The sequence below is a fragment of the Amycolatopsis deserti genome (assembly GCF_014653945.1).
Taxonomy (GTDB): Bacteria; Actinomycetota; Actinomycetes; order Mycobacteriales; family Pseudonocardiaceae; genus Amycolatopsis_E; species Amycolatopsis_E deserti.
In genome coordinates, this window is the sequence record NZ_BNAU01000012.1 from 1 (window position 1) to 113930 (window position 113930).

Genomic DNA, 113930 nt, shown 5'->3' on the forward strand with positions numbered 1-113930 from the left:
CCTGCCAGCACCCACCCCGGCCACCCGCCGGCACACCCACACGGCGCCCACGCCACCCCGCACACCCGCACCTCCCGACCCCTCCACCTGCCAGCACCCACCCCGGCCACCCACCGACACACCCACACGGCGCCCACGCCGCCCCGGTGCCCGCGGACACCCACACCTCCCGGCCCCGACCCACGCCCCACACCTCCCGGCGCCCGCCCGCTCCCCGACGTGCCCGGCGCCCCAGGCCGCCCGCACCAACCCCACCCACTGGCACACCCCACGCCACCCCACCCCCGGCGCCGCAACCCCACCGCCACGACCTGCCCACTCGCGCACCCACGAAAGTCCCACTCGCACCACCCACGAACCACCCACTCGCCCACCCGCCACCCACCTCCCCCGCACCGCACCCCCTCCCACCAGGGCGTTTCCGCCACCCCGCCACCCCGACTCGCAAACCTCCGACCCGTCACCCACTAGAGTGGCGGCCTCGAAGAACCACGATCAGGGAATTCCCTGGTGGCCGCCGAGGCCGCTCCCCTGCCACCCTGGGAGGCGATGATCAGCCCAGCGACCTTCACCGACCACCAGCCACCCGGGCCCGGCACCCCACCGGTGCCCCGGGTGCGCCGCCGCCTGGCCACCTCCGCCTGGCTGCTGGTGCTGTCGCTGGCCGTCCTCACCTTCGGGTTCGTCGCCTCGCGGCCGGCCACCCCGCCGGACCCCGGCCCGCCCACCGGCGGCGCCCTCGCCGCCCAGCAGGCCATCGAGGCGCTCGTCCACCCCGGCCCGCAACCGTCCGCCCTCGCCCTGCTGCCGAAGGACTTCACCCAGGTCACCGGCGTCGTGCCCGGGCAGATCGCCGCCCGCGACGGCACCGTCCGCGCGGTCCACGTCGACGGCGGCTGCTCGACACCGTGGGGCGACGACAACACGAAGTGGGACTACGCGGTCCCGTGCAAGGCGCACGACCTGGGCTACGACCTCCTCCGCTACGCCGCCGCGGTCGGCCACCCCCTCGGCCCGGACATCCGCGAGGCCCTGGACCAGCGCCTGTCCGACGACATGCACGCGGCCTGCGACATCAACCCGATGGACTCGCCCCGCACGTGCCGCGTCGTCGCGAGCCTCTACTCCGCCGGGCTCGTCGTGAACTCCTGGCACCAGCGCTGGGGCCCGCCGGTCGGCGATCCGATCGGCCCGCTGCTCGCCGGGGTCGCCGTGATCGGCTGCCTCCTGATCTTCCGCCTCCGCGGCTGGCTGCAGCACCGGCACGCCCGCGTCACCACACCGGCCCCGGCCAAGACCTCGCCCCGCCCGCCACCGCTGTCGCCGTGGGTCACGCTCGGCGTGGGCGCCCTGGTCCTGCTGATCCTCGGCGAATCGGCCATCGCGCTGGCCCGGTGGGCCGGCGTGGGCGCCGACTGGCTGTGGCCGTTGACGTGGGTGGCGCAACTCGCCCCGGTGTTCTTCTTCGCCGGCGGCCGTGCCAACGCCGCGGGCTGGCGCGCGACCCGGGACAGCGGCGGCGGGTACCGCCAGTACCTGGCCCACCGGGCGAGCTGGCTGCTGCGCCCGGCCCTGATCTTCGTCGTGGTGGCGCTGCTCGTCCCGCTGGCGCTCGAACTGCTCGGCATCCCCGAGGGCACCAACGCGGCGATCATGCGAATCGCCCTGCATCCGCTGTGGCTGCTGGGCATCTACCTGCTCACCGTGGTCGCCACCCCGCTGATGCTCGCGCTGCACCGGCGCGCCGCGGCGGCCTCGGTCGCCGGCCTGCTCGCCTTCGTCGTCCTGGCCGAGATGGCCGCGCGCGCCCTCGGTTCGCCCATCCCGCGCTACCTGGCGGCGTTCGGCCTGGCGCTGCTCGCCCAGCAGGTCGCGTTCGGGCGCATCCGCACCTCCAACCGCCTGCTCCTGGCCGCCGTCACCGCCGCGGGCGTCACCGGCCTCGCCCTGCTCACCACCGTCGGCGGGCTCAGCAGGGACCTGCTCGGCGCACCGGGCGCGCCACCCGCGCTGTCCGGGCCCACTCTCCCGGTCCTGCTGCTCGGCGCCGCCCAGATCGGCCTGCTCGGCCTCGCCGCGAAGCCACTCGCCCTGCTGACCACCCGCTTCGCCGGCGCCGCCCGCCTGGCGATGCGCGCCCCGATGAGCCTGTACCTGGGCTTCCTCGCCGCGATGCTGTTGGTCGTGGCCCTGGTCTACCTGCCGGACCACCCGGCGGCGATCGTCACGTGGCTGGGCGACCCGCGCACCTGGTTCGCGCTGGCGCTGCTCGCCGTGCCCGCCCTGATGGTCTTCTGGTGGTTCGAGCGCCACCCCCGGGAGACCGCCGTCCCGGTCGCGGACCACCCCGGCTCCGGCGGCTGGCTCGCGCACGCGGCGACCATGCTCGGGATCGGGTTCGCCGTGGTCGGGGTGTTCGGGTTCGCGCTGACCCGGTTCGGCGGCGACGACGGCACGATCATGGGACTGGCGGTCGACCCGATCCAGAACCTCATCCAGCTGCTGATCGGGGTATTCCTCCTGCACACGGTGCGGACAGGGCTCAGCGAAGCACGCAGCACGTGGGTCGTCACCGGGCTGGCGTGCGTCCCGGCGCTGCTGTCGGCGGCCGACCCGGTGACCATGGCAGTGCACGGCGTGACGGCCCTGATCGCGCTGGCGGCGGTGGCCAGCACGCTCGTATCCACCAAGGCGGTGGTGCAAAACACGTAATCGAGTGTTGTGAACCACTTCCGGTCGGCCGTGTGCGACGCTACGGCCAAGTAGGTGAACGACTGTGGCGAAAGGAGCACCTGGCGTGGACGACCCGCGGAACGATCGTGGGACCGGCCGGCCCGCTCGGCCGCGACAGCCGCGCCAGATGGACGCTCGCCACGAAGGACCGGTCCGGCGCGCACCCGCCGACCGCACCTCGGCCGGCCGCCCGCCGGTGAACCGCGCCGGCAAACCGGTCGGCAACCGCACGTCGGCGGGTCGCCCGCCGGCAGGCCGGGCCCGGCCCCCGGCGGCCCGCGACCGCGCCGCGCCGGCCCAGGTCCGCCGCCGTCCGCCACCACCGCCACCGCGCCGCCGCCCGTCTCGCCGGGGCGCGAAGGTCGCGGTCGGGCTGGTCTCCCTGCTGGTCATGAGCCTCACCGGCTACGCGTGGGCCGCGATGCAGGGCCTGGTCAACGGGCTCACCACCACGGACGTGATCGACGGGAACCAGCCGGCCGACGGCGCCCGCGACATCCTCCTGGTCGGCATGGACAGCCGGACCGACGCACAGGGCAACCCGCTGCCGGAGGACCTCCTCGCCCAGCTCCGCGCCGGTGTCGCGGACGGTGAGGAGAACACCGACACGCTGATCATGGTCCACATCCCCAACGACGGCAGCAAAGCGGTCGCGATCTCGCTGCCCCGCGACTCCTACGTCACCATCCCCGGCTTCGGCAAGCACAAGATCAACTCCGCGTACGCCCGCGCGAAGGCCGCGGAGCGGAAGAAGCTGCAGGACGAGGGCGAGACCGACGCCAAGTCCATCGAGGTGCAGAGCAACCAGGCCGGGGCGAAGACCCTCATCCAGACCGTCGAGCAGCTGACCGGCTCGACCATCGACAACTACGCCTCGGTCAACCTGCTCGGCTTCTCCGAGATCACGCAGGCCATCGGCGGCGTGGACGTGTGCCTCAAGGACAACGTCAACGACCCGTACTCGGGCGCGAAGTTCACCAAGGGCCAGCACACGATCTCCGGCGTCGAGGCGCTGGAGTTCGTCCGCCAGCGGCACGGCCTGCCGCGCGGCGACCTGGACCGGGTCGTGCGCCAGCAGGTGTTCATGGCCGGCATGGCGCGCAAGGTGCTCTCCGCGGGCACCCTCGCCGACCCGGGCAAGCTGAACAGCCTCACCGACGCGATCAAGAAGTCCGTCGTGCTCAACCAGGGCTGGGACATCATCGGCTTCGCCCAGCAGATGAAGGGCCTCACCGGCGGGCAGCTGGAGTTCCGCACCATCCCGGTGGTCAACATGGACTACAGCACCCCGGAGGACGGGCAGGCGATCCAGGTCGACCCGGGCCAGATCCGCGAGTTCGTCCGGGGCATCACCGCGCCGGCCCAGCCCGCCCAGCAGGCCGAGGCCGGTGCCGCCAAATCGGCGACCACTGTGGACGTCCGAAACGGAACGGGCCGCGAAGGGCTCGCCTCGACGGTCCTGCAGAGCCTGACCGCCAAGGGCTTCACCGGCGGCCAGACGTCGAACACCACCTCGCGCAAGTCCACCGTGGTCCGCTACCCGGCCGGCGGCCAGGACGCCGCCCAGCAGGTCGCCGACGCGCTGGGCTCGGGCGCGACGATCGAACAGGACCCGACGGTCACCAGCGGGCACGTCGTCGTACTGATCGGCAGCGACTACTCGACCACCCCGTCACGGGTCGTCCAGCAGGCGGCCGCGGCGGCGCCCACGACCCAGGCCCCGGCGCCCGGCGGCGACGAGCCGATCACCGCCAACGGCATCACCTGCGTCAACTGACCACACCGTCCAGCCCACCCCGGGTTAGCCCGATCGGCCTAATAACGGCGGTCAAACGCAACGGACTGGGCAAAGTCGCGTAAGGAACCCGCACTCAGCGACTTACATACCCGTGAACACCGCTGGAGTTCGACCGGACGTGCCAGAGCAGGGGTGCGGCACGACGCGTGGTCAAGGCAGGGGACGGGGAGTGCGCATCGACAATGACCTCTACCAGCGAATCCTGGGGGAGGAACTTCGCAAGCTGCGCCGGCGACGAGGCTGGACGCGCAAGGAGCTGAACCAGCACCTGCAGAGCGACATCTCGCTGCAGACGCTGGCGACCTACGAACTGGGCACCCGGCAGTGCTCGGTGGTGCGGCTCGTGGAGCTGTGCGTCGCGATGGACGAGCTGCCGCAGGACCTGCTCGCCCGCGTGCACCGCCGCGTGTTCGCCGACGAGCCGGGCAAGGTGCGGCTGGACCTGACCCGCATCGTCGCCGACGAGCGGACCGAGCTGCTGCCGTTGCGCCGCTGGGCGGAAGACCGGCTGCGGCAGCCCGGCGCACCGCGCGAGGTGCGCCTGGACCGCTCGACGATGTCGTGGATGGCGCAGCTGTGCAACCTCAGCGTCCCCGAGCTGCTGGACCGCCTGCGCGCGATCTCCGGCGTGGAGGACGACTAGGGCGCGCAGGCGCGGCGCACGAACATCGCGCCGCCGGGCGGCAAGCCACCACCGGCGATCCCGGACGAGCGCCCCAGAGGGCGACCGCTGAACCGCCGGCAGGTGGCGAGCCGCCCACCTTGAGGCGGGCGGCAACCGAGGGAATCCCGACGAGCGGCGCCCACGGATCACCGCGCCACCGCGAAGCGGCAACCACCCACCACGAACGATCCCCACACGAGCGCCCCAGGCAGACGACCACGCCGCCACCGACAGGCGACGAGCCGCCCACCGCAAGGTGCCCGACAGCCGACGCGATCCCGACAAGCGGCGCCCGCAGACCACCACACCACCGCGAAGCGGCAACCACCCACCACGAACGATCCCCGCACGAGCGCCCCAGGCAGACGAACCCGCCGCCGACAGGTGACGAGCCGCCCACCGCAAGGTGCCCGACAGCCGACGCGATCCCGACAAGCGGCGCCCGCAGACCACCACACCACCGCGAAGCGGCAGCCACCCACCACGAACGATCCCCGCACGAGCGCCCCAGGCAGACGAACCCGCCGCCGACAGGTGATGAGCCGCCCACCGCGAGGCTGGCGACAACCGACGGCGATCCCCGAGGCGCGCGCGGGAAGACGATCGCTCCACCGGAGAAGCGGCCGGCCACCGACTTCGGTCACGGACGCCCCCTCCCGGGAGGCATTCCGCCGCCAGCAGCGGGGGCCCGCCAGTCCGGGCCCTCATCGCCAGACAGCAAAACCATCCGGGCCGGGCCCTCGCCGCCAGATAGCAAAACCATCCCGGCCGGACCCCCGCCGCCAGACGACAAAACCACCCCAGACCGCCGCCGCCAGGCGGCAAAACCATCCCGGCCGGGCCCCCGCCGCCAGACGACAAAACCATCCCGGCCGGACCGACCCCGCCAGGCGACAAAACCGTCCAGGTCGGGCCGTCGGCGCCAGACGGCAAAGCCGTCCGGGCCCGGGGCTGACGCCGAGCCCCTAGGCCGGCAAGTCGCCAACCGCCCAGCCGCCAGGCCGGCGAGCCGCCAACCACCCAGCCACCAGGCCGGCCAGCCGCCGGCCGCGGGCGAGGTGGTCAGCCACCGGGCACCGCCGATGGCCTCCCGCCCCCGGGCGCGGCGCAGCACCCCTCGAAACGCCGCCCTCCACCGGAGCCCGCCAGCGCCATCGCCGACAAAGAGCACCAGGCTCCGGCGCGCCCCCTCGGGAGGCCGCCCTTCGCGGGGAGTCCGTCAGCGGTGTCCGACCAGCTCGAAGTCGGACGGGCGCAGCTTGCGCGTGTTCAGCCAGTACCGCCAGGTGAAGCCGGGCCAGATGGTCCGGTTCACGCCCTTCGCGTCGAGGTACCAGCTCTTGCAGCCGCCCTGCGTCCACACGCCCTTGGCCAGCTTGTGCTGGATCTCGGCGTTGAACCGCTCCTGCACCTCCGCCCGCGGCTCCAGCGCGCCCGCGCCGCTCCGCTCGACCAGCCCGATCGCCTCGGCGACGTACCGGATCTGCGACTCGATCATGAACACGACCGAGTTGTGCCCCAGCCCGGTGTTCGGCCCGAGCAGGAAGAACATGTTCGGGAACCCGTTGACCGTGATCCCCAGGTGCGTCCGCATGCCCTCGGTCGCCCACTCCTTGTTGAGCTTGCGGCCCTCCACCCCGATGATGTCGAGGTTGTCGAACGCGTCGGTGACGTGGAAGCCGGTGCCGAAGATGATCGCGTCGACCTCGTGCTCCACCCCGGCTGTGTCGATCACGCCGGTCTCGGTGACCTCGGCGACGCCGTCGGTGATCACGTCGACGTTGTCCCGGTTCAGCGCCGGGTAGTAGTCGTTGGAGATCAGGACCCGCTTGCAGCCCATCACGTAGTCCGGCGTCAGCTTCGCGCGCAGCGCCGGGTCGTCGATGTGCCGGTCGATGTTGGACTTCGCGAGCTTCTGCGCGACCTTCATCAAGCCCTGGTGGCCGTTGAACCCGATCGCCCGGGCCTCCAGCATCCAGTACAGGAGGTTGCGGTAGGCGCGCTGAGTGCCGGGGATCTTCGCGAACACCGCCTTGGCCCAGTCCGGCATCGCGTGGTCCGGCTTCGGCATGACCCACGCCGGCGTGCGCTGGAAGACGTGCAGCCGCTCGACCTCGGGCGCGATGGCCGGGATGAACTGGATCGCGCTGGCGCCCGTGCCGACCACCGCGACGCGCTTGCCGCGCAGGTCGTAGTCGTGGTCCCACTGCGCCGAGTGGAACGTCTTGCCCTGGAACCGCTCGATGCCCTTCAGGTCCGGGATCTGCGGCAGGTGCAGCGCGCCGACGCCGTTGACCAGGAACTGCCCGCTGAACGTGTCACCGCTCTTCGTCGTGACGTGCCAGCGGTTCTCGTCCGGGTCCCAGCGGGCGCCGGTCATCTCCTGGCCGAACCGGGTGCGGGCGTAGAGGTCGTACTTGCGGGCGACGCCGCGCAGGTAGTCCCAGATCTCCGGCTGCGGCGAGAACGAGCGGCTCCAGTTCGGGTTCTGCTCGAAGGAGAACGAGTACATGTGCGACTGGATGTCGCACGCGCAGCCCGGGTAGGTGTTGTCGCGCCAGGTGCCGCCGACGTCGTCCGCCTTCTCCAGGATGACGAAGTCCTCGCGACCCTCCTTGCGCAGCTGGATCGCCATGCCCAGGCCGGAGAACCCGGTGCCGACGATGATCACGCCCGTTCGCGTGTGCTCTGCCATGTACCTTCCTCCACACTGAGCATTAGGTGTTACCGCGAGTCCATCTTACTCGGAGTAGGTTACCTCCGGTAGAGTCAGTTTCATGACCGGGCCGACCCGCCGCAAACGCATGCCGAGAGCCCAGCGCGAACAGCAGATGCTCGAGGTCGCGGAGGCGGTGTTCGCCGAGCGCGGGTTCGCCGCGGCGTCGATGGACGAGATCGCCGAGCGCGTCGGCGTGTCCAAGCCGATGCTCTACGAGTACTTCAACTCCAAGGAAGGCCTGCTGCTCGCGTGCGTCGCGCACGCCAGGGCCGAGCTGCGCGAGGTGACCGAACGCGCGGTGGCGGGCCAAACGGACGCCCGGGAGGCGCTGCGCAGTGGGTTGCGCGCGTTCTTCGTGTTCGCCCGGGAACGCCGGCAGGGCTGGTCGCTGCTGCGCCACGAGCTGGCCTTGATCGGCACGTCGGCCTCCGAGGCGCTGGAGGACACCCGGCGCCAGCAGACCGACCTCATCGCCAAGCTCATGGCGCAGTACTTCGACGCGGGCGAGGCGGGGCACGTCCTGCTCGAGGCCACGGCCGAGCTCGTGGTCGGGGCGAGCGAGCGGCTGGCCATCTGGTGCGAGCAGCACGATGAGGTGACACCCGATATGGCTACCGACCTCGCCATGGAGGTGCTGTGGACCGGACTGGGCCTTCGCGCTCAGTGATCGAACGTTCTCGCAGCTCGTTGCTCCATCTGGCCGTCACGCATCGCACATTTCCGCCCAGAACTTGTCACGCAGAGTTCTGTTGATGTATCGATAGAAGCTGACAGAGCGTTAAGCAAATGGCGGCAGAAGCACGCCCGATCGGATGAACGCGATCGGCGTCATGAAGAGGCTTCGGATTGCTCCCTCATTGTGGAGTTGCAGCCGAGAGCGGCAGGGGTGTGAGACTCATGGCGGTACCGATCACGGCCATCTACGTGCCGGAGGACGACGACTGGGCGGTGACCGTGACCGGTCAGGGCAAGAGCATGACCGCGCGGGCGCCCGGGATCATCGCGGCGCGGGACCGGGTGGACCAGTTCGTCGAGGAGCTGGGCGCGGAGGCGAAGGGGGCCACCGTCGTCCACCTGCTCAACGGGAGTGCGCTGGAGTTCACGGCGGCGTACATGACCGCGCGGCTGTCCCGGCCGGAGCCGGCGCCGATCGAGGTCCCGGAACCGGCCGCGCCCGCGGAGGGGGCGGCGACGGCGGAGGCACCGGCTGACGTACCAGAGCAGCCGGCGCCCAAGCCGGACAAGAAGCCGAAGGCGAAGCTGACGGCGAACATCGGGGACGCGCTGACGACCGCGAAGCCGGCGGCGCCGCAGCCGGCGGCCACCTCGTCGATCAAGGTGACCGCGGCCGCGAGCACGCCGGCCGCGCGGGCCTGAGCCCTCAGCGGAAGAGCTTGCGCACCAGCAGTGCCGCGACGAGCACGCCGGCCCCGATCAGCGGAAACTTGATCTTGGGGTCGTCGAACTTGGCGCGCAGGGTCGTCTTGGCGTTGTCGGCCAGCCGCTTGGGGCTGGCCTTCTCGCCCAGCTGGTCCAGCGTCGACGCGAGCGCTTCGCGGGCCTTCACGATCTCCCGCTCGATGGTGTCCGGGTCGCGAGCCACAGGTCCTCCTCACCTTCGCAGGGCACAACCGTAGATCACCGCTCCCGGCGGGCGGCACCGGCCACGCCGTTGGAGGCCCGGGCGCTAGGCTGGGGGCGTCGGGGCCCGTAGCCCAATTGGCAGAGGCACATGGTTTAGGTCCATGCCAGTGAGAGTTCGAGTCTCTCCGGGCCCACCACAACGGCGATGAGGGAGCGCGGCGCTCCACTGATCACGATTCGGGGACGCGGGCGCCGGCGCGGCAACAACGCGCACCCGGTGCGCGACAGACAGTTGTGCACCCAGGACCGCCGGAACGCCCGATTAACTACCAGATGGTGATCGTGCTCGGGTTCGTCTCGCTGTTCGGCGGGATCGCCGCGCTGGTGGTGACCGCCAAGCGCGGCGACATCGGTACCTGGATCGCGTCGACTCTCGTGCTGCTCGTCGCCACGTTCGTGATCATCGCCGGATTCGCGGCCATGCAGGAGTACAACGACGTGATCGGCGACCTCCTGGACTTCAGCAACTCGCTCGACAGCTGACCCGCACACCTGGGCCTTCGCCCGTCACTCCTTCCCGGCGAGGGCTTGCGCGACGCTGAGGCTGTCCTCGTAGACGTGGTACCGCGTGATCAGCCCGTCCTCCACCGTGAGGTGCACGGCGCACCGCGCGGTGTAGGGCCTGCCCGTCGCCCGCACGGTCTGCTCGATGACGCCGAGCACCACCGCGTCCCGCCCGTCGACCAGCACCCTGGGCATCTCCCCGCCCCGCTTCTCCGGCACGTGGAAGCTGTTGAGCGCGCGGAAGTGGTCGGCGACGTCCGCCCTGGTCGACCGGGCGCGGATCCACGGGACCGCCGGGTGTCCCGAGGCGGGCCAGTCGAGCTCCCAGTCCACGCTGCCGGCGAACAAGTCGGCGATCCGGTCGGGTTCGCCTTCGGCCAGCCGGACGAGGAACTCCGCCACCGCCGCGCGGGTGCCGGCGTCCCCACCGGCGAACTGGTAGTCGCGCTCGATGCGCCCGTCCTCGCCGACCACGAGGAAGACCACGCCGGTCCAGACCGGATCACCGCCATCCGCGGGCACCATGTGCGTGGTGAACGTGACGACGTCGTGGTGGGCCACCGCGTTCTGGTCACGCACGAAGACGAACCCGGCCGAGGCGACGAACTGTTCGTGCGCGTCGGCGATCCGGGCCGCGATGGCCTCGTGCCCGTGGTACGCGCTGGTGTCGGTGAATTCGACGCCGTTCTCGGCCCAGAGCCGGGCGACGGCCGCGCGCCGCCGCCCGGGGTCGGCCTCGTTCCACACGGCGGTGTAGGTGTCGGCGATGGTGTTCGTGGTCATGCCGGGCACGCTAGGACCGGTTCGCTGACATCTTCTGTCAGCGAACCCGCCGGCCCGATGACCGCTACGGCGCGACCAGCGGCTCCGCCTCGTAAGCGCGGTGCAGCAACTCCACAAAGGACTCCGGCGTGCCCAGCTCCACGCCGTCGATCCGGCTCACCGCCACGCCGGGGGTCCACGAGTTCATCACCACCGCCCCACGGAGTGCGGGCAAATCCTCGACCGTCAGGACCTGCGCGCGCTGCGCCACGCCGAGCCGCTCCAGCTGGCGCCGCAGGATGCCCATCGTGATACCGCCCAGCACCGGCGCCTCCGGCCAGACCACCGCGTCCCCGTCCCAGAACGCCAGGTTCCAGATCGACGCCTCGGTGAGCCGGCCATGGCGGTCGACGAACGCCGCGTCGTCGAAACCGCGCTTCGCGGCTTGCTTCGGGTAGTACGTCTTCGCCACCTCGCCGGCGTGCTTGATCTCCGGCAGGACCCGCTCGTACTCGAACGTCGCCAGGCTCAACGTGCCCGCGGGACCGTCGGTGGCCGGGCCGGTGCGGACCAGCACCTGGGGCTCGGCATCGGCCGTCGAGAACTCCGGCGAGTACACCGTGGCGACCAGCGAGACGTCCTCCGGCCCCTCCTTCAGCGCCGCCCGCAGGTACGCGGCCACGGCCTCGTCGGGCAGTGCGGTGCCGAACATCTCGACGGAGGCGTTGCGCAGCCGGGCCAGGTGCAGGTCGAGGGCGCGGATCCGGCGGCCCCGCACCTGCATCGCGGTGAAGTGCGCGTATCCGGCGAAGGCGAGCGGCGCCAGGTCCTCGCTGGTCGCCGCTCGCCCGTTGCGGTGGACGACGAAAGTGCTCATGCCCCGCACGCTAGACCCTCACACGGGTGTGAAGGTCAACTACGGCCCCAGGGCCCGGTGATCGCGAAGACGTGGCCGGGGCTCTGGATGCAGGCGAACAGGATCCGCCCGTCCTGGCTGAACACCGGGCCGGTGAACTCGCTGTCGTTGAGGTCGTTGCGCGCCATCGGGTAGGACTGGCCGTCCTTCGTGACACCCACCAGGTGGCTCAGGCCCTCCCCGTCCTCGGCGAGGATCAGGCCGCCGTGCGGCGACACGGTGATGTTGTCCGGCCCGTCGTAGTTCGTGTCGGCCTCCGGGTCCGGGTTCACGCCGTAGATCGTCTTCAGCTCGATCGTCTCCGAGCGCGGGTCGTAGTACCACACCTGACCGTCGTGCTCGTTGACGCTGCCGTCGCTGATCCGCGCGTAGCTGGCGACGAAGTACGCCCCGCCGTCGCCCCAGTACGCGCCCTCCAGCTTGCGGCTGTGCGTCACCTGCCCGGCCTCGAACTGCTTGCGCACCGACACCGTCCGGGCGTCGCGATCGGGCACGTCGACCCACCGCACCTTGTACCGGGTGCCCGGCGTGGTCGCCTCGGACAGGTCGCCGATGTGCCTGCTGCCCTTGAACGCGCTCATCGCCTGCAGCCTGCCCGCGGTGTCGCCGCCCGCGGACAGCGCCAGCGCCCGCAGCGCGCCCTTGCCGCCGCGGAAGCCCTTCGGCGGCACCCACCGGAAGTACAGGCCGTTCGGGCCGCTCGCGTCTTCGGTCAGGTAGATCTCGCTGGTCTTCGGGTCGACGGCGACGGCCTCGTGCGAGTAGCGGCCGAGGAACTTCAGCGGGACCGGCTCGAGGTTCGCATCCCGGTCGAACGGGTCCACTTCGAACACGTAGCCGTGGTCCTTCTGGAACACTCCGCCGGCGCGCTGCTCGGTCTCCTCACACGTCAGCCAGGTTCCCCACGGGGTCTGGCCGCCGGCGCAGTTGTTGTGCGTGCCGGCCAGGCTGACGTACTCGCTCTTCCGATCGCCCTCGTGGTCCACGACGATCGTCGTGGTGCCGCCGCCGGCGCCGGGGTCGTAGGTGAGGCCGGGCAGGGCGGGCGTGCGGTGCGGCTCGCTGCCGCCGATCTCGTGGTTGTTGATCAGCACGAAGTCCCGGCCGCGGCGGAAGCACGCCATGCCGTCGGGATCGCTCGGGGTGAACTGGCCGGTCTCCAGCTTCGTCACGCCGGACTGGGCGATCACCTTGTACCGGAAGCCCTTCGGCAGCGCCAGCAGGCCGGCCGGGTCGTCAACGAGCGGGCCGTAGCCGGTGCCGCGGGTGACCTGCGCGGCCGCGGCCGGCGCCGCGATCGCGTCGACGCTGCCCGCGACGATGATGCCCAGACCGCTCGCCGCGCCGGTGCGCAGCAGATCACGCCGGGAAAGTGAAGCCATGCCGACCTCCTGTGGTGGGAACCGTGCGAAGGATCAAAACCGCCCAGTCCGACCCCGGCGCGGACCGCGGACGACGCCTAGGCGAACGGACGGCGAACGGTTCAGGCCGGCCGCGAGCCGGTCTCGGATCGAGCGGTTGATGACCGCTGCGGACCGATTCCACCCACCCGCCGCCTGCCACCAACCCAACGGCCGAGTACAACTAGGGGCGGCCCGTTTCGAGCAGGTCCTTCAACCGGCGCAGGTCCTTCCGGTTCGCGCGGGCCATCGCCGCGGCGATCACGTGGGCGCTGACTTTCGCGAACCCGCGCGGCTCGCCCCGGTTGCGCAGGACCATGCGAGTGCGGTGCTCGTCCAGGGATTCCCAGGTGTAGCTGGTTTCCATCGGGAACGGGCCCTGCGCGGTGCGCATCACGAGCCGTTCGCCGGGCACGAGTTCGACCACCTCGTAGGTGTACCGCAGGGTGCCGCCGAGAAAACGCGCCACGAAACCGATCCGGGAACCCTCGTGCAGCGGCGGCCGGGTTTCCCATTCGATGTCCAGGATGTTGACGTACCACTCGGGCGCGTTCGACGGATCGCCCGCGTAGGCCGCCACCGTTTCCCGCGGGCGCGCGATGACGATTTCGGTGCGCACGTCGACCGGCACGAATGCGAGGGTAGGTCATCCGAGCCATGGTGGGATAGACTTCTTGCAACCGTTGCAAGAAGGAGGCCGGCGATGACCGACTGGACCGCCGCCCACGAGAAGGTCGTCGCGGCGTTCGCCGAGGGCTGGGCGCGGCCGCATCGGCGCGCGTGGGACGCCCTGCTCGCCGAGGACGTCGAGCTCAACCAGCCGATGGTGCCGCCCACGCGGGGCAGGCAGGCGTGGTGGCGGGAAGCCGAACGGCTGCTGGCCTTCCTGCCGGACCTGCGCGGCGAGGTGCTGTCCTGGGCTGGCCGGGAGGACCGCCTGTTCATCGAACTGCGGCTGAGCGGCACGTTGCGCGGAAAGCCGCTGGCCTTCCGCGCGGTCGACGAGCTGTGGCTGGACGCCGACGGCTGGGTGACCCGGCGCGACTCCTTCTTCGACTCCCTGCCGGTCGCGCAGGCGGTCGCCGGACGGCCCGGCTCGTGGCTCGCCTGGTGGCGCTCCGGGCTCGGCCCGCTCACCGGCCGGCGGCGGTTCCAGCGGTGGTCCCGGTGGCCGGAGCACCCCGGCCACCGGGAACCCGTCACGCCGGCATCGTGAAAACCACGACCGGCGCCGTGGTCGGCCGCTCGGAGCCGCCCGCCGGTTCGATGGTCACCGCGACCGTGCGCACCCCCGCCAGGCCGGCGAACACCAGCGGCGCCCCGGTGGTCCCGGCGTGCCCCATCACGCCGGCCGAGTGCGGGCCGGCCGCGTCGATCGTCCACGCCTGGTAGGTCACGTCCGCCGGCTGGTCCGGCATGCCGGACATCATCAGCATCGCACGGTCCCGGCTCGGCGCCACGACCAGCCGCGCCTCACCGGGGATGCCCGCGTCGGCGCCGGACACCGTCCGCGCGTCGGGCGCGGATAGCAGCTCCGTCACCGCCGCGTACTGCGCCTGTGCGGTGTCGAGCTGGCGCTGCGCCCGCACGGCGAGCACCCCGCTGACCGCGGCGACCGCGATCGCGATCACGGCGGCCGCCGCGAGCAGGCGCGTCGTCCAGTTCCGGGAGCGGGTCACCGTCCGGCGGCCGGGCGGCTCCTGCCGGACCTGGCGCGCCTGGGACAGCACTCGGTCCCGCAGCGCCGCGGGCGGCGTCTCGGACACCGCGGCCCCCAGCCGCGCGGTCGTCGCGCGCAGTTCGGCGACCTCGCGCTCGCAGTCCGGGCACTGCGCCAGGTGCTCCTCGAACCGGCGCCGCTCCAGCTCGTCGAGCGCGTCGAGGGCGTAGGCGCCGGTCAGCATGTGGACGTCCGGGTTCACCGCGTCACCCCCAGGCAGTCGCGCAGGCGGATCAGCCCGTCCCGCATCCTCGTCTTGACCGTCCCCAGTGGACTCTGCAACAGGTCCGCGACCTCGGGGTAGGTGTGGCCGCCGTAGTACGCCAGCAGGATCGACTCGCGCTGCAGCTCGGTGAGGCCGTCCAGGCAGCGGCGCACCTGCTCCCGCTCCAGGCGGGCGGTGACCGCCTCCAGCACCTCGTCGAAGTCGCGGCCCGGCGCCGTCGCCCCGGCCCGCTGCTCGCGGTCGGTGCGCGCCTGGGCCGACCGCACCCGGTCGACCGCACGGCGGTGCGCCAGGGTCAGCGTCCAGTTCAGCACGCTGCCCTGCGCGCGGTCGTAGCGCGCCGCGGTCCGCCACAGCTCGACCAGGACCTCCTGCGCGACTTCCTCGGACTGGGCGGCGTCGCGCACCACGCGCCGCACCACGCCGAAGACCGGGCCGGCAACCACCTCGTAGAGCTGCTCGAACGCGGCCTCGCTCCCCCGCGCGACCTGGGTCATCAGGTCCTCGGGCGATGGCCCCACCGGGCCCGGCGCGGACGAGCGCATCGCCCGGACCGAGTCGTCCATCCCGTCATCCTCTCTCACGCCGACGCACTGTGTTCGGCGCCGAGGGGCAGGTGGATGGGTGCGGTCGTCAGGATTTCTCGCGCGCCAGCCGAAGCCGCCGGTGGGCGGCCATCCGCACCGGCGCGTTCGCCGCGCCGTAGCCGCGGTAGCCGCCGATCCGCTGGACCACCTCGAAGAACACCCGGGACCCCAGCACCTCGGTGTAGAAGTGCAGGAACTCGCCGTGCTCGTCGCGGTCGTAGAGCACCGAGTACTCGCGCAGGGCGGCGAGCAGGTCCGGCGGCGGGGCCAGCCGGGCGTCCAGGTCGTCGTAGTAGTTGGCCGGGATCTCCAGCAGCGGAGCGCCGGCCGCGTGCATCGCCTTGGCGGTGGCCAGGACGTCGTCGCTGGTGAAGGCGATGTGCTGCGGGTCCGGCACGCCGGGCGCCCACTCGCCGCGGCGCAGCAACGCGACGTTCAGCGCGATCCGCACGGTGTTCGACGGGTTGGTCACCGCACGGCTGCGGATCAGGCCGAACGGCGCGGCGAACTCGGTCGGCATCTCCGGGTGCAGCCCGAGCACCGTGCGGTAGAACAGCGCGGCCTCGTCGAAGTTGTCGAACGGCTGGCTCAGGGACACGTGGTCGGTGCCGAGCAACCCAGCGCCCGCTGCCGTGGAACCGGTCGGCGTGAAGTCCGACAACCAGCCGTCGCGGCAGAAGAACACCGCCGTGCCGTCCGGAGCGGCCACCGCGGACAGGTCGGCCTCGCCGGCGCGGTGCTCGCGCGGCAGCACCGGCGCGTGGAAGGACTCTGCGCGCTGCGCCGAACGCGCCGGGTCCGCGCTCTCCACGGCCAGCGCGCTGATCTCGGCCGGTCCGCCGGTCGCGTTCAGCAGCACCCGCGCCTCGCCCTGGGTCCACAGCTGCACGGGCTTCGAACGGTGCTGCCCCGTGTGTGCGAAGCCCATCGCGGCCAGCGCGGCGGCCAGCTGCGGCCCGGTGGTCTCGTCCACGGCCAGCTCGGTGAACGCGTGCCCGGTCAGCTCCGGCGCGGCGATCGCGGGCTCGCCCAGCGACTCCTCCAGCCCGAGCAGCGACCGCATCGCGTCGACCGCCGCACGGCCCGGATCGGCCTGCCGGAACACGTCGTTGAAGACCTCCAGCGACAGCGGCCCGGAGTAGCCGGTGGCGAGCACGTGCCCGACGAACGCGGTCAGGTCGAAGGCACCCTGCCCCGGGAACAGCCGGTGGTGCCTGCTCCACTGCAGGACGTCCATGTGCAGCCGGGGCGCGTCGGCCAGCTGCAGGAAGAAGATCTTCTCGCCGGGAATCGTGCGGATCAGCGCGAGGTCGCTGCCGCGGGAGAGCACGTGGAAGCTGTCCAGGCACAGGCCCACCGCCGGGTGGTCGGCCCGCCGCACGATGCGCCACGAGTGGTCGTACGTGTCGACGAACCGGCCCCACGCCAGCGCCTCGTACGCGATGCGCATACCGCGCTGAGCAGCCCGTACACCGAGTGTGTGCAATTGTTCGGCGGCCAGATCGTCGTCGTCCACGGCGTCCGGCGACACCGACGAGCACACCAGCATGGTGTCGGCGCCGAGCTGCTCCATCACGTCGAACTTGCGCTCGGCGCGGCGCAGGTTCGCCTCGAACACCGGCGGCGGCACCGCCTCGAAGTCCCGGAACGGCTGGTACAGGTCGACCGACAGTCCGAGGTCGGCGCAGCGGCGGCGGACCTCGGCCGGCGAGAGCGGCGAGACGATCAGGTCGTTCTCGAAGATCTCGACGCCGTCGAAGCCGGCGGCGGCCGCCGCGGTCAGCTTGTCCTCGAGCGTGCCGGACAGGCACACGGTCGCGATCCCTCGCCTCATGGCCGGGGCTCCTCTCGCACGGGCCGGTGTTGGTTGAACCAGTCGGTGAGTCCTACGGTGCGCATATGCCGACCGAAAGCGCCGAACGCCTCCGCGACGCCGAACGCACCCGCGCCGAGATCCTGGACGTGGCCACCCGCGAGTTCGCCGACCAGGGCTACGCCGGGGCGCGGGTCAACGAGATCGCCGCGAAGACCCGCACCACCAAGCGGATGCTCTACTACTACTTCGGCAGCAAGGAAGGCCTCTACATCGCGGTGCTCGAGCGCGCCTACGCCGGCATCCGCGCCAGGGAGCAGGAACTCGACGTCGACCACCTCGACCCGGTCGAGGCCCTGCGGCAGCTCGCCGAGCTGACCTTCGACCACCACGAGTCCCACCCGGACTTCATCCGGCTGGTCAGCATCGAGAACATCCACAACGCCGAGCACATCGGCCGCTCCGAGGTGCTGTCGACGCTCGCCAACCCCGCGCTGGACGTGCTGACCCGCATCCTCCAGCGCGGCCGGGCCGACGGCACGTTCCGCGAGGACGTCGACGCGCTGGACGTGCACATGATGATCAGCGCGTTCTGCATCTTCCGCACCGCCAACCGGCACACGTTCAACGCCATCTTCAAACGCGACATGCTCGACCCGGGCCGGCGCGAGCACTACCGCAAGATGCTCGGCGACCTGCTGGTCGAGTACCTGACCGCGCACTGAGCGTTTCGTCCCCTTCTCCGGGTTGACAAGCCTCGGGCCGCTAACTCACCATCTGGTACGTAACCAGACGGTACATTAATCCGGCCCGCAACGGAGCGACAGGAGCGTGGACGTGGTCGAGCACGGAAAGCCCCGGAAGGCCGCGGTGGCCGCCTGGGTGGGCAGCGCACTGGAGTACTACGACTTCTTCATCTACGGCACCGCCGCGGCACTCGTCTTCGGCAAGATCTTCTTCCCCAGCTCGGACCCGGCGGCCGGCACGCTGCTGGCGCTGGCCACGTTCGGCGTCGGCTACGTCGCCCGCCCGATCGGCGCGTTCATCCTGGGCCACGTCGGCGACCGGTTCGGCCGCAAGAAGGTCCTGGTCTTCACCGTGCTGCTGATGGGTCTGTCGACGTTCCTGGTCGGCTGCCTGCCGACCTACGGGCAGGTCGGCGTGCTCGCCCCGGTGCTGCTGGTGGTCCTGCGCCTGCTGCAGGGCCTGTCCGCGGCCGGTGAGCAGGCCGGCGCCAACTCGATGTCGCTGGAACACGCGCCGGAGCACCGCCGCTCGTACTACACGAGCTGGACGCTGTCCGGCACGCAGGCGGGGCAGATCCTGGCGACCGCGGTGTTCCTGCCGGTGGCGGCGATGCCGACGGCCGCGCTGCAGAGCTGGGGCTGGCGGTTGCCGTTCTGGGCCAGCGCACTGGTCGTCGTGGCCGCGTTCGTCATCCGGCGCAAGCTGGAGGAGACCCCGGTGTTCGAGCGCGAGGTCGCCGGCAAGGAGCAGGCGAAGCTGCCGGTCGCGGTGCTGTTCCGCGACCACTGGGCCGACGTGCTGCGGGTCGTGTTCGCGGCCGTGATCGCCGCGGTCAGCACGATCTTCACCGTGTACGCGTTGTCCTACGCGGTCAACTCCGCCGGGCTGGCGCGGACGCCGATGCTGTGGGTCGGCGTGCTCGCCAACGTCGTGGCGCTGGCGGCCATCCCGCTGTGGGCGATGCTGGCCGACCGGGTCGGGCGCAAGCCGGTGTTCATCGGCGGGTCGCTGGGCTGCGCGGTGCTGATCTTCGCCTACCTGGGCGCGATCTCGGCGGGCAACTACGTGCTCGTGTTCGTCGTGGGAATCCTGATGTTCGGCGTCGTCTACAGCGCGACGAACGCGGTGTGGCCGGCGTTCTACGGCGAGATGTTCCCGGCGCGGGTGCGGTTGTCCGGCATGGCGATCGGCACGCAGATCGGGTTCGCGATCGCCGGGTTCACGCCGACCATCGCCGCCGCGATCGCCGGGGACAAGAGCGCGAACTGGGTCGGCGTCGCGATCTTCACCGCCGGGCTGTGCCTGGTCAACGTGATCGCGGTGCTCACCGGCCGGGACAACTTCCGGGTCCCGACCGCCGACCTGGGCCGCAAGGACTCCACCGGCGACCGGGTGCCGATGACCTCGCCGGGCGGGGCGACCGCCTAGGACCCGGCGGTCGCCCGGTCATCCACAGTGGACGCGTGCGGGCATGATGGGGGCGTGCGCGTCCACCTGGAGACCGAGCGGCTGATCCTGCGGCACTTCACCCCCGCCGACGTGGACCTCGTGACGGACCTCGACCGTGATCCCGAGGTCCTGCGCTACCTGGGCGCCGACGCCGCCTCGCGTGACGTGGTCGAGCGGGACGGGTTCTTCGCCGCGATCGAGAAGGCGAGCGGCGAGTTCGCCGGCTGGTTCGAGTTCCGGCCGCTGGACGAGGGCGAGGTGGAGCTCGGCTACCGGCTGCGGCGGCGGTTCTGGGGCCGTGGCTACGCGACCGAAGGCGCCCGTGCGCTGATCGCGAAGGGGTTCACCGAGGGCGGTGTCCGGCGGGTCGTGGCGTTCACGATGTCGGTGAACACCGGGTCCCGGCGGGTCATGGAGAAGGCCGGTTTGCGGTACGTGCGCACGTTCCACGAAGACTGGCCGGATCCGCTTCCGGGCGCCGAACACGGTGACGTCGAGTACGCTCTGTCCGAGGACGATTGGAACCGACAGCACGGACTGCCATGACGACCGATCGCAATGTTCTGGGCGGCGAACTCGAGCCCTGCGGCACCGATCCGATGACCGGCTACTACCGGGACGGGTGCTGCACCACCGGTGACGACGACCTCGGCAGCCACACCGTGTGCACCGTGGTCACCAAGGAGTTCCTGGAGTACCAGCGCGGGGTCGGCAACGACCTGTCCACGCCCCGCCCGGAGTACGGCTTCCCCGGGTTGCAGCCCGGGGACCGCTGGTGCGTCGTGGCCGCCCGGTGGCTGCAGGCGTACGAGGCTGGTGTCGCCGCGCCGGTGGTGCTGGCCTCGACCCACGAGCGGGCGCTGGACGTCGTCCCGTTGGAGGCCCTCCAGCGGCACGCGGTGGACGTGCCCGCGGACCCTAGCTCGCTGACCTGACCGAGCGCCGCACGAGCACGGCGGTCAGGGCGATCGACGCGAGCACGGCGGGCACCTCCAGCAGGAGCGGGTGGCGGTCGGCGAAGTCGGGTTCGAGGAGGTCGCCGGTCAGGATCGTCACCGCGGTCCCGACCGGCACGCGGTCGCCCGGGTCCGTGCGGATGGTGCGGGTTCCGCTGCCGCAGGCGAGGGTGTGCACGAAGCCGTAGTGGTGGTAGCGGGCGCCGGTCTCGATCATGACCCGGTCGGTGACCGTGCAGGTCTCCGTGTGCCTGAAGGCGTGCAGCGCGAGGCCGCGGCCGGCGACCGTGAGCGCCGCGAAGAGCAGGGCCGCGCTGATCAGCCCGGCGACGAGCGCCCACCAGCGGCCGTTGGTCCGGCGTGCGGTGCCCAGCGCGAACGCGGCGCCGCCGACGAGTCCGAAGGCGATCGCGGCGAGGGTGCTGTGCGGTGGGAGGACGAAGAGGGCGGCCCCGAGGACGATCGCCGCGAGCCCGGCGGGCGCGGCGTGGCGGCCGGTGCGGATGCCCAGCCTGTCCGTGATGTCGAGGACCATCGGCTGACTCTAGCCACATGTGGCGCGAAATCGGAGACCACATAAAGTGACCGCGTGCGCGGCGAGGGCTACTACGACCTGCTCGGGGTGCACCGGCATGCCTCGACGGCGGAGATCAAGTCCGCCTACCGCCAGAAGGCGCGGACCGTGCACCCGGACGCCGGCGGTTCGCCCGACGAGTTCCAGGCGTTGCGGCAGGCCTACGAGGTGCTGGTCGACCCGTTGCAGCGGGCGGCGTACGACCGGGCGCTGGACCGCGCCGCCGCGACCGCCACTCCGGTCCGGGCCCGGCGGCCGGGGCGGAAGCTGGGTGAGGACCCGAGTTTCACGGCCGAGTTGCCGGTGCTGGACCCGGACGCGCTGGAGTGGTGGGACGCGGCGCGGGAGAAGGCGCGGACGGCCGACCGGGCCGCGCCCGGGCACGCTCCGGCGGTGTTGTTGCTGGCGTGGTTGCTGCTGGTGGTGCTGCCGATCATGGCGGGTGCGCTGGCGGTCGCGGTGTGGCTGGTGCTGGCGTCGGCGGTGGCGATTTGGCTGGTGCGGCAGCATCTCGAGGTCGCGCGGGCCGAACGTGCCGTGGCGGACGAGTTCGGCGGCACGGTCGTGTTCGGCTCGCCGGGCGCGGAGCCGGACCAGTGGGGCGAGCGGCTGACGGCGGAGTTGCTGGAGCGGTACCTGACGCGGCTGCCGGGGGCGCGGATCTTCCACGGGCTGGCGTGGCCGGGTTCGGTGTTCGCCGACATCGACCACGCGGTGCTCGCCGGGCGGCGGCTGGTGCTGATCGAGTCGAAGACGTGGCTGCCCGGGCACTACGCGGCGGACGAGAACGGTGAGCTGTGGCGGGACGAGCGTCGTTTCCTCGGCGGCGCGACGCAGCTGCCGGAGGCGATCGAGGCCTTCCGCGCACTGCTGCCCGGGGCGGAGATCCGCGGCGCGCTGATCGTCTACCCGAGCCGGACGGGCGAGATCACCACGGACGAGGACTTCGACGTGCCCGCGCCGCCGATGACGCCGGACCAGTTCGTGCAGGTGATCGGCGACTGGCTGGCGGCGGAGGCCGCGCGCGTGGACGTGCGGCTGCTGCGGAAGGTGCGGGCGCAGGTCGTCTAGTCAGGCCACGTGGAGGAACGGCTCGAGGCAGTAGATCGCCACGCGATTCGGCCGCTCGGCGACGAACGTTCCCTTCGACGGGATGGTCCGCACCAGCCCGCGTTCCCGGAGGACCTTCGTGGCGTGACGGCACGTGCCCAGTGAGACGCCGTACTGCCGGGCCAGTGTCTGCTCCGCGGGAAGTGGCGTGTTGACCGCGAGTTCACCGGATTCGATGCGCCGGGCGAGATCGTCGGCGACGAGGTCGTAGAGGTAGGCGGGACCGGTGGCGGGAAGTTCTCTGCTCACCCCTCCACGGTAGCATAGAAAAGACAAAAAGTCGGGTGCGGGCGACCATTGGTAGGCTGCGTCGCTGTGACGATGGAGGAGGTCCTGGACGCCCGGCTGCGCGCACTGGCAACCCGCGTGCGGCGACTGCGGCGGGACCGGGACCTGAGCCAGGCAGACCTCGCCGACCGGGCCGGAGTGTCCCGCTCGGTGGTCGCCGAACTGGAACGATCACGACTGGCACAAGGCGCCCCGCGGCCGACGCGGAACATCACGCTGGACACGTTGTTCCGCCTTGCCGAAGCGATGGGGGTGCATCCGGCGGAGTTGCTGGACGAGGGGAGGGGTTGAGGGGAGCAACGGCAGCCGGGCGCCCGGCAGCGGCGGTGGACTGGCGCCAACCAGACCCGCAGTTCACCCCACCAACCGCAAGCCGGCAACGCAACAGAACCGACTACCCCAACCAGACCTCCCCCGCCCCCGATCCACAGCCTGCTTTTGGTCGCCGATCAGGCGTGTCAAGGTACTCTTTCCCGCCTTGACACGCCTGCTCGGCGACCGAAACACAATCAGGAATCGGGGGCGGGGGTGGTCGTAAGGTGACCTTTGGCGCCGTAAGGCGCTCTCCGCCCGCAGGGCGGGCTCTTCGCCTGCCCCAAGTCACCTCTAAAGATCAAGAGATGTCCTCGCCGGACGGGCAGGCTCCGGGATGACGGGAATGCAGGCACGTCACCTTGGCAGGGTGGGAGCTGGGTGGTCATCCCGTCGCCTTCCGGTTTGTGCATATCACCTTGAGCCAGGGCCGCAAGGTTGGCATGTCATCTCGCGCTGGCAGCGGAGGTTGCGGCCCTGGCTCAAGGTGATCGTCACGTGTCAGGCGACGGGATGACCACCCAGCTCCGCTTGTGTTCAAAGATCAAGAGCACGGCGCTGCGCGCCGTCAGTATCCCCGCACCTTGTTGATCTTCACTCGCAACACCTGGGGGTACTGTGCCGAAAACGCCTCCAGGTTTCCGCCCACCCGCTTCATCGCCTTGCCGTATTTCGCCACGTACGCGGGGTTCTCGTGTGCCGGGGGTTGGGTGTCGGCCGGTCTCGCCAGTCCGCTGAACACCATGACGTCCGAGCCCTGCCCGTCGCTGTTGAAGTGGAGCGCCACCTGCGGCCGGTCGCGGATGTGGTCCAGTCGCTTGGCGTGGGCGGCGTTGTAGACGAGGAACTCGCCGTCCTGCCAGACGAACCACACCGGGTTCGGCTGCGGGGTGCCGTCCGCGCCCGTCGTGGTGAACCAGACGATCCGCTCGGTCTCGAGCCGCTCGCGGACCCGTCGTCCGAAGGGGCTCGACGGGTCGGGGAGCACGTCACCTGCCATCCCGCCAGCGTAGTGGCCGGGCTCACTTCCAGCGCAACTCCACCGACCACCCGTGATAGGCATTCGGGGATCGAGCGCCGGAAAGGATCATCGATGCGTCTGCTGCTGCTGTCCAACTCGACCGCGCCCGGACGCGGCTACCTGGAGCACGCCACCGACGCGCTGGGCGAGGTGCTCCAGGACGTGCGCCGCCTGGTGTTCGTGCCGTTCGCGCTCGCCGATCACGACGGCTACACGGCCATCGTCGCCAAGGCGCTCGCCCCGTTCGGCGTCGAGGTCGCCGGCGCCCACCAGGATGACCCGATCAGGTTGCTCAACTCCGCGCAGGCCGTGTTCACCGGCGGCGGCAACACCTTCCGGCTGCTGCGCGAACTCTACCGCCGCGAGCTGCTCGCCCCGATCCGCGACCGCGTCGCGCACGGCACCGTCTACATCGGATCGAGCGCGGGCACGAACGTCGCCTGCCCCACCATCCGCACCACCAACGACATGCCGATCGTGCAGCCGCCCGCGTTCGACGCGGCCGGGTTCGTGCCGTTCCAGATCAACCCGCACTACCTCGACCCGCAGCCGGGATCCACCCACATGGGCGAAACGCGCGAGGAACGGATCGACCAGTTCCTCGAGGAGAACGACGTGCCGGTGCTGGGGATGCGCGAAGGCACCTGGCTGCGCCGCGAGGACCAGACCCTCACCCTGGGCGGCGATGAAGCCGGCGCCCGCCTGTTCCGCCGCGGCGCCGCCCCGGCCGAGCTGCGGCCCGGCGCGGACCTCAGCGAGCTTCTGGCGAGCGAGATCGCCTGAGCTCGTCCGCCAGCTCGGCGCGGCGGGCCAGCACCTCGTCGCGCGACTTGGCCATGTCGCGCAGCACCGACTTGCGCTTGCGCAGCGGCAGCCGGTCCACGTAGAGGCCGCCGCCGAGGTGGTCGGCCTCGTGCTGCAGGCACCGCGCGAAGTACCCGCGCCCCTCGACGACCAGCGGTTCCCCGAACTGATCCACCCCGCGCACCACGGCGTGGTCGGCGCGCGGCAGCTTCGCGTACGGGCCGGGCACGGACAGGCAGCCCTCCGGCGCCTCGATCAGCCGCCGGTTTCCGACCGGCTCGTCGTCGAGCACCGGGTTGAGGATGTGGCCGATGTGCCGGTCGCCGTACTCGTCCCAGCAGTCCCACACGAACAGCCGCAGGTCGACGTCCACCTGGTTGGCCGCCAGCCCGGCCCCCTCGGCCACGTACAGCGTCGCGAACATGTCGTCGATCAGGGCCGACAGCTCCGGCGTGCCGAACTCGGCCGCCGGGCGACACGGACGGGCGAGGATCTCCTCGCCGATCTCGGTGATCCGCCGCGGGGTGCCACGGCGCGCTTCCGGCAGCACCCGCGGGCAGTCCCCTACCGGCTGCCCCTGCACGTAGACGGCCATCTCGCCTCCTTGCCAACGACTTTGCAAACTAGCACACTTTGCAAAGTGGAGAACCGACCCGAGTCGACGCTGCCCGACCACCCCGTCCGCGTCGCACTGCTGGACCTGCTCGCCGAACTGGGCACCGTGACCGCGAACGAGGCGAGCCGCCGCCTCGGGTACAGCTCCGGGCTGTGCTCGTTCCACCTGCGGCAGCTGGCGCGGGCGGGCCTGATCGAAGAGGCGCCGCGCGGCCGGGGGCGGATCAAGCCATGGCGGTTGCGGTGGGATTCCGCCGAATCCGCCGAGCCGGAAGATCAAAGCTTTTCCGCCATCCTGCATCTGACTCCGCGCGAGCTGGCCGAACTCACCGCATCCGTGCGAGAATTGATCAAGCGTTTTCCGGAACGGGCATCCGAAGACGCCGAATCCCGGCCCGTCGAAGTCAATTTCTCCGCGTTTCCAGCGCCCGCGAACCACGCCCGTCAATGACCGGTTCAACGGAGTTTCAGCAGCCGAGACGCCTGTTTGCTACATTCGGATGACGAAGCTTCATGGCCGCTCCCACCCGTGCCTACCATGGTTCAACTGCGACCCACGGGAATGCGATCATGACGATGCACATGGATTTCCGCCCCGCGGACAGCTGCTTCGGCTGCCTGGTCCCCCACGAACAGACCCCCGCCGACGAGGAATGGTGTTTCGACGCTCAGGGCCACCCGCTTTGCGGACAATGCGCCCGTGACGAGCAGATCATTCACGAACCGTGGGCCGGCCCACCGCAAGCGCGTCGCGCCGAATGGGATTTGGTGCAGGACCTCTCCTATTTCCTCCATTGACCCACCGCGCACGGCAAGCCACTCGGGGTGGGCTAACCTGAGCAACGCCAATGGCGTCGAGGTCAGCTTCGCGGGAGGTGAGCGCGATCGCGGACACCACGGCCCGCCCCACCGTGAGCAGGCGGCGCGAGGTGAGCCACACGAGCGCGCGGTCGGTCCTGATGACCGTGCTCGGTGAGTTCGTGCTGCCCCGCGACCGGCCGGTGTGGACCTCCACCCTCGTCGACGTCCTCGCGATGTTCGGCATCGAGGAGAAGTCGGCCCGCCAGGCGCTGGCCCGGACCGCCGCCGAGGGCTGGCTGGTGTCGCAACGCCACGGCCGGCGCGTGCGGTGGTCGCTGACCGCGCCGGGACGGCGGCTGCTGAGCGAGGGCGCGGAACGCATCTACGGTTTCGGCCGCGAGGACACGCCCTGGGACGGCACGTGGCTGATGCTGCTGGTGTCGGTGCCCGAGACGAAGCGGGACCTGCGGCACAGCCTGCGCACCAGGCTGACGTGGGCCGGGTTCGGTTCGCCGACGCCGGGCGTGTGGATCTGCCCGGACCCGAGCCGCCACGACGAGGCGAACTCGATCGTGCGCGAGCTGGGGCTGGACGCCGAAGCGATGTCGTTCGTGGCCTCGTACGGCCGGATCGGCGACGAGGACGCGATGGTCGCGCGGGCCTGGGACCTGACCGCGCTGGAAGAGCGCTACGAGGACTTCATCGACGAGTTCGCCGCACTGGACCCGGCTTCGGGCGAGGCGGTGCTGCACGCGCAGACCCGCCTGGTGCACGAGTGGCGCCGCTTCCCGTTCCTCGACCCGCGCCTGCCGGGCCGCCTGCTGCCCGACGGCTGGAGCGGCGCCAAGGCGGCGGAGCTGTTCCACCGCCGGCACGTCGAATGGCGCCCCGTCGCGCAGCGGCACTGGGACCAGCTGGTCGGCGAGGAGGAAGCGGCCTAGCTGGTTGCGGGCCTGCACGTTGTCGACGGTCGCCCACGACTCCGCGGGCTGTTCTAGACGTTGGCCTTCAGCGACTGCTGGCCGACGCCGGTCAGCAGTGTGTCCACGACGAGCGTTGCCAGTTCATCCACGTCTCGGGCGTCGGTGGGCTGGCTCTGTGCGGCTTCGTGGATCAGCGCGTAGTAAGTGCGCCGAGCCCATGTCAGGTCGATGTCGGGCCGTAGCGCACCGGTGTGCTGCAGCCTCCGGAAGAGGCGGTCGCACTGGTCGAGCACGTCCGCGTGGACCCGTGCGGTCTCGGAATCCTCGGGCTTTACGGCGTTCATGGCGAACCCCCAGCCGATCTTGACCCGGAGCACGTTCGCGGTCACCTGATACAGCGCGACCAGCGGCGGAGCCGTCTCGGGCCGAGCACTGGCGACGGCGTCGTGGAACTGCTGAGTGGCCCAGGCCGTCATGGCATCGACGAGGGCCTCGCGGCTGGTGAACCGGCGGTGCACGGTCGTCCGGGCGACGCCCGCAGCCTCCGCGATCTGTTCCATGGTGGCTGCGGGATTGGCGCTCAGCACGCGTTCCGCAGCCTCGAGGATCGCCCTCGCTGTCCGCTCGGCGTCTGCACGCATAGGGCGTACTCGCCTCTCCTGCTCCATCCGACATCCTCCTGAACCCCCTCCAGGCTACACCACAGTCGCCGATCCCTCTTAACTTGCGACATCGATGTTGCAGCTACTAGCCTAGTCGCATCACTGATGACGTCGATTGGACTGGGAGACCTCATGGATCTGCAGCTGAACGGCAAGGTCGCTGTTGTGACCGGCGCGAGCCGGGGAATCGGATTGGCCACGGTTTCGGCCTTGATCGGCGAAGGAATGCGGGTGCTGGCAGCAGCACGGACGATCACACCCGAGCTCCAGGCCACGGGGGCGCTCGGTGTGTCCGTCGACCTGTCCACTCCCGACGGCCCCGCTCAGCTCATCGAACGGGCGGAGGCAGAGCTCGGGCGGCTCGATGTGCTGGTCAACAACGTCGGGGGTGGTGACGGCGGTGGCCAGACCGGCGGGTTCCTCACCTTCACCGATCAGCAGTGGAGCAGCGCGTTCGACCTGAACTTCCTGGCGGCGGTCCGCACCACGCGGGCCGCACTGCCTCGTCTGCTGGAGAGCCGCGGCGCGATCGTCAACATCTCATCCAACGGTGCCCGGATCCCACATGCCGGCCCGATCCCCTACACCACCGCCAAGGCTGCGCTCACCGCCTTCGGGAAGGCGGTAGCGGAAGAGTTCGGCCCGCACGGAGTGCGCGTCAACACGGTCTCACCTGGCCCTGTCCGGACTCACATGTGGGAATCCTCGGACGGCTACGGAGCTGAGCTCGCCGAATCCCTGGGCCTGAGCCGGGAGCAACTGTTGAGCAACCTGCCGGCGACCATGGGGATGGTCACCGGCAGGCTCGTGAATCCTGCGGAGGTCGCTGACCTCGTCGCGTACCTCGCCTCACCGCTCGCAGGCAGCACCACCGGGACGGACCACATCATCGACGGGGGCGCGATCAAGTCTGTGTGACGCGCCAGCGTCAGCCTCGCTGTTCGCACCCGGTCATGGACCGCCTCGTTTCCGCACCCCGCGGTCGGCGAGGTAGGTGTCGAGTTCGCGGGAGACGTAGCCTTGTCGACCAGGATCAGCAGTCCAGCGTCAGCAGTTCAGCATCGGTCAGCCGCGGCGGCCTACCGATCCGCACGGGCTTGTCATCGATCTTGACGCACAGTGCGGTCAGAAGGGTGTTCAGGTCGGTCCGCACAAACTGATCTTGAACACCCTTCACCCATCTCCACACGCCGCCCTGGGTCAGGACTTGCTCGTCTAGTCCGGCAGGTTCCCGTCGCCGCCGAGGTTGTCCACCATGCGGCGCAGGACGTTGATGGTGGTCACGAAGTCGGCGGGGTCCACCCCCTGGTGCGTCCGCTCGTGGACCCGCGCGTTGCGGTCCCGGGCCCGCAGGCGCCCGGCCTCCCCCGCCTCGGTGAGGGTCAGCCCCTCCTGCTCGGTCAGCCAGCCGCGGGTGATGAGGTCGTCGAAGACCTCGTCGAAGTCGATGCCCAGGTCGTCGTAGCGCGACAGGCGCCGGACCAGCGCCGCGCGCGTCCACTCGCCCGGTTTGCCCGCGACGTGGTTCAAGATCCACCAGTGCGGCTGCGTGAGGTTTTCGACCGCCAGCGCCTCGCGCAGCGCGCCGACCACGCGCCGGTACGCCTCACCGCTCCACGCTCCGATGGGCTGAGCGGCGAGTTCTTCGTCTGAGTATTCCTTGATCACGATCCGACGGTAGAACCTCTAGATAACTGGAGGTCAATGGCGGGGATGTCTGACGGGTTGTCGGTGGCAGGCCGTAGGGTTTCGGGCGTGATGGATTACCTGAGCATCCCGACCGCGGCCGGCACGTTCGACGCGATCGCGGCCGGGCCCGCCGACGGCAGGCCCGTGCTGCTGCTGCACGGGTTCCCGGAGGCGGCGATCTCGTGGGAGTACCAGGTCGCGGTGCTGGGCGACCGGGGTTTCCGCGCGGTGGCGCCGGACCAGCGCGGCTATTCGCCGGGCGTGCGGCCGGAGCAGGCGGCCGAGTACGGCGTGGACGAGCTGGTCGGCGACGTCCTGGCCATCGCCGAGGCGCTGGAGTGGTCCCGGTTCGACCTGGTGGGCCACGACTGGGGCGGCGCGGTGGCGTGGTGGACGGCATCGGAGCACCCGGAGCGGCTGCGGACGCTGACGGCCGTGTCGACGCCGCACCCCGGGGCGTTGAGCCACGCCCTGCGCACGGACGAGGACCAGCAGATGCGGTCGCAGTACATGCGGGACTGGCGGTCGAGTTCCACCGAGCGCCAGATGCTCGCCAACAACGCCGAGGCACTGCGGCGGATGTTCGAGTGGAAGGTGCCGCCGAGCCGCGTCGACGAGTACGTCCGGCGGCTGTCCGAGCCGGGCGCCCTGACCGCGGCGCTGAACTGGTACCGCGCGAACCGCCCGAGGGCCACCATCGAGAAGGTGTCGGTGCCGACGCTCTACGTGTGGAGCACGGAGGACGTCGCCCTCGGCTCGACGGCCGCCCTGGAAACCGAGAACTGGGTCACCGGGCCGTACTCGTTCCAGATGCTGGAGGACGTGTCGCACTGGATCCCGGAGGAGGTGCCCGAGGTGCTGACCGCGCTGCTGCTGGAGCACCTGAGCGCCTTCTGACCGGCGACGGCCCGGTTCTGCGCCGGCGGAGTGGTCAGCCGGATTCCCGCTCGGTGTCCACCGGTCCAGGATGGCGCCGAGTCCGAGGTCGAAGCGGGACGGTGAGTTCGCCCGCCACGGCCACGAGGTCCGGGCACTGGCCCGGCGGCAGCCCGGCCAGGCACGCATCCGCCTGGTCCAGCCGCTCGCGACCCCCGGGCCCCTTGCCGAACGCGGTCTCCTGGATGGCGAAGCCGACCACGTAGTTGATGAAATCCGCGTGCTGAACTGCTCCACCCCGTCGGCGTCCAGGAGGTCCAGCGCGGCGCGGACGATCTCGGTGCGGTGAACTGGCTGCCGCTGGCCGGGATCGTGCTCGCGGTGTTCATGCTCATGCTGGACGCGACCGTGGTGACGGTCGCGGGGCCGGGATCTGGGCGGTGGGCTCCGCGACCTGCAATGGGTGGTGAACGCGTACCCGATCGCCATGGCCGCCGTGCAGCCCACGACGGGCGCTCTCGCCGATCGCTGCGGCAGGCGCAGGCTCTTCCTCGTTTCGGTGACCGCCTTCGCCGTGGCGTCACCGGTCTGCGGGCTCGCACCCACGGTCGGGGTACTCATCGCCGCGCGCGTCGCGCAGGGCCTGGCTGGGCGGCCATCTTCGCCACGACCCTCGCCCTGATCGGGCAGAGCTACCCGGGCGCGGCACGTGGCACAGCCTTCGCGGTTCGCGGCACGGCCGCCGGCGTGCTCGGCCCGGTGATCGGGGGCCTGCTGACCGAGGGGCTGGGCTGGCGGTGGATCTTCTTCCTCAACCTGCCGGTCGCGGTCGCCGCCGCCGTCATCGGCTGGCCCCGCCTGCCGCGCGCGGAGGAACTCGCGCGTGGACGCCGGATCGTCATCCCCGGCCCCGTGCTGTGGGCCGTTTCGCTGGTCTACGCCCTGCTGCACGCCGGGAGCGGGGCGGGGCGGACCCGCTGGTGCTGACCTGCTTGGCGCTCACCGGGGTCGCACTGGCGGTGTTCCTGGTCGCCGAGCGCGGACACGCTCATCCCGTGCTGGACCTGAGCCTGTTCCGCGGCCGCCGGTTCGTGGGCACGCAGATCGGGCGTCTACTTCAACGAGCAGCTGGGCTCCAGCGCTGTCGAGACGGGGTTGTCGTTCCTGCCCGTCGTGGTGCCGATCATGATCGCCGGGGCGGTCGTCGGCGCGGTCCTGGAGCGCATCCCGCCGCGGCTCGGTGCGGATCGGCGCCGCCGCCGGTGTCAACACGGTGCGGCGCCGTGCGTGCATCACGGCGCCGCGTCGCATCGCCCAGCGTCAGGTCTTCGAAAACTCCGCGCTCACCGCGTTCGGGCCGTCGTACTCGCGGTCCGGCAGCTGACGCAGGTGGTCCAGCACGTCGTCCGGCGCGCCCTGGCTTTGCGCGTGGTCGACCAGCCCGTCCCGCGTGCACGGGTAGTCCACGCCCGACAGGAACTTCTGCATCTGGATCGGATTCGGGGCCGACATCGTCGTGCTCCTTCCTGTTGTCGTCCGGTCGCCCCGGGGCTACCCACGCGCCTGGCCGTCACTCGTCCTGTTTCGCGGATCGACCGGACGGGAAGCCGTCACCATGCGCGCGACCATCCTGAACTGCACGTTGAAGCCCTCCCCGGAGCCGTCGAACACCGACGCGCTCGCCGAGATCGTGGCGGCCGGCCTGCGTGACCTGGGCACCGACGTCCGGAGCATCCGCCTGGTCGACCACGACATCAAACCCGGCGTCAGCAGCGACATGGGCGACGGCGACGAGTGGCCCCGCATCCGCGAGGAGATCCTGCGCTCGGAAATCCTCATCATGGCCTCGCCGACCTGGGTCGGGCACCCCTCGTCCATCGCGCAGCGGGCGATCGAGCGCATGGACGCGATGCTGTCCGAGACGGGCGAGGACGGTACACCGGTTGCATACAATCGCGTCGCGGGCGTGGTCGTGACCGGCAACGAGGACGGCGCGCACCACGTCATCAGCGAGATCAACGGCGCGCTCGGCGACATCGGCTTCACGATTCCCGGCCAGGCCTGGGTGTACTGGAACATGGGTCCCGGACCGGGCCCGAGCTACACCGACACCGATCACGGCCACCAGTACGTCCACCAGGTGGCCGGCCTGATGGCGAAGAACCTCTACGCGGTGGCCGCCGCCCTGCGAGAGCACCCGATCCCGGCGGAGATCTCCCGCGGCGAGGATTGACGGCCGCTCTGATCACAACCGTCCAAACGAGACGGATCGGGCGCGTCTTCGAAGCAGCCGGTGTTCGCGAGTTACACCGCTCGGGTGAATGTCGTCGGCTGACCGACCCGGAATTGTCGGACCCCCTGGCTAACGTGGCGTTGTCTGAAGGGGGACGAACATGCGAGCAGCAGTGGCGGACGGTCCGGGCGGGCCGGAGGTGTTGCGGGTGCGGGAGATTCCCACACCCGAGGCGCGGGACGGCTGGGCCCTGGTGCGGGTCGAGGGGTTCGGGCTGAACCGGTCGGAGCTGATGACCCGGCAGGGGCATTCGCCGAACGTGCGGTTCCCGCGGGTCCTGGGCATCGAGTGCGTCGGGGTCGTCGTGGAGTCCGCACGGCTGGCGCCGGGCACCAAGGTGGCCGCGGTGATGGGCGAGATGGGCCGGGAGTTCGACGGCGGGTACGCGGAGTACGCGCTGCTGCCGGAGGATCTGCTGATCCCGGTGGAGACCGATCTGCCGTGGGACGTCTTCGCCGCGCTGCCGGAGACGTACTTGACGGCGTGGGGATCGCTGGCCACGTTCGGGCCGACTTCGCCGGGGCAGAGCCTGCTGATCCGCGGCGGCACGTCGTCAGTCGGGATGGCGATGCTGTCGCTGGCGCGGGAGCGCGGGCTGGTGACCATCGCGACCACGCGCAACCGCGAGAAGGTGGCGGCGCTGGAGAAGGCCGGGGCGTCACACGTCGTGGTGGACGGCGGGGACATCGCCGCCGACGTTCGCGCGCTGCGCCCGGAGGGTCCGGACTACGTGCTGGACCTGATCGGAGCGCCGACGGTGGCGGACTCGCTGCAGCTCGCCGCCCGCGGTGGAACGGTGTGCGTCACCGGCATGCTGAGCGGGAAGTGGTCGATCCCGGACTTCCAGCCGACGGCGGTGATCCCCTCCGGCACGAAGCTGACGGCGTTCCAGAGCAACGACATCCAGGGCTCGTCCGGGGCCGGGGCATTGCAAACCATCGTCGACGGCGTGGCGCGCGGCGCGTACCAGCCGAACCTGGACCGGGTCTTCCGGCTGGACGAGATCGTCGAGGCCCACGCGTACATGGAGGACAACCACGCCACGGGCAAGGTGGTGGTCCGCAATGCCTGACCGGACGCACGGCGCTCCCCACCAACCGATCACACCCGACAGCCGCCCAAAATCACCCACCAACAACCCGATCCTCGCCGCAGTCACATCACGCGAAACCGCCACGACCACACAAGACCACGAGACCCACAACCCCCACACCCGACAGCCGCCCGAATCACCCGCGAGCTACCCCGCCCACCAACCTCCACCGTCACCGGGACCGCATCGCGCGGTACCACCGCGGCGACGTGTTCACCGGCGGCTTCAACGACGCACGCACCACCAGCACGTTCGGCTCGTCGCTGCGCACGAACTCGCCCAGCAACCGCCGGAACGCGCGGCCGAAACCCTCCACCCGGCCGGCGTCCACGCCGAACGACCGCGCCAGGCCGACGAAGTCCGGCGTGTGCAGGTTGACCCCGCGGTGCGGCAGGCCCTCCCGGTCCTGGTCGAACCGCAGCATCCCGTAACCACCGTCGTCGACGATGATGACCGTCACCGGCAGCGACTCCTGCGCCAGCGTGGCCAGATCGCCGCACCCGTACAGGAACCCGCCGTCGCCGCTGATGCACACCACCCGGCCCGCCCCGGTGGCCGCCGCACCCAGCGCGGCCGGGAAGCCGAACCCGAGCGTGCCCCAGCCCATCGGATACGCGAACCGGTGCGGCGCCGCCACGCGGTGGAACCCGCCCGCCCAGTACCCGGCGATGCACATGTCGGCCACCAGCATCGCGCGGTCGGGCAGCGTCTCTTCCAGCGTGCGCAAGAAGTCCGCGGCCTGCGGCTCCTCGCTGCGGATCCGGCGGCGCACCTGGTCGGAGATCCGCTGCAGCCGCTCGGTCAGCTCCCCCAGCCCTGGCCGCGCCGGCAAGCCCTGCAGCAACTGGGGCACCACGTCCCGGGCATCGCCGACCAGCGTGAGGTCCGGCGGGTAGTTCTTGGCCGCATCCTTGGGATCGACGTTGATCACGATGAGCTTCGGCGGCTTGGGCATCAGCCAGTTCTGCGTCATCAGGCCGTCGAAATCCGTGCCGATGCCGAGCACCACGTCGGCCTCGTCCCACAGCGCGCCCACCTCCGGGGCGTGCACGGGGTTCGGCGCGGCACACGGGTGCGCCGGCGGCAGCAACCCGCGCGCGGCGAACGTCGTGATCACCGGCGCGGCGAGCTTCTCCGCCAACTGCCCGATCACGGCGCCCGCCTCGGCCCGCACCGCGCCGCCACCGGCCCAGATCAGCGGCTTCGAGGCCATCGCCAGCATGCGCCGGGCCGCGTCCAGATCCGCCAGCGCCAGCGCCGGGAAAGCCTCGGTGGGCTCCGGGTCCGGGCCACGGAAACCGTTGTGCCGCAAGAAATCTGTCGGGATCCCGACGTACACCGGGCCGCTCTGCGGTCGCATCGTCAGCCGGGCGGCGCGTAGCACCGTGGGCGCCAGGTCCTCAGGAGTCTCGACGGTGAACGCCGCCTTCGTCACCGGCGCGAACAACGCGGCCTGGTCACTGGTCTCGTGCAGCACCCCGCGCACCATGCCGGGCCGCCGCAGCCCCGCCGGGATGTCGGTCGCGATCACCAGCACCGGCGAACCCGAGGCCATCGCCTCCCCGACCGCGGCGATCGTGTTCGCCGCGCCCGGCCCGGTCGTCACGATCGCGACGCCGAGCTTGCCGGTCGCCCGCGCGAACCCGTCCGCGGCGTACCCGGCGGTCTGTTCGTGCCGCACACCGATCAGCCGGAGCGAGCTGTCCGCCAGCGCCTCCCAGATCGGCAGGTTGTGCACGCCCGGAAGACCGAACGCGACCTCGGCGCCGAGCTCGAGCAGCGCGTCCACGAGGTGCTGGGCGCCGGTCTTCGTCACGCCGTCAGAGTATGGCACCCCGTCACCACTGCGGGGGCACGACCTCGTCCTGGGGCGGCGGCCCCGGCGGTGTGCCGTCGCCGAAGGGCCGTCCGCCCAGGTCGGCACGGCCGTGCGGCTCGGCCCACGCGGAGAGGTCCGGACCATTCGGCACGATCCGCGTCGGGTTGACCTGCTCGTGCACCTGGTAGTAGTGCCGCTTGATGTGGTCGAAGTCCACGGTGTCGCCGAAACCCGGCGTGGTGAACAGATCCCGCGCATACGCCCACAACACCGGCATCTCGGTCAGCTTGTGCCGGTTGCACTTGAAGTGCCCGTGGTAGACCGGATCGAACCGGACGAGCGTGGTGAACAGCCGGATGTCGGCCTCGGTGATCGTGTCCCCGACCAGATAACGCTGCCGCGACAACCGGTCCGACAGCTCGTCGAGCCGGGCGAACAGGCGCCGGTACGCGTCGTCGTAGGCGGACTGCTTCGTCGCGAAGCCAGCCTCGTACACGGCGGCGTTGACGTCGCGGTGCACCGCGCGGTTGATCTCGTCGATTTCGTCGCGCAGCTTCTCCGGGTACAGATCGGGCGCGCCGTCGCGGTAGTGGGCGCCCCACTCGGTGTCCAGGTCGAGCGTGATCTGCGGGTAGTCGTTCGTCACCAGCTTGCCGCTGGGGATGTCGACGATCGCCGGCACGCTGATGCCGCCGTCGTAGTCCGGGTCGGCCGCGCGGTAGGCCTCGCCGAGGAACTGGATGCCCAGCACGGGATCACGTCCACCGGGGTCGAGCGTGAACCGCCAGCTGCGCTCGTCCTGGATCGGGTCGGCGATCGCGACGGACAGCGCTTCCTCCAGCCCCATCAACCGGCGCACGATCAGTGCACGGCTGGCCCACGGGCACGCACGGCTGACGACCAGCCGGTACCGGCCCGCCTGGACGGGCCAGCCATCCGCGCCGTCGGCCGTGATCCGTGCCGTGAAGCGGTTCGGCGATCGCTTGAACTCGCCCGTTTCCGGGTCCGTCGGGATGGTCATTCCCTCAGCGTAGATTGTGTTCCGGGCCGTAGCAGTACGCGTAGACTCAATGACCCTGGGCACACCATCGCCCCGGACCGGAGAGGTGGCCACCGATGCCGTTGATGCCCTTCACCGACTCGATGTTCCTGCTGGTGGAAAGCCGCGAGCACCCCATGCACGTGGGTGGCCTGCAGCTGTTCCAGACCCCCGACGGCGCCGACCACACCTACCTGCGCAGCCTGCGTGAGGACCTGGTCAAGAACACCGACGTCCGTCCGCTGTTCCGGCAGCGGGTGGCCCGCCCCGTGAACACGCTCGGTTACGCGGCCTGGGCCCGCGACGACGATCTCGACCTCGACTACCACTTCCGGCATTCCGCGCTGCCCTACCCGGGCCGGGTGCGCGAGCTGCTGGAGCTGACCTCGCGCTGGCACAGCACGCTGCTCGACCGGCACCGTCCGCTGTGGGAGATCCACCTGGTCGAAGGCCTGCAGGACGGCCGGTTCGCGATGTACAGCAAGGTGCACCACGCGTTGATGGACGGCGTTTCGGCGTTGCGGCACCTGCAGGGCACGCTGTCCGACGATCCGGACGACCGCAGCTGCCCGCCGCCGTGGGGCTCGCGCCAGGTGCCGCGCGGCAAGCCGCCGCGTAACGCACGGTCACTGTTGCGCATGGGCGCCGGCTCGCTGAAGCAGATCGCGGGAATGGCGCCGGCGGCGGCGAAGGTGGCTCGGGAGGCCTTCCGCGAGCACACGTTGCTGCTGCCGATGCAAGCCCCGAAGACGATCTTCAACGTGTCGATCGGCGGCGCGCGCCGGTTCGCCGCGCAGTCGTGGCCGCTCAAGCGGGTGCGCGCGATCGCGACCGCCACCGGGACGTCCCGCAACGACGTGGTGCTCGCGATGTGCTCCGGCGCGCTGCGGGACTACCTCATCGAGCAGCGCGCGCTGCCGGACGCGCCGCTGGTCGCGATGGTGCCGGTGTCGATGCGCAAGCCGACCGACACCGGTGAGGCGGCGGGCAACCAGATCGGCGCGGTGCTGTGCAACCTCGGCACGGACAAGCCGGATCCGGCGTCGCGGCTGATGACGATCCACCAGTCCATGCGCGACGCGAAGCGGATCTTCAAGGAGCTGACGCCGCTGCAGGCGCTGCTGCTGTCCGGCATCAACGTGGCGCAGCTGGGTGTGTCGACGGTGCCCGGGGTCGTGAACAACACGCGACCGCCGTTCAACCTGGTGATCTCGAACGTGCCCGGGCCGCGCAAGCAGATGTACTGGAACGGCGCGAAGCTCGACGGCATCTACCCGGCGTCGGTGCTGCTGGACGGGCAGGCGCTCAACATCACGCTGACCAACAACGGGGACAACCTGGACTTCGGGATCACCGGGTGCCGCCGGTCGGTGCCGCACCTGCAGCGGATCCTGACGCACTTGGACACCGCGCTGGAGGAACTGGAGTTCGCGGCGCGCTGACTCGGGGGCTTGGTCGGGCCGCACCGTCGCGGCGTGCTCTGCGGTGCCGCACGTCCGGGCGCGCACCGCAGCCTGCAGCCCCCGCCGGCTTTGGTCAGGCGACGCCCTCCGGGCTGGCCCCCTCGACCTGGACGCCGCGCGCCGTGATCTCCTCGATGCGGGCCAGGTCGTCGCGGGTGAGGTCGAGGTCCGCCGCGGCGACGCTGTCCTCGATGTTGCGGGCCCGCCGCGCGCCGACGATCGCCACGTGGACGCCGGGCTGGTGCAGGGTCCACGCGATGGCGAGCCGGCTGACGGTGGCGCCCTTCTCGGCCGCGAGGTTCTTCAGCTGCTCGACGACCTCGAGGTTCCGCTGGAAGTTCGCGCCCTGGAAGGCGCTGGAGTTCGCGCGCCAGTCGCCGGGCTCGAAGGTGGTGTGCGGGTTGAGGGCGCCGGTGAGGAGGCCGCTGCCGAGGGGGCTGTAGACGAGGACGCCGATGTTGTGCTCGCGGCAGTACGGGAGCGGGTCGTCCTCGATGGCGCGGCGGAACAGGTGGTAGGGCGGCTGCAGGGTCTCGACCGGGCGGGTGCGGTCGAACGCGGCCAGTTGCGCGGTGTCGTAGTTGGACACGCCGACGTGGCGGATCTTGCCCTCGTCGACGAGTTCCTGCAGGGCTTCGGCGGTCTCCTCGGCCGGGGTCTCCGGGTCGGGCCAGTGGACCTGGTACAGGTCGATGTGGTCGAGGTCGAGGTGACGCAGACTTTCCTCGACGCCGTTGCGCAGCCAGCCGCGGCGGGCGTCGCGGGGCCGGTCGCTGCCCGGGTTGATGCCGCCCTTGGTGGCGATGACCAGGCTGTCGCGGTCGCGTTTCAGCTCATCCCGCAGGGCTCGGCCGAGGAGGGCTTCCGACTTGCCGAAGCCATACGCCTGGGCGGTGTCGAAGAAGTTGACGCCCAGCTCGCGGGCGTGCTGGATGGCCTGGACGGCCGTGTCCTCGTCGAAGGAGCCCCAGTCGCCGCCGAGCTGCCAGGTCCCGAAGGCGATCCGGGAGACGTCGAGTCCGCTCTTGCCCAAAGTCGTTCTCCGCATGGTCTCAGCACAGCACATGACAGGTGACGGCGCATCGCGGAGCAGCACCGGGTGGCGGGGTCCTTTGTGGAGCAGCCACCCCAACGACAGGCACATCTCGCACATCGATGAACGGGCCCTTCATCACGAGACGAGAAGCCCAACCACCCCAACGCAGCTCCCGCAGCCACGACTGGCGCATCTCGCGCAACGATGAATGGACCGTTCATCGCTCAGGCCCGGCAACTCACTCGACCGCGAGTCGCGGCAGGGCCGACACACCCGCCGCGAACGCGGCAACCGCCGAACACCTCACCGCCCAGCGGGCCGATCAGCCACCCACGAGTGCCTCACCGCCCAGCCGGCCGAACAGCCCGCCCCGGCGGCCGAACAGCCAGCCGATCAGCCGCGCACAAAGCACCTCACCGCCCAGCCGGCCGACAGCCGCGCACGAAGCAACTCACCGCCCAGCCGGTCGGTCTGTCGGCCACGGGCGGACCTCCTCGACCAGCCTCGCCACCGCCAGCACCAGATCGTCCGAGTGCCGCGGCCCCACGATCTGCAACCCCACCGGCAACCCGTCCGCCGTCATCCCCGCCGGGACGCTGATCGCCGGTTGTTGGGTCATGTTGAACGGGTACGTGAACGGCGTCCAGTCCGGCCAGCCGCTCATCCCGCTCCCCGGGGGCACCTCGAAACCCGCCTCGAACGGCGCCACCGCGACCGTCGGGGTGATCAGCACGTCGAACCGGGTGTGGAACTCGCCCATGAGGATTCCCAGCGACGCCCGCTCCGCGTTGGCCGCCAGGTAGTCCGCCGCCGAGTACGTCTTCCCCTTCTCCCACACCCGCCGCAGGCCCGGGTCCACCTTCGCCTCCGAACCGGGCGGGAACGTGTCCAGCCACTGCGCGGCACCGGTCGACCAGAGCACGTCGAACGCCTCCCGCGGGTCGGCGAAACCCGGGTCCGTCTCCTCGACCCGCAACCCGGCCTCGTCCAGCGCCGCGACCGCCGACGTGACGATCCGGCGCACCTCCGGGTCCACCGAAGCCCACCCCAACGTCGGAGAGAAGGCCGCGAACAACCCCCGCACGTCCCGCCGCACCGCCTCGCGGTACGCGCCCGCCGGCGGCTCCAGCGCGTTCGGGTCCCGGTGGTCCGGCAGCGCGAGCACGTCCAGCAACAACGCCACGTCCGACACCGACCGCGCCATCGGCCCGGCGTGCGACAACGCCCCGAACGGGCTCGCCGGCCACAACGGGATACGACCGTATGTCGGCTTCAGCCCGACGATCCCGCAGAACGACGCCGGGATCCGCACCGACCCGCCACCGTCGGTCCCCACCGACAGCTCGCCCATCCCGGCCGCCACCGCCGCCGCGCTACCCCCGCTCGACCCACCGGGCGTCTTCGCCGGGTTCCACGGGTTGCGGGTCACGCCGGTCAGCGGGTTGTCCGTCACGCCCTTCCACGCCAGCTCCGGCGTGGTCGTCTTGCCGAGCAGGACCAGCCCGTTCTCCCGCAGCCGCGCGGTGACCGGGCTGTCCACCTCCCACGGCTGATCGGGGTCGATGCAGGTCGATCCACGCAGCGTGGGCCAGCCCTGGGTCAGGAACATGTCCTTGATCGAGGTCGGCACCCCGTCCAGCGAGCCGATCGGGTTGCCCTCGCGCCACCGCACCTCCGACGCCTTGGCGCCCTCGCGGGCCACCTCGGGGTCGACCAGGCAGAACGCGTTGCACTCCCTGTCCCGCTCCTCGATCGAGCGCAGCGCGGCCTCGGTCGCCTCGACCGGGCTGATCTCGCCGGTCGAATACGCGGCGACCAGCTCACTCGCCGTCAACAGGGTGCTCATCGGAACTCCTCACCGATCGGACGGCACGTACCCCAGCTGCTTGTCCACGACATTACGAAGCGGGGCGCCAGTCTGCCAGCGGTGGAAGTTGTCCGCGAACACCTCGACCAGCGTGTCCCGCCACCCGATGAAGTCACCGGACATGTGCGGCGAGACCAGCACGTTCTTCATGGTCCACAAGGGACTGTCCATCGGCAGCGGCTCGGTGTCGAACACGTCCAGCGCGGCACCGGCGATGCCACCGGTCCGCAGCGCCTGCACCAGGTCACCGGTGACCACCAGCTCCCCCCGGCCGACGTTGACGAACCGCGCGGACGGCTTCATCGCCGCGAACGCGGCCGCGTCGAACAGGCCCTTCGTCTGCTCGGTCAGCGGCGCCACCGCGACGACGTAGTCATAGGCCGGTAGGTGGTCCACCAGCCGGTCGGAGGCGTGCACCTCCCCGAAGTCGGGGTCGCCCGAGCGCGCCCGGCGGCCGGCGCCCGCGACGCGCATCCCGACCGCGCGCAGCATCCGCGCGATCGCCCGGCCGATCGGCCCGGTGCCCACGACCAGCACCGACCGCCCGGCGATGCGCTCGGTCTCCCGGTGCTGCCAGCGGCTCTCGCGCTGCAGGTCGAGTGATCCGTGCAGGTCCTTGGCGAAGGTGAGGACCACCCCCAGCACGTACTCCGCGATCGAATCGTCGAACACGCCCCGCGAGTTGGTGAGCACGACGTCGCTGTCCCGCATCCCCGGGAACATCACCGGGTCCACCCCGGCGCTGGCGATGTGCAGCCACCGCAGCCGGTTCACGGCGTGCCACGCATCAGGCACCGCACGGGACAGGAAGTCGTAGACAAAAAGGACATCGGCGTCCCGCAGCGCGTCGGCCAGACCGGCCTCGCCGGTGTAACGCACCACGGCCGCCGATTCGATGGGCTGCATGGCGGGCGATTCGGTGAGGTCCCGGGCCTGGTCGTCACCGCACAGCACCGCCAGCACCGGTTTCTCCATGCCGATCACCGTTGACACGGTAGGAGCCGGTCGTATGATTGTCAACAATCCGAGGAGCCACCCCGGAGGCTTCCTTCAGAACGTCCCCGGAGGCTGAGCCTTGGATTTCGACTTCCCTGTCTTCGACGGGCCACTGGCGCAGCGAGGCATCGGAGTCATCGCACCCTTCGACCTGGCTCTCGAGCGCGAGCTGTGGCGCTGGATCCCGATGGAGGTGTCCCTGCACCTCGCCCGCACCCCGTACGAGCCGGTGCCGGTGAGCATGGAGATGGCCCAGCTCGTCAGCAACCACCAGCACCTGGCCGCCGCCACCCGCGACGTCCTGCACGTCGAGCCGGAGGTGGTCGCCTACCTGTGCACGTCCGGCAGCTTCGTCAACGGCCTCGACTACGAGCGGTCGCTGTGCAAGGCGATCTGCGACGCCGGCGCCCCGGACGCGGTGACCACGTCGGGCGCGCTGGCCGAGGTGCTGCACCTGCTGGACGTCCACAAGGTCGCGGTGATCACCCCGTACGACGCGGACCTGACGCAGAGCCTGCACGACTTCCTCGCCGAGCTGAACGTGGACACCGTCTCCAGCGACCACCTCGGCCTCGGCGGCGGGATCTGGAAGGTCAGCTACCGCACGATCGCCGAGCGGATCCTCGGCGCCGACCACCCCGACGCCGAGGCGATCTTCGTGAGCTGCACGAACCTCCCGACGTACGACGTGATCGAACCGCTGGAGGTGGCCCTGGGCAAGCCCGTGCTGACCGCGAACCAGCTGACGATGTGGGCTTGCCTGAGACGCATGGAACTGCCGATCGTCGGCCCGGGCAAGTGGCTGCGCGAAGTGTCCTGAAACCGCTAACGTAGGATTGTCGACAATCTTGGAGGTTTGTGCATGGCGACCGTCGGCTTCATCTACCCGGACCACGCCGCGGAGGACGACTACCCGTTCGCCGAGCGGCTGCTCGGGTACCGGATCTCGCTGCCGGTCGAGCACATCTACGGCACCGACCTGCACGCCGTGCCCGAGCTGCTCGACCTGGGCAGCGAGAAGCGGCTGGCCGAGGGCGCCGCGCTGCTCGCCAAGCACGAGCCGGACGCGGTGGTGTGGGCCTGCACCAGCGGCAGCTTCGTCTACCGCTGGCAGGGGGCGCACGAGCAGGTGGAGAAGCTGTCGGCGGCCGCGGGCAAGCCGGCGTCGAGCACGTCCTTCGCGTTCGTGCGGGCCGCGCAGGCGCTCGGGCTGAATCGGGTGTCGGTGGCCGCGAGCTACCCGGACGACGTGGCGAAGCTGTTCGTCGAGTTCCTCGGCGCGGGCGGGATCGAGGTCGTCGCGATGTCGAGCGAGGACATCGACACGGCCGCCGAGGTGGGCCGGCTGAGCCCCGAGGCCGTCGTCGAACTGGCGGTGGCGCATGATCACCCCGCGGCGGACGCCGTCCTGGTCCCGGACACGGCGATGCGCACGCTCGGTGTGCTGGGCGCGATCGAGGAACGGCTGGGCAAGCCGGTGCTCACCGCGAACCAGGTGACGATCTGGGAAGGGCTCCGGCTGACCGGCCAGGTGCCCCGGTGCGAGCAGCTGGGCAGACTGTTCGCAGAAGGCAGGTGAACGATGGCCCTGACCGACATCGAACCGGTGAGCCGGGAGTCGACCGCGGCGATCATCGCGCGGCAGCTCCGCGAGGCGATCATGAACGGCACGTTCGCGCCGGGCACGCAGCTCGGGGAGACCGAGCTGGCCGGCCGGTTCCAGGTGTCCCGCGGCCCGCTGCGCGAGGCGATGCAGCGGCTGGTGTCGGAGGGCCTGCTGCGCAGCGAGCGGCACCGCGGGCTGTTCGTGATCGACCTCGAACCGGAGGACGTGCACGACATCTACTCGGCGCGGTTCGCGATCGAGCGGGCGGCGCTGATCCGGGTGCTGCGGCACGGTGACCGCGAGGAGCTGGCCGTCCGGCTGATGGACGCCGTCGAGGACATGGCGTCGGCCACCGACGGGGACGAGGTGTCGGCGGCGGACGTCCGGTTCCACGAGGAGCTGGTGGGGGCTTCGGGGTCCAAGCGGCTCGGCCGGATGGCGCGGACGCTGCTGATCGAGACGCGCATGTGCCTGTCCGCGCTGCACCGCACCTACGCGACGAACGAGGAGCGGGTGACCGAGCACAAGCGCATCGCGGAGGCGATCGGCGCCGGCGACGAGGAGCTGGCGGTGTCGCTGCTGGAGGCGCACATGGAGGACGCGGTGCGCCGCCTCGCCCCGGGGACCAGCCTGCACGCCTGATCCGCTGTAACGGAAGGTTGCGGGTCCGCGATCTTGGGTTCGTCCGCGCGCGACGCGGGGGGAACCGGGAGGACCGCGTGCGCGGATGGATCTTGCTCGCCCTGGCGCTGGTGAGCGGCTGTTCCGCGGCGGAGCCGGTGGTCGCGCCGTCGTCGAGCGCATCGCGGCCGAGCGCGCCCGCCGTGCCCAAGGTCAACGAGCACGAGCGGCTCGCCGCGACCATGCTCACCGACAGCGAGGGGACCGCGCTCGGGTTCACCTACCAGAGCGAGCCCACGCCGTTCATCGAGTCGCAGAACCAGAAGTTCGCGCTCGTCGCGGCGTGCCCAGGGCGGCTGCCGAGCGACTCACGAATCGTGCGGGCCGAGCAGGCCACCTGGAGGAACGACGACTACAACCTGGAGGAACTCACCGCGCAGTATTCCGGGATCCCGGCCGCAGACGCGGTGGGCGAGGTCGCGCGGACGAAAGGGTGCCGGGCGAACGTCGGCTCGGGTGGGCGGATCGACGAGATCTCCTTGCCGTCGGTGCCCGGCGCCGACGCGGCGAAGGCGTTCTGCACCATCAGCGAATACGGCACCGACCGGTGCGTCGTCGTCGTGGCGCGTGGGGAGTTCGCCGCGGCGGGCGAGCTGAGGTACTACGGCATTGACGGTCCCGCGAACCGCGAAGCCACCACCGCTCTCCTGCGCCGGGTCGCCATCGCCCTCGGGCAGGGCCTGGGACATGTGGCGTGAGACGCCTCGTGGCGCTGCTCGCCGGGGTGGTCCTTCTCACCGGGTGCAGTACCGAAATCGCCGGCACCGCGGGTATGCCGGGGCCGGCGGTCGGGCCGGTCGTGTCCAAGTACGACCTCCAGCAGCGGCTCGTCGGTGCCATGCTCACCGAGCCGGAACTCACGCAGGCGGGTCTGCACTGGCTCCAGGAGCCCCTGCCGTTCATCGAGTCGCAGAACTCGCGCTACAAGTTCATCTACGACTGCCCGAGCCACTTGCCCTCGGACGTCGCGATCCAGGCGGCGGAGTACGCCACCGCGACTTCGGGGAACTTCGATCACGGCACCTACCTGTACGTGATGACCGCGTCCTACCGCGGCCCCAGCGGCCCCACCGCGGTCGCGCAAGGCCGCGCGCTCAGCGGCTGCATCGGGCTGCCCGGGGCCACCAAAGTCACGCTTCCGCCGCTGAACGGCGCCGATGAGCAGGCAGCGTTCTGCGGGGACGACGTGGGCTTCTCCGGCTTCCACCGGGTCTGCGTGCTGCTACTGGGCAGGCAGAACGCGGCGACGGTCGCCGCCTACAGCGTCAGCGACAAGAACCGGGCCATCCCGCCCACCCAGATGGAAACCGACCTGCCGCGCGTCGCGCAGTTGCTCGCCACCGCGCTCACCCGCGCCTGACTCACTCCTCGATCGTCCGGCCGACCACCGCTCCCAGTGCCGTCGCCGCGCCCGCGCTGCCCAGCGCCATCCCCCAGCCGATCGGGCCGAGCGGGGTGCAGCCGAAGAACTGGCTCACCCCGGGCGTCTGGATGACCGCCGCGAGCAGCGCCACCGAACCGAGCGACGTCGCCAGCACCGAACGGTTCCAGCCGCCCGTCAGCAGGGTCTGCCCGAGCTGCGTGCCGACCAGCCCGGCCAGCGCGACCGTGCTCGCCCGGCGGCCGCGGCCCGTTGCGCGCGCCAGCATCCACGCGGTCGTCGCGCCGAGGGTCGTCACTCCCGCCCGCACGCCGATGTCCTTCTGCAAGCGCTTCCCGAGCGAACTCTCCGGGCCCTCCCGCAACAGGTCGGCGCCGTCCTCGGGCCGCCGCAACGCGATCGCCAGCGCCGGCGCCAGGTCGGTCAGCAGGTTGACCAGCAGGAACTGCCGCGCCCCCAACGGGGACCGGCCGGTCAGGGTCGCGCCGAGCACGCTGAACCCGATCTCGCCCAGGTTCCCGCCGAGCAGGATCGCCAGCGCCTCCCGCACCGACGCCCACATCGCCCGGCCCTCGACCAGCGCCGCGATGATGGTTTCCAGCCGGTCGTCGGTCACCACCAGGTCGGCCGCGGCCCGCGCCGCCGGGGCGCCGTGCCCGCCGAGGGCGATGCCGACGTCGGCGAGCCGGATCGCGGGCGCGTCGTTCGCGCCGTCGCCGGTCATCGCGACGGTGTGGCCGTGCTTCTGGTACGCCTTGATGATCCGCACCTTCTGCGCCGGGCTGCACCGCGCCACCACGTCCACGGTTTCCAAAGTGGACGCCAGCTGCTCGTCGTCCATCGCGTCCAGCTCGGCGCCGGTCACCACGTGCAGGTCGGCGCCGTCCTCGGTGACCTTGTCCGCGATCGCCTCGCCGGTGTCCGGGTGGTCGCCGGTGATCATCACGATCTGCACGCCCGCGGCACGCAGGTCCGCCGCCGCGGCCGCCGCGCTCCCCCGCACCGGGTCGGCGATCGCCACGAAACCCTTGAACCGCAGGCCCTCGACCGCATCCTCGTCTAGGCTCGCACTGTCCGGAGTGGACTCGGCGACCGCGAGCACCCGCTGCCCCGCCTTGGCGAGCTTCTTCATCCGCCCGGCGAGCTTCTTCCGCTTTCCCTCGTCCAGGTCGCAGCGCGGGAGCACCGACTCCGGCGCGCCCTTGACGCTCAGCACCAGCCCGCCGTCGCCCCGCATCAGTGAGGCGTGGTAACCGCGCGACGGCTCGAACGGCACCGCGTCGACCAGCTCCCAGCCGTTCGTGTGCACGGAAACCCGTTGCGCGCCTTCGACGATCGCCCGGTCCGTCGCGTGTGGCAGGTCGGACGGGTCGTCGGCGTGCGGCGTCGCCCGCAAGGCGGTCAGCAGCACCGACTCGGTCGTCTCGTCGAGGTCCTCGATCTTGCGGCGCTGGCGGCCGTCGTCGACCTCGTGGACGGTCAGCGTGCCCTCGGTCAGCGTCCCGGTCTTGTCGAAGCACAGCACGTCGACGCGGCCCAGCGCTTCGATGCTGCGCGGGTTGCGGACCAGCGCGTTGTGCTCGGCGAGCCGGCGCGCGGCGGCCAGCTGCGCGGCGCTGACCAGGAACGGCAGCCCCTCCGGCACCGACGCGACGGCCAGGTTCACCGCCGCCGACAGGCTTTGCCGCAGCGGCACCCGCCGCAGCAGCCCGGCGCCGGCGACCGCGACCGCCGACCCGATCGCCAGCGGCATCGACTTCGACGTCAGCTCGGCCAGGCGGGTCTCCACACCGGTGACCGGCGCGTTCTCGCGCGCCATCGCCATGCTGCGGCCGGCCTCGGTGTCCGCGCCGGTCGCGACCACGACGCCGACGGCCTCGCCGGCCGCGATCGTCGTGCCCTCGTAGAGCATCGACGCGCGCTCGGCGACATCCCCGGCGATCACCGGCGCCGGGTCCTTGGACACCGGCAGCGACTCGCCGGTCAGCGACGACTCGTCCGCCTCGACACCGTCGGCTTCGAGCAGCCGGCAGTCGGCGGGCACGACGTCGCCGGAAGTCAGCTTGATGACGTCGCCGGGCACCAGGTCGTCGGCGCTGACCACGCGCTCCCGGCCGCCGCGGATCACGGTCGTGCTGATCGCGGACCGGCTCAGCAGCTCGGCCAGCTGCTTCTCGGTGTGGACCTGCTGGACGCTGCCGACCAGCGCGGACACGCCGGTGATCCCGGCGACGAGCGCGGCGTCCACCGGCGACCCGACCGACGCGGACAGCGCGGCACCGCCGATCAGGACCGGGGTGAGCGGGTTGGACAGCTCGTTGATGAACGCCTGCATCAGGCTGGTCCGGCCGCCGCTGCCGGTGCCGCGGGTCCGGGCGCGCTTCTGGGCGTCGTCGTCGCTCAGGCCGTCCGGGTCGGTGTCGAGCCGGTCCAGGACCACGTCGACCGGCATCAGGTGCCAGGGCGCGGCGTCCCCGGCGAGGCTCGTGTCGCGGTCGGCGAGCCGCTTCGCGCGGCGGTGCGCGTTGGTCAGGGCGACGGCCGCGCCCAGGTTCACCGCCCGCATCGCCCGGTTGGCCGGGCTGCGGCGTCCGGGCTGCAGCGCGGCGACCGCGCCCACGCCCGTCGCGCCCTGGGAGAGCCAGATGCTGTCGCGGTTGACCTCGCGGGCGGCGGCGATCGCGTCGACGACCAGCGCCGCCACGCCGATGTCCTCGCCGATCAGCAGGTGCGCGCCCCACGGCGGCGGGTCGCCCGGGCGCTGGGTGCCGATGCCGCAGTCGGCGGCGCCGAGCGCGCGGCGGTCGTCGGACACCAGCATCACCACGTGGTCCTCGCCCTGCAGCTCGCGCACGGTGGAGACGAGACGGTCGCCGCCGGGCATCAGCCGGTCGGCCTCGAACGCGGCGTGGCCGCCGTTGGCGCTGATCACCTCGATGTTCGAGCGGCGGGCGGCGGCGATCACCGCGGCCACGCCCGGCGGCACCTGCCTGCCGAGACCGATCACGGCCGCGAGCTGCTGGTCGCGCACCAGGCCGAGGACCGCGGCCGCGCCACGCTTCTCCAGCTGCTCGCGCTCGTGGGCGCCCTGGTCGACGCCCAGCTCGTCAAGCGGGCCGAGGCGCCAGCCGTCGTCGTCGTGGACCTTGCCCGGGGTGTGCGCGTCGAACAGCTGCCAGGCGCGTTCGACCAGCTCGCGGGGGTCGCCGTCGCCGAGCGGGACGAGGTCGTTGAGGACCATCCGGCCGGTGTCGAAGGCCTGCTCGTCGAGGACCAGGGTGTCGATGGCGTCCAGGTGGCGCAGCACGCCGCGGTCCATGACCAGGACGCCCTCGGTGGCCAGCACGCGGCCAAGGCGGGCGCCGAACGCGGTGCGCCCGGCCTCGGCGGCCTTGGGGAGCGCGGCCAGGCCGATGCCCATCGCCCGGCGCGGGCGCGCGAAGGGGATCGACACGGCGGCCGCGGCGGCGCCGAGGTTGAGGATGCGCTGCTCGTACTGTTCGACCGGGCCGTCCGGGATCTCCCGCGGGCGCTCAACGACGACCGGCCCGGCGGCGGCGTCCTCCGGGCCGTGGATCAGGCGGTTCTCGGCCTGGCACCACAGCCGTTCGTGCGCGCGGGCCTCGCGCCACTGCTCGGCGCGCTGGATGATGTCGACGATCGTGCCCTCGCCACCGGAGGCCAGGCCCTGTGCGAACGCGCCGAACGCCGACGTCGCGGTGTCGGCCTTCTCGCGGCTGCCGGCCCGCTCGGCGGCGATCTCGCGCAGGCGCGGGTGCAGGTCGACGACGCTGGGCAGCGCGGCGATCTCGGTCGGGATCGGGGCCCACGGCGCGAGGCGGGTGATGAGGGACAGGCCAAGGCCGAGGGTGTCGGCGGCCAGGGTCGGCAGGAGGCGGGTTCCGCGCAGGCCGTCGGCCGGGTGGTGGAGTTCGTCCTCTTTGATCTCTTCGCCGACGCCGTCGGGAGCGCCCTCGGCCTCCTCGACGACGCGGATCAGCTCGGCGCTGTCCGGGGCGGGGTCGTGGACGCCGATGATCACCCGGGAGGAGGGCGCGTTGACCCGAGCCCACGCGACGCCCGGGTGACGTTGCACGGCCTGCTCGATGCGCTGCGCGACGGCTTCACCGCCCGGCCCGTGCACCCCGTGGGCCTCGATGTGCAGCCGCCCCGGACAGGACCACACCCGGCGACGGGGCCTGCTCAGCGGGGACAACACCACCCCGGCGAGCCCCTTCACCGCCGACACCGGACCGGGCACCCGGACACCCAGCAACTCCATGAACCACTCCCACACCTCGACTTCTCCGGTGCCTGGGTTGCCCATTCCGGGTGAAGGTATGCGTGTGCCCGCAGGTCGGCCGGAGTTTCCGTCCCGCGGTCGCACCGGGGTGCGACCGCGGGCGGGGTCAGCCGAGAGCCGCGGTGACGGCGGCGCCCAGCTCGGTGGTCGTGGACTTGCCGCCGAGATCGGGTGTGGCCACCTCGCCGGCGGCGAGCACCTGCTCGACCGCCGTGTTGACGGCCGCGGCGGCCTTCTTCTCCCCGAGGTGTTCCAGCATCATCGCGCCCGCCAGGATCTGCGCCACCGGGTTCGCGATGCCCTGGCCGGCGATGTCCGGCGCACTGCCGTGCACCGCCTCGAACATCGACGGGAACTCGCCCTCCGGGTTGACGTTGCCGGACGGCGCCATGCCCAGTCCGCCCGTCACCGCCGCCGCCAGGTCGCTCAGGATGTCGCCGAACAGGTTCGACCCGACGACCACGTCCAGCCGGTCCGGGTGCTGCACCATGCGCGCCGCCAGCGCGTCGATGTGCGTCTGTTCACTGTGGACGTCCGGGTACTCGGCGGCGATCTCGGCGAAGATCTCGTCCCAGAACGGCATCGTGTGGATGATCCCGTTCGACTTGGTCGCCGAGCACACCCGCCCGCTGCGGGTCCGGGCCAGCTCGAACGCGAACCGGATGATCCGCGAAACGCCGACGCGCGTGAAGATCGACTCCTGCACGACGAACTCCCCCGGCTGCCCCGGGTTGTGCCGCCCGCCGATCTGCGAGTACTCGCCCTCGGTGTTCTCCCGGACGATCACCATCTCCAGCTCGTCGGCCTCGCGCCCGGCGAGCACCGACGTCGTCCCGGGCAGCAGCCGCACCGGCCGCAGGTTCACGTACTGCGCGAACGCCCGCCGGATGGGGATCAGCAACCCCCACAGCGACACGTGGTCCGGCACCCCGGGAAACCCGACCGCGCCGAGCAGGATCCCGTCGAACGGCCGCAGCTGCTCGATGCCGTCCTCCGGCATCATCCGGCCGGTCTTGGCGTACCGCTCGCAGCTCCAGTCGAACTCCGTCCACTGCAGACGGAACCCGTGCAGCTCGCCCGCGCGGTCCAGGACCTGGCGCGCCTCGGCGGTGACGTCGACCCCGATGCCGTCACCGGGGATGCTGGCGATCCGGTAGTCGTTCACAGGCTCACCGCGATGTACTTGGTCTCCAGGAACTCGTCGATGCCGACGGTGCCGCCCTCGCGGCCGAGCCCGGACTGCTTGACCCCGCCGAACGGCGCCGCCGGGTTGGACACGATGCCCTGGTTGAGCCCGATCATGCCGGCCTCCAGCGCCTCCGACACGCGCAGCGCCCGCTTCAGGTCGTTGGTGTAGACGTAGCTGACCAGGCCGTACTCGGTGTCGTTCGCGGCGGCGACGGCCTCGTCCTCATCGTCGAACACACTGATCGGCGCGACCGGGCCGAAGATCTCCTCGCTCGCCATCCGCGCGTCCCGCGGCACTTCGGTGAGCACCGTGGCCTGGTAGAAGTTCCCCGGACCGTCCACAGTGGCCCCACCGGTGAGCACCTTCGCGCCCCGGGAGGTGGCGTCGGCGACCAGCTCGGTCACCTTGGCCACCGCGTCGGCGTCGATCAGCGGCCCGACCACCACGCCGGGTTCGGTGCCGCGGCCCAGCGGCAGCGCGGACATCCGCTCGGTCAGCCGGCGGGCGAACTCGTCGGCGACCCCGCGCTGCACGTAGAACCGGTTGGCCGCGGTGCACGCCTCGCCGATGTTGCGCATCTTGGCCTGCATCGCGCCCTCGACCGCCGCGTCCAGGTCGGCGTCGTCGAAGACCAGGAAGGGCGCGTTGCCGCCCAGCTCCATGGACGTGCGCAGCACCTTGTCCGCGCACTGTTCGAGCAGCTTGCGGCCGACCGCGGTGGACCCGGTGAACGACAGCTTGCGCGCCCGGCCGTCCTTGATCATCGGCTCCATCACGCCGCCGGGGTCGCTGGTGGTGACGACGTTGAGCACGCCCGCGGGCAGCCCGGCCTCGGTCAGGATCGCGGCCAGCGCGAGCATCGACAGCGGCGTCTGCTCGGCCGGCTTGATCACCATCGTGCAGCCGGCCGCGATCGCCGGACCGATCTTGCGGCCGCCCATCGCCATCGGGAAGTTCCACGGCGTGATCAGCAGGCACGGCCCGACCGGCTGCTTGGTGACCAGGAACCGGCCGGCGCCGTTGGGCGCGACCTGGTAGCCGCCGTCGATGCGCACGGCCTCCTCGGAGAACCAGCGGAAGAACTCCGCGGCGTAGGCGACCTCGCCCTTCGCCTCGGCCAGCGGCTTGCCCATCTCCAGGGTCATCAACAACGCCAGCTCGTCGACCCGCGAGTTGAGCAGTTCGTAGGCGCGACGCAGGATCTCGCTGCGCTCACGCGGGGCCGTCTTCGCCCAGTCGGCCTGGGCGGCGACCGCGGCGTCGAGGGCGGCCTTCCCGTCCTCGGGCGAGGCGTCGGCGACCTCGCAGAGGACCCGGCCGGTCGCGGGATCCTCGACGGCGAAGGTCCGTCCGCTGCTCGACGGGACCCACTTCCCGCCGATGAACAGCTCCTTGCCGACGGCGTCCACGACACCCGATTCGGTCAGCTCGCCCATCAGTCCTCCTGATCAACCTTGCGCCTGTCCACGGGCCATGCTAGACAGATTGTCAACAATCTACAAGCTCACTCCGGTTAGGAGTTCCGCCGTCATGGCCCAGCTCTCCCCCCTGCTCAAGCAGGCCACTCCGGTCGTCGTCGAGCACGGCGAAGGCGCCTACCTCTACGACACCGACGGCAACCGCCACCTCGACTTCACCGCCGGCATCGGCGTGACCAGCACCGGCCACTGCCACCCGAAGGTGGTCAAGGCGGCGCAGGAGCAGGTCGGCAAGCTGATCCACGGCCAGTACACGACCGTGATGCACCAGCCGCTGCTCAAGCTGGTCGAGCGGCTCGGCGACGTGCTGCCCACCGGGCTGGACTCGCTGTTCTTCGCCAACTCGGGCAGCGAGGCCGTCGAGGCCGCGCTGCGGTTGTCGCGGCAGGCCACGAAGCGGCCGAACGTCATCGTCTTCCAGGGCGGGTTCCACGGCCGCACGGTCGCCGCCGCCTCCATGACCACCTCCGGCACCCGGTTCAGCGCGGGCATCTCGCCGCTGATGGGCGGCGTGCACGTCGCCCCCTTCCCCTACGCCTACCACTACGGCTGGGACGAGCAGACCGCGACGAAGTTCGCGCTGCGCGAACTGGACTACCTCTTCCAGACGATCAGCGCCCCGCACGAGACGGCCGCGTTCTTCATCGAGCCGATGCTCGGCGAGGGCGGGTACGTGCCGGCGAACCCGGAGTTCATGGCCGGGCTGCGCGAGCGCGCCGACCAGCACGGGATTCTGCTGGTGATCGACGAGATCCAGACCGGGTTCGGGCGGACCGGCCGGTTCTGGGGCCACGACCACTTCGGCGTGCGGCCGGACGTGGTGCTGATCGCGAAGGGCCTGGCGAGCGGTTTCCCGCTGTCCGGCATCGCGGCGTCGCAGGAGCTGATGGCCAAGGCGTTCCCCGGTTCGCAGGGCGGCACCTACGGCGGCAACGCGGTGTCGTGCGCGGCGGCGCTGGCCACCCTCGACGTGATCGAGGAGGAGAACCTGGTCGAAAACGCGGCGGCGCGCGGCAAGCAGCTGCTCGAGGGCGCGCGGCTGATCGGCGACAAGACACCGGAGATCGGCGAGGTGCGCGGGCTGGGCCTGCTGGTCGGGTCGGAGTTCACCAAGGCCGACGGCACCCCGGACACCGCGACCGCGGCGGCGGCGCAGCAGGAGGCCGCGCGGCGCGGGCTGCTGCTGCTCACCTGCGGCGCGTACTCCAACGTCGTGCGGATGATCCCGCCGCTCGTGGTCACCGCCGAGCAGATCGACGACGCGCTCGCGATCTGGGCCGAGACCGTCGCCGCCGTCACCGGTTCCAAGTAGGGAGAAGGCACGTTGGCCCGCTACATCACCATTTCGCTCGACAAGCGCGGCGTGTCCTGCCGCGCCGTGCTGCTGGACGCGGAGGCGCCGCGGACCTGCCAGGCGGTGTGGAACGCGCTGCCGCAGAGCGGTTCGGCCTACCACGCGAAGTACGCCCGCAACGAGGTCTACACGCTGGTGCCGCCGTTCGCCGACCCGAAGCCGGGCCGGGAGAACCCGACGGTGACGCCCATTCCCGGGGATGTCGTCTATTTCGGATTCGAGGCGTGGGAAATCGGCAATCCCGCGTACGGGTACGAGGACAGCAGCGAGGCGCACAGCGATCAGGGCGCGACCGATCTGGCCATCTTCTACGGCCGGAACAACCTGCTCATCAACGGCGACGCCGGCTGGGTTCCGGGCAACGTGTTCGCCACGATCGTGGAAGGGCTGCCGGAAATGGCGGCGGCCGCCCAGGACCTGTGGCTGCGCGGCGTCGAGGGGGAAACGCTCTCGTTCGCTCGTGCCGAGTGACCCTCGACCAGCGGTCGTTAGGGGCAGAACCCGGGTCCCCCGTCACTCGTTAGCGTGATCATAGGGGGATCACCTTACGTGGCAATGTGTTCACCCGTTCGGGCGGGCATCACCCGGTGTGCCGGATCAAGATCGGCATCGCGCCAGGTGAGCCCGCCCGGCGGGGCTACGAGCGGCGTCGTGAGACCCCCGCCGCAGAACCCGAAAGTGTTACGTGTTTAGGCTGGGCGGATTTCCCACCTCGCTGTTCACGGGGTCCGAGGCTTTTCGGAGCGGTTTGACACCTCCTCGCGGAACTGAAAATCTTCCCGTGCTTTCGAAAGCAGTCAGGGAATAGCAAAGATTGATTCCGTAAGGAGCCCCTCTCCCATGTTCGCTGCGCACTTTCACCACGGCCACGACATCGTTTCCCACATCCTGGCCGGGCTCGCGCACGTCCTCGGCTGGCTGGTCTGACCCGCTGAGCTGAGAACGCGGGGCCGGTACGTTGGCGCGGACCGGCCCCGCACCTCGCATTTTTCAGCCGACCGGCAGCAGATCCCGCTCGCCGAACACCTTCTTCGCGACCAAGGTCGCGTTGAGCGCCTTCGGAATTCCGCAGTAGACGGCCGAATGCAGCAGCGCCTCCACGATCTCCCCCGGCGACAACCCGACGTTCAGCGCAGCGTTGACGTGCACCTCCAGTTGCGGTTCGCACCCACCGAGCGCGGTCAGCATCCCGAGCGTCACGAGCTGCCGATCCCGCGGCGGCAGCTCCGGCCGCGCGTACATCTCGCCGAACGCCCACGACACCACCTGGTGCCCCAGTTCCGGGCTCACGTCCGCGAGCGAATCGATCACCCGCTTACCCGCTTCGCCGTCGACGGCCGACAGCACCTCGTACCCCGCCTGGAACCGCTCTTCCCTAGTCATGTCGACGACGCTAGGAGCTGGAGCGAACTCCAGGTCAAGCACCGACCAGACATGAATGACCTTCACTTCCGGTCCTGAGCCCTCCCGTACTACGCTTCCATCAACGGGCAGGCGCAGGAAAGGCAGGGGTACGTCATGGGCGACGTCGCCGCGCGGATCGCCGAGATCGTCGGCGAGCGCAACCTCCTCACCGGGGACGACATCCCCGACGACTACGCGAAGGACGAGTCCCTGACAGTCGCCGCCGCCAAACCGGCCTACGTCGCCAAACCCGGCACCGCCGAGGAGGTCGCCGCGCTGCTGGCCCTCGCCGCCGAGAACGACCTGCCAGTCACCGCACGCGGCTCGGGCAGCGGGTTGTCCGGCGCGGCCCGCCCGCGGGAGGACGGCCTGCTCGTCTCGTTCGAGCGGATGACCGCGGTCCTGGAGATCGACACCGCCAACCAGGTCGCAGTCGTCCAGCCGGGCGTCACGCTCAGCGAACTGGACGAGGCGACCAAGGAATCCGGCCTCGCCTACACGGTCTACCCGGGCGAACTGAGCGCGAGCGTCGGCGGCAACGTCGGCACCAACGCCGGCGGCATGCGCGCGGTCAAGTACGGCGTCGCCCGGCACAACATCGTGGGCCTGCAGGCGGTCCTGCCCACCGGCGAGATCATCCGCACCGGCGGCAAGACGTCCAAGATCTCCAGCGGCTACGACCTGACCCAGCTGATCATCGGCTCGGAGGGCACACTCGCGCTGGTCACCGAAGTGATCGTCAAGCTCCACCCGCGCCTGCCCCACGCCGCGACGCTGCTCGCCCCGTTCGGCGACCTCGACCAGGTGATGCGCGCCGTTCCGGAGATCATCGCCAGCGGTCTGACGCCGAACATCCTCGAGTACATCGACAACCTCACGATGGCGGCGATCACCTACAACGAGAAGCTGGAGCTGGGCGTCCCCGAGGAGGTCCGCAACGCCACGCAGGCGTATCTGGTGGTGGGGCTGGAAAACCGCGACGGCGACCGGCTGGACGGCGATGTCGAGCGCGCCGGCGAGCTGCTCGGCGAGCTGGGCGCGTCCGACGTGTACGTGCTGGACGGCGGTTCGGCCCGCAAGCTCATCGAGGCGCGGGAAAAGGCGTTCTGGACCGCGAAGGCCGCGGGCGCGGACGACGTGATCGACGTCGTGGTGCCGCGCTCGGAGATGCCCGGTTTCCTGGCGAAGGTCCGGGAACTCGCGGCCGCCGCGGAGGCGGGTGCCATCGGTTGCGGTCACGCCGGGGACGGCAACGTCCACTTGGGAGTCTTCTGCAAGGACCCGGAGAAGCGGCACCGGCTCCTGCACGACATCTTCGCCGCGGGGATAGCGGCGGGCGGGGCCATCTCCGGTGAGCACGGCATCGGGCAGGCGAAGAAGGACCACTTCCTCGCGCTCGAGGACCCGGCCAAGGTCGCGTTGCTGCGCCGGATCAAGCAGGCCTTCGACCCGAAGGGCATCCTGAACCCGGATGTCCTGTTCGACTGAGGAGTGAGATGAACGGCGCGCAGTCCCTGATCCGCACGCTCGTCGACGCGGGTGTCGACGTGTGCTTCTCCAACCCGGGCACGTCGGAGATGCACTTCGTCGCGGCGCTCGATTCGGTGCCCGAGATGCGCGGTGTGTTGGCCCTGTTCGAGGGCGTGGTCACCGGCGCGGCGGACGGTTACGCGCGGATCGCGGACAAGCCGGCCGCGACGCTCCTGCACCTGGGGCCGGGGCTGGGCAACGGCCTGGCGAACCTGCACAACGCCCGCCGCGGGCACGTGCCGGTGGTGAACGTGATCGGCGACCACGCGACGTACCACAAGAAGTACGACGCGCCGCTGGAGTCGGACATCGAGGCAATCGCCGGTTCACTGAACGGCTGGGTGCGCCGGTCGGCGAACAGCGCGGACGTCGGCGCGGACGCCGCGTTCGCCGTCGCCGCGGCGCAGGAGGCGCCCGGCAAGGTGGCGACGTTGATCCTGCCGGCGGACGTGTCGTGGGGCGACGGTGGTGTCGCGGTCAAGCCGGTGCCGCCGCGCTCACCGCAGACCGTCGCCGAAACCACGGTGAAGGCCGTGGCGGAGGTGTTGCGCACCGGTGAGCCGGTCGCGTTGCTGGTGGGCGGTCTCGCCTGCCGCGAAGCCGGTCTGCGCGCGGTGAGCCGGATCGCGACCGCGACCGGCGCGAAGCCGTTCGTGGAAACCTTCCCGGCAAGGCTGGAGCGCGGCGCCGGACTGCCCACGATCGAGCGCCTGGCTTACCTGGCCGAGCAGGTGCAGTGGCAGCTGGAGGGCATCAAGCACGTCATCGTGGCCGGGACCAAGTCGCCGGTGTCGTTCTTCGCCTACCCCGGCAAGCCCAGTGATCTGGTGCCGGAGGGCGCCCAGGTGCACACGCTGGCGGAGCTGGACCAGGACGTGGTCGCCGCGCTGGAAGCCCTGGCCGACGAGGTCGCGTCCGATGTGGACCCGGTGCTGCAGGAACCGGCTCGCCCGGCCCTGCCGAGCGGCCCGCTGACGGTGCAGAACTGGGTCGAGGTGATCGGCGCTCTGTTGCCGGAGGGCGCGATCATCTCCGACGAGGCCAACACCTCAGGACTGTTGTTGCCGGGCGCGACAGCGGGCGCCCCGCGCCACGACGTGCTCACGCTGACCGGCGGCGCGATCGGCCAGGGACTCCCGGTCGCGGTGGGCGCCGCTGTCGCCGCCCCGGACCGCCCGGTGATCGCACTGCAGGCGGACGGCAGCGCGCTGTACACGATCTCGGCGCTGTGGACGATGGCGCGGGAAAACCTGAACGTGACGACGGTGATCCTGAACAACCACGCCTACGCCATCCTGCGCATGGAACTGCAGCGGGTGGGTGCGGAGGCGGCCGGCCCGAAGGCGAAGGACCTGCTGGACCTGGCCCGCCCCGACATCGACTTCGTGAAGATCGCCGAAGGCATGGGCGTCGCAGCAACAAGGGCGACGACGGCAGAGGAACTGGCCGACCAATTCCGCAACGCCCTCGCCGAGCCAGGACCACACCTCATCGACGCGGCAGTACCCCCACTCCTCTGACGCGCACCACGCACAGGTGAGCTGGGTGGTCATCCCGTCGCCTGACACGTGACGATCACCTTGAGCGAGGGCCGCAACATCCGTGCTCGCGCGAGTTGAGATGCCAACCTTGCGGCCCTGGCTCAAGGTGATATGCACAAACCGCAGGCGACGGGATGACCACCCAGCTCCCACCTCGACAAGGTGAGACGACAACGGTCCCCGTCATCCCGGAGCCTGCCTGTCCGGCGAGGACATCTTTTGATCTTTAGTCTTGCCCTTGGGCAAGCGAAGAGCCCGCCCTGCGGGCGGGTTCCAAAGAGCGCCTCACGGCGCCGAATGGTCACCTTACGACCACCCCCGCCCCCGATGCCTGATTGTGTTTCAGTCGCCGAGCAGGCGTGTCAAGGCGGGAAAGAGTACCTTGACACGCCTGATCGGCGACCAAAAGCAGGCTGTGGATCGGGGGCGGGGGAGGTCTGGTTGGGGTAGTCGCTTGCTTTTCGTTGCCGGCTTGCGGTTTGTTGCAAAGAAGAAGGCGCCCTTCCCGAGCTGTCGGGAAGGGCGCCTTTTCTGTTCTTGTTATTCGAACTTCTCGCCCGCTTCGGCCTTCTTCACCAGCGACTCCGGCGGCTGGAAGTGCTCACCGTACTTCTCCGCCAGCTCGCGCGCACGCGCCACGAAACCGGGCAGGCCACCCTCGTACTGGTTGATGTACTGGATGACACCACCGGTCCACGCCGGGAACCCGATGCCGAAGATGGAACCGATGTTGGCGTCCTGCACCGACAGCAGCACGCCCTCGTCGAAGCAGCGGACCGTTTCCAGCGCCTCGGCGAACAGCATGCGCTCCTGCAGGTCCTTGAACGGCACGTTGCCGCTGCCGGACTTGAACGCCTCCCGCAGGCCGGGCCACAAGCCGACGCGCTTGCCGTTCTCGTCGTAGTCGTAGAAGCCCGCGCCGCTGGACCGGCCCTTGCGGTCGAACTCGTCGATCATCCGGTCGATGACCGCTTCCGAGGCGTGGCCCTGCCAGGTGCCGCCGGCCGCCTCGATCGCGGCCTTCGTCTCCTCGCGGATCTTCCGAGGCAGGGTCAGCGTCAGCTCGTCCATCAGCTGCAGCGGCGGCGCCGGGTAGCCGGCCTGCGCACCGGCCTGCTCGATCGACGCGGGCTCGACACCCTCGCCGAGCGCGGCGACCGCCTCGTTGATGAACGTGCCGATCACCCGGCTGGTGAAGAAGCCGCGGCTGTCGTTGACCACGATCGGCGTCTTCTTGATCTGCAACGTGTAGTCGAAGACCTTCGCCAGCGTGGCGTCCGAGGTCTTCTCCCCGCGGATGATCTCCACCAGCGGCATCTTGTCCACCGGCGAGAAGAAGTGGATGCCGATGAAGTCCTCCTGCCGCCGCACGCCCTGCGCGAGGCCGGTGATGGGCAGCGTGGAGGTGTTCGAGCCGAGCACGGCGTCCGGGTTGACGATGTTCTCGATCTCACCGAAGACCTTGTGCTTGAGCTCCTGGCTCTCGAACACGGCCTCGATCACGAAGTCCACCCCGGCGAAGTCCGCCGGGTCGGCCGTCGGCTTGATGCGCGCCAGCAGCGCGTCCGACTTCTCCTTCGTGGTCTTGCCGCGGGACAGCGCCTTCTCTTCGAGCTTGACCGCGTAGCCCTTGCCCTTCTCGGCCGCCTCCAGCGAGACGTCCTTGAGCACGACCTCGATGCCGGCCTTCGCAGACACGTAGGCGATCGCCGCGCCCATCATGCCCGCGCCGAGCACGCCGACCTTGCGCGCCTGGTACTTCTCGTACCCGTCCGGCCGCGAGCCGCCGGAGTTGATGTGCTGCAGGTCGAAGAAGAACGCCTTCGTCATGTTCTTCGCGACCTGGCCGGTGACCAGGCTGACGAAGTAGCGGGTCTCGATCTGCGTCGCGGTCTCGACGTCGACCTGCGCACCCTCGACCGCGGCGGCCAGGATGGCGCGCGGGGCGGGCATCGGGGCGCCCTTGAGCTGCTTGCGCAGGTTGGCCGGGAACGCGGGCAGGTTCGCCGCGAACTTCGGGTTCGACGGGGAGCCGCCGGGCATCTTGTAGCCCTTGACGTCCCACGGCTGCTGCGCCTCGGGGTTGGCCTTGATCCACTCCTTGGCCTTGGGCAGCAGCTCGTCCACACTGGACACGACCTCGTGCACGAGACCGAGTTCCAGCGCCTTGGCCGGCTTGTGCCGCTGGCCCTGCACCAGCACGTTCAGCACGGCGCTCTGGATGCCGAGCAGCCGCACGGTGCGCACGATGCCGCCACCGCCGGGCAGCAGGCCCAGGGTGACCTCGGGCAGGCCGACGACCGTGCCCGGCACGTCCGCGACGATCCGGTGGTGCGTGGCCAGCGCGATCTCGAGGCCACCGCCGAGCGCGGCGCCGTTGATGGCGGCCACGACCGGCTTGCCGAGGGTCTCCAGCTTGCGCAGCTGGGCCTTCATGGCGTTGGTGCTCTCGGTGATCTCGGCCGCGTGCTCCGGCGTGGCCTGGATCAGGTCACGCAGGTCACCGCCCGCGAAGAAGGTCTTCTTGGCCGAGGTGATCACCACACCGGTGATCGAGTCCTTTTCGGACTCCAGTCGCTCGACCGTGTTCTTGAAGGACTCGCGGAAGTCGGCGTTCATCGTGTTGGCCGACTGGTTGGGGTCGTCCAGGGTGAGCACGACGATGCCGTCGGAATCCTGGTCCCAGCGAATAGTGTTGGTCATGATCACACCCGCTCGATGATCGTCGCGATACCCATTCCGCCGCCGATGCACAGCGACAGCAGCGCGCGCCGCGCCTGGCGCCGCTCCAGCTCGTCGACCATGGTGCCGAGGATCATCGCACCGGTCGCGCCGAGCGGGTGGCCCATCGCGATCGCCCCGCCGTTGACGTTGACCTTCTCGTCCGGCAGCTTCAGGTCCTTCATCCACTTGAGCACGACGGAGGCGAACGCCTCGTTCAGCTCGAACAGGTCGATGTCGTCGGTGGTCATCCCGGCGATGTCGAGGACCTTCTTGGTGGCCGGCGTCGGGCCGGTCAGCATGATCGTCGGGTCGGACCCGGTGATCGCGGCCGCCACGATGCGGGCGCGCGGGGTCAGGCCCAGGTCCTTGCCGACCTGCTCGTTGCCGATCAGCACCAGCGCGGCGCCGTCGACGATGCCCGAGGAGTTGCCGCCGGTGTGGACGTGGTTGATCTTCTCGACCGAGTGGTACTTCTGCAGCGCCACCGCGTCGAAGCCGCCGAACTCGCCGATCGTCTCGAACGCCGGCTTGAGCTTGGCCAGGCTCTCCAGCGTGGTGCCGGGGCGGCGGTGCTCGTCGTAGTCGAGGATCGTGACGCCGTTGATGTCCTTGACCGGCACCACCGACTTGGCGAAGTAGCCGCCGGACCAGGCCGCCTCGGCCTTCTCCTGCGAGCGCACCGCGAAGGCGTCGACGTCCTCGCGGCTGAAGCCCTCGATGGTGGCGATCAGGTCCGCTCCGATGCCCTGCGGTACGAAGTACGTGTCGTAGTTCGTGGCCGGGTCGGTGAACATCGGGCCGCCGTCGGAGCCCATCGGCACGCGCGACATCGACTCGACGCCGCCGGCGATGATCAAGTTCTCCCAGCCGGAGCGCACCCGGGCGGCGGCCTGGTTGACGGCCTCCAGACCCGAGGAGCAGAAGCGGTTGAGCTGGACACCGGCGACGGTGTCGGGCAGGCCGGCGGCCATCGCCGCGGCGCGCGCGATGTCGGCGCCCTGGTCGCCGACCGGCGAGACGACGCCGAGGATGATGTCGTTGATCGCGGCCGGGTCCAGGCCCGGGTGCCGCGCCTGGAGTTCGTGAATCAGTCCGGTCACGAGGTCGATCGGCTTCACCCCGTGCAGGGATCCACCCTTGTTCTTGCCACGGGGCGTCCGGATCGCCTCGTAGATGTATGCCTCGTTGCTCACACCGACGGTCCTTCCTGCTTACTGCATCCGTCTGGGTCTGACGCTAATTGCCACTAACATACTCCGGCTGAATCCCCTGGTGTCAACCATTTGCAGGGGGTCTCACTCCGGCTAGAGTGGGATCACCATGTCGAGTACGTCCCGTCGCCCCGACCGCAAGGCCCAGCTGGCCGGCCTGGCCGCCGAGCTGTTCCGCGCCCGCGGCTACCACGGCGTGGGCATCAACGACATCGCGGCGGCGGCCGGTATCACCGGCCCGGCCGTGTACCGGCACTTCGCGGACAAGCAAGCGATCCTGGCGTACGTGCTGCTCGACGGGGTGCGGGAGATGGAGGACGCGACCGCGGCCGCGTTGTCGAGCCTGCGCCGGCCGGACGGTGCGCAGGTGGAGCGGCTGCTGCGGGGCATCGCGGAGTCGTCGGTGGAGCGGCGGGACGTGGCGGCGCTGTGGCGCTGGGAGGGTCGGCACCTCTCGCCGGAGGACCAGCGCGAGATCGGCCGCCGGTCGGCGGCGTTGCTCACGTCGTGGGCGAAGGAGCTCATGAACCTGCGCTCCGACCTGGGGCCGGAGGACGCGGAGCTGCTGTGCTGGGCGGCGCTGAGCGTGTTCGGCAGCGTTTCGGTGCACCGGACGTCGGTGGCGCGGAAGCGGTTCGCCGAGCTGCTGGCGGAGCTGGCGCGGCGGGTGCTGCACGTGCGGCTGCCGTCGGACGTCGCCGAGGACGAGCCGGCGCCGGTGGGCGTCGGGGTGCCGTCCCGGCGGGAGCAGATCCTGTCGGCGGCGGCGGAGTTGTTCCAGCGGCGGGGCTTCCACGCGGTGAGCATGGAGGACATCGGCGCGGCGGCCGGCATCGCGGGCCCGAGCGTGTACCGGCACTTTTCGAGCAAGGCGGCACTGCTGGGGGCGATCGCGCGCCGGGCGGCGGACCGGTTGCTGCTGGACGCCGAGCGGGTTCGCTTGAGCAGTGCGGACGAGACGGAGGCGCTGCGCGGGCTGATCGAGTCGTACGTGCGGGTGCTGACCGGTTCGGCGGAGCTGGCGGTGTCGTTCTCGGCCGACGCGGTGAACTACGCGGAGGACGAGGGCCCCGAACTGCTGCGCATCCAGCGGGACTACGTGGCGCAGTGGGTCAGCCTGCTGGGCGCCGCGCAGCCGTCGCTGAACCCGCGCGAAGCGAAGATCACGGTGCACGCGGCCCTGACGATCGCGAACGACCTGTCCCGCACCCGGCGGATCAACCAGCGCCCGGGCCTGGCGGCCGAGCTGCGAGTCCTGATGGCGGCGGTGCTGGACCTGGGCTAGGTCGGCATTGGCCGAATCCTGCCATTTCGCCCTGCTCGCGCGGGTTACGCCGCTACCGTGATCCACGTGAAGCGCGCCCTCCTGTTCCTCCTCCTTCCGCTGGCCGCGTGCAGCGGCGACGGCGACGGCAAGCCCCCCGAAATCCCGGCACCGGCCACCACCTCCGCGCAACCGCCGGCGCTCACCGCCGCCGATGGGCGTGACTACGGCGCCTGCCTGGACGGCAACTGCGAGGTCCTGGTGAGCGATCCCGTCGACATCGCGCTCACCGGGCAGGGCGGAGTCGACCGGATCTCCGTCCGCGCCGTCACCGCCGAGGGCATCGAGTTCTCCACCGGCGACGGCAGCGGCAGCCTCACCCCCGGCTGCGTCTCCACCATCTACGAGAACGGCAGCGGCTCGAGGTGCAGCAGCGGCGAACCGGAGAAACCGAAGCCGGTCGACGGGGTTCTCGCGATGCAGGTCGTCGACGTGCGGGACGGCACCGCTGTGCTCCGGCTCGTCTCCGGTGCCGTCGGTCCGCCGCCCAGCTCGCTCCGGCCGCCGATGCCCCCGATGCCCGTCATCCCGACCTGGCACCCCTGACACGCGACGTCTCGAGGGCCGCCCGCCGCCGCCCGGATCCCGCGAAGGCGCCCACCGCGCCCAGGCCCTAACACCGGGCGGCTGGCGTTCACCGACCCCGGTGCGCTAACCTACTCGCGAGTAGGTAACGGCGATGGGAGTGCGACGTGGCAGCGCTCAGGGAGAACAGCGGCCGGAAGCGGGACGTGATGGGCCTCGGCCTGGCCGCCCTCTCCCGGCTCGCGGGCAGCAGGACGCTGGAACGCAGCGGGCTGCGCGAACCGGTTCAGAACCTGGTTTCGGCGGCGACGAGGAGCGGTTTCAAGGTCGCCGGCGCGGCCAGCCGGACGTTCTCCTCGTCGCGCAAGCGGGGCGGTGACGCGACCCGCCCGGCGCCGGCCGAGGACAAGGGCCTGTTCGACCTCACGCCGTCCGAAGACCAGCAGATGATCGTCGAGACGGTGAGCGAGTTCGCGGCCGAGCAGCTGCGCCCCGCGGCCGCCGAGGCGGACGAGAAGCTCAGCCCGCCGGACGGCCTGCTGACCAGGGCGGCCGAGCTGGGCGTGACGCTCATCGGCATCCCCGAGGAGCTGGGCGGCGCCGGCGCGGAACGCTCGGTCGTCACCAACGCGCTGGTCGCCGAGGCACTCGCCCACGGCGACCTCGGCCTGGCCGTCGCGGTGCTCGCGCCGTCCGCGGTCAGCAACGCGCTCGTCCTGTGGGGCGACGCACAGCAGCAGGCCGACTACCTGCCGGAGTTCGTCGGCGAGAACGTGCCGGCCGCGGCGCTGGCCCTGCTGGAGGCCAAGCCGCTGTTCGACCCGTTCAAGCCCGCCACCAAGGCCCGCCGCACCCCCGGCGGCTACCAGCTGGACGGCGTGAAGTCCCTGGTCCCGCGCGCGGCGCAGGCCGAGCTGTTCATCGTGTCCGCCGACCTCGAGGGGCGCGGACCAGCGCTGTTCCTCGTCGAGTCGTCGACCGCGGGCGTGTCGATCGAGGCCGAGCCGGCGATGGGCCTGCGCGGCGCGGCGACCGGGAAGCTGCACCTGGAGAAGGTGTCGCTGCCCGCGGGCGCGCTGCTCGGCGGCGGCTCGCCGGAGGTGTTCACCGAAGCCGTGCGGCTGTCCCGCCTGGGCTGGGCCGCGCTGGCGACCGGCACCGCGAAGGCCGTCCTGGACTACGTGATCCCGTACGTGAACGAGCGCACGGCGTTCGGCGAGCCGATCAGCCACCGCCAGGCGGTCGCGTTCTCGGTCGCGGACATCGCGATCGAACTGGAGGGTATGCGCCTGGTCATGCTGCGTGCCGCGGCGCGGGCCGAGCAGGGCAAGCCGTTCGCCCGCGAGGTCGCGCTGGCCCGCAAGCTCGCCGCGGACAAGGGCATGCGCATCGGCAGCGCCGGTGTGCAGCTGCTGGGCGGGCACGGGTTCGTGAAGGAGCACCCGGTCGAGCGGTGGTACCGCGACCTGCGTGCGATCGGTGTGCTCGAGGGCGTCGTCCTCCTCTGACAAGCCTGGGAAGGTCATCATGATCAATCTGGAAACCCCGAAGAAGGCCCGGGCGCTGATCAACCAGGCGTACCAGGCGGCGTCGGAAGTGCTGCGGCCGATCTCGCGCAAGTACGACCGCGCCGAGCACGAGTACCCGGTCGAGCTGGACATGTTCGCTGCGGTGCTGGACGGGCTGAACTCCTCCGGTGAGGGTGGCGCGGGCGCGGCGGGCGTGCGGCGCGACGAGAAGGAGAAGGCGACCGGGAACCGCAACGGCGGCAACCTGGCGACGGTGCTCGGCACGATCGAGATGTGCTGGGGCGACGTCGGTCTGCTGCTGTCGATGCCGCGGCAGGGCCTGGGCAACGCCGCGATCGCGTCGGTGGCGAACGACGAACAGCTGAAGCGGTTCGCGAAGACGTGGGCCGCGATGGCGATCACCGAACCGGGCACCGGTTCGGACTCGGCGAACATCACCACGACCGCCACCGAGGACGGCGACAGCTACATCCTCAACGGCGAGAAGATCTTCGTGACGTCGGGCGACCGCGCGGACGCCGTGGTCGTGTGGGCCACTTTGGACAAGTCGCTCGGCCGCGCGGCGATCAAGTCGTTCGTGGTGGAGAAGGGCACGCCGGGCTTCGAGGTCGTGCGGCTGGAGCACAAGCTCGGGATCCGTGCCTCCGACACGGCGGTGCTGCGGTTCGACAACTGCCGCGTGCCGAAGGAGAACCTGCTCGGTTCGCCGGAGATCAACACGTCCAAGGGGTTCGCGGGGGTCATGCAGACCTTCGACAACACGCGCCCCCTGGTCGCGGCGATGGCGGTCGGCCTGGCGCGGGCCGCGCTGGAGGAGACGGCGAAGATCCTGGCCGAGGCGGGTGTCGTGGTGGACTACGATCGCCCCGCGCACCACCAGCACGCCGCGGCGGCCGCGTACCTGGAACTGGAAGCCGACTACGAGGCGGCGTACCTGCTGACGCTGGAGTCGGCGTGGATGGCCGACAACCGCAAGCCGAACTCGCTGCAGGCCTCCATGGCGAAGGCGAAGGCCGGCCGGTCCGTCGTGGACATCACGCTGAAGTGCGTCGAGCTGATCGGCACGCTCGGCTACACGGAGGAAATGCTGCTCGAGAAGTGGGCCCGGGATTCGAAGATCCTGGACATTTTTGAAGGCACGCAGCAGATCCAGCAGCTGATCGTGGCGCGGCGGCTGCTGGGGAAGACGTCGGCGGAGCTGAAGTAGCTTGTGAGACAAGGGAAACCGCCCGGCTCGTGTGGTGCTGCGAGCCGGGCGGTTCTCATTTGCCCGGATGACGGGACGGGCGGTTTTCAAGATCAGGCCGCCTGCAGGCCGTCATCCGGGGGGTGTACGTCCGGAGCGTGAAGCCCGGATCGGCGCGGCCGAGGTAGTCCGCCAGCTCCTTGATCGACACCCCCTGCCGCTCCGCTTCGGCCGGCGGCCAGGGCTCGGACATGCGACACCATCCATGAGCGGCTCGACGTGATATGCCCGAGGCGCCGCAGTTGGCCCTCATCACAGTTCGGTCGCTACCTGTTCAGCCCCTGGTCCACCGTAACGCCGCACCACCGTGGTCCCCGCTGGCAACTCGGCATCGCGCAGGACCGGCCGGACGATCTCGTGCAAGCGGTCAGCATCAGGCCCGTACATGTAGAACGTGACGCTGCCGTCCTGGAGATTCACCTCGTGGCCATCGAGCTCGCCTACGCCAGCGGCATTGATCGCTTTGAAGAGCGGCGCTTCAATCGAATCCCAGTCCACTGAGAGCCCGGCCGCGGACGGGATGCGCACCAAAACAGCATGTTCAGCCACCAGCAGGACAATACTTGATCCGGCAGACCCATGACCGGCACCGCCCAGCCTGGCGGGGTGGACCCGCGCCGCGAGGAGATCACCTCAGCGGAGCCGTCTGCGAGGGCCGCGCGCAGCAAGAGCCGCAGGTCAGAGCCCTTTTCCTGGTCTCCGGCTACGGTTCCCAAGCTGAGAACCGAGCGTCACGTCGTCTCCAGGCCGTCCGACGCCGGGCAGGGGTGAGAAAGCCCGAGAAACGTCGAGAGTCATCAGCGCAGGTCAAGCGCTCTTACCGACGATCAGTCGCAGGTGGACCGGAACCCACCGCAGGATCCTGGACATTTTTGAACGCACGCAGCAGATCCAGCAGCTCATCGTCGCGCGGCGGCTGCTGGGGAAGACGTCGGCGGAGCTGGAGTAGACCGGTGAGGTGAACCCGCCCGGCTCCCGGTTGCGCGAGGTTGAGATCGCGCAACCGGGATTCCGCGCCGCGGCGGGCGATCTGCTCCCGTCAGGAGCGGTTAGGCTTTCCGCGTGCGACCAGCGACGGTGAAGCTCCGGCCGGACACCGATCCCGCCACCATCGAACCGCGCCTCGCCGGGTCGGGGGCCGAGCGGCTCCTCATCGACGCGCCCTTGCCCGCACCCGTCCTCGCCGCCGCGGCGGAGGCGATCGCCGCGCATCCGGGCGTCGCGCTCCACCTGCTGGGCGAGGCCGATCCCGCGCAGCTGCGCCATTTCCGCCACGTGCGCGAACTCGCCCTCGACCTGCCGCACGCCACCGCCTTCGACGTGCTCGCCGAGTTCACCGAACTCCGCGACCTCCGGCTCGGCCGCACCGACTCCACCAAACCGTCCCTCGCCTTCCTCGGCGGCCTGACGAACCTGCGCACGCTCTCCCTCGACGGGCACGGCAGGGACTTCGAGGCCATCGCCGGGGCCTCCTCCCTGCGCCACCTCGCACTGCGCTCCCCGCGCATGAAGACCCTCGAGCCCCTGCGCGGCCACCCCGCGCTCGAGACCTTCGCCATGGACTTCGGCGGCATCCGGGACCTGACCCCACTCGCCGGCATTCCGACGCTGCGGGGGCTCGCCCTGTTCCAGATCCGCGGACTAGAAAACCTCGGCGCTCTGGCCGACTGCGTCAACCTCGAAGCCGTCTCCCTCGGGGCGCTCAAGCACGTCCCCGGCCTCCAGCCACTCGCCGGGCATCCCGCCCTGCGGTTCCTGATCCTCGAACTCCTCCGCGGCCTGGACACCCTCGCCCCGCTCGCGACGTGCGAACGCCTCGAACAGCTCGCCCTCTTCGACTCGCGCCCGGCCGACCGGCGGCTCGACTTCCTCGTCGCGGCGCCCAGCCTTCGGCACGCCCTCATCGGCGACCCCTACCCACCCGACCAGGTCGACGCCCTGCGCGAGCGGTTGCGCACCCTCCATTACCGCGGCGAGAACCTGCGCGGCGACGGCTCCGCTCTCCGCGTCCACTGGCGCACCCCGGTCACGGACCTCCTCTGACCGTCCACAAAAGATCTTCCCGCTCGCCGTAACGCCCTCCGCCCGGGTGCGACTCTCCCTGTTATCCCGGAGGGAGGCAGTTGAAGATGACTGGGTACCTGGTCGAGCCGGCCTCGGTGGAGGATTTGCGCTCCCGCTTCGACGGGCGGATCGTCACCCCGGAAGACCACGACTTCGAAAGCGTCCGCGGCGTCTTCAACGCCATGATCACCGCCCGCCCGCAGGTCATCGCGCAGTGCGGCACCGTGCGGGACATCAAGTCGGCACTGGAGTTCGCGCGGGACAGCGGTCTGCCGGTCGCCGTGCGGGGTGGCGGGCACAGCGTCGCCGGGGCGTGTCTGGCCGACGGCGGCCTCGTCATCGACCTGCGGCGCCTCAACGCCGTCACCGTCGACCCCGGCGCGAAAACCGCGACGGCCGGCGGTGGCGCCACCTGGGGCGACTTCGACAGAGCCTGCCAGCCGCACGGCCTGGCGACCACCGGCGGCCGCGTCTCGACCACCGGCGTGGCCGGCCTGACGCTCGGCGGCGGGTCCGGCTGGATCGAGCGCAAGTTCGGCCTCGCCTGCGACAACCTGCTCGCCGTCGACCTCGTCACCGCCGACGGGCGCGAGGTCACCGCCAGCGAGCACGAGAACCCGGACCTCTTCTGGGCCCTGCACGGCGGCGGCGGCAACTTCGGCGTCGCCACCCGGCTCACCTTCCGCCTGCACGAGCTCCCCGAGTTCTCGATCGCCCTGATGCTGTGGCCCGGCGACCAGGGACGCGCGGTCGCCGGTGTCTACCGCGAACTCATGCACACCGCGCCGGACGAGGTCGGCGGCGGCCTGCTCTTCCTCACCGGCCCGCCCGAGGAGTTCGTGCCCGCACACCTCGTCGGCAAGCTCTGCTGCGGCGTGCTGGTGACCTGCGTCGGCCCGGAAACCCGGCTGCGCGAACTCATCGGCCCGCTCCTGTCCACGGCGCCGCAGGGGCAGGTCATCACCGACATCCCCTACGCCGACCTGCAGTGCATGCTCGACGACCCGCCCGGGTTCCGGAACTACTGGTCCGACGAGAACCTGCGCGAACTGCCCGACGAGGCGCTGGACCGGTTCTGCGAGCGCGCCGAGGACATGGTCGTGCCGTCACCGTCGCAGCACGCGCTGCTGCCCTGGGGCGGCGCGGTCGCCCACGGCAAGGAGTGGCCGGGGTTCGACCGCGACACCAGGTGGGCCGTGCACCCGCTGGGCCTGTGGGCCGACCCGGCCGACGACGACCGCGCCATCGCGTGGGCCCGCAACCTGCGCGCCGACATGCGGCCGTGGTCGTCCGGCGACGTCTACCTCAACTTCATCGGCGACGAGGGCGCCGACCGCGTCGTGGCCGGCTACGGGCTGGACAACTACCGGCGGCTGCAACGGATCAAGGCCGAGTACGACCCGGACAACGTCTTCAACCGCTGGCACAACATCAAGCCCGCCTAGGAAGTGTTCTGTAAGTCATCGGAGCCAGAGGATGATGGCGGCGATGGCGAGTTCGGCTTGGTAGTAGGTGGCGCGTTTGGCGTAGTGGGTAGCCAGGTTGCGGAACTGTGTGGGCCGGTTGAAGTAGCGTTCGATCACGTTGCGCCACTGGTAGGCCTCAGACTCGAAGGCGGGTGGGCGCCCGCCGCGCGAACCTCTGGCGGCGCGGCGAGGGATCTGCACCACGCTCGAATCGATCGAAATGATCCACTCGACCTCCCCAATCGAGTCGTCCTTGACGATCACCCCGTCCAGGATCTTCTGCCAGGTGCCATCCGCAGTCCACAACCGTTCATGCGCGGTCTTCCACGGCCCATACCGCTCGGGCAGGTCACGCCACGGCGCACCCGTGTGCAGCTTCCACAGAATCGCGTTGATCACCTGCCGGTGATCCCGACACCGCCGCCCCCGACACCGGCAGCAACGGCCTCAGTGCACGCCCACGCCCGATCCGTCACCTCACCCCGACCCACCACAACCCAAGATCAAACCAGCCATTACCAGCTAGATCAAACACAGGACAGGACCTAGACCACGGCTGACAATGCCGATGTCCGGTCGTCAAGCCCGCCTGGCTTCGACGAGCGCGGTGAGCGCCCTGGCGAACTGCGCGGGGCGCTCCACGGGCCCGAGGTGGCCGCCGGGGAACTCGGTCAGCGGCAGACCGAGCCCGGTCGCCAGCGCGGCCGCGGCCCGGTAGGGCAGCTGGCCCCGCGAGTCGATTCCGGCGGCGGGCGCCAGTCGCGAGCCCACCGCGGCGAGCGCGTCCAGGTCGACCTCCGTGCTGGTGAACGGGACCAGGACGTGCTCCAGGAACAGCGGCTGGAGTTCGCGGAGGTGGGCGAACAGCTCCAGCAGCTCCGGCGTCGGCGGTTCGGGGCTGGTCTCGGCGTAGCTGTCGAGCCAGTCGCCGTCGTGGCGCAGGTCCGGGGAGTCTCCGCCAGGCCCCGGCGCGGTCATCGCTTCGGTCATGAGCCGGCCCGCTTCGTCGAGGTCCCCGGCGCGCGCGGCCGCCCGGACCGCTTCTAGCGCGTCGGGGTGGCGTCCGGCGTCCGGCAGCAGGTTCAGCACCGGGGGCTCGTGGACGACCGCGAGGCGGAGACGGTCGGGGTGGCGGGTCAGCAGTTCGAGGGTGGTGATCGCGCCGGCGCTGAAGGCGAACACGACCGGCGGCTCGTCGAAGAGCGCCTCGATCAGGCCGAGGACGTCCTCGGCGTAGACCTTCGGGTGCTGGTCGCCGTCCGGGCGCGCCGAGACCAGGCGGCTGGACATCGCGACGACGCGGTAGTGGGCGGCCAGGTGCGCGGTGAGCTCGTCGAGGACGCCGGCGTGGCCGGCGCCGCCCGGCAGGAGCAGCAGTGGTGGGCCGTCGCCGCGCTCGCGGTAGTCGATGGGGATGTCGCCGAGGGTGATGCGCATCGAGTTCTCCTGTCGGGTCACGGGATCTTCGTCCAGTTGGCGAGGGTGTGGTGGAGCGTGTCGACCGCGCGGCGCCACGAGACGTCGAGGCTGTGGTCGGCGGTGAACCCGCCGGTGGCTTCCAGGTCGCTGAAGCCGTGGAACGTGCTGCGCAGCAACCGGACCGCGTCGGTGGCGTCGGGTTCGGACAGGTCGTAGCCGCGCAGCAGCGCGTAGCAGACCTCGATGATGCGGGCGACCCCCGGCGTCGCCGCGGCCCGCTCGGGCGACACGGGGTGCCGGGTCGCGGCGTAGCGGCCGGGGTGCCCCGTCGCCAGAGCGCGGTAGGTGTCGGCGAACGCGACCAGCGCGTCCCGGCGGGAGCGTCCCGCCACGGCCGCGCTCAGTGCGTCGGCCCACTCGGTGAGCGCCAGCAGCGCCACGCGTTCCTGCAGGTCGGCCAGGCCCCGGATGTGGGTGTAGAGGCTGGCGTCGCGAACGCCGAAGCGCTTGGCGAGCGCCGCCAGCGTCACGTTCTCGAAGCCGATCTCGTCGGCGAGGTCGGCGGCGGCGGACACCAGGGCGTCCGGGGTGATCCTCCCACGCGGCATTTTCCTAACCTCCCTAGGACAGGTCCTAACATACACAGGAGACTCGGGTTTGACAGGCAAGTATTCGCTTGCCTATCGTTGCGGGCGTGGGTGACGTCTTCAAAGCCCTGGCCGATCCCACGCGCCGGACGATCCTCGACGAACTGACCAACCGCGACGGGCAGACGCTGTTCGAGCTGTGCGCGCGGCTGGTGTCGATCCACGGGCTCGCTTCGTCACGGCAGGCGGTGTCGCAGCACTTGGACGTGCTCGAGTCCGCCGGACTGGTCGAGACCCGGCGCGAGGGCCGGTACAAGTTCCACTACATCAACACGAAACCGCTCGAACCGATCGTCGAGCGGTGGCTCGGGAAGCGGGGACAGACGTGAGGATCAACCTGGCGAGCGTGCTCGTCGACGACCAGGAGAAGGCGCTGCGGTTCTACACCGACGTGCTGGGTTTCGTGAAGAAGCACGACATCCCCATGGGTGATGCCCGGTGGCTGACGGTGGTGTCGCCGGAGGAACCGGAGGGCACCGAGCTGCTGCTGGAACCCAGCGGGCACCCGGCCGCGAAGCCGTTCAAGGACGCGCTCGTCGCCGACGGCATCCCGTGGACGATGTTCGCGGTGGCCGACGTGCACGCCGAGTACGAGCGGATGCGCGGCCTGGGCGTGCGGTTCACGCAGGAGCCGACCGACATGGGCACGGTGATCACCGCGGTGTTCGACGACACCTGCGGCAACCTGATCCAGATCGGGCAGATGAAGTCCTAACCGGACAGCTGCTCGCCGAGGAAGTCGTCGATGTGGCGCCACGTCGTGTCCCGGGCGCGGCGGCCGGTCAGGACACCGAGGTGCCCGCCCGGGGCCGTCTCGAAGCGCACCTCCGGCGCGTTCTCCAGCAGCGGCACCAGCCGCTCCACGGCGCGCCTCGGGGCGATCGTGTCGGCCTGCCCGGCGATCACCAGCGTCGGCACCTTCACGCCGGACAGCGAGATGATCCGCCCGTTCAGGTCCAGTCCGCCCTCGACGAGGTCGTTGGCGCGGAAGAACCGGTGGTACATCTGCCCGAACGTGCGACCGGGGTAGGCGATCATGTTGTCCATGAAGTGGTCGACCGCCTCGATCTGGGCCAGGTAGTCCCGGTCGCCGAGGTTCTGCAGGATCGCCAGCGGCTTGGTCAGCTGCTTGTTGATGCCCGTCGCCCAGAACACGCGCTCGACCACATAGGACGGTGCGCCGCCGAGCATCCGGTACAGCGGGGTGAGCAGGTAGCCGCCGGTGAGGTCCACCAGCGGCCGGAACGGTGCGACCAGCGGGATGGCGGTGAAGTCGACCGGCGAGGCCACGGTGGTGATCGACCGCACCGGCAGATCGGGCCGGTCCGCCGTGGTCAGCAGGGAGAACAGCCCGCCGAGGCACCACGCGACCAGGTGCACGCCGCGCCCGCCGGAGTCCTCGCTGACCTTGCGGATGGCGCGCGGCAGCACCTCGTCGATCCAGTGCTCGATGCCCAGCCGCCGGTCGGAGAACGCGACCGTGCCGTAGTCCACGAGGTAGGTGCGGCGGCCGCGCTCCACGAGGTGCTCGGCCACGCTGCAGCCGCGCCGCAGGTCGAAGCACAGCGCCGGGGCGGCCAGCGGCGGCACGAGCAGCACCGGATCACCCTCCGGCGACGGCGTCATCCGGTACACCGACCGGTTCGGGCCCTGGTCGACCAGCACGCGCGGCACCGGCCGCAGATCGGCCAGGCCGCCGCGCAGGACGCCGAGCGCGTTGGCCGCCATCGCGGTCACTGCGGGTACCACCATCTACCTCGAAACTCCGTTCACACCGCGGATCCTCCTGCCGGACCGACGGTACTTCAAGGTCGTCTCACCCTCGCCTCGTACTCCGCCCGCGCGCCCGCGTGCGCCTGCGTGAAGACCTTGTCCGCGCCGATCGCGCGCATGAACCACTCCGCCGCCGCGCGCGGCAGCAGCCGGCTGACCCGGCCGGTGACGTCCAGCGATTTCGGGACGAACACGTCGAACCGCGGCTTTTGGAGCGTGGCGACGATGGCCTTCGCGACGTCGTCCGGCCGCAGCGACGGGAAGAGCTTCGTCTCCGGCAACCCGTCGGCCAGGTGGGTGCGCACGACCGCGGGCATGACGCACGAGATGTCCACCCCGGACCCGCGCAGCTCCTGCCGCACCGCCTCGGACAGCCCGACGACGGCGTGCTTGGTGGCGCAGTAGGTCGCGGCGCCCGGGAACCCGGCCTTGCCCGCCATGGAGGCGACGTTGACGATGTGGCCGCGGCCGCGCGGGCGCATGCGGCGGATCGCCTCGCGGGTGCCGTGGATGACCGCGTGCAGGTTGACGTCGAGCTGCTTCGCCGTCGCGGCGTCGTCCTCGTCGGCCAGCGGCGACAGCAGCATGACGCCGGCGTTGTTGATCAGCACGTCGATCGGCCCGAGGCGGCGCTCGACCTCGTCCAGGAACTCGGTGAACCCGCGGTGGTCGGTGACGTCCAGCGGCAGGGCGATCGTGTCGCCGCCCAGCTCACCCGCGGTCTTCTCGGCGAGGACCGGGTCGAGATCGCCGATCGCGACCCTCGCGCCCAGCCGCACCAGGGCGGCGGCCGTGGTGGCGCCGATCCCCTGCGCGCCCCCGGTGATCACGATGACCTTGCCGTGCAACGTTGCCATGGCGGACATACTGCCCGGTAACTGACATTCGCGCCAGAGGTGTCACACTCGCTGTTCGAAGATCTGGACCCACACGTCGTCCCGCACCCGCACCCGCTCGGTCGGCGTGAACCCCTGGCTCTCGTAGTAGCGGACGAGCTTGCCGTCGCCCCCGGCCCAGCAGTCCACGCGCAGCAGGCCGATGCCGCGGGCGCGGGCGTCCTGGCGGGCGAACTCCAGCAGCCGGCCGCCGACGCCGCGGTGCTCGCGGGAGGCCAGCAGCAGCGTCACGTACACCTCGGGCTCGTCGACCGGCGGCGTGTACGGCAGGGGGTGGTCGAGGATCAGGGCGCCGACCGGGGCACCGTCCGAAGTGGCCAGGAACGGGCGGCCCTCGCGCAGCATCGTGCGGACGCGCTCGACCTTCGCCGGATCCGCCGACCACGGTTCGGTGCCCCACTGCTCGGCACTCCCCCGGGCGACGAGCCATTCGACGGCCGCGTCGAACAACGCCAGGACGGCGGTGAGGTCGTGCTCGCCGGACTCGCGGATCTCCACCACGACATCGTAAGAACGAGCGAGCCGCAGCAGCACCAACCCAGCGACCCCCCACCCGAGGTGAGACGACAACGGTCCCCCGTCATCCCGGAGCCTGCCCGTCCGGCGAGGACATCTTTTGATCTTTAAACCCGCGCCGCCTTCGGCAGGCGGGGAGTCCGCCCTGCGGGCGGGCAAAACAGCGCCTCACGGCGCCAAAAGGTCACCTCACGACCACCCCCGCCCCCGATGCCTGATTGTGTTTCAGTCGCCGAGCAGCGGCGTCAAGGCGGGAAAGAGTACCTTGACCCCGCTGATCGGCGACCAAAGATCGGCTGTGGATCGGGGGCGGGGGAGGTCTGGTTGGGGTAGTCGCTTGCTCTTCGTTGCCGGCTTGCGAGTTGTTTGTGCTGTCAGCAGTTGTTGGTTGTCAGTTCTAGGCGCAGGCTGAAGATCTTCTGCGACGGGTCCGTGTTGAACACGTACACCGCCTCCGGGTTCCCCGGCACCGGCGCCGTGATGACGTAGTTGGCCGTCGTGGCGTTGGGGTACGCCGCCATCACCTCGGCGTCCGTCGAGCCGACTCCGATTCCCTCCGGTGTCGTCACCCCGGGCTTCGCCGAGATGCGGGCCACCCCGTACGTGGGCGATATGTCGACCGGGGAGCCGCCGCCCTTCAGCCAGTACCGGTGGCACGGGCTGCCCGAGTAACCCTCCGTCATGTCGAACTCGTCCGACGCCACGGCGTCCGCCTCGCTCATGCCCAGCGCCAGACGGCCCCAGCCCCTCGGCCCGATCGTCGGGTCGGTGGAACCCGGACGTTGTGCCGGGCCCGCCGGCGCGCTCGAAGTCCGCGGCGTGCTGCGGGGGGCGCTCTGCGAACCCGTCACGCTGGGCACGCTCGTCACCCCCGACGACGACGACGGCGGCGCGCTGGAGCTGGGAGGCACCGGGGGCGCGCCGGACTCCGAACCGGCCGTCGACGCGATCGTCGTCACCGGCAGGTTCGTCGCGGGCAGCGTGTCCGTCGTGCCCCCGCCGACACCGGACAGCGCGATGCTCACCGCGGTCAGCGCGACCATCGTCAGCGCCCCACCCGTCGCCACCGCCGCGTTGCGCCGGTACCGCCTACGCCGGGCACCCGCCACCACCAGCAGCTCCGCGCCGGGCCGGACGGGCACGTCGAGGCGCTCGTCGTCGAACAGCCGGCTCAGTTCGTCCTCGAGGTTCACCACTCGTCACCCGCCCCCACCAGGGTCCCCAACTTTCCCCGCAGGCTGGCCAGCGCCTTGCTGGCCTGGCTCTTCACCGTCCCGGGGCTGATGCGCATCGCGTCCGCGATCTCGGCTTCGGACAACCCCTCGTAGTACCGGAGCACCACGACGGTCCGCTGCCGCGGCGGCAAGGCCGCGAGCGCCTGCCACAACGGCTCGTTCTCGAGCCGGTCGGGCGGGGTGTAGGGGGGCGGTTCCGGGATGTCGGCCACCAGGCTTTCCCGCCGCCTGCTGCGCCACCGGCTGACGTGCGTGTTCGCCATGGCGCGCTTCACGTACGGCAGCGGGCTCTCCGCACCGCGCAACGTCCCCCACCGGACGCCGATCTTCTCCAGGACGATCTGCACCAGGTCGGCGGCGTCGTGGGGGTTGCCGGTGAGCAAGTGCCCGTAGCGGAGCAGCCCGGGCAACGCCACCCGCACGAACTCCGCGAAATCCTCGTCCACCGCGCCCCCCTGCACCCAAGCCGTCCCGGCTCATCCGGGGGATACACGCGCAGGGGGCGCGGCAGGTTGCCTCAGTTCACCGGATTCAGCGAAGCCCCAGCTCACGGGCGATGAGCATGCGCTGCACCTCGCTGGTGCCCTCCCCCACCTCGAGGATCTTCGCGTCCCGGTAGAACCGGCCGACGGGGAACTCGTTCATGAACCCGTAGCCGCCGAAGATCTGCGTCGCGTCGCGGGCGTTGTCCATCGCCGCGTTCGAGGCGACCAGCTTCGCGATCGAGGCCTCCTTCTTGAACGGCTCGCCCCGCAGCATCTTCGACGCGGCCGCGTAGTAGGCCAGCCGGGCCGTGTGCGCGCGGACCTCCATGTCGGCGATCTTGAACTGGATCGCCTGGTACTCGCCGATGCGGTGCCCGAACGCCTCCCGCTCCCCGGCGTAACGCAGGCACTCGTCGACACACCCCTGCGCGAGCCCGACGCTCAGCGCGGCGATCGCCACCCGGCCCTCGTCCAGGATGGACAGGAACTGGGCGTACCCGCGGCCGCGCTCGCCGAGCAGGTTCTCCGCGGGCACCCGGCAGTCGGCGAAGGACAGCTCGTGGGTATCCGAGGCGTTCCAGCCCACCTTCGAGTACTTCGGCGCCACCGTGAACCCGGGCGTGCCGGACGGCACGATGATCGCCGAGATCTCCTTGCCGCCCCCGGGCTTCTCGCCGGTCACCGCGGTGACGGTGACCAGCCGGGTGATGTCGGTGCCGGAGTTGGTGATGAACGACTTGCTGCCGTTGATCACCCACTCGTCGCCGTCCAGCTTCGCCGTCGTGCGCGTGGCACCCGCGTCGGAACCGCCGCCCGGCTCGGTCAGACCGAACGCGCCCAGCGCCTCGCCGGAACACAGTGACGGCAGCCACTTCTCCTTCTGCTCGGCGGAGCCGAACCGGAACAGCGGCATCGCGCCCAGCGACACGCCCGCCTCGAGCGTGATCGCCACCGACGAGTCCACCCGGGCCAGCTCCTCCAGCGCCAGGCACAGCGCGAAGTAGTCGCCGCCCATGCCGCCGTACTCCTCCGGGAACGGCAGCCCGAACAGGCCCATCCGAGCCATGCCCCGCACGATCTCGTACGGGAACTCCTCGCGCTCGTAGAAGCCGCCGATCACGGGGGCGACCTCGGACTGCGCGAAGTCCTGCACGGTCTTGCGCAGCGCCTCGTACTCTTCGCCGAGCCGGAAGTCGATCATTTCTGCTCCTTGACCACCGCGAGCGTCTCGTCGAGGGCCACCTGCTGGCCCACCTGGACGCGGAGTTCCTCGACCACGCCGTCGACCGGGGCGACCAGCGTGTGTTCCATCTTCATCGCCTCGACGACCAGCAGCGGCGCACCGGCGCTCACCACGTCGCCCTGCGCGACCTTGACCACCAGCACCGTGCCCGGCATCGGGCTGACCACCGGGCCGGCCTCGCTCGCGTCGCCGTGCGTGGCGAGCAGGTTGGGCCGCTCGCCGACGACCACGCCGTGCCCGTCGCGGCCGAGCCACACCCGGTCCTGCGGCGCGTCGGCACGCAGGTACCGGCGGAACTCGCCGTTGTAGTGCACTTCCAGCCAGTTGCCTTTGCGCTGCGCGGACACCGCGACCGGCTCGCCACCGTCCACAGTGACCTGTGCGGCGCCGGGCGAGCCTTCGATCGTGACGAGCGCCTCGGCGTCCCCGGCACGCAGCCGGAACGTGACGCCGCCCGGGCCGCCGAGCCGCCACCCGCTGGGCACCGACCACGGGTCGGAGGTGTCCGCGGGCACCAGTCCGAGCAGCCGGTCCATCGCGGCGGCGACGAAGAACTCCTCCGGCACCACCGACTCGACCAGCTCGTCCAGCCGCCGCTCGACCAGACCGGTGTCCAGCCGCCCGGCCTGCACGTCGGGGTCGGCGAGCAGCGCGCGCAGGAACGTCACGTTGGTCGGCACGCCCAGCACGGACGTCCCGGCCAGTGCGCGGTCGAGCCGGTGTAGCGCCGACGCCCGGTCCGGACCCCACGCGATGACCTTGGCCAGCATCGGGTCGTAGTTCGAGCCGACCACCGAGCCCTCGGCCAGCGAGGAGTCGACCCGCACGCCCTGCCCGCGGGGCTCGTCCAGCGCCAGCACGGTGCCGCCGGTCGGGACGAACCCGCGCGCCGGGTCCTCGGCGTAGACGCGGGCCTCGACGGCGTGCCCGTTGAGCCGGAGGTCGTCCTGGGTCAGGGAAAGCGGCTCGCCCGCGGCGACGCGCACCTGCAGTTCGACGAGGTCGAGACCGGTGACCATCTCCGTCACCGGGTGCTCGACCTGCAGCCGGGTGTTCATCTCCATGAAGAAGAACTCGTCCGGCTTGCGGGCGGAGACGATGAACTCGACGGTGCCCGCGCCGACGTACCCGACCGAGCGGGCCGCTTCGACGGCGGCGGCGCCCATCCGGGCCCGGGTCTCCTCGTCGAGCAGCACCGACGGCGCCTCCTCGACGATCTTCTGGTGCCGCCGCTGCAGGCTGCACTCGCGCTCACCGAGGTGCAGGACCGTGCCGTGGGTGTCGGCCAGCACCTGGATCTCGATGTGCCGGGGTGTGGTGACGAACCGCTCCAGCAGCAGGCGGTCGTCCCCGAAGGCGGCGCGGGCCTCGCGCTGGGCGGACTCGACCGCCGCTTCGAGCTCACCGGGCTCGGTGACCAGCCGCATGCCCTTGCCGCCACCGCCGGCGGACGGCTTGAGCAGCAGCGGGTACCCGACCTCGTCGGCGGCCTTGGCGAAGTCGTCCACATCGGACAGGCCGGGGACGACGGGGACGCCGGCGGCGGACACCGTGGCCTTGGCCCGGATCTTGTCGCCCATGGCGTCGATCGCGCTCACCGGCGGTCCGATGAAGACCAGCCCGGCCTTCTCGCACGCGGCGGCGAACTCGGCGTTCTCCGCCAGGAAGCCGTACCCCGGGTGGACGGCCTGCGCGCCGGAGTCCACCGCGGCCCGGACGATGTCCGGGATGGACAGGTAACTGCGGGTCGCCTCGGCCGGGCCGATGCGGATCGCGGTGTCGGCCTCGTGCACGTGCCGCGCGTCGGCGTCGGCATCGCTGTAGACCGCGACCGAGCGGATGCCCAGGCGCCGCAGGGTGCTGATGACGCGAACCGCGATCTCGCCGCGGTTGGCGATGAGGACTGTGTCGAACATGCCCCTCACATCCGGAAGACGCCGTAGCTGACCGGTTCCAGCGGCGCGTTCGCCGCCACCGACAACGCGAGCCCGAGCACCATGCGGGTGTCCGCCGGGTCGATCACGCCGTCGTCCCACAGCCGCGCGGTCGAGTAGTAGGGGCTGCCCTGCTCCTCGTACTGGCGGCGGATGGGTTCCTTGAACGCCTCTTCCTCCTCGGTGGGCCACTCGCCGCCGCGGCTCTCGATCGAGTCGCGGCGGACGGTCGCCAGCACCGACGCGGCCTGCTCGCCGCCCATCACGGAAATCCGCGCGTTGGGCCACATCCACAGGAAGCGGGGCGAGTACGCCCGGCCGCACATCGAGTAGTTGCCCGCGCCGAACGAGCCGCCGATGATCACCGTGAACTTGGGCACGCGGGCGCAGGCCACGGCGGTCACCATCTTGGCGCCGTGCTTGGCGATACCGCCCGCCTCGTAGTCGCGGCCGACCATGAACCCGCTGATGTTCTGCAGGAAGACCAGCGGGATCGAGCGCTTGTCGCACAGCTCGATGAAGTGCGCGCCCTTCATGGCCGACTCGGCGAACAGCACGCCGTTGTTGGCGATGATGCCGACCGGGTGGCCGTGGATGTGCGCGAAGCCGGTGACCAGGGTGGCGCCGTACTCCTTCTTGAACTCGGCGAAGCGGCTGCCGTCGACGATGCGCGCGATGACTTCCCGCACGTCGTAGGGGGTGCGCGAGTCGGTGGGCACCACGCCGTAGAGCTGCTCGGGGTCGACCGCGGGGGCCTCCACCTGGCGGGTCTCCCACGGGCGCGGGCTGCGCGGGCCGAGCGTGGCGACGATGTTCCGGACGATCGACAGGGCGTGCGCGTCGTCGTTGGCCAGGTGGTCGGTGACGCCCGACTGCCGGGCGTGCACGTCGCCGCCGCCCAGTTCCTCGGCCGTGACGACCTCGCCGGTCGCGGCCTTCACCAGCGGCGGACCGCCGAGGAAGATCGTGCCCTGGTTGCGGACGATCACGGCCTCGTCGCTCATCGCCGGCACGTACGCGCCACCCGCCGTGCACGAGCCGAGGACGGCCGCGATCTGCGGGATGCCGCGCGCCGACATCGTGGCCTGGTTGTAGAAGATGCGGCCGAAGTGCTCGCGGTCCGGGAACACGTCGTCCTGCTTGGGCAGGAAGGCGCCGCCCGAGTCGACCAGGTAGATGCACGGCAGGTTGTTGTGCAGGGCGACCTCCTGCGCCCGGAGGTGCTTCTTGACCGTCATCGGGTAGTAGGTGCCGCCCTTGACGGTCGCGTCGTTGGCGACGATGACGCACTCGCGGCCGGAGACCCGCCCGATGCCGGTGATGATGCCGGCGGCGGGCGCCTCGTCGTCGTAGAGCCCGTTCCCGGCCAGCGGCGACAGCTCGAGGAACGGCGAGCCCGGGTCGAGGAGGGCGTCGACGCGGTCGCGCGGCAGCAGCTTGCCGCGTTCCACATGCCGGGCACGAGCCTTCTCGGGGCCACCCGTTCGAGCGGTCGCCAAGCGCTTGCGCAGATCCTCGACGAGCTCCGCGTGTGCGGTCGCGTTACGGGCGTACTGCTCACTTCGCGGGTCCGCGGAGGTGCCGAGCACCGGGAAGTCCATGACCCTCCTCATCGACGCCGAACCTGGTTAGTAGTCGTTAACGTTCGGCTCGATGTTAACCACTACTAACGTGCGATGTCCAGATTCGCGCACCCGAGGTGTCGAAATCGTGGTGGGCTCGTCCGACGTGGGAGTGAGAGACGAGGAGGACACCATGACCGCGACCTACACGTTCGACGTCTTCACCAGCCTCGACGGCTTCGGCGCCGCCGGCGGCGACTGGACCGGCTACTGGGGCAAACAAGGCCCCGAGCTGCTCGACCGCCGCCTCGCCCTGTACGACGAGGAGCCGCGGATCGTCTTCGGGGCGAACACGTACCGGGCGTTCACGCAGATGCTGGCCGAGAGCAGCGAGGACTCCGACGTCCGCGACCCCTGGGTGACCCGGATGCGGACACTGCCGGCCACCATCGTGTCGTCCACGCTGCGGGAACCACTCGACTGGCCGGACGCGACCGTCGCGAGCGGGGACGCCGTCGACGTCGTCACCCGGCTCAAGGAAGAGTCCGACGTGCCGTTGCGCTCGCACGGCAGCCTGTCGCTGAACCGCGCGTTGATGGCCGCCGGCCTGGTCGACCGCGTCCACGTGACGCTCTTCCCGGTGATCACCGCGAAGACCGGGCTGGACCCGATCTTCGCGGGCGGGGCCGACTTCGACCTGGAGCTGCTCGAGCACCGGACGCTCGACGGCCACATCCAGGAGCTGATCTACCGGCCGACGCTGCACGCCTGAAGTCCGGAGGGGCGGCGCGGCCGCCCCTCCGGACCTCAGCCCAGCGCCGCCACCAGTGACGGGTAGTAGCCCTGCGCCTGACCGGTCGCCGTCGGGTGGTAGGACTCGTCGATCGGATACGTCACGCTGTGCAACCACGCCGCGCCGGAGCAGATCTCGTGCCCGGTGAACGCCGGGCGCACGTCGGCGAAGGCGAAACCGGCCTCCGACGCCTCCTTCTGGATCACCGAGTCCAGCGCGTCCGCCCCGCTGTTGATGTACCCGCGCGAAGTGTCGGACAGGCCGACCGAGCACGACCCGCCGATCTTGTAGAAGTGCGGGTACCCGAGCACGACCACCGTTGCCTCGGGGGCGCGCGAGCGGATCTCCCCGTAGGTCTTCTCCAGCAGCCCGGGCAGGGTCCCGTTGACGAACGCCTTGGCGTTGTCGATCGCGGTCTTGCAGCCCGAGTCCCCGCCGAGGATGCAGTCCTGCATGACGCCCGCGAACCCGGCGTCGTTGCCGCCGACGCTGATCGTGACCAGGTCGGTCGACTCGGACAGCGCGCTGACCTGGTTGTTCAGCACGTCCGAGGTCTTCGCGCCGGAACAGGCCTGGAAGTCCAGCGACGCCGACGTCTGCCCGGCGTACAGCGCGGGGTAGGCGTTCGAGCTGCGCTTGCAACTGGAGGAGTCGAGGTAGTTGCCGGCGCCCACCCCGGAGGAGTAGGAGTCGCCGAGCGCGACGTAGTCGAGAGTGGCCGCGTTGGCCACCCCTGAGGTCAGGCCGATCGAGGCGAGGGCCGCGACGACGGTGGTTGCAAGCGTTCTCAGCACAGCGGGGACCACCTTCCGTGAGCAATCAACTCAATGAACGATTACCAGGTGCATTGCTCACAAGGGAGCCCCTTTTAGTAGGCATTTCGGCTACCAACAGGTGACGGGCGGCGGACGTTAGCGCTCGCTAACCTGACTCGATAAGATGTTCACGTGTCGACGAGTCCCACGCCGCTGGTCACCGGCGAGAAGGCCACCCGCCGCGAGGAGATCCTGAGCGCGGCCGCGGAACTGTTCGCCCGGCACGGCTTCCACGGCGTCGGCATCGACGACATCGGCGCGGCCGTCGGCATCTCCGGCCCCGCGCTGTACCGGCACTTCCGCAGCAAGGACGCGATGCTCGGGGAGATGCTGAACTCGATCAGCCACTACCTCCTCGACGGCGGCACCGCGCGGGTGGACGCGACCGCGGATCCGGAGCAGGCGCTGGCCGAGCTGGTCGAGTTCCACGTCGACTTCGCGCTCACGCACCCGTCGCTGATCACGGTCCAGGAACGCAACCTCGCCAACCTCACCGACGCCGACCGCAAGCAGGTGCGGGCCTTGCAGCGTCGTTACGTAGAGATATGGGTGAAGGTCATTCGCGACGCCGTCCCCGGAGTGGGGGAACGTCAGGCGCGCTCGGCAGCACACGCCGTGTTCGGGTTGATCAACTCGACGCCGTACAACCGCCATCTGGACGACGACGAACTGGCCGTCCTGCTGCGGCGCCTCGCCCTCGGCGCGCTGCAAGCGGCGGCGTGATCATCACGTCACTCGTTTTTCCCACTACCGTTGAACGCCTTTCCCCGGCTTTGATAGATCCCGTGACCTCCGACCGGCAGCAGCTGATCTCGCGGGCGCAGCGCGCCCTCGTCGCGATGCAGCTCGGCCGTGACGACGACGCGCTCGACGAGGTGGCCCCGTCGAGCCGGGACGAGACGCGCGAGCTGATGCTGCTCCTGTTCGAGGAGTGCAGCACGATGGTGACCACGCTCGGCGACGGCGGCAGCGCCCCGGTGAAGGTCCAGGTGTTCGACGAGAGCGGCGAAGAGGTCTCGATCGACCAGGCCGACCCGCCGGTGCGCACCGCGGTCCGCACGCTGCTGGCGGAGGTGCACGGCAACGCCGAAGCGGCCGCGGAGCAGGTGGAGATCGCGCTGGCCAGCGCCAACCGCGCGGAGGTGGACAGCCTGACGCTGCAGGCACTGCGCTGGACGGTGCGCCTGTCGGCCGAGTGCCTGGAACGCGACCTCCCGGTCACCGACTGGATCTCCGAAGCCCTGACCTGAGCGGGTCAATAGCGGTAGCGGCGCACGGTCTCCGGGTGGATGACGACGCGGACCAATTCCTCGGCCGTGATCCCGGCGAGGTCCGCGGCGCGCGCCGGGTCGTCGAGGTCCCAGTAGCGGGCGGCCAGGCGGGCGCTCAGCTCCCGTGCGCCATCCGGTTCCACCGTGACCCGGCCGGTGACCGACACCCAGCGCTCGCGTTCACCGACCGGCGCGGCGACCACGATCGAGGCACGCGGATCGCGGCGCAGCTGCCGCAACTTGGGCGAGTCCGGCATGGTGAACAGCTGGATCGCGCCGTCGTCGGTGGCCTCGAACCACACCGGCCGCGGCTGCGCCGGGACAGCTCCCGCGGCCGCGGTCAGGAACCCGTGCAGCGGACGGCGGAGGAACTCGCGGTCGTCGGCGGTCAGCGGAGTGTCGCTCATGATCCCGATTGAACACCGCGGAACCGGACGAGCACATGGCTCAGAGGCCGGATCACCTGTGTGATCGTCTAACCTCGTCGACGTGGACGTGTTCAGCGATCTGATCCGCGGGGTGCGCGCCCACGGCTCGCTGTTCGGCAGCACGACCCTCTCCCCGCCCTGGAACCTGCACTTCGTGGACGGCGCGCCGCTGACCCTGTGCACCGTGCTCACCGGCGAGGGCTGGATCGTGCCGGAACACCACGAGCCCGAGCGGCTGCGCGCCCGCGAGACGGTCATCGTGCGCGGCCCCGCGACCTTCACCTTCGTCGACGAGCCGGGTACTCGGGCCGAGCCGGTCGCGTGCGGTGAGTTCTGCGCGACGCCCGAGCAGGGCGGGACGCGGTACCGGCGCGGCTGGCACGACCACGGCGACGGCGCGACGACGCTGATCGTCGGCGCCTACCCGGTGCGCGGCGAGATCAGCCGCAGGTTGCTGGACGCGCTGCCCGTCGTGCTGCGGGTGGGCGATGCCGGGGACACCTCCGACCCCGTGCTGGACCACCTCGCCGCCGAGGTCGCCGTCGACGCGCCGGGGCAGCAGGTCGTGCTCGACCGGCTGCTGGACTGGCTGCTGGTCTGCACGTTGCGCGAGTGGTTCGACCGGCCCGGCGGCGAGCCTCCGGCCTGGTGGGCAGCCCAGCGCGACCCGATCGCCGGCCACGCGCTGCGTCTGCTGCACGCCGAACCGGCGGCGCCGTGGACGGTCGCCGCGCTGGCGCAGCGCACCGGCGTGTCGCGGTCGACCCTGGCCAAGCGGTTCACCGACCTGGTGGGCGAACCGCCGCTGACCTACCTCACCCGCTGGCGCATGACGCTCGCCGCGGACCTCCTCGTCGAGCGGCAGTCCGCGACGATCGCGCAGATCGCCCGCACCGTCGGTTACTCGGACCCGTTCGGGTTCAGCGCGGCGTTCAAACGGGTCCGCGGCGTCAACCCGAGCGAGTTCCGGCGCCGCGTGACCACGGTCAGTGCAGCAGCGCCTTCACCAGCGCCGCCACCTGGGCGGTCTCGATCAGGAACGAGTCGTGCCCGTACGGCGAGGTGATCTCGGCCGCCTCCCCCGCCCCCGGGATGCCCGCCGCCAGCTCGTGCGCCTGCCGCATCGGGTAGAGGCGGTCGCTGTCGACGCCCGCGATCACGCTGCGCGCGGTCACCCCGGACAGCGCGGCGCCGACCCCACCGCGGTCCCGGCCCACGTCGTGCGTGTTCATCGATCGCGTGAGCAGCACGTAGGACGCGGCGTCGAAGCGGCGCACCAGCTTGTCCGCGTGGTGGTCCAGGTAGGACTCGACCGCGTACCGGCCGTCGCCGAGCGGGTCCTCGGCGCCCTGCGGCAGCCGGCCGAACCGCTGGTCCAGTTCGAGCGAGCTGCGGTAGGTCACGTGCGCGATCCGCCGCGCCACGCCCAGCCCGCGGTGCGGCCCCTCGCCGGGCGGCGCGTCGTGGTAGTCGCCGCCGCGCCAGCCCGGGTCCGACGTGATCGCGTGCAGCTGCGGCGCCGCCCAGGCGATCTGGTCGGCCGAGGACGCGGCCGGCGCGGCCAGCACCAGCAGCGCCGCGACCCGCGCGGGGAACGTCGCCGCCCACTCCAGCGCCCGCATCCCGCCCATCGACCCGCCGAGCACCGCGGCCCACCGCTCGATGCCGAGCTGGTCGGCCACCACGGCCTCGGCCCGGACCTGGTCGCGGATGGTGATCCGCGGGAACCGGCTGCCCCACGTGCGCCCGTCCGGATCGGGCGACGACGGCCCGGTCGAACCCTGGCAGCCGCCGAGGACGTTGGGCACGACGACGAACAGCTCGTCGGTGTCCAGCGCGCGACCGGGCCCGATCAGGCCGTCCCACCAGCCCGGCGTCGGATGGCCCGGCTCCGCCTCACCGGCGGCGTGGCTGTCCCCGGTGAGGGCGTGCGCGATCAGGACCGCGTTGGAGCCGTCGGAGTTCAGCCGCCCCCACGTCTCGTACGCGATCCGGTACTCCGGCAGCGTGCCGCCGGCGTCCAGCCGCAGCTGTCCACCGGCGGCCCACTGCCGCCGTCCCGGTGGATCCCCCTCCCGCCACGCACCCGTCGCCGGCGGGAGATCCACAGTGGACGGATCCGTCACAGGGCCGCCTTGGCCGCCCGGAACCCGGCCTCCAGGTCGGCCTTGAGGTCCTCCAGGCCTTCCAGCCCGACGGCCAGCCGCACCAGGCCCGGCGTGACGCCGCTGGCGAGCTGCTCCTCGGGGGTGAGCTGGCTGTGGGTGGTGCTGGCGGGGTGGACGATGAGGCTGCGCACGTCACCGATGTTAACCAGCTGGCTGTGCAGCTCGGTGCCGTCGACGAACTTCCGGCCGGCCTCGACGCCGCCGCGCAGGTCGAACGACAGGACCGCGCCGGCGCCCTGCGGCAGGTACTTCCGGGCCAGCTCGTGGTGCGGGCTCGACGGCAGGCTCGCGTAGTAGACGCGCTCGACCTCGTCGCGCTGCTCCAGCCACTCGGCCAGGGCCTTGGCGTTGCTGACGTGCCGCTCCACGCGCAGCGACAGCGTCTCGATGCCCTGCAGGATCAGGAAGCTGTTGAGCGGCGCGATGGCCGCGCCGGTGTCGCGCAGCAGCTGGACGCGGGCCTTGGCCGCGTACGCGCCCGGGCCGAGGGCCTCCCAGTACTTGAGACCGTGGTAGCTGGGGTCCGGCTCGGTGAAGCCGGGGAAGCGCTCCGGGTACGCGCCGAAGTCGAAGGTGCCGCCGTCGACCAGCAGGCCGGCGATGGTGGTGCCGTGGCCGCCGAGGTACTTGGTCGCGGAGTGGACGACGACGTCGGCGCCGTGCTCGATCGGGCGCAGCAGGTACGGCGTCGGGATGGTGTTGTCGACGATCAGCGGCAGGCCGGCCTCGTGCGCGACGTCGGCGACGGCCCGGATGTCGAGCACGTCGCTGCCCGGGTTGGCCAGGGTCTCGCCGAAGAAGGCCTTGGTGTTCGGGCGGATCGCGGCGCGCCACTGGTCCAGGTCGTTCTGGTCCTCGACGAACGACACCTGCACGCCCAGCTTGGGCAGCGTGTAGTGGAACAGGTTGTAGGTGCCGCCGTAGAGCTTCGGGCTGGACACGATGTGGTCGCCGGCGTTGGCGACGTTCAGGATCGCCGCGTTGGTCGCCGCCGTGCCGGAGGCGAACGCCAGCGCCGCCACCCCGCCCTCGAGCGCCGCGACGCGCTGCTCGAGCACGTCCTGGGTCGGGTTCATGATCCGGGTGTAGATGTTGCCGGGCTCGGCGAGGCTGAACAGGTCGGCGCCGTGCTGGCTGTCGCGGAAGACGTACGACGTGGTCTGGTAGATCGGGGTCGCTCGCGCGCCGGTGGCCGGATCGGGGCTCGCGCCGGCGTGGATCTGCTTGGTCTCGAAGGACCAGGCCTGCGACTCGCTCATCGTCGTTCTCCTTGGTGCGTGGGCTGATCAGGGGCGCCGCGGTCGAAGCTAGCCAGACCGGAGCGGGGCGCCCAACCGGTTCCACGGTGTGGATTCCTCTTGCTTGACGAGTCTCTTAGTTGATGAGATACTTTGGTCACGGGATATCCACAACAAGGAGGAATCATGGAACGAGTCGACGTCCTGGTCGTGGGGGCCGGGCTGGGTGGCCTGTCCGCGAGCATGTTCCTGGCGCTCGAGGGCGTGAACGTGCTGACGGTGGAGCGGCATCCGGGCACGGCGCTGCACCCGCGCGCGTCCGGGCAGACGCCGCGGACGATGGAGCTGTACCGGTTCGCCGGGATCGACCGGAAGGTGCTCGGGGTCAGCGAGCGGGCTTCGCGGGGGCTGCGGATCACGGTGGCGTCGAGCCTGAACGGGACGGTGTTCCACCAGATCGTCGAAGACCTCGACGAGTACGACCTGAGCGCGGCGACCGCGGCGCCGTGGGGCATGGCGGGGCAGGACGTGGTCGAACCGATCCTGCTGGAGCGGGCTCGCGAGGCGGGCGCGGACGTGCGGTTTTCGACGGAACTGGTGTCGTTCACGCAGGACGACGACGGGGTGACGGCGGTGCTGCGCTCGCGGGACAGCGGCGAGGAGACCAGTGTGCGGGCGGCGTACCTGGTGGCCGCGGACGGCGGGCGGGGGCGGATCCGGGAGGCGCTCGGGATCGGGACTTCCGGCGTCGGCGCGATCGCCCACTCGGTCGGGGTGGTGTTCGACGCCGACCTCGGCGACCGGCTGGAGCCGAACGTCACCGACCTGTACTACCTGCAGAACTCCGAGTTCACCGGCGCGCTGACCAACACCGACGTCCCGGGGCGGTACGTGTGTGCGGTCGATCTGCACCCCGAGCGGGGCGAGACCGTCGACGACTTCCCGGAGGAGCGGCTGGTCCGGCTGATCCGGATCGCGACCGACCTGCCGGATCTCGAACCGAAGATCCAGTGGATCGGCGCTTGGGAGATGGCGGCGCGGGTCGCGGACCGGTTCTCCGCGGGGCGGGTGTTCCTCGTCGGCGACGCCGCGAAGGTCACGCCGCCCACCGGAGGGATGGGTGGGAACACCGCGGTGGGCGACGGGCACGACATCGCGTGGAAGCTGGCGGCGGTCCTCCGCGGGGACGCCGGGCCGGGGCTGCTGGACAGCTACGAGGCCGAACGCAAGCCGATCGCGGAGATGGTGGTGACGACGTCGCTGCACAACGCGAAGGAGCGGATGGTGCCGGACCTCGACCTGACGGGAGTGGCTGAGCCAGTCGACCAGATCGCACTGACGCTCGGTTTCCGCTACCGCTCGGGCGCGGTGCTGGAGGAGTCGCCTGGTTCGCCCGAACCGCTCCCCGATGGCTCCCGCCCCGGCGCGGTGCTGCCCGGTTACGGCGACCTCGTGGAGAACCCGGTGGAGCCGTCCGGACGACCCGGCTTCCGCGCGCCGCATGTCCCGGTCGGGGCGGGTTCCACATGGGACTTCCTCGGCCACGCCTGGGTGCTGTTCAGCCCCGGCGGCTGGGGCTCGGCGGTGGAGGAGGTGCGCGCGGAGACGGGAATCGCCCTGGAGTACCGGGAACTCGACGAGCCGGTGTTCCGCAGCCGGTTCGGCCTGCAGCAGGGAGGGGCCAGCCTGGTCCGCCCGGACGGCATCGTGGCGTGGCGCTCCCCCGAGGGCGTCGCCGACCCGGCCGCCACCCTGCGGACCGTCCTGGCCCGGGTACTGAGCCGCTAGCGATTCGCGCGGCCCCCGCCGGCTCCCACCCCACGACTCGCGAAACCCAGTCGCGGCGGCGAACAACTCGCCCCGCCGCGACTGGGTTTTTCGCACGCCCACGATTGGCCCCCTCGCACCCCGGCGGCGGTGCACCTCGCACGCCCACGAGTGGACACCACGCACGCGCACCCACGACTGGACACTTCGCACCCCGGCGACCGGGCACCTCGCACCCGCGCGACTGGCCACCTCGCACGCCACGACTGGTCCGCTCGCACTCCCACGACTGGGCATCTCGCACGTCCGCGACTGGGAACTTCGCGCCTCGGCGCGTGGGCATCTCGCACCAGCGCGACCGGACACCTCGCGCACCCACGACTGGGTACCTCGCGCCCGCCCGCGCGACTGGCCACCTCGCACGCCACGACTGGCCCCGTCACGCTCCCGCGACTGGGCATCTCGCCCGCCCGCGAATGGACACCTCGCCCGCCGGCGAGTCGGCACCTCGCCCGCCCGCGAATGGACACCTCGCCCGCCGGCGAGTCGGCACCTCGCCCGCCCGCGGATCGACACCTCGCCCGCCGGCGAGTCGGCACCTCGCCCGCCCGCGGATCGACACCTCGCCCGCCGGCGAGTGGGCACCTCGCGCGCCCGCGGCTGGGCACCTGGCATCTGGCACCAACCCGACTAAGCACCTGATGGATCCAAGCCCCGGCAACCGCGCCCCCGAATCCGCGCCCCAACGGGCCCCACGCCCCGGCCACCCGCGCCCGACGAGCCCCACGGGCACCTCAAGTCCCACCACCCGGCCCACGCACCCCACGCCCCAGACGCCCCCAAGCCCCACCACCCCCAAACCCGACCGCTCCGCCGGCGATAGCCCCTCCCCCCAGCGAGCCGTATCCTGCGCAAATGGTCTCCGTCCGCAGTGTGGTCGACCGGGTCGGGCCGACGTTGCTGCACGCGGTCCAGCTGCCCGACCCCTGCCCCGCCGTCGCGGACGTGGTCATCGCCGAGCCGGGCGCCTCCGCCCAGCTCGCGGCCGGCGACTTGGTCCTGGGCGTCGCCACGAGCGATGCCGCCTCAGCGGTCGAGCTCATCGAACACAGCGCCTCCGCCAGCGCCGCCGCGGTGCTGCTCAAACCGCCGGTCGCCCGCAAGACCCAGGTCCGGCGGGCGGCGAAGGCGGCGCACATCGCCCTCATCGAGGTTCGCGCGGCCACCGCCTGGGCACAGCTGGTCTGGCTGCTGCGCACCGTCCTCGACGCGGCGGCCGAGGAACCCGAATCCCTCGAAGGCGACCCCGGCTCGGGCGACCTGTTCCGCCTCGCGGACGCCGTCGCCGCGGTCGTCGACGCCCCGGTGACCATCGAGGACACCAACTCGCGCGTCCTGGCCTACTCGGCGCGCCAGGACATCACCGACCCGGCCCGCGTGTCCACCATCATGGGCCGCCGGATCCCCGACGACGTGCTCGCCAAGTTCCGCTCCCGCGGCGTCTTCCGCGAACTCTCCCGCGGCCGCCAGACGATTTTCGTTCCCGCGCAACGCGATGGCACCCTGCCACGACTCATCGTGCCCATCCGGATGGGCGGCGAACTGCTCGGCTCGATGTGGGCGGTCGTCCGCGGCCCGGTGTCCGACGAACGCGCCGCCGCCTTCGCCGACACCGCACCGGTCGTCGCGCTCCACCTGCTGCGCCGCCGCGCCCACGCGGACGCCCAGCGACGCGCCTCGGCCGAACTGCTCCGCGCCGTCCTCGAAGGGAAAGCCGGACCGCGGGCGGCGATCGCCGAACTGGAGCTGACCGACGAACCGCACCGCGTGGTCGTCGTCGACACCCCCGGCGACGACGAAGGCCTGCGACTGGCCCTGATGGAACGCATGTCGCTCGGCATCGGCCGCCGTCCAATCGCGACAGAGCTCGGCGGGCTGCTGTACACGGTCGTGCCCGACGGCGCGGACTGGCCGTCGCTGGCCGACCCGTCCCGCGGCGCGCCGCGCGTGGCGGCCGGGAGCGCGGTGAAGATCGGCGAACTGCCGCGGTCGCGCGCCGAGGCGGAGGAGACCCTGAGCCTGCTGCGCGCCGGGGTGATCGAGGGACCGTCCGGCAGCTTCGACGGGCTCTGGACGGCGCTCGCGCTGCACCGAACGGCCACTGCGGCCTCGGCGGCAGGCGTCGCCGGGCTCGGGCCGCTGGAGCAGCTGCGCGAGTACGACCGGATCAACCGCACGGACTACGTCGAGACGCTCTACGAGTGGCTGCGCTACCCCGGCGATCCGCGGTCGGCGGCGCAGGCGTTGCGCATCCACCCCAACACGTTCCGGTACCGGATGCGGCGCGTGCTCGAACTCGTCCCGCTCGACCTGGACGACCCGGACGTCCGGTTAGCATTGCTGGTCCAGCTGGTCGCCGTGCGCTGGTCGTAGGAGGGGTTCGTGTTCGAGGGATCGGTTGCCGCGCTGCACCGCTGGCCGGTGAAGTCGTTGCGGGGCGAGGAGGTTCGCGCCGCGCGCTTCGACGAGCGGGGCATGGCGGGCGACCGCGCGCACGCGCTGGTCGACGGGCGGGAGAAGCGCCGCGGGAAGCTGCTGACGGTGCGCCAGAACCCGGCGATGCTCACCTGGGGCGCGGAGTACGGCGCCGACGTGATCGACCCGCCGAAGCCGCCGCTGCTGCACTCGCCGGAGGGCCGGTCGTGGTCCTGGGACGAGCCGGGACTGGCGGAGGCGCTCGCGTCGTCGTTCGGCATGCCGGTGGACCTGCGCGCGGCCGACGGGCAGCAGGACCGCGGCCCCACCGTGCTGGTGACGTTCGAGGCGTCGCTGACGGCGCTCGCGGCGGAACTCGGCCAGCCGGTCGAACTGCACCGCTTCCGCCCGAACATCCACCTGACGACGGACGCCCCCGCCTTCGCCGAGGAGGACTGGGCCGCCGGCACCACGCTGGAGGTCGGCGACGTGTCGCTGGAGGTGACCGGCGACCACGCGGGCCCGTGCATCCGCTGCGCGGTGCCGAGCTGGGACCCCTCGGGCCGGGAGCGGTGGCCGGAGCTGCAGACGCACCTGATCGACCGGCACGCCAACAAGTTCGGCGTGATCATGCGCGTGACCCGCGCCGGGGTGATCAACACGGGCGACACCGCCTCGGCCCGCCCCGCCTGACGACCGCGGAGCCCACGCCCCGGAACGTGGTTCTCGCGCCCGGGGACGTGGAGTCCGCGTCAGATCTCCAGCAGTGTCTTGCCGATCGTCGCTCGGGATTCGATCGCTCGGTGTGCCTCGGCGGCCTGGGCGAGCGGGAAGCGTTGCCCCACAAGGGGTTTCACCCGGCCCTCCGCTGCCTCGGCCAGTACCCACTCCGTGGCGGCGCGCAGGTCGGCCGGGCTGCCCAGCGGGCCCCGGTGCAGCGTGACACCCCGCGCGGCGGCCTCCTCCTCCGGCACCTCCGTCCACGAGCCGCTCGCCAGGCCGTAGCTGAAGTGCCGTCCGCCGCGGCGCAGCAGCCCGAACGCGGCCGCCCCAAGAGCACCGCCCACGCCGTCGAACACGACGTCCACCGGGCCATCCACCCGCGCGGTCCAGTCCGGCTCCGTGTAGTCGACCACCTCGTCCGCCCCGAGATCGCGGGCCACCGCCGTCTTGCGCGCGCCCCCGGCCGCCGCGATCACCGTCGCGCCCGCGTTGCGCGCCAGCTGCACCAGCAGGCTCCCCACGCCGCCCGCGGCGGCTTCCACCAGCACCCGCTCCCCGGCCGACACCCCTGCCGCGCGGACCAGCGCCGTCGCGGTGCGGCCGTCGGCCAACAACGCCACCGCGTCGTCCAGCGCCAGGCCGTCCGGCACGCGGAACGGCGCCGCCGCGTCCACCACCACCCGCTCGGCGTAGCCGCCCGACCCGTTCAGGCTCGTCACCACCGGCGCTCCCACCAGCTCGGACGGCCCGGACAGCACCACCCCACCGACGCCGTTGCCCGGGATCACCGGCAGCTCCGCGCGGAACGGCCCGGGCAGGCCCGCCCGGAACTGCGTCTCCACGAACGTCGTGTTGGCGAACGCCACACCGACGAGCACCTGCCCCGTCCCGGGCACCGGATCCGGCGCCTCCCCCGCGACCAGCACCTCGGGCCCGCCGAACTCCCTCAACCACACCGCTCTCATGACGATCATCCTGCGAGCTCCACCAAGGTCGAGGTCAACACCTTGTTCTGCGAGCACCAGCCGCGCGGCGGAGAATTGTCGGCGAGGCACGATGACACCGCTATCCGGGTGGTTCACCGTGGTCAGCACCACGTCCGCCAGATGCAGGAGGAAGCAGTGCGCATCGCCGTCCCCCGCGAGGTCAAGAAGCACGAATACCGCGTCGCCGTGACCCCGGCCGGGGTGCACGAGCTGACGGCGCGGGGCCACGAGGTCTTCATCGAGACCGGCGCCGGCACCGGGTCCGCCATCAGCGACGACGAGTACGTCTCCGCCGGCGCGAAGATCCTCGCCACCGCCGACGACGTCTGGGCCGAGGGCGAGATGGTCCTCAAGGTCAAGGAGCCGATCGCCGAGGAGTACCCCCGGCTGCGCCGCGACCAGGTGCTGTTCACCTACCTGCACCTGGCCGCGGACCGCCCGCTGACGCAGGCCCTGCTGGACGCGGGCACCACCGCGATCGCCTACGAGACCGTGCAGCAGCCCAGCGGCGCGCTGCCGTTGCTGGCGCCGATGTCCGAGGTCGCCGGACGGCTCGCGCCGCAGGTCGGCGCCCACTCGCTGATGAAGCCCAGCGGCGGCCGCGGCGTGCTGCCCGGCGGCGTGCCCGGCGTGCACCCGGCCCGGGTGGTCGTCATCGGCGGCGGTGTCGCCGGCCTGAACGCCGCCCGCATCGCGCTGGGCCTTGGCTCCGACGTGGAAATCCTGGACACCAATGTGGACCGCCTGCGTCAGATCGACCACGACTTCGCCGGCCGCATCCGCACCGTCACCTCGAACGCCTTCGCCGTCGAGCAGGCCGTGCTGGAGGCCGACCTGGTGATCGGCGCGGTGCTGGTGCCCGGCGCGCGGGCGCCGAAACTCGTCTCCACCGAACTGGTCGCGCGCATGCGGCCGGGCAGCGTGCTCGTGGACATCGCGATCGACCAGGGCGGCTGCTTCGCCGACTCGCACCCGACGACGCACGACGACCCGACCTACACCGTGCACGACTCGGTCTTCTACTGCGTGGCGAACATGCCCGGCGCGGTCCCGCGCACGAGCACCTACGCCCTGACCAACGTCACGCTGCCCTACGCCGTCCAGCTGGCCGACCAGGGCTGGCAGGCCGCGCTGCGCGCGAACGGGCCGCTGTCGCTGGGCCTCAACGCGCACGCGGGCGCCCTGACCAACGCCCCCGTCGCGCAGGCCCACGACCTGCCGCACACGCCGCTGGCCGAGGTCCTCGCCTGACCCGGCGGGCGGGCCCGTCGTCAGGGTCCGCCCGCCCCAGGGCCCAACACGTGAAGAAGTTTTCACACCGACATGGGCCCCCGCGTAAGCGAAGTCCGGAGATACCACCTAAGCTTGTACGTGGCGGCCCGCTCCCAGTGACCCCCAGGCTGGTTGAGCGGGCCGCCCCTTTGTGCGCACCCTCCCCGACACGCGGCCCCCGGACGGGTTCAACCGGTCACGGGTAGGGCACTATGTGCCCCGCGATCAAGTTCACCGGGCCGGGAGGGGCGCGCATGCAACACGACGGCAGCGGCCGGATATTCGTGCAGAACCTGAGCAAACACTTCGGGCCGGTCGCCGCGGTGCAGAACCTGAGCTTCGAGGTCCGCCCCGGCTCGGTCACCGGCTTCCTCGGCCCCAACGGCGCCGGCAAGACGACCACGCTGCGCATGTTGCTGGGCCTGGTCACGCCGTCCGCGGGCGTCGCCACCATCAACGGCCGCCCCTACCACCAACTGGGCAACCCGGCGCAGGTCGTGGGCGCGGTCCTGGAGAACGAGGGCTTCCACCCCAAGCGCACCGCCCGCAACCACCTGAAGGTGTACGCCGCCGCGATCGGCGCGCCGGACCAGCGCGTCGAGGAGGTGCTGGGCCTGGTCGGGCTCACCGGCGCCGCGGACCGCCGCGCGGGCGGGTTCTCGCTGGGCATGCGGCAGCGGCTCGCGCTGGCGACCGCGCTGCTCGGCAACCCGCAGGTGCTCGTGCTGGACGAGCCGGCGAACGGCCTCGACCCGGAGGGCATCGTGTGGCTGCGCAACTTCCTGCGCGCCTACGCCCGAGAAGGCCGCACGGTGCTGGTGTCCAGCCACCTGCTGTCGGAGGTCGAGCAGACGATCGACCAGGTCGTCATCATCAGCCACGGCGTCACGCGCTACTACGGCCCGCTGGACCAGTTGCGCAGCAGCCAGCAGTCGCGGGTGCTCGTGCAGGCCGCGGACGCCAACGCGCTCGTGAAAGCGCTTCAGGAGGCCGGGTTCACGCAGGTGGAGCCGACGCCGGACGGCCGCGTTGCGGTGGTCGGCGCGACCCGCCAGCAGATCGGTGACCTGGTGGCGAAGTCCGGGATCGCGGTCTACGGGATCGAGGAGGAGCGGGCCGATCTGGAGAAGCTGTTCTTCCAGCTGACCAGCCCCCAATACCCGGGAACGCAGTACCCCGGAACGCAGTACGCCGGAATGCCGCAGCAGGGCGGCTGGGGTGGCCCGCCGCCGGGATACCCACCGCAGCAGCAGTACCAGCAAGCACCGCCACAGCAGGGTCACGGCGGCTGGGGAGGACAGGGCTGATGGGCCGGTTGATCAAGGCGGAGTTCCGCAAGACGCTCAGCCTCAACACCTGGTGGATCCTGATCATCCCGCTGGTGCTGGTCGCGTTCTGGATGTCGTTCGTCTGGGGCAAGATCACCAACGACTTCGCCGACTACATCGGCAGCGGCACCGCGCGGATCATCGCCGAGCAGGCCGGGCTGCCCGCCGACGCGTTGCCGGTCGGGCTGCTCAGCATCGCCCACGGCGTGAACATCGCGCAGCTGATCCCGGCGATCTTCGGCGTGTTCGCGCTGGCCGGTGAGTACAGCAGCAAGACGATCACGACGACGTTCCTGACGGCGCCGAACCGGGTGTCCGCGCTGACCGCGAAGATGATCACCTACGTCCTGTGGGGCGCGCTGTACGGGCTGCTCAGCTTCGCGGTCGCGGCGCTGGCGACCGTCGTCACCGTGGACAGCGACCGGCTGCCCAGCGGCGGCGAATGGCTCGCCGCGTTCGGCGGGACCGTGCTGGCCTACGCGCTGGTGACGCTGTTCGGCATCGGCTTCGGCGCGGTGCTGAACAAGGTCGTGCTGGCCGTCATCCTGCTGATCGGGTGGTTCCTGATCGTGGAGAACGTGCTGGTCATCGCGCTGTGGAACACCAGCGACATCTTCGGCGCGCTCCTGCCGAACAGCACCGCGAACGGCATCGTCGGCGGCATCGCGGCGGAGGCGTTCGGGATCAGCTCGATCAACCTGCCGGGCGGCGTCGAGCACTGGGACAAGCTCGGCCTGCAGCTGGCCGCCGGCGCGCCGGGCGTCATCTCCTGGTGGGCCGCCGCGCTGGTGTTCCTCGCCTGGACCATGGTGTTCTTCATGGGCGGCTGGGCCTCCAACCAGCGCCGCGACATCACGTAGCCGGCCGTCGGGAAACTGTCGGTGCACGCGCATAACCTGGCGTGGTGACTGCACGACCTCCACGAACTGACGAGAACCCCGGGACCGGATGGATTCGCCGGCTGGCCGCGGCCTGCTGGCGCCATCCGGTCCTGGTCGTCTCGTCGCTGGCCGCGGCGGTGTTCAGCGTCGGCCTGCAGGCCGCGAGCCCGCTGCTGGTGAAGCTCGCCGTGGACGACGCGGTCGCGTCGCAGACCGGGCGGCTGGGCCTGCTCGTCGCCGGGCTGATCGGGGTCCAGCTGCTGATGTTCGGCACCGCGTTCGTCCGGCGTTACCTGGGCGGGCGGCTCGCGCTGGACGTGCAGCACGACCTGCGCCAGCGGGTGTTCGACGCGGTGTCGCGGCTGGACGGTGGCAAGCAGGACTCGCTGCGCACCGGCCAGGTGGTGTCGCGCGCGATCACCGACCTGCAGCTGGTCGTGTCGCTGCTGTTCGTGGTGCCGCTGTCGGCGGGCTCGGTCGTGTTCGCGGTGTTCTCCGTCGCCGCGATGCTGTGGATGTCACCCGGACTGACGGTGATCGCGCTGATCGTGGTGCCCGCGGTGGCGATCGTCGCGGGCGCGGCCCGCAAGCGCCTGTTCCCGGCCACCTGGTCGGCGCAGCAGCGGGCGGCGGACGTGGCGCAGCACGTCGAGGAGACCGTCACCGGCGTCCGCGTCGTGAAGGGCTTCGGGCAGGAGGCCCGGGAGGTCGCGCGGCTGGAGAAGACCGCGCGGCGGCTGTTCGCCGAACGGCTGCGCGCCGCCCGGCTGGCGGCGGTGCCCACGGCGACGACGTCCGCGCTGCCGGCGGCCGGGCAGGTCGCCGTGCTGGCCTTCGGCGGCATCCTGGCGCTCAACGGGCAGGTCACGCTCGGCACGTTCCTCGCGTTCGCCAGCTACGTGTCGGGCCTGATCGGGCCGGCCCGCATGATGTCGGCGTTGGTGGTGCAGGCCCAGCTGACGCGCGCGGGCGCGGAACGCGTGTACGAGCTGGTGGACGCCCAGCCCGAGGTCACCGACCCGGTGGACCCGAAGCCGCTGCCGGAGGGGCCGCTGGGCATCGAGCTGGACGACGTGCGGTTCGGCTACACGCGCTCGGAACCGGTGCTGGACGGGCTGAGCCTGCGCGCGGAGCCCGGCGAGACGCTGGCGCTGGTCGGCACCGCGGGCTCCGGCAAGTCGACGATCTCGTTGCTGCTGCCCCGGTTCTACGACGCGCACTCGGGCAGCGTCCGGCTCGGTGACTGCGACGTGCGGGACGTGAAGCTGACCGACTTGCGCCAGGCGATCGGCGTGGTGTTCGAGGAGGCGTTCCTGTTCTCCACGTCCATCCGCGACAACATCGCCTACGGCCGCCCGGACGCCAGCGACGAGGAGGTGATCGCCGCGGCGAAGGCGGCCGAGGCGCACGACTTCATCTCCGAGCTGCCCGACGGCTACGCCACCCAGGTCGGTGAACGCGGCCTGACGCTGTCGGGTGGCCAGCGGCAGCGGCTGGGCCTGGCGCGGGCGCTGCTGACCGATCCGCGGGTGCTGATCCTGGACGACGCAACCTCCGCGGTCGACACGGTCACCGAGGCGGCCATCTACGAGACGCTGCGGTCGGTCACCGCCACCCGCACGACGCTGCTGATCGCGCACCGCAAGTCCACGCTGTCGCTGGCCGACCGGATCGCGGTGCTCGACGCGGGCCGCGTGGTCGACGTCGGCACCTACGACGAGCTGGCGCAGCGCTGCGAGCTGTTCCGCGAACTCATCGCGGGGCCCGGCGAGGGCGTGGAGCAGGTGCACAAGCGCGACTGCGTGGCGAGCCCGGAGACCGGGACCACGCCCGCGCTGTGGCCGGAGACCGGCGAGCGGGACGCGGTCGACGAGATGGCCGAGTCGGCGCAGCAGCGGAACGCGCCGGCGCCGATGCCTGGCGGCGGGATGGGCGCCAGCAGCGCGCTGAACGCGCCCCCGACCGCCGAACTGCTGGAGGGCGTGCGCAAGCTGCCGCCCGCGACGGACGAACCGGCGCTGGACCCGGACTCGGTCACCCAGCCGGATCCGAAGTTCCGCCTGGGCTCGGCGTTGCGTCCGGTGCGCGGCCTGCTGATCGTCGCGGTGCTGCTGGTCGGGCTGGACGCGGCGGCGTCGATCGCGTTGCCCGCGCTGTACCAGCAGGGCGTCGACCACGGGGTGCGGCCGGGCCTGGCGTGGGTGGTGTGGCTGTGCGCCGGGATCGGCGCGGCGATCATCGCGATGGACTGGTTCGTGATCGCGGCGCAGACACGGCTCACCGCGCGGGCCGGTGAGACGGTGCTGTACTCGCTGCGCGTCCGCAGCTACGCGCACCTGCAGCGGCTCGGGCTCGACTACTACGAGCGCGAGCTGTCCGGCAAGATCATGACCCGCATGACGACGGACGTGGACGCGTTGTCGACGTTCCTGCAGACCGGTGTCGCGCAGGCGGTGATCAGCGCGTTGACGCTGGTCGGGATCACCGGGGCGCTGCTGATCACCGACGTGTCGCTGGCGCTGTACGCGTTGTCCGTGGTGCCGGTGCTGGTGATCGCGACGGTGATCTTCCGGCGGCTGTCCAGCGCGGCGTACACCGAGGCGCGCGAGAAGGTCAGCGCCGTGAACGCCGACATGCAGGAGAACGTGAGCGGTCTGCGGGTCGCGCAGGCGTACAGCCGGGAGGAGCGGTCGGCCGAGGACTTCGCGTCTCGCAGCGACGCCTACCGCCGGTCGCGGCTGCGGGCCCAGCGGTACGTGGCGACGTACTTCCCGTTCGTGACGCTGCTGTCCGGGGTGGCGGAGGCGGTCGTGCTGGTGGCGGGGGCGAACCGGGTCGCGGACGGCACGCTGGCGGTCGGTGTGCTGCTGGCGTTCCTGCTGTACCTGAACCTGTTCTTCTCACCGATCCAGCAGTTGTCGTCGGTGTTCGACGGCTACCAGCAGGCGAAGGTCGGCCTGCACCGGATCGGCGACCTGCTGCGGACGCCGACGTCGGTGCCGCCGCCCGCGGACCCGGTGCCGGTGCCCGAGCGGCTGCGCGGCGAGGTCACGTTCGACGCGGTGGACTTTTCGTACACCGGCACGGAAAGCCTGGCGCTGACGGATGTTTCGCTGAAGGTGTCGCCGGGCGAGACGGTCGCCCTGGTCGGCTCGACCGGCGCCGGGAAGTCCACAGTGGTCAAACTGGCGGCGCGGTTCTACGACGCGACGAGCGGCAAGGTGAGCATCGACGGGGTCGACGTGCGGGACTACGACCTGGCCGGCCTGCACCGGCGGATGGGCGTGGTGCCGCAGGAGGCGCACCTGTTCTCCGGCACGGTGGCGGACAACGTCAGGTACGGCAACCCGTCGGCCTCGGACGCGGAGGTCGAAGCCGCGGTGCGAGCGGTCGGCGCCGTCGACGCGATCGCCGCGATGCCGCAGGGCTTCCACCAGCCGGTGGGCGAACGGGGCCGGTCGTTGTCGGCGGGGCAACGGCAGCTGGTCGCGCTGGCCCGGGCGGAACTGGTGGACCCGGACGTACTGCTCCTCGACGAGGCGACGGCAGCGTTGGACCCATCAACGGAAGCCACGGTCCTCGCGGCAACGGAAACGGTCGTCAAGCGCCGCACGACTTTCGTGGTGGCCCACCGCCTGGCGACGGCGGCCAGATCGGACCGGATCGTGGTGCTCGACCACGGGCGCATCGTGGAACAGGGCACACACGAGGAACTCCTGGCGGCCAACGGCCACTACGCACGCCTATGGCAAACAGGCGCGTAGCGCCGCGCTTTTGATCGGTGAACACAAGCGGAGCTGGGTGGTCATCCCGTCGCCTGACACGTGACGATCACCTTGAGCCAGGGCCGCAACCCTCGCTGGGTCGCGAGTTGACATGCCAACCTTGCGGCCCTGGCTCAAGGTGATATGCACAAACCGCAGGCGACGGGATGACCACCCAGCGACCACCTCGCCAAGGTGACGGGCGTGCTTTTCCGTCATCCCGGAGCCTGCCCGTCCGGCGAGGACATCTCTTGATCTTTAGTCTTGCCCTTGGGCAGGCGAAGAGCCCGCCCTGCGGGCGGATAAAAAAGCGCCTCACGGCGCCAAAGGTCACCTTACGACCACCCCCGCCCCCGCTCCTTGATTGTGTTTCAGTCGCCGAGCAGGCGTGTCAAGGCGGGAAAGAGTACCTTGACACGCCTGATCGGCGACCAAAAGCAGGCTGTGGATCGGGGGCGGGGGAGGTCTGGTTGGGGTAGTCGGTCTTTTTGCGTTGCCGGCCGCCGGATCGCTGGGCTGCCGCGCGGCCGCTCGACCACCGTCCCCACTGCCGTCGCCGACCGCCGGAACGCACAACTGCCGCACGGCCACTCGACCGCCGACCTCACTGCCGCCGCCGACCGGCGGATCGCTGGGCTGCCGCGCGGCCGCTCGACCACCGTCCCCACTGCCGTCGCCGACCGCCGAATCGCCGAATCGCAGAACTGCCGCTCGACCGCCGTTGCCGGGCGGCGCCTGTCTGGTGCTAGATAAAAACCTTCCCCGGGTTCAGGATCCCCAGTGGGTCCAGCGCCCCCTTCACCGCGCGGTGCATCTCCAGCACCTCCGGGCTCACCTCGCGCCGCAGGCCGCCGCGCTTCAGCAACCCGATTCCGTGCTCCCCGGTCACCGTGCCGCCCAGCTCGACCGCGTCCGCGATGATGTCCTCGAACGCGGCCTGCGCACGTCGCCTTGCCGCGTCGTCGCCGATGGGGGTTATCAGCAGCGGGTGCAGGTTTCCGTCGCCGGCGTGGGCGATGTTCGCGATCAGCGTGTCGTGCTCGGCGGCCGCCTTTTCGATCCGCGCCAGCATTTCCGGCACCAGCGCTCGCGGCACGCAGACGTCCTCGGTGAGCACCGGGCCGAGCCGCTCCAGCGCCGGGTACGCCAGGCGCCGGGCGTCGAACAGCGCCTCAGCTTCGTGCTCGTCCGTGGACACCGCCGCCCACGTCGCCCCGGCCCGCTCGAAGCACCGCAGGATCGTGCGGGCCTCCTCCTCACCGGCATGCCCCGGAGTGTCCACGCGGCCCAGCAGTACCACGTTCGCCTCGGTGGACAGGCCCATGTTCTTCCACGCGTCGACCGCCTCGAGGCAGTGCCGGTCGACCAGCTCCAGCGCGGACGGGATCACCCCGGACGCGGACACCGCGCTGACCGCCTCACCCGCGGCGATCACCGAGTCGAAGTAACCGGCGATCGTGCGCTCGGGCTCGCGCTGCGGCCGCAACCGCACGGTCACCTCGGTGATCACGCCGAGCGTGCCCTCGGAGCCGACCATCAGCCCGCACAGGTCGTACCCGGCGACGCCCTTCGCGGTGCGCCGGCCCAGCCGCACGACCTCGCCGCGCCCGGTGACGACCTCCAGCGCGAGCACGTAGTCCCGGGTCACCCCGTACTTCACGCAGCACAGCCCACCGGCGTTGGTCGCCACGTTCCCGCCGATCGTCGACCACGGCGCGCTCGCCGGGTCCGGCGGGTACCACAGCCCCTGCTCGGCGCAGATCGCCCGCAGGTCGTCGTTCACGACGCCCGGCTGCACGACCGCGAGCCGCTCGGCGGGGTCGATCTCCAGGACCGAATCCATCGCCTCGAACGAGATCATGATGCAGCCGTCGACGGCGTTCGCCCCGCCCGACAAGCCCGTCCCGGCCCCGCGGGGCACCACCGGGACCCCGTGCTCGCCCGCGAACCGCACGACGTCGCGCACCTCACCGGTCGAGCGGGGCCGCACCACCGCGGCGGCCTGCCCGTATTCGGCCCACTCCGCGTGGTCCTGCAGGTAGGACTCGACCACGACCGGGTCGTCGACCACGTGCTCGGCCGGCACGACCCGCCGCAGGGCGGCCACCAATGTCGGGGAATCCATCACAACCTCCACCAGGGAGGCTACCGCTGCGACGACGGCCCCCGGAGCCGCTGAGCCACAGGTGAGACTCCCGCTACAGCTCAGGTCACCGCGGCGACCGCGCGGTCCCGGGCCTGCTCGTCGACCTCGGGCACGACGAAGCCGCGTGCCCGGATGTGCGCGACCAGCTCCGGATCCGGCGCGACCCCGTGTTCACGCAGGTAATGGGTCACCGCGCCCGGCCACACCCACTGGCCGTCCGTCCGGAAGTTCAGCGGCACCGAGGCCGGCTTCCCCGGGTCGAACTCGTCGACGGCGAAACCGCGCGCGGCCAGCACGACCGGCGCCGATTCGAGGTACTCGAGGACGCGGTCGCGTTCGGCCGGCGCCAGCGGCTCCCGCCGGACCACCGGCCGCCCGTCCGCGTCGAGCCCGTCGTAGACGCGCGGCGTGCGCACCTGGACGTCCACTTCGGACCGTGGCTGGGCCCGCTCCCGCAACCACCTCGGCACGTGCTCCTCGGCGCGGGGGAAGAACCGGAGCTCGTCGGCGAACCCGATCGGCGGCGGCACCTGACGCCAGCGCGGCTCGTGGTCGATGACGTAGTCCGCCTGCGGCGGACGGCCCGGATCGAACACCACCACCGCCGCCAGCCAGGTCCCCCGCCCCGGCTGGTACATGCCGGCCCGCAGCCGCCCGAGCAGCTGGACCACCGGCGGAGGCGGCGGCGCCGGACGCGCGACCCCGTCCGGGGTGACCACCGCGACGTCGACCTCGACGTGCCGCCCAGCGGCGCGGTACTCGACCCGCATCTGGCGCCAGCCCGGCGGAACGGCGCCCGCGAGCAGCTGCCCGACCTGGCCGAGGATCTGCCACTGCGGCGGCGTGACCGGCTGGTTCACGGCCGCGAGCCGGACAGCAAACGGGCGGGCAGGTAGTCCGATTCGACGTCGAGGGTGAACCCGACAGCCTGCCCCAGCACGGCGACGGCGAGCGGGGCGAGCGCGACGAACCCTTCCGCGTCGGTGGCCCGGTCGCGCGCCGTCCAGTACTCCCGGTGCAACTCCAGAGCCTGCACCAGGGCTTCGTTGAAGCGCGCCGCGTCCCGCCGCAGGATGTAGTAGAACATCTTGATCGGCGGGTAGACCAGCTGCAGCATCGCACCCCGCGGCGTGACGCGCGCCGAGTCCGGGTCGGTGCCGTCCATCGCGGGCGTGAACATCGACGGTGGCACCCGCTCGCGGCGCAGGAACGCCTGCACCGACTCGATCCACGGGTACACGTAGGGATCGTGGTCGACCCCGGAGGCGCGGAGCAGGTCCAGCGGCACGGCGGCCAGCTCCCGCACCCTCGCCTCGTCGCGGAGAACCACCGCGTGCCACACCGCGGTCAGCCACCTGCCCGCGTTGGCGTGCCGGCCCGGACCGGTCGCCGGCAGCTCGAACCGGTTGTCCCCCAACTGGTATCCGACCGTGCCCGCGGACGCCCCGGCCATGGCGAAGGTCGCCGCGGCCGCCTGGCCGGCCAGATCGAACGCTCGCCAGGTGGCCGGGTCCGCGGCGCCCGGATCGAGGATCGTCCGGTTCCGCGCGACCAGCGTGGCCCACCGGAAGACCGTGTCGACCGCGTCGGCCTTCTTCTCGACGTAACCGAGGAACTGCCCCAGCCTGGGCTCGGCGGCTTCCACCTCACGGCTCGCGGCCTCGCGGTCGACGGGGTGCCGGGGAACGGTCGTCATGAAGTCGCTGTCCTCACGTCGTCTATTCGCCGAACGGCGGGCGGTAATCGTAGCCCAGATAAGGCTTGTATTCGTATCCGAGGTTCACGTGCGGGGAATCGGTTTCGTCGACGAGCGCGCGCACTTCGACGTAGTCCAGGCGGCCGTCGAGCTTCGCCAGCTCCAGGTCCGCGGCCAGGTCGCGGTCCGGGATCCGGCTCGCCACATCGGTGAAGTAGTCCGGGTGCCCCTGCCCCACGACGCGGTTTTCGCCGGGCAGATACCGGGAACTGGGCTGGCCGCCCGGCCCCTTGGCCTCGTGCACGATGTAGTGCGGTGGTTCGCCCGGTTTGTAGTGCACCTCCCAGATCTGGTCGAAATTGCCGGATCCGGGTTTGCCGCCGTCGGTCGAGTGGCGCGGGACGATCTCGCCCATGACCTCGCCGGTGCCGGCGTCGACCACCTGGTACCGCTGGCTCCCCGGCCCGTGGTCCGGGGATTCGCGCAGGGTGATTTCGCGGTCGGGGAACGCCTCGCTGAAATCGCGGTGCACGCGGTCGCGGATCGCGTGTTCGGCCGCCCGCTCGCCGAGCGCTTCCGAAGCGTCGTTCCGCTGGTTGTGCGCGTCGGCCCAGTCGTCGGAGTCCTCCGGGGTTTCCCGGTACCGCTCGATCTTTTCCTCACGGTCGGCGATCCGGTCGTCGATGGCGTCGTAGTCGTCGTCGCGCCAGTCCTGGCTGTGGTCGGGAAAGTCCGGCTGGTCGCCGCCGGTTTCCGGCGCGCCGGGACGGGTCTCGGCGGGCGTGTCCGGAGTGGACGAGTCCGGCGGGGTGCCGGGGTCGTCGGCCTGCCGGGTGGGCGGGTAGACGCGCGAGCGGTCCCCGTCGAACTCGGCCCGTTCCACCGGTGGCCGGTCCGACTTGAAGGCCGGTTTGCCGTCGACGAGGTCGAGCGGCGGCGGCGGGTTCCGCGGGTCGACCCGGTTCGGGTTGACGACCAGCTCCTCCACCCCGTCGGCGCGGGTGCGCCGGTAGTAGTGCTCCTCGATGTACTTCGGGTCGGCGATGTTCTCCCGCGGCGTGCGACCGTCCGGGCCGGGGCGGTCGCGCCAGTCGGCCGGCTCGTCCCCGCGGTCGCGGGCGTCCGCGGGGTCCACGTCCTGCTTGTCGGCGTCCCGGGTGCCCGGGGTGAAGCCGTCGTCGCCGGCGCGGGAGGTCGTGCCGTCGGGCCGGTGGATCTCCCACTCACCGTTCGGCGGGATCTTCGGGCGCGGGCGGCCGTCCGGGCCGATCTCGTAGTCGGAGGAGTAGACCCGGCCCTGCGAGTCGCTCCAGCCCGGCTTGGTCGGCGCCATCACCTCGGTGTCCAGCTCGCGGGACAGGCGGTGCGCGAAGCCGTTGGCGCTGCTGTCGCAGCCGAGCAGGCGGATCGGGCCGCCGTCGTAGCCGGGGTTGCGCCGCAGGATGTCGGCGAACTCCTCCGGCGTGTAGTAGCGGTCGCCGATGCGCGCGCGGCCGTCCGGGGTCACGTGCACGTCGACGGTGTGCCGCCCGTCCGGGTCGGGCCGCACGCGCTGCGGCAGGTCGCCCATGTCCGGGTCACCCGCGTGGTAGGAGGTGCCGGCCGGGGTGGGCTCGGCGTGCCGCTGGTTGACCTCGTCCGGGGTCAGCGGGTCCTGGTCGCCGTGACCGGTCTCCGGGCTGTCCTGGCCCGGGGTGTCCGGGTCGCCGCGGTGCGGGTCCGGTGCGTGGTCGGCGGGCCGCGCCGGTGCGTCACCCCGGGCGGCGACCTCCGGCGTGCGGGAGACGGGGGCGTCGGGGGCGCGGGCGCCCGGCGTGCCGGTCCAGCCGCCGCCGGGCCGGGCGGCGGGCGAGGCCGGGGCGCCCGGCGCGTTCGGCGAGGTGGGTCCGGCGACCGGGCTCTGCGGAGTCTGGGGCGCGTCCGCCGGGCGGGACGCGGGCACCGGGCCTGGCTCGGCCGGTGCGCGCGGGGTGGCCGGGGGCGCTACGGAACTCGCCGAGGTGTGGCCGGAGCTGTGCGGTGTGCTCGACCCGGACGTGGGGTCGGCGGACGGCCGGCTCGCGGGCGTGTCGGGCGAGTGCGCCGGGGTGCCCTGTGAGTGCGCCGGCGTCCCCGGTGAGCGCGCGGGCGCGTCCGGCGAATGCGCTGGCGCGTCCGGTGAGTGCGCCGGCGTATCCGGTGAGTGCGCCGGCACGTCCGGCGAGTGCGCGGGGGTCCGCGGTGAGCTGCTGGTCTCCGGCGGCCGCCCGGGGGCATCGGCGTCCCCGGTGCGCGGGGTGTCGTCGGCGGCCCGCGACGGCGACCGCGGCGAACTGGGCGCGTCCGGGGCCTCGTCGGCGGCCCGCACCGGCGACCGTGGGCCGCTGGGCGCGTCCGGAGCGTCGTCGGTGTTCCGCAAGGGCGAGCGCGGGCCGCTGGGTGCGTCCGGCCCAGTCGGTGCGTCCGGCCTCGAGCCCGGCGTGCTGGTGGTGGGCGATGTCCCCGCCGGGCTGCCCGGCCCGTCCGGCGACGACGGCGCGTCGGTGGCGCGGGCGGCCGTGCCGGCCGGCGAGGTGTCCGGCGATCGGGGGCCGTCCAGGTGCGGGGCGTCGATGTTGCGGGCGCCCGCGGACGGCGTGGACGGGGACGGGCCATCGGCGCCGCCGAGTTTGCGGCCGATCCCGCTCAGCTTCTGGATGATCTCGTCCAGCTTGCCGATGATCCGGCTGATCCGCGGCGACACGTTGCCGATCGTCTTGACCAGCTTGCGGATGAAATCCGAGATGCGGGTGACCGCGCTGGAGATAGCCGCCGTGGCTTGAGCCGCGATCAACGGCGTGGCGAACCCCAGCGTGCACGCTGCCTCCAGCGCCCAGGTGATGAGCTTGCCGACCAGCTCGGCGACGATGTCGCGCACCATCTCGCGCACGAACCCGACGACCATCCCCATGATCATCACGCCGGTCGAGATCCCGTCGGCCAGCGACGCCGCCCCAGCGATCGCCTCGGCCTGCTCCGCGCCCGACTCGCGGTAGGTGTCCGCGCCCTGGCCGGTCCAGCCCGCCGTGCCGCCGTCGACCTCGTTCTTCAGGTCGACCGCGATCGCGCCGACCTCCTTGGCCACGTTCGCCCAGGTGTCGGAGAACGACTGGATCACCGGCGGATCCCCGGCCAGCCAGTCCAGCGCCTCCTTCAACGGCCGCACGTGCTCGATCAGCCACGCGACCCCGTACTGCGCCAGCGTGCCCAGCGGGTCGATGACCATCGACAGGACCTCGAGCCCGGTGCCGAGCGCACCCAGCCCGCCCTCGACCCACGACCCGTCCTTGATGCCGTTGGACAGGTCCTGCGCCGACTCCAGGATCCCGATGCCGGTGACCGCGGTCGTCTGGGACTGCGCCTGCGCGACCAGCGGGTTGCTCATGTCAGGGGCTCACCCAGCTGCTTGACCGCCTGCCGGGTGCCCTCGTCCTGGCCGTCGTAGCTGGTGACCGTCGTGCGGACGTTGCCAGCCGTGCCGGTGACCGACTCCGTCGCCGTCTCCAGCGCCCGGATGCCCATCTGCTCGAACGGGTCGAGCATCATCGCGAACGGCTGGCAGATCACGCCGAACGCGCTGTTGTTCATGCTCACCTGGCGGGCCGCGTCGACAGCGGTCCGCAGGCGTTGTGCCAGCCCGTCGACCTTGCCGGCGTGCGTGCCGAGCTCGTCGGTGAGCACCTCGTAGCCGGCGGCGGCCCCGCGGGACGCCGAACCGCCCGCCCTCGCCGCGGCACCCCGCGCGAAGCTGCTGGTCATCGCTCCCCCTAGTCGCGTCGCAGGAAGGACTGGTCCCCGAAGTCGTCGTCGTCATCGCGCCGGGGCGGCGCCGGCCGGCGTGGCTGCCGCGGCGGCTCGTCGTCGGCCTCGGTCTCGATCCGCAGCTGACGGCCCGGCGCGGGCGGCTCGGGGTCCTCCGCCGGAGGCTCCGGGAAGTTTTCGGCCGCGGTCCGCACGATGTGCTGCGCCGCGCTGTCCGACTCGCCCACGGTTCCGGCCACGATCTCCTGGATGACCTGCGGATACTTCGACTGGGCCTTCCGCATCGCCTTGAGCACGTTGGCCGCGATCTCGTCCGGGCTCATCGACCGGACCGCGTCGGTCATCCGCACGCCGGTGGGGATGCCGTTGTTGCCGACGGTCACGCTGACCGCCCCGTTCGCCACCGATTCGGTGATCGAGATCTGCTCGACCTCGTGCTGCATCGCCTGGAAGCGCTGCGACCGCTCGACCGCGTCGCGCTCCCAGTCGTCGACCATGCGCTCGATGTCCGACAGATCCGCCACCGAAGACCCCTTCCGCTCCTCCTAGAGACGGCCCGGCGACCGTACCGGTTCCACACCGGTCCCGTACTCGATATCGGCAGGTCCCGTACCCGACCGGATGCGCGCTGGACCGATCAAGTGAGGAATCCCAAACCCCAGTCCCGGGACTTGGGCCACTTCGGTCACAACGGCGAACGCGAGGGGGTTAGCCTGGTAGGCGCATCAAGCGGACAACAAGATCGAGATATGGATAGAGGCGAGTCCCTGCCGTGTCCAGCAGCAGCCCTGCGTCACAGTTCGGCCCCAACGAATGGCTCGTCGAGGAGATGTACGACCAGTTCCTCGCCGACCCCTCTTCAGTAGACGCCGCATGGCACGAGTTCTTTTCGGACTTCAAGCCGACGCAGACCACCGAGTCGAAGCCGGACGCCGCCCCCGCGCCCGTCCGTGAGCAGCCCGCCAAGCCGGGCAACGGCCAGGTCAACCAGGCTGCGACTGCCCCGGCCGCGCCCGCCCAGCCGAAGCCCGCCGCGAAGCCGGCCGCCCAGCCCGCGAAGCCCGCCGCCGCCAAGCCGGCCGCCGCGGCGTCGAAGCCGGAGGCGACCGAGCCGGAGAGCAAGCAGCTGCGGGGCGCCGCCGCCGCGATCGCCAAGAACATGGACGCTTCGCTGGCCGTGCCGACCGCCACCAGCGTGCGCGCGGTGCCGGCCAAGCTGATGGCCGACAACCGCATCGTCATCAACAACCACCTCAAGCGCACCCGCGGCGGGAAGATCTCGTTCACGCACCTCATCGGCTACGCGATGGTGCGGGCGCTGCAGGACTTCCCGAACATGAACCGGCACTACGCGCTGATCGACGGCAAGCCGCACGCCGTCACGCCGGAGCACGTCAACCTCGGCCTCGCCATCGACATGAAGGGCAAGGACGGCGGCCGCACGCTGGTCGTCGCCTCGATCAAGAACTGCGAGAACATGACGTTCCGCCAGTTCTGGCAGGCCTACGAGGACATCGTCAAGAAGGCCCGCAACAACAAGCTGACCGCGGACGACTTCGCCGGCACCACCATCTCGCTGACCAACCCGGGCGGCATCGGCACCAACCACTCGGTGCCGCGGCTGCAGGCCGGCCAGGGCGCGATCATCGGCGTCGGCGCGATGCAGTACCCGGCGCACTTCGAGGGCACCAGCGAGAAGACCCTGGTCGACCTTGGCGTCAGCAAGATCATGACGCTGACCTCGACCTACGACCACCGCATCATCCAGGGCGCCGAGTCGGGCGAGTACCTCAAGCGCATCCACGAGCTGCTGCTCGGCGGGGACGGCTTCTACGACGACATCTTCACGTCGCTGCGGCTGCCCTACGAGCCGGTCCGCTGGGTCTCCGACATCCCCGAGGGCGAGATCGACAAGACCGCCCGGGTGCTGGAGCTGATCGACGCCTACCGGATGCGCGGCCACCTGATGGCCGACACCGACCCGCTGAACTACCGCCAGCGCCGCCACGAGGACCTGGACATCCTCTCGCACGGCCTGACGCTGTGGGACCTCGACCGCGAGTTCGCGGTGGGCGGGTTCGCCGGCCAGCAGAAGATGAAGCTGCGCGACGTCCTGGGCGTGCTGCGCGACTCCTACTGCCGGACCGTCGGCGTCGAGTACACCCACATCCTGGACCCGGAGGAGCGCCGCTGGATCCAGGACCGCGTGGAGGTCCCGCACGCCAAGCCGGACCCCAACGTCCAGAAGTACATCCTGTCGAAGCTGAACGCGGCCGAGGCGTTCGAGACGTTCCTGCAGACGAAGTACGTCGGCCAGAAGCGGTTCTCGCTGGAGGGCGGCGAGACGGTGATCCCGCTGCTGGACACCGTCCTGGACAAGGCCGCCGAGCACGAGCTGGACGAGGTCGTCATCGGCATGCCGCACCGCGGCCGCCTGAACGTGCTGGCCAACATCGTCGGCAAGCCGATCTCGCAGATCTTCCAGGAGTTCGAGGGCAACCTCGACCCGGGCCAGGCGCACGGCTCCGGTGACGTGAAGTACCACCTGGGCGCGGAGGGCAAGTACTTCCGCATGTTCGGCGACGGCGAGACCAAGGTGTCGCTGGCGTCCAACCCGTCCCACCTGGAGACCGTCGACCCGGTGCTCGAGGGTATCGTCCGCGCCAAGCAGGACATCCTCGACAAGGGCGACAGCGACACCGGCGGCTTCTCGGTGCTGCCCGTGCTGCTGCACGGTGACGCGGCCTTCGCCGGCCAGGGTGTCGTGGCGGAGACGCTGAACCTGGCGCTGCTGCGCGGCTACCGCACCGGTGGCACCGTGCACATCATCATCAACAACCAGGTCGGCTTCACCACCGCGCCGGAGCACGCCCGCTCCTCGCAGTACGCGACCGACGTGGCGAAGATGATCGGCGCCCCGATCTTCCACGTGAACGGGGACGACCCGGAGGCGGCGCACTGGGTGGCGAAGCTGGCCGTGGACTACCGCCAGGCGTTCAACAAGGACGTCGTCATCGACATGATCTGCTACCGCCGCCGCGGCCACAACGAGGGCGACGACCCGTCGATGACGCAGCCGGCGATGTACGACATCATCGACACCAAGCGCTCGGTGCGGAAGACCTACACCGAGTCGCTGATCGGGCGCGGTGACATCTCCGTCGAGGAGGCCGAGGCTGCGCTGCGGGACTTCTCGAGCCAGCTGGAGCACGTCTTCAACGAGGTCCGCGAGCTGGAGAAGCACCCGATCGCGCCGAGCCCCTCGGTCGAGGAGGAGCAGCAGGTGCCGGCGAAGGTGCCGACCGCGGTGCCCGCCGAGGTCATCGAGCGGATCGGCGACGCGTTCGTCAACGTGCCCGAGGGCTTCACCCCGCACCCGCGCGTCAAGCCGGTCATGGAGCGGCGGCACAAGATGTCCCGCGAGGGCGGCGTCGACTGGGCCTTCGGCGAGCTGCTGGCGTTCGGTTCGCTGGCGATGGAGGGCCGCCTGGTGCGGCTGTCCGGTCAGGACTCCCGCCGCGGCACGTTCACCCAGCGCCACTCGGTGCTGATCGACCGCAAGACCGGCCGGGAGTACGCGCCGCTGCAGAACCTGGCCGACGAGCAGGGCCGCGTGATGATCTACGACTCGGCGCTGTCGGAGTACGCGGCCGTCGGCTTCGAGTACGGCTACTCGGTCGCCAACAGCGAAGCGCTCGTGCTGTGGGAAGCGCAGTTCGGTGACTTCGTCAACGGCGCCCAGACGGTGATCGACGAGTACATCTCGTCCGGTGAGGCCAAGTGGGGCCAGCGGTCGGACGTCGTGCTGCTGCTGCCGCACGGCCACGAGGGCCAGGGCCCGGACCACACGTCGGGCCGCATCGAGCGGTTCCTGTCGCTGTGCGCCGAGGGCTCGATGACCGTCGCGGTGCCCTCCACCCCGGCGAACTACTTCCACCTGCTGCGCCGCCACGCGCTGGACGGCATCCAGCGTCCGCTGATCGTCTTCACGCCGAAGTCGATGCTGCGGAACAAGGCGGCGACGTCGGGCCTGGAGGACTTCACCGGCGACTCTAAGTTCATGTCGGTCATCGACGACGCGCACGTCGAGCCCGGCAACGTGCGGAAGGTGCTGCTGACCTCGGGCAAGCTCTACTGGGAGCTGGTGGCCGAGCGAACCAAGCGCGAGGCCGACGACGTGGCGATCGTGCGGATCGAGCAGTACTACCCGCTGC

The 113930-nt window shown here is 71.1% G+C and carries 102 protein-coding genes, 1 tRNA gene and 3 pseudogenes (1 of these 106 running past the window's edge); 53 read left to right on the top strand and 53 right to left on the bottom strand.

What is annotated here, in order from left to right; translation table 11 throughout:
• The first annotated feature begins 549 nt into the window (after positions 1-549).
• The 3 genes from IE290_RS34730 (at position 550) to IE290_RS34740 (ending at position 5174) form a co-directional block, all read left to right on the top strand.
• A complete protein-coding gene (locus tag IE290_RS34730; RefSeq protein WP_191248982.1) occupies positions 550-2712 on the top strand; it encodes a phospholipase A2 family protein in 2163 nt (720 codons plus the stop codon).
• Between the two features lie 148 nt (positions 2713-2860).
• Positions 2861-4510: an LCP family protein gene (locus IE290_RS34735; RefSeq protein WP_444541898.1), complete on the top strand. Its 1650-nt coding sequence runs from the start codon at positions 2861-2863 to the stop codon at positions 4508-4510.
• A gap of 190 nt (positions 4511-4700) precedes the next feature.
• The gene (locus IE290_RS34740) at positions 4701-5174 is read left to right on the top strand and encodes a helix-turn-helix domain-containing protein (RefSeq protein WP_191248984.1); all 474 of its coding nucleotides are present in this window, start codon (positions 4701-4703) and stop codon (positions 5172-5174) included.
• Between the two features lie 1240 nt (positions 5175-6414).
• Here the strand turns inward: IE290_RS34740 and IE290_RS34745 are convergent.
• The gene (locus IE290_RS34745) at positions 6415-7890 is read right to left on the bottom strand and encodes a flavin-containing monooxygenase (protein ID WP_191248985.1); all 1476 of its coding nucleotides are present in this window, start codon (positions 7888-7890) and stop codon (positions 6415-6417) included.
• An 82-nt stretch (positions 7891-7972) separates the two neighbouring features.
• Here IE290_RS34745 and IE290_RS34750 point away from each other — a divergent pair, with 82 nt between their 5' ends.
• Positions 7973-8581, top strand: a complete 609-nt coding sequence (locus IE290_RS34750; protein WP_373300623.1) for a TetR/AcrR family transcriptional regulator — start codon at positions 7973-7975, stop codon at positions 8579-8581.
• Positions 8582-8811: 230 nt separating this feature from the next.
• The gene (locus IE290_RS34755) at positions 8812-9291 is read left to right on the top strand and encodes a hypothetical protein (RefSeq protein WP_191248986.1); all 480 of its coding nucleotides are present in this window, start codon (positions 8812-8814) and stop codon (positions 9289-9291) included.
• A 4-nt stretch (positions 9292-9295) separates the two neighbouring features.
• Here IE290_RS34755 and IE290_RS34760 read toward each other — a convergent pair whose 3' ends face one another.
• A complete protein-coding gene (locus IE290_RS34760; protein ID WP_191248987.1) occupies positions 9296-9517 on the bottom strand; it encodes a DUF3618 domain-containing protein in 222 nt (73 codons plus the stop codon).
• A 101-nt stretch (positions 9518-9618) separates the two neighbouring features.
• On the opposite strand from IE290_RS34760, the gene IE290_RS34765 reads away from it, so the two are divergent.
• Positions 9619-9695 (top strand) — tRNA-Leu (locus tag IE290_RS34765).
• 136 nt (positions 9696-9831) lie between these two features.
• Entirely contained in the window at positions 9832-10041 is a 210-nt protein-coding gene (locus tag IE290_RS34770) for a hypothetical protein (protein ID WP_191248988.1), read from the top strand.
• 24 nt (positions 10042-10065) lie between these two features.
• On the opposite strand, the gene IE290_RS34775 is transcribed toward IE290_RS34770, so the two are convergent.
• From IE290_RS34775 to IE290_RS34790, 4 genes are all read right to left on the bottom strand, one after another.
• A complete protein-coding gene (locus IE290_RS34775; RefSeq protein WP_191248989.1) occupies positions 10066-10845 on the bottom strand; it encodes a nuclear transport factor 2 family protein in 780 nt (259 codons plus the stop codon).
• Positions 10846-10909: 64 nt separating this feature from the next.
• Positions 10910-11701, bottom strand: a complete 792-nt coding sequence (locus IE290_RS34780; RefSeq protein ID WP_191248990.1) for an aminotransferase class IV family protein — start codon at positions 11699-11701, stop codon at positions 10910-10912.
• A gap of 35 nt (positions 11702-11736) precedes the next feature.
• Positions 11737-13122, bottom strand: a complete 1386-nt coding sequence (locus tag IE290_RS34785) for an alkaline phosphatase PhoX (protein WP_191248991.1) — start codon at positions 13120-13122, stop codon at positions 11737-11739.
• Between the two features lie 202 nt (positions 13123-13324).
• A complete protein-coding gene (locus IE290_RS34790) occupies positions 13325-13771 on the bottom strand; it encodes an SRPBCC family protein (RefSeq protein ID WP_191248992.1) in 447 nt (148 codons plus the stop codon).
• 72 nt (positions 13772-13843) lie between these two features.
• On the opposite strand from IE290_RS34790, the gene IE290_RS34795 reads away from it, so the two are divergent.
• Positions 13844-14356, top strand: a complete 513-nt coding sequence (locus IE290_RS34795; RefSeq protein ID WP_191248993.1) for a nuclear transport factor 2 family protein — start codon at positions 13844-13846, stop codon at positions 14354-14356.
• On the opposite strand, the gene IE290_RS34800 is transcribed toward IE290_RS34795, so the two are convergent.
• The 3 genes from IE290_RS34800 to IE290_RS34810 form a co-directional block, all read right to left on the bottom strand.
• A complete protein-coding gene (locus IE290_RS34800; protein ID WP_191248994.1) occupies positions 14340-15062 on the bottom strand; it encodes an anti-sigma factor in 723 nt (240 codons plus the stop codon). The two genes, IE290_RS34795 and IE290_RS34800, sit on opposite strands and share 17 nt — an antisense overlap.
• On the bottom strand, positions 15059-15652 hold the full coding sequence (sigK, locus tag IE290_RS34805; protein ID WP_191249151.1) for an ECF RNA polymerase sigma factor SigK: 594 nt from the start codon (positions 15650-15652) through the stop codon (positions 15059-15061). Before sigK ends, IE290_RS34800 begins: the two co-directional genes overlap by 4 nt.
• Before the next feature lie 67 nt (positions 15653-15719).
• Positions 15720-17507 carry a bifunctional sugar phosphate isomerase/epimerase/4-hydroxyphenylpyruvate dioxygenase family protein gene (locus tag IE290_RS34810; RefSeq protein ID WP_191248995.1) on the bottom strand — a complete coding sequence of 596 codons (1788 nt, stop codon included), beginning with the start codon at positions 17505-17507 and terminating at the stop codon, positions 15720-15722.
• A gap of 65 nt (positions 17508-17572) precedes the next feature.
• On the opposite strand from IE290_RS34810, the gene IE290_RS34815 reads away from it, so the two are divergent.
• The 4 genes from IE290_RS34815 to IE290_RS34830 all read left to right on the top strand — a co-directional run bounded on the left by IE290_RS34815 (position 17573) and on the right by IE290_RS34830 (position 20617).
• The gene (locus tag IE290_RS34815) at positions 17573-18211 is read left to right on the top strand and encodes a TetR/AcrR family transcriptional regulator (RefSeq protein WP_191248996.1); all 639 of its coding nucleotides are present in this window, start codon (positions 17573-17575) and stop codon (positions 18209-18211) included.
• A 112-nt stretch (positions 18212-18323) separates the two neighbouring features.
• A complete protein-coding gene (locus IE290_RS34820; RefSeq protein WP_229874897.1) occupies positions 18324-19661 on the top strand; it encodes an MFS transporter in 1338 nt (445 codons plus the stop codon).
• A gap of 54 nt (positions 19662-19715) precedes the next feature.
• The gene (locus IE290_RS34825; RefSeq protein WP_191248998.1) at positions 19716-20228 is read left to right on the top strand and encodes a GNAT family N-acetyltransferase; all 513 of its coding nucleotides are present in this window, start codon (positions 19716-19718) and stop codon (positions 20226-20228) included.
• A complete protein-coding gene (locus IE290_RS34830) occupies positions 20225-20617 on the top strand; it encodes a DUF2237 family protein (protein ID WP_191248999.1) in 393 nt (130 codons plus the stop codon). Before IE290_RS34825 ends, IE290_RS34830 begins: the two co-directional genes overlap by 4 nt.
• On the opposite strand, the gene IE290_RS34835 is transcribed toward IE290_RS34830, so the two are convergent.
• Entirely contained in the window at positions 20601-21173 is a 573-nt protein-coding gene (locus tag IE290_RS34835; RefSeq protein WP_191249000.1) for a hypothetical protein, read from the bottom strand. The genes IE290_RS34830 and IE290_RS34835 overlap by 17 nt on opposite strands.
• Before the next feature lie 54 nt (positions 21174-21227).
• Between IE290_RS34835 and IE290_RS34840 the strand changes: the two genes are divergently transcribed.
• Positions 21228-22283 (top strand): DnaJ domain-containing protein, encoded by a 1056-nt coding sequence (locus IE290_RS34840; RefSeq protein ID WP_191249001.1) that lies wholly within the window; start codon positions 21228-21230, stop codon positions 22281-22283.
• Here IE290_RS34840 and IE290_RS34845 read toward each other — a convergent pair whose 3' ends face one another.
• Positions 22284-22571 (bottom strand): GntR family transcriptional regulator, encoded by a 288-nt coding sequence (locus IE290_RS34845; protein ID WP_191249002.1) that lies wholly within the window; start codon positions 22569-22571, stop codon positions 22284-22286.
• Positions 22572-22643: 72 nt separating this feature from the next.
• Here IE290_RS34845 and IE290_RS34850 point away from each other — a divergent pair, with 72 nt between their 5' ends.
• Positions 22644-22901: a helix-turn-helix domain-containing protein gene (locus IE290_RS34850; RefSeq protein ID WP_191249152.1), complete on the top strand. Its 258-nt coding sequence runs from the start codon at positions 22644-22646 to the stop codon at positions 22899-22901.
• Positions 22902-23490: 589 nt separating this feature from the next.
• Here the strand turns inward: IE290_RS34850 and IE290_RS34855 are convergent.
• Complete coding sequence (locus IE290_RS34855) at positions 23491-23922, bottom strand: TIGR03667 family PPOX class F420-dependent oxidoreductase (RefSeq protein WP_191249003.1); 432 nt, start codon at positions 23920-23922, stop codon at positions 23491-23493.
• A 93-nt stretch (positions 23923-24015) separates the two neighbouring features.
• Here IE290_RS34855 and pepE point away from each other — a divergent pair, with 93 nt between their 5' ends.
• Complete coding sequence (gene pepE, locus IE290_RS34860; RefSeq protein ID WP_191249004.1) at positions 24016-24726, top strand: dipeptidase PepE; 711 nt, start codon at positions 24016-24018, stop codon at positions 24724-24726.
• Here pepE and def read toward each other — a convergent pair.
• Positions 24695-25342, bottom strand: a complete 648-nt coding sequence (gene def, locus IE290_RS34865; RefSeq protein ID WP_191249005.1) for a peptide deformylase — start codon at positions 25340-25342, stop codon at positions 24695-24697. The two genes, pepE and def, sit on opposite strands and share 32 nt — an antisense overlap.
• Positions 25343-25387: 45 nt before the next feature.
• On the opposite strand from def, the gene IE290_RS34870 reads away from it, so the two are divergent.
• From IE290_RS34870 to IE290_RS34880, 3 genes are all read left to right on the top strand, one after another.
• On the top strand, positions 25388-25813 hold the full coding sequence (locus IE290_RS34870; protein WP_191249006.1) for a winged helix-turn-helix domain-containing protein: 426 nt from the start codon (positions 25388-25390) through the stop codon (positions 25811-25813).
• Positions 25814-25932: 119 nt separating this feature from the next.
• Positions 25933-26160: a hypothetical protein gene (locus IE290_RS34875; protein ID WP_191249007.1), complete on the top strand. Its 228-nt coding sequence runs from the start codon at positions 25933-25935 to the stop codon at positions 26158-26160.
• Between the two features lie 50 nt (positions 26161-26210).
• Positions 26211-27104: a PaaX family transcriptional regulator gene (locus IE290_RS34880; RefSeq protein WP_191249008.1), complete on the top strand. Its 894-nt coding sequence runs from the start codon at positions 26211-26213 to the stop codon at positions 27102-27104.
• Positions 27105-27157: 53 nt separating this feature from the next.
• On the opposite strand, the gene IE290_RS34885 is transcribed toward IE290_RS34880, so the two are convergent.
• Positions 27158-27754, bottom strand: a complete 597-nt coding sequence (locus tag IE290_RS34885; protein ID WP_191249009.1) for a TetR/AcrR family transcriptional regulator — start codon at positions 27752-27754, stop codon at positions 27158-27160.
• A gap of 126 nt (positions 27755-27880) precedes the next feature.
• On the opposite strand from IE290_RS34885, the gene IE290_RS34890 reads away from it, so the two are divergent.
• Positions 27881-28666: an SDR family oxidoreductase gene (locus IE290_RS34890; RefSeq protein WP_191249010.1), complete on the top strand. Its 786-nt coding sequence runs from the start codon at positions 27881-27883 to the stop codon at positions 28664-28666.
• A 124-nt stretch (positions 28667-28790) separates the two neighbouring features.
• On the opposite strand, the pseudogene IE290_RS38690 reads toward IE290_RS34890, so the two are convergent.
• Positions 28791-28901 (bottom strand): annotated as a pseudogene (locus IE290_RS38690) (IS982 family transposase); the annotation flags it as partial.
• Positions 28902-28963: 62 nt separating this feature from the next.
• Positions 28964-29416 carry a MarR family winged helix-turn-helix transcriptional regulator gene (locus IE290_RS34900; RefSeq protein ID WP_191249011.1) on the bottom strand — a complete coding sequence of 151 codons (453 nt, stop codon included), beginning with the start codon at positions 29414-29416 and terminating at the stop codon, positions 28964-28966.
• 87 nt (positions 29417-29503) lie between these two features.
• Here IE290_RS34900 and IE290_RS34905 point away from each other — a divergent pair, with 87 nt between their 5' ends.
• Positions 29504-30334: an alpha/beta fold hydrolase gene (locus IE290_RS34905; protein WP_191249012.1), complete on the top strand. Its 831-nt coding sequence runs from the start codon at positions 29504-29506 to the stop codon at positions 30332-30334.
• Positions 30335-30368: 34 nt separating this feature from the next.
• Here IE290_RS34905 and IE290_RS34910 read toward each other — a convergent pair whose 3' ends face one another.
• A complete protein-coding gene (locus tag IE290_RS34910; RefSeq protein ID WP_191249013.1) occupies positions 30369-30575 on the bottom strand; it encodes a hypothetical protein in 207 nt (68 codons plus the stop codon).
• 204 nt (positions 30576-30779) lie between these two features.
• On the opposite strand from IE290_RS34910, the pseudogene IE290_RS38120 reads away from it, so the two are divergent.
• Positions 30780-31300: pseudogene (locus IE290_RS38120) on the top strand (MFS transporter).
• 333 nt (positions 31301-31633) lie between these two features.
• Here IE290_RS38120 and IE290_RS34925 read toward each other — a convergent pair.
• Positions 31634-31825, bottom strand: coding sequence for a DUF2795 domain-containing protein (locus IE290_RS34925; protein WP_191249014.1), 192 nt, complete (start codon positions 31823-31825; stop codon positions 31634-31636).
• Between the two features lie 103 nt (positions 31826-31928).
• Between IE290_RS34925 and IE290_RS34930 the strand changes: the two genes are divergently transcribed.
• Both IE290_RS34930 and IE290_RS34935 read left to right on the top strand, forming a co-directional pair.
• Positions 31929-32546 carry a flavodoxin family protein gene (locus IE290_RS34930; RefSeq protein ID WP_191249015.1) on the top strand — a complete coding sequence of 206 codons (618 nt, stop codon included), beginning with the start codon at positions 31929-31931 and terminating at the stop codon, positions 32544-32546.
• 160 nt (positions 32547-32706) lie between these two features.
• On the top strand, positions 32707-33678 hold the full coding sequence (locus tag IE290_RS34935; protein WP_191249016.1) for a zinc-binding dehydrogenase: 972 nt from the start codon (positions 32707-32709) through the stop codon (positions 33676-33678).
• Between the two features lie 193 nt (positions 33679-33871).
• On the opposite strand, the gene IE290_RS34940 is transcribed toward IE290_RS34935, so the two are convergent.
• A complete protein-coding gene (locus IE290_RS34940) occupies positions 33872-35515 on the bottom strand; it encodes a thiamine pyrophosphate-binding protein (RefSeq protein WP_191249017.1) in 1644 nt (547 codons plus the stop codon).
• 22 nt (positions 35516-35537) lie between these two features.
• Positions 35538-36539: a glutathione S-transferase family protein gene (locus IE290_RS34945; RefSeq protein ID WP_191249018.1), complete on the bottom strand. Its 1002-nt coding sequence runs from the start codon at positions 36537-36539 to the stop codon at positions 35538-35540.
• A 95-nt stretch (positions 36540-36634) separates the two neighbouring features.
• On the opposite strand from IE290_RS34945, the gene IE290_RS34950 reads away from it, so the two are divergent.
• Entirely contained in the window at positions 36635-37999 is a 1365-nt protein-coding gene (locus IE290_RS34950) for a WS/DGAT/MGAT family O-acyltransferase (protein WP_191249019.1), read from the top strand.
• A 94-nt stretch (positions 38000-38093) separates the two neighbouring features.
• Here the strand turns inward: IE290_RS34950 and IE290_RS34955 are convergent, their stop codons facing one another.
• The 3 genes from IE290_RS34955 to IE290_RS34965 form a co-directional block, all read right to left on the bottom strand.
• Positions 38094-39068 (bottom strand): aldo/keto reductase, encoded by a 975-nt coding sequence (locus tag IE290_RS34955; RefSeq protein ID WP_191249020.1) that lies wholly within the window; start codon positions 39066-39068, stop codon positions 38094-38096.
• A 439-nt stretch (positions 39069-39507) separates the two neighbouring features.
• The gene (locus IE290_RS34960) at positions 39508-40902 is read right to left on the bottom strand and encodes an amidase (RefSeq protein ID WP_191249021.1); all 1395 of its coding nucleotides are present in this window, start codon (positions 40900-40902) and stop codon (positions 39508-39510) included.
• 9 nt (positions 40903-40911) lie between these two features.
• Positions 40912-41898, bottom strand: a complete 987-nt coding sequence (locus tag IE290_RS34965; RefSeq protein ID WP_373300636.1) for a D-2-hydroxyacid dehydrogenase — start codon at positions 41896-41898, stop codon at positions 40912-40914.
• A 100-nt stretch (positions 41899-41998) separates the two neighbouring features.
• On the opposite strand from IE290_RS34965, the gene IE290_RS34970 reads away from it, so the two are divergent.
• The 5 genes from IE290_RS34970 (at position 41999) to IE290_RS34990 (ending at position 45566) form a co-directional block, all read left to right on the top strand.
• Positions 41999-42739 (top strand): maleate cis-trans isomerase family protein, encoded by a 741-nt coding sequence (locus IE290_RS34970; protein WP_191249023.1) that lies wholly within the window; start codon positions 41999-42001, stop codon positions 42737-42739.
• Between the two features lie 42 nt (positions 42740-42781).
• Positions 42782-43498: a maleate cis-trans isomerase family protein gene (locus tag IE290_RS34975; protein ID WP_191249024.1), complete on the top strand. Its 717-nt coding sequence runs from the start codon at positions 42782-42784 to the stop codon at positions 43496-43498.
• 3 nt (positions 43499-43501) lie between these two features.
• Positions 43502-44167 carry a GntR family transcriptional regulator gene (locus IE290_RS34980; RefSeq protein ID WP_191249025.1) on the top strand — a complete coding sequence of 222 codons (666 nt, stop codon included), beginning with the start codon at positions 43502-43504 and terminating at the stop codon, positions 44165-44167.
• A gap of 77 nt (positions 44168-44244) precedes the next feature.
• Complete coding sequence (locus IE290_RS34985; RefSeq protein WP_191249026.1) at positions 44245-44904, top strand: hypothetical protein; 660 nt, start codon at positions 44245-44247, stop codon at positions 44902-44904.
• Complete coding sequence (locus IE290_RS34990; RefSeq protein WP_191249027.1) at positions 44901-45566, top strand: hypothetical protein; 666 nt, start codon at positions 44901-44903, stop codon at positions 45564-45566. The genes IE290_RS34985 and IE290_RS34990 overlap by 4 nt, the downstream gene beginning before the upstream one ends.
• Before the next feature lies 1 nt (position 45567).
• Here the strand turns inward: IE290_RS34990 and IE290_RS34995 are convergent, their stop codons facing one another.
• From IE290_RS34995 to IE290_RS35005, 3 genes are all read right to left on the bottom strand, one after another.
• Positions 45568-49914 (bottom strand): HAD-IC family P-type ATPase, encoded by a 4347-nt coding sequence (locus tag IE290_RS34995; RefSeq protein WP_229874898.1) that lies wholly within the window; start codon positions 49912-49914, stop codon positions 45568-45570.
• A gap of 82 nt (positions 49915-49996) precedes the next feature.
• Positions 49997-51055 (bottom strand): tartrate dehydrogenase, encoded by a 1059-nt coding sequence (locus tag IE290_RS35000; RefSeq protein WP_191249028.1) that lies wholly within the window; start codon positions 51053-51055, stop codon positions 49997-49999.
• Positions 51052-52515, bottom strand: coding sequence for an NAD-dependent succinate-semialdehyde dehydrogenase (locus IE290_RS35005; protein ID WP_191249029.1), 1464 nt, complete (start codon positions 52513-52515; stop codon positions 51052-51054). Before IE290_RS35005 ends, IE290_RS35000 begins: the two co-directional genes overlap by 4 nt.
• Before the next feature lie 94 nt (positions 52516-52609).
• Here IE290_RS35005 and IE290_RS35010 point away from each other — a divergent pair, with 94 nt between their 5' ends.
• Positions 52610-53869 carry an aspartate aminotransferase family protein gene (locus IE290_RS35010; protein ID WP_191249030.1) on the top strand — a complete coding sequence of 420 codons (1260 nt, stop codon included), beginning with the start codon at positions 52610-52612 and terminating at the stop codon, positions 53867-53869.
• A 12-nt stretch (positions 53870-53881) separates the two neighbouring features.
• Positions 53882-54382: a DUF3830 family protein gene (locus IE290_RS35015; protein WP_020420436.1), complete on the top strand. Its 501-nt coding sequence runs from the start codon at positions 53882-53884 to the stop codon at positions 54380-54382.
• 519 nt (positions 54383-54901) lie between these two features.
• Here the strand turns inward: IE290_RS35015 and IE290_RS35020 are convergent.
• Positions 54902-55294 (bottom strand): carboxymuconolactone decarboxylase family protein, encoded by a 393-nt coding sequence (locus IE290_RS35020; RefSeq protein WP_191249031.1) that lies wholly within the window; start codon positions 55292-55294, stop codon positions 54902-54904.
• A gap of 135 nt (positions 55295-55429) precedes the next feature.
• On the opposite strand from IE290_RS35020, the gene IE290_RS35025 reads away from it, so the two are divergent.
• Together IE290_RS35025 and IE290_RS35030 are read left to right on the top strand one after the other, a co-directional pair.
• A complete protein-coding gene (locus IE290_RS35025) occupies positions 55430-56803 on the top strand; it encodes an FAD-binding oxidoreductase (RefSeq protein WP_191249032.1) in 1374 nt (457 codons plus the stop codon).
• 8 nt (positions 56804-56811) lie between these two features.
• A complete protein-coding gene (locus IE290_RS35030) occupies positions 56812-58365 on the top strand; it encodes an acetolactate synthase large subunit (protein ID WP_191249033.1) in 1554 nt (517 codons plus the stop codon).
• Between the two features lie 561 nt (positions 58366-58926).
• Here IE290_RS35030 and IE290_RS35035 read toward each other — a convergent pair.
• Positions 58927-61089, bottom strand: coding sequence for a 3-hydroxyacyl-CoA dehydrogenase NAD-binding domain-containing protein (locus IE290_RS35035; RefSeq protein WP_308431412.1), 2163 nt, complete (start codon positions 61087-61089; stop codon positions 58927-58929).
• Between the two features lie 2 nt (positions 61090-61091).
• A complete protein-coding gene (locus tag IE290_RS35040) occupies positions 61092-62303 on the bottom strand; it encodes an acetyl-CoA C-acetyltransferase (RefSeq protein ID WP_191249034.1) in 1212 nt (403 codons plus the stop codon).
• A gap of 127 nt (positions 62304-62430) precedes the next feature.
• On the opposite strand from IE290_RS35040, the gene IE290_RS35045 reads away from it, so the two are divergent.
• The 4 genes from IE290_RS35045 (at position 62431) to IE290_RS35060 (ending at position 66906) form a co-directional block, all read left to right on the top strand.
• Complete coding sequence (locus IE290_RS35045; protein WP_191249035.1) at positions 62431-63606, top strand: TetR/AcrR family transcriptional regulator; 1176 nt, start codon at positions 62431-62433, stop codon at positions 63604-63606.
• 66 nt (positions 63607-63672) lie between these two features.
• Complete coding sequence (locus IE290_RS35050; protein WP_229874899.1) at positions 63673-64191, top strand: hypothetical protein; 519 nt, start codon at positions 63673-63675, stop codon at positions 64189-64191.
• A gap of 188 nt (positions 64192-64379) precedes the next feature.
• Complete coding sequence (locus tag IE290_RS35055; protein WP_191249156.1) at positions 64380-65678, top strand: acyl-CoA dehydrogenase family protein; 1299 nt, start codon at positions 64380-64382, stop codon at positions 65676-65678.
• A gap of 19 nt (positions 65679-65697) precedes the next feature.
• A complete protein-coding gene (locus IE290_RS35060) occupies positions 65698-66906 on the top strand; it encodes an acyl-CoA dehydrogenase family protein (RefSeq protein ID WP_191249037.1) in 1209 nt (402 codons plus the stop codon).
• A gap of 55 nt (positions 66907-66961) precedes the next feature.
• On the opposite strand, the gene IE290_RS35065 is transcribed toward IE290_RS35060, so the two are convergent.
• The gene (locus IE290_RS35065; RefSeq protein ID WP_191249167.1) at positions 66962-67138 is read right to left on the bottom strand and encodes a hypothetical protein; all 177 of its coding nucleotides are present in this window, start codon (positions 67136-67138) and stop codon (positions 66962-66964) included.
• 59 nt (positions 67139-67197) lie between these two features.
• Entirely contained in the window at positions 67198-67494 is a 297-nt protein-coding gene (locus IE290_RS35070; RefSeq protein ID WP_191249038.1) for a hypothetical protein, read from the bottom strand.
• Positions 67495-68007: 513 nt separating this feature from the next.
• On the opposite strand from IE290_RS35070, the gene IE290_RS35075 reads away from it, so the two are divergent.
• Positions 68008-68988, top strand: a complete 981-nt coding sequence (locus IE290_RS35075; RefSeq protein ID WP_191249039.1) for a leucine-rich repeat domain-containing protein — start codon at positions 68008-68010, stop codon at positions 68986-68988.
• 86 nt (positions 68989-69074) lie between these two features.
• Positions 69075-70454 carry an FAD-binding oxidoreductase gene (locus IE290_RS35080; RefSeq protein ID WP_191249040.1) on the top strand — a complete coding sequence of 460 codons (1380 nt, stop codon included), beginning with the start codon at positions 69075-69077 and terminating at the stop codon, positions 70452-70454.
• 15 nt (positions 70455-70469) lie between these two features.
• Here IE290_RS35080 and IE290_RS35085 read toward each other — a convergent pair.
• The 3 genes and pseudogenes from IE290_RS35085 to IE290_RS35095 all read right to left on the bottom strand — a co-directional run bounded on the left by IE290_RS35085 (position 70470) and on the right by IE290_RS35095 (position 72502).
• Positions 70470-70966, bottom strand: a pseudogene (locus tag IE290_RS35085) (transposase).
• Between the two features lie 88 nt (positions 70967-71054).
• Entirely contained in the window at positions 71055-71933 is an 879-nt protein-coding gene (locus tag IE290_RS35090) for an alpha/beta fold hydrolase (protein ID WP_229874900.1), read from the bottom strand.
• Complete coding sequence (locus IE290_RS35095; protein WP_191249041.1) at positions 71930-72502, bottom strand: TetR/AcrR family transcriptional regulator; 573 nt, start codon at positions 72500-72502, stop codon at positions 71930-71932. Before IE290_RS35095 ends, IE290_RS35090 begins: the two co-directional genes overlap by 4 nt.
• 86 nt (positions 72503-72588) lie before the next feature.
• Here IE290_RS35095 and IE290_RS35100 point away from each other — a divergent pair, with 86 nt between their 5' ends.
• Positions 72589-72870, top strand: a complete 282-nt coding sequence (locus IE290_RS35100) for an ArsR/SmtB family transcription factor (RefSeq protein ID WP_167111552.1) — start codon at positions 72589-72591, stop codon at positions 72868-72870.
• The gene (locus IE290_RS35105; protein WP_191249042.1) at positions 72867-73256 is read left to right on the top strand and encodes a VOC family protein; all 390 of its coding nucleotides are present in this window, start codon (positions 72867-72869) and stop codon (positions 73254-73256) included. The genes IE290_RS35100 and IE290_RS35105 overlap by 4 nt, the downstream gene beginning before the upstream one ends.
• On the opposite strand, the gene IE290_RS35110 is transcribed toward IE290_RS35105, so the two are convergent.
• The 8 genes from IE290_RS35110 to IE290_RS35145 all read right to left on the bottom strand — a co-directional run bounded on the left by IE290_RS35110 (position 73253) and on the right by IE290_RS35145 (position 82224).
• The gene (locus IE290_RS35110; protein ID WP_191249043.1) at positions 73253-74293 is read right to left on the bottom strand and encodes an alpha/beta fold hydrolase; all 1041 of its coding nucleotides are present in this window, start codon (positions 74291-74293) and stop codon (positions 73253-73255) included. The two genes, IE290_RS35105 and IE290_RS35110, sit on opposite strands and share 4 nt — an antisense overlap.
• 53 nt (positions 74294-74346) lie before the next feature.
• Positions 74347-75180 (bottom strand): SDR family oxidoreductase, encoded by an 834-nt coding sequence (locus tag IE290_RS35115; RefSeq protein ID WP_373300627.1) that lies wholly within the window; start codon positions 75178-75180, stop codon positions 74347-74349.
• 33 nt (positions 75181-75213) lie between these two features.
• A complete protein-coding gene (locus IE290_RS35120; RefSeq protein ID WP_191249045.1) occupies positions 75214-75708 on the bottom strand; it encodes a GNAT family N-acetyltransferase in 495 nt (164 codons plus the stop codon).
• A gap of 392 nt (positions 75709-76100) precedes the next feature.
• Positions 76101-76919, bottom strand: a complete 819-nt coding sequence (locus IE290_RS35125; protein ID WP_229874901.1) for a hypothetical protein — start codon at positions 76917-76919, stop codon at positions 76101-76103.
• Complete coding sequence (locus tag IE290_RS35130; protein WP_191249047.1) at positions 76916-77407, bottom strand: SigE family RNA polymerase sigma factor; 492 nt, start codon at positions 77405-77407, stop codon at positions 76916-76918. Before IE290_RS35130 ends, IE290_RS35125 begins: the two co-directional genes overlap by 4 nt.
• Before the next feature lie 85 nt (positions 77408-77492).
• Positions 77493-78647, bottom strand: coding sequence for an acyl-CoA dehydrogenase family protein (locus IE290_RS35135; RefSeq protein ID WP_191249048.1), 1155 nt, complete (start codon positions 78645-78647; stop codon positions 77493-77495).
• Complete coding sequence (locus IE290_RS35140; RefSeq protein ID WP_191249049.1) at positions 78644-80605, bottom strand: acetyl-CoA carboxylase biotin carboxylase subunit; 1962 nt, start codon at positions 80603-80605, stop codon at positions 78644-78646. Before IE290_RS35140 ends, IE290_RS35135 begins: the two co-directional genes overlap by 4 nt.
• Positions 80606-80610: 5 nt before the next feature.
• Positions 80611-82224 carry a carboxyl transferase domain-containing protein gene (locus IE290_RS35145; protein ID WP_191249050.1) on the bottom strand — a complete coding sequence of 538 codons (1614 nt, stop codon included), beginning with the start codon at positions 82222-82224 and terminating at the stop codon, positions 80611-80613.
• A gap of 154 nt (positions 82225-82378) precedes the next feature.
• Here IE290_RS35145 and IE290_RS35150 point away from each other — a divergent pair, with 154 nt between their 5' ends.
• Positions 82379-82957: a dihydrofolate reductase family protein gene (locus IE290_RS35150; RefSeq protein WP_191249051.1), complete on the top strand. Its 579-nt coding sequence runs from the start codon at positions 82379-82381 to the stop codon at positions 82955-82957.
• Positions 82958-82992: 35 nt separating this feature from the next.
• Here the strand turns inward: IE290_RS35150 and IE290_RS35155 are convergent, their stop codons facing one another.
• Positions 82993-83772: an SGNH/GDSL hydrolase family protein gene (locus IE290_RS35155; RefSeq protein ID WP_191249052.1), complete on the bottom strand. Its 780-nt coding sequence runs from the start codon at positions 83770-83772 to the stop codon at positions 82993-82995.
• 153 nt (positions 83773-83925) lie between these two features.
• Between IE290_RS35155 and IE290_RS35160 the strand changes: the two genes are divergently transcribed.
• Positions 83926-84516, top strand: coding sequence for an SACE_7040 family transcriptional regulator (locus IE290_RS35160; RefSeq protein WP_094008602.1), 591 nt, complete (start codon positions 83926-83928; stop codon positions 84514-84516).
• A 116-nt stretch (positions 84517-84632) separates the two neighbouring features.
• Positions 84633-85043: a hypothetical protein gene (locus IE290_RS35165; RefSeq protein WP_373300637.1), complete on the top strand. Its 411-nt coding sequence runs from the start codon at positions 84633-84635 to the stop codon at positions 85041-85043.
• A gap of 5 nt (positions 85044-85048) precedes the next feature.
• On the opposite strand, the gene IE290_RS35170 is transcribed toward IE290_RS35165, so the two are convergent.
• Complete coding sequence (locus IE290_RS35170; RefSeq protein ID WP_191249054.1) at positions 85049-85471, bottom strand: pyridoxamine 5'-phosphate oxidase family protein; 423 nt, start codon at positions 85469-85471, stop codon at positions 85049-85051.
• Positions 85472-85553: 82 nt separating this feature from the next.
• Here IE290_RS35170 and IE290_RS35175 point away from each other — a divergent pair, with 82 nt between their 5' ends.
• Positions 85554-86558 carry an AraC family transcriptional regulator gene (locus IE290_RS35175; protein ID WP_191249055.1) on the top strand — a complete coding sequence of 335 codons (1005 nt, stop codon included), beginning with the start codon at positions 85554-85556 and terminating at the stop codon, positions 86556-86558.
• Here IE290_RS35175 and metX read toward each other — a convergent pair.
• Together metX and IE290_RS35185 are read right to left on the bottom strand one after the other, a co-directional pair.
• Positions 86479-87600: a homoserine O-acetyltransferase MetX gene (gene metX / locus IE290_RS35180; protein ID WP_191249158.1), complete on the bottom strand. Its 1122-nt coding sequence runs from the start codon at positions 87598-87600 to the stop codon at positions 86479-86481. The genes IE290_RS35175 and metX overlap by 80 nt on opposite strands.
• Positions 87601-87614: 14 nt before the next feature.
• Positions 87615-88919, bottom strand: coding sequence for a bifunctional o-acetylhomoserine/o-acetylserine sulfhydrylase (locus IE290_RS35185; RefSeq protein WP_191249056.1), 1305 nt, complete (start codon positions 88917-88919; stop codon positions 87615-87617).
• Between the two features lie 165 nt (positions 88920-89084).
• Between IE290_RS35185 and rdmE the strand changes: the two genes are divergently transcribed.
• The 3 genes from rdmE (at position 89085) to IE290_RS35200 (ending at position 93833) form a co-directional block, all read left to right on the top strand.
• Positions 89085-90686, top strand: coding sequence for an aklavinone 12-hydroxylase RdmE (gene rdmE / locus IE290_RS35190; protein WP_191249057.1), 1602 nt, complete (start codon positions 89085-89087; stop codon positions 90684-90686).
• Positions 90687-91580: 894 nt separating this feature from the next.
• The gene (locus tag IE290_RS35195; protein ID WP_191249058.1) at positions 91581-93098 is read left to right on the top strand and encodes a PucR family transcriptional regulator; all 1518 of its coding nucleotides are present in this window, start codon (positions 91581-91583) and stop codon (positions 93096-93098) included.
• 9 nt (positions 93099-93107) lie between these two features.
• Positions 93108-93833, top strand: a complete 726-nt coding sequence (locus IE290_RS35200) for an MOSC domain-containing protein (RefSeq protein ID WP_191249059.1) — start codon at positions 93108-93110, stop codon at positions 93831-93833.
• 59 nt (positions 93834-93892) lie between these two features.
• Here the strand turns inward: IE290_RS35200 and IE290_RS35205 are convergent, their stop codons facing one another.
• The gene (locus IE290_RS35205) at positions 93893-94828 is read right to left on the bottom strand and encodes a zinc-binding dehydrogenase (protein WP_191249060.1); all 936 of its coding nucleotides are present in this window, start codon (positions 94826-94828) and stop codon (positions 93893-93895) included.
• 156 nt (positions 94829-94984) lie between these two features.
• On the opposite strand from IE290_RS35205, the gene ald reads away from it, so the two are divergent.
• The 4 genes from ald to IE290_RS35225 all read left to right on the top strand — a co-directional run bounded on the left by ald (position 94985) and on the right by IE290_RS35225 (position 102094).
• Positions 94985-96100: an alanine dehydrogenase gene (gene ald / locus IE290_RS35210; protein WP_191249061.1), complete on the top strand. Its 1116-nt coding sequence runs from the start codon at positions 94985-94987 to the stop codon at positions 96098-96100.
• 275 nt (positions 96101-96375) lie between these two features.
• Positions 96376-97428 (top strand): ABC transporter ATP-binding protein, encoded by a 1053-nt coding sequence (locus IE290_RS35215; RefSeq protein ID WP_191249062.1) that lies wholly within the window; start codon positions 96376-96378, stop codon positions 97426-97428.
• Positions 97428-98309, top strand: coding sequence for an ABC-2 transporter permease (locus IE290_RS35220; protein WP_191249063.1), 882 nt, complete (start codon positions 97428-97430; stop codon positions 98307-98309). The genes IE290_RS35215 and IE290_RS35220 overlap by 1 nt, the downstream gene beginning before the upstream one ends.
• A gap of 41 nt (positions 98310-98350) precedes the next feature.
• Positions 98351-102094: an ABC transporter ATP-binding protein gene (locus tag IE290_RS35225; RefSeq protein ID WP_191249064.1), complete on the top strand. Its 3744-nt coding sequence runs from the start codon at positions 98351-98353 to the stop codon at positions 102092-102094.
• Between the two features lie 745 nt (positions 102095-102839).
• On the opposite strand, the gene IE290_RS35230 is transcribed toward IE290_RS35225, so the two are convergent.
• The 6 genes from IE290_RS35230 to IE290_RS35255 all read right to left on the bottom strand — a co-directional run bounded on the left by IE290_RS35230 (position 102840) and on the right by IE290_RS35255 (position 110240).
• A complete protein-coding gene (locus IE290_RS35230; RefSeq protein ID WP_191249065.1) occupies positions 102840-104219 on the bottom strand; it encodes an FAD-binding oxidoreductase in 1380 nt (459 codons plus the stop codon).
• A gap of 80 nt (positions 104220-104299) precedes the next feature.
• A complete protein-coding gene (locus IE290_RS35235) occupies positions 104300-105100 on the bottom strand; it encodes a ferredoxin (protein ID WP_191249066.1) in 801 nt (266 codons plus the stop codon).
• Positions 105097-105936, bottom strand: a complete 840-nt coding sequence (locus IE290_RS35240) for an immunity 49 family protein (RefSeq protein ID WP_191249067.1) — start codon at positions 105934-105936, stop codon at positions 105097-105099. The genes IE290_RS35235 and IE290_RS35240 overlap by 4 nt, the downstream gene beginning before the upstream one ends.
• A 22-nt stretch (positions 105937-105958) precedes the next feature.
• Positions 105959-109339: a DUF8616 domain-containing protein gene (locus tag IE290_RS38125; protein ID WP_229874903.1), complete on the bottom strand. Its 3381-nt coding sequence runs from the start codon at positions 109337-109339 to the stop codon at positions 105959-105961.
• Complete coding sequence (locus IE290_RS35250; RefSeq protein WP_191249068.1) at positions 109336-109713, bottom strand: type VII secretion target; 378 nt, start codon at positions 109711-109713, stop codon at positions 109336-109338. Before IE290_RS35250 ends, IE290_RS38125 begins: the two co-directional genes overlap by 4 nt.
• Positions 109714-109721: 8 nt before the next feature.
• A complete protein-coding gene (locus IE290_RS35255; protein ID WP_191249069.1) occupies positions 109722-110240 on the bottom strand; it encodes a YbaB/EbfC family nucleoid-associated protein in 519 nt (172 codons plus the stop codon).
• Between the two features lie 248 nt (positions 110241-110488).
• On the opposite strand from IE290_RS35255, the gene IE290_RS35260 reads away from it, so the two are divergent.
• A protein-coding gene (locus IE290_RS35260) for a multifunctional oxoglutarate decarboxylase/oxoglutarate dehydrogenase thiamine pyrophosphate-binding subunit/dihydrolipoyllysine-residue succinyltransferase subunit (RefSeq protein ID WP_191249070.1) crosses the window boundary here: on the top strand, positions 110489-113930 show its 5' portion. Its footprint extends 242 nt past the window's final position; 3442 of the gene's 3684 nt are visible here — the first part of the coding sequence; the start codon lies at positions 110489-110491; its stop codon lies off the right edge, out of view.

Bases quoted from the DNA above. Each gene is read 5' to 3' on its own strand.
- IE290_RS35205 (WP_191249060.1), bottom strand. From the start codon at position 94,828: ATGAGAGCGGTGTGGTTGAGGGAGTTCGGCGGGCCCGAGGTGCTGGTC.
- IE290_RS34975 (WP_191249024.1), top strand. From the start codon at position 42,782: ATGGCGACCGTCGGCTTCATCTACCCGGACCACGCCGCGGAGGACGAC.
- IE290_RS34855 (WP_191249003.1), bottom strand. From the start codon at position 23,922: ATGGCAGGTGACGTGCTCCCCGACCCGTCGAGCCCCTTCGGACGACGG.
- IE290_RS35025 (WP_191249032.1), top strand. From the start codon at position 55,430: ATGGGCGACGTCGCCGCGCGGATCGCCGAGATCGTCGGCGAGCGCAAC.
- IE290_RS35150 (WP_191249051.1), top strand. From the start codon at position 82,379: ATGACCGCGACCTACACGTTCGACGTCTTCACCAGCCTCGACGGCTTC.
- IE290_RS34750 (WP_373300623.1), top strand. From the start codon at position 7,973: ATGACCGGGCCGACCCGCCGCAAACGCATGCCGAGAGCCCAGCGCGAA.
- IE290_RS34995 (WP_229874898.1), bottom strand. From the start codon at position 49,914: ATGGGCAACCCAGGCACCGGAGAAGTCGAGGTGTGGGAGTGGTTCATG.
- IE290_RS35240 (WP_191249067.1), bottom strand. From the start codon at position 105,936: ATGACGACCGTTCCCCGGCACCCCGTCGACCGCGAGGCCGCGAGCCGT.
- IE290_RS34735 (WP_444541898.1), top strand. From the start codon at position 2,861: ATGGACGCTCGCCACGAAGGACCGGTCCGGCGCGCACCCGCCGACCGC.
- IE290_RS34815 (WP_191248996.1), top strand. From the start codon at position 17,573: ATGCCGACCGAAAGCGCCGAACGCCTCCGCGACGCCGAACGCACCCGC.
- IE290_RS35045 (WP_191249035.1), top strand. From the start codon at position 62,431: ATGTCGAGTACGTCCCGTCGCCCCGACCGCAAGGCCCAGCTGGCCGGC.
- IE290_RS35065 (WP_191249167.1), bottom strand. From the start codon at position 67,138: ATGTCCGAGCCCTGGCCGCCGGCCGAAGCGGAGCGGCAGGGGGTGTCG.
- IE290_RS35185 (WP_191249056.1), bottom strand. From the start codon at position 88,919: ATGAGCGAGTCGCAGGCCTGGTCCTTCGAGACCAAGCAGATCCACGCC.
- IE290_RS34960 (WP_191249021.1), bottom strand. From the start codon at position 40,902: ATGAGCACCCTGTTGACGGCGAGTGAGCTGGTCGCCGCGTATTCGACC.
- IE290_RS34830 (WP_191248999.1), top strand. From the start codon at position 20,225: ATGACGACCGATCGCAATGTTCTGGGCGGCGAACTCGAGCCCTGCGGC.
- IE290_RS34945 (WP_191249018.1), bottom strand. From the start codon at position 36,539: ATGACCATCCCGACGGACCCGGAAACGGGCGAGTTCAAGCGATCGCCG.
- IE290_RS34880 (WP_191249008.1), top strand. From the start codon at position 26,211: ATGGCGTCGAGGTCAGCTTCGCGGGAGGTGAGCGCGATCGCGGACACC.
- IE290_RS34980 (WP_191249025.1), top strand. From the start codon at position 43,502: ATGGCCCTGACCGACATCGAACCGGTGAGCCGGGAGTCGACCGCGGCG.
- IE290_RS35170 (WP_191249054.1), bottom strand. From the start codon at position 85,471: ATGAGCGACACTCCGCTGACCGCCGACGACCGCGAGTTCCTCCGCCGT.
- IE290_RS35055 (WP_191249156.1), top strand. From the start codon at position 64,380: ATGGGCCTCGGCCTGGCCGCCCTCTCCCGGCTCGCGGGCAGCAGGACG.
- IE290_RS35020 (WP_191249031.1), bottom strand. From the start codon at position 55,294: ATGACTAGGGAAGAGCGGTTCCAGGCGGGGTACGAGGTGCTGTCGGCC.
- IE290_RS34885 (WP_191249009.1), bottom strand. From the start codon at position 27,754: ATGGAGCAGGAGAGGCGAGTACGCCCTATGCGTGCAGACGCCGAGCGG.
- IE290_RS35080 (WP_191249040.1), top strand. From the start codon at position 69,075: ATGACTGGGTACCTGGTCGAGCCGGCCTCGGTGGAGGATTTGCGCTCC.
- IE290_RS35035 (WP_308431412.1), bottom strand. From the start codon at position 61,089: ATGACCAACACTATTCGCTGGGACCAGGATTCCGACGGCATCGTCGTG.
- IE290_RS34890 (WP_191249010.1), top strand. From the start codon at position 27,881: ATGGATCTGCAGCTGAACGGCAAGGTCGCTGTTGTGACCGGCGCGAGC.
- IE290_RS34780 (WP_191248990.1), bottom strand. From the start codon at position 11,701: ATGAGCACTTTCGTCGTCCACCGCAACGGGCGAGCGGCGACCAGCGAG.
- IE290_RS34770 (WP_191248988.1), top strand. From the start codon at position 9,832: ATGGTGATCGTGCTCGGGTTCGTCTCGCTGTTCGGCGGGATCGCCGCG.
- IE290_RS35230 (WP_191249065.1), bottom strand. From the start codon at position 104,219: ATGGATTCCCCGACATTGGTGGCCGCCCTGCGGCGGGTCGTGCCGGCC.
- IE290_RS35005 (WP_191249029.1), bottom strand. From the start codon at position 52,515: ATGGGCGAGCTGACCGAATCGGGTGTCGTGGACGCCGTCGGCAAGGAG.
- IE290_RS38125 (WP_229874903.1), bottom strand. From the start codon at position 109,339: ATGAGCAACCCGCTGGTCGCGCAGGCGCAGTCCCAGACGACCGCGGTC.
- IE290_RS34755 (WP_191248986.1), top strand. From the start codon at position 8,812: ATGGCGGTACCGATCACGGCCATCTACGTGCCGGAGGACGACGACTGG.
- IE290_RS35145 (WP_191249050.1), bottom strand. From the start codon at position 82,224: ATGGACTTCCCGGTGCTCGGCACCTCCGCGGACCCGCGAAGTGAGCAG.
- IE290_RS35165 (WP_373300637.1), top strand. From the start codon at position 84,633: ATGCAGCTCGGCCGTGACGACGACGCGCTCGACGAGGTGGCCCCGTCG.
- IE290_RS34875 (WP_191249007.1), top strand. From the start codon at position 25,933: ATGACGATGCACATGGATTTCCGCCCCGCGGACAGCTGCTTCGGCTGC.
- IE290_RS35220 (WP_191249063.1), top strand. From the start codon at position 97,428: ATGGGCCGGTTGATCAAGGCGGAGTTCCGCAAGACGCTCAGCCTCAAC.
- IE290_RS34775 (WP_191248989.1), bottom strand. From the start codon at position 10,845: ATGACCACGAACACCATCGCCGACACCTACACCGCCGTGTGGAACGAG.
- IE290_RS34730 (WP_191248982.1), top strand. From the start codon at position 550: ATGATCAGCCCAGCGACCTTCACCGACCACCAGCCACCCGGGCCCGGC.
- IE290_RS35215 (WP_191249062.1), top strand. From the start codon at position 96,376: ATGCAACACGACGGCAGCGGCCGGATATTCGTGCAGAACCTGAGCAAA.
- IE290_RS35060 (WP_191249037.1), top strand. From the start codon at position 65,698: ATGATCAATCTGGAAACCCCGAAGAAGGCCCGGGCGCTGATCAACCAG.
- IE290_RS35195 (WP_191249058.1), top strand. From the start codon at position 91,581: ATGGTCTCCGTCCGCAGTGTGGTCGACCGGGTCGGGCCGACGTTGCTG.
- IE290_RS34935 (WP_191249016.1), top strand. From the start codon at position 32,707: ATGCGAGCAGCAGTGGCGGACGGTCCGGGCGGGCCGGAGGTGTTGCGG.
- IE290_RS34925 (WP_191249014.1), bottom strand. From the start codon at position 31,825: ATGTCGGCCCCGAATCCGATCCAGATGCAGAAGTTCCTGTCGGGCGTG.
- IE290_RS34745 (WP_191248985.1), bottom strand. From the start codon at position 7,890: ATGGCAGAGCACACGCGAACGGGCGTGATCATCGTCGGCACCGGGTTC.
- IE290_RS34795 (WP_191248993.1), top strand. From the start codon at position 13,844: ATGACCGACTGGACCGCCGCCCACGAGAAGGTCGTCGCGGCGTTCGCC.
- IE290_RS34955 (WP_191249020.1), bottom strand. From the start codon at position 39,068: ATGCGGAGAACGACTTTGGGCAAGAGCGGACTCGACGTCTCCCGGATC.
- IE290_RS35140 (WP_191249049.1), bottom strand. From the start codon at position 80,605: ATGTTCGACACAGTCCTCATCGCCAACCGCGGCGAGATCGCGGTTCGC.
- IE290_RS34850 (WP_191249152.1), top strand. From the start codon at position 22,644: ATGGAGGAGGTCCTGGACGCCCGGCTGCGCGCACTGGCAACCCGCGTG.
- IE290_RS35115 (WP_373300627.1), bottom strand. From the start codon at position 75,180: ATGTCCGCCATGGCAACGTTGCACGGCAAGGTCATCGTGATCACCGGG.
- IE290_RS34810 (WP_191248995.1), bottom strand. From the start codon at position 17,507: ATGAGGCGAGGGATCGCGACCGTGTGCCTGTCCGGCACGCTCGAGGAC.
- IE290_RS35135 (WP_191249048.1), bottom strand. From the start codon at position 78,647: ATGATCGACTTCCGGCTCGGCGAAGAGTACGAGGCGCTGCGCAAGACC.
- rdmE (WP_191249057.1), top strand. From the start codon at position 89,085: ATGGAACGAGTCGACGTCCTGGTCGTGGGGGCCGGGCTGGGTGGCCTG.
- IE290_RS35095 (WP_191249041.1), bottom strand. From the start codon at position 72,502: ATGCCGCGTGGGAGGATCACCCCGGACGCCCTGGTGTCCGCCGCCGCC.
- IE290_RS34835 (WP_191249000.1), bottom strand. From the start codon at position 21,173: ATGGTCCTCGACATCACGGACAGGCTGGGCATCCGCACCGGCCGCCAC.
- pepE (WP_191249004.1), top strand. From the start codon at position 24,016: ATGCGTCTGCTGCTGCTGTCCAACTCGACCGCGCCCGGACGCGGCTAC.
- sigK (WP_191249151.1), bottom strand. From the start codon at position 15,652: ATGGACGACTCGGTCCGGGCGATGCGCTCGTCCGCGCCGGGCCCGGTG.
- IE290_RS35110 (WP_191249043.1), bottom strand. From the start codon at position 74,293: ATGGTGGTACCCGCAGTGACCGCGATGGCGGCCAACGCGCTCGGCGTC.
- IE290_RS35030 (WP_191249033.1), top strand. From the start codon at position 56,812: ATGAACGGCGCGCAGTCCCTGATCCGCACGCTCGTCGACGCGGGTGTC.
- def (WP_191249005.1), bottom strand. From the start codon at position 25,342: ATGGCCGTCTACGTGCAGGGGCAGCCGGTAGGGGACTGCCCGCGGGTG.
- IE290_RS35010 (WP_191249030.1), top strand. From the start codon at position 52,610: ATGGCCCAGCTCTCCCCCCTGCTCAAGCAGGCCACTCCGGTCGTCGTC.
- IE290_RS34785 (WP_191248991.1), bottom strand. From the start codon at position 13,122: ATGGCTTCACTTTCCCGGCGTGATCTGCTGCGCACCGGCGCGGCGAGC.
- IE290_RS34950 (WP_191249019.1), top strand. From the start codon at position 36,635: ATGCCGTTGATGCCCTTCACCGACTCGATGTTCCTGCTGGTGGAAAGC.
- IE290_RS34965 (WP_373300636.1), bottom strand. From the start codon at position 41,898: ATGGAGAAACCGGTGCTGGCGGTGCTGTGCGGTGACGACCAGGCCCGG.
- IE290_RS34930 (WP_191249015.1), top strand. From the start codon at position 31,929: ATGCGCGCGACCATCCTGAACTGCACGTTGAAGCCCTCCCCGGAGCCG.
- IE290_RS35250 (WP_191249068.1), bottom strand. From the start codon at position 109,713: ATGACCAGCAGCTTCGCGCGGGGTGCCGCGGCGAGGGCGGGCGGTTCG.